Source organism: Desulfosarcina alkanivorans, from assembly GCF_009688945.1.
Taxonomy (GTDB): Bacteria; Desulfobacterota; Desulfobacteria; order Desulfobacterales; family Desulfosarcinaceae; genus Desulfosarcina; species Desulfosarcina alkanivorans.
On record NZ_AP021874.1, the window covers coordinates 2013289 to 2128631 of the forward strand.

Genomic DNA, 115343 nt, shown 5'->3' on the forward strand with positions numbered 1-115343 from the left:
CCGAAGACGAAAGAGAGACCGCCGGACGGTCCGAGGAGCCGGATGACAGCATCATCGACCTGGAAGATGTGGCCGCCACGCCGGAGGCCGGCATTGCCGATACGCAGCCGGACGTTCCCCCCCTGACGGAAGCGCCGGACGCGGCCGCGGCGGCCGACGATGAAGGCGTTATCGATCTTCTGGATGTCGCCGCGCTCGACACGCCCGAAGACGAAAAAGAGACCGCCGGACGGTCCGAGGAGCCGGATGACAGCATCATCGACCTGGAAGATGTGGCCGCCACGCCGGAGGCCGGCATTGCCGATACGCAACCGGACGTTCCCCCCCTGACGGAAGCGCCGGACGCGGCCGCGGCGGCCGACGATGAAGGCGTTATCGATCTTCTGGATGTCGCCGCGCTCGACACGCCCGAACAGGCGGGTTCCGGGGATGAGGAACTGGCGGATCTGGAAAGCAGGGCGGAAGCCATGCTGACGGCTGCCACCGGGAGTACGATGGCACCGGACGACGATCCGTTCGGTGCCGAGACCGCCGAAGAAGCCGCCGAGACATCCGGACCGGACGCCGAGGTACCCGTCCTCGATCACGAGGACACCCTCGCCGAACCGGCGCCGAAGGCCCGGCCGGCCGTTGCCGTCCCGTTTTCCCCGCCCAGCCCGTCCGAACCGCCGGAGGCTGAAGCGGTCACGCCCACCGACCAGCAGGTGGAAGCGGCGCTGGAGCGGGTCATCGAAAAAATTTACGCTGAAAAAATCGAGCAGATGATGATCCGGACCATTGAAAAAACCGTGAAACGGGAAATAGAAAAAATAAAAAGCGCGCTGCTGGAGGACAATGACAGCATGGCTGGATAGCCGTGCCGCCAGCCTCCATTCGCAACCAACAGACCTAAACGGGGATTAGTATTAATCCCCTTTTCCATTTTTGTCGGCCCGGGTAGGACCACCGGGCCGTTTTGCACAAGGAGCATCTACCCCATGAGTCGTGAACCACTGGACAAGAGTTATTCCCCTGAAGATGTTGAAAAACGCTGGTACGCCTACTGGGAGCAGGAAAAACTGTTCGCCGCCGATGAGAACACCACAAAAAAGCCCTATTCCATTGTCATTCCACCGCCCAACGTCACCGGTGTGCTGCATATGGGCCATGCCCTGAACAACACCATGCAGGACATCATGTGCCGCTATCGCCGCCTGAAGGGGGACAGCGTCCTGTGGATGCCCGGCACGGATCATGCCGGCATTGCCACCCAGAACGTCGTGGAGAAGAAACTGGCTGCCGAGGGCACCGACCGGCACCAGCTGGGCAGGGAGAAATTCATCGAGGCCGTCTGGGACTGGCGCAAGGAATACGGCAGCGCCATCATCAACCAGCTCAAGCGCCTGGGGGCCTCCTGCGACTGGGATCGGGAGCGCTTCACCATGGACGAGGGGCTTTCCCGGGCGGTGAGAAAAGTATTCGTCCAGCTCTACGACGAAGGCCTGATCTACCAGGGGAATTACATCATCAACTGGTGCTGCCGCTGCCACACGGCCCTGTCCGACCTGGAGGTGGAGCACGAGGACCTGGACGGCCACTTCTACCACATCCGCTATCCCTTCCCCGACGGCTCCGGATCGGTGGTCGTGGCCACCACCCGTCCGGAAACCATGCTGGGCGACACGGCGGTGGCCATTCACCCGGAAGACGAACGCTATGCCGACCTGTCGGCAACCAGGGTAGTCCTGCCGCTGATGGATCGGGAGATTCCCATCATCCGGGACACCTACGTTGACCTGTCAACCGGCACCGGAGCGCTGAAGGTCACCCCGGCGCACGACCCCAACGACTTCGACATCGGCACCCGCCACGGCCTGCCCAGCGTCAAGGTCATCGCCGACGACGGCACCATGACCGACGACGCCGGCCGCTTCAAAGGCATGGACCGCTTCGCGTGCCGCAAGGCCGTGGTCGCCGCCCTGGAGGCCGACGGGCTGCTGGAAAGGGTCGAAGCCCACCGGCACAGCGTGGGCCACTGCTACCGCTGCAAGACCATTGTGGAGCCGAACCTCTCCCGCCAGTGGTTCATCAAAACCAAGCCACTGGCCGCAAAGGCCATCGAAGCCGTGGAGACGGGCAAGACACGCATCGTCCCCGAATCATGGACCAAGACCTACTACGAGTGGATGAACAACATTCGCGACTGGTGCATTTCCCGCCAGATCTGGTGGGGACACCAGATTCCGGCCTGGACCTGCCAGGGCTGCCGCCGGATGATCGTGGCCATGGACGCGCCGGACGTCTGCCCGGATTGCGGATCGAGCGACCTGGTCCAGGAGACCGACGTGCTGGACACCTGGTTCAGTTCGGCCCTGTGGCCCTTCTCCACCATGGGCTGGCCGGACCGGACCCGACTGCTGGAGACCTACTACCCCACCTCGGTGCTTGTCACCGGGTTCGACATCCTCTTTTTCTGGGTGGCGCGCATGATGATGATGGGTATCCACTTCATGAAAGAGATCCCCTTTACCGATGTCTACGTGCATGCCCTGGTGCGCGACGAGGAGGGGAAAAAGATGAGCAAATCCACGGGCAATGTCATCGATCCCCTCAACGTCATCGACAAGTACGGCACCGACGCGTTCCGGTTTACCCTGGCCGCCTTTGCCGCCCAGGGCCGGGATGTGAAAATGAGTGAAAAGCGGGTCGAAGGCTACCGCCACTTCATCAACAAACTCTGGAACGCCGCCCGGTTCTCGCTCATGCACCTGGAAGCGGGCTTCGAGGCCATCGATGAGAAACACATTTCCCTGCAGGACCGCTGGATCCTCTCCCGCCTCAACCGGGTGGCCCGGCAGACCGAAGCGGCCCTGGATGCCTACAAGTTCAACGAGGCCGCCAGCGCCGTCTACCAGTTCGTCTGGCATGAACTGTGCGACTGGTACCTGGAGGCCATCAAGCCCACCCTGTACGACAAGGCCGGCACCCGGGAAAAAGCGGCCAGCCTGTCGGTGCTGTGGCACGTCTTCAAAGAGGCGCTGATCCTGCTGCACCCCTTTGCCCCCTTCGTCACCGAGGAGATCTGGCAGTCGTTCCCCGGCACCGAGGGCTCGATTATGAAAGCGGCCTGGCCGGACCACATCCGGCCCGGCGACGATCCGGCCTCCGAGACGCAGATGGAAACGGTGATGGCCGTGATCACCGGTATCCGCAACGTGCGCGGGGAGATGAACATATCCCCGTCTACGGCCCTGACCGTGGCCGTCCATCCCGAGGACACGGAGACCGGCCAGGTGATAGAAGAGAACCGCGAACTCATCGAAAACCTGGCCCGCCTCAACGGTATTTCCGTTGACGCGGCCATCCAGCGTCCCCGGGCGGCGGCCACGGTGCTGGTCGACGGGGCAGTGATTTACGTGCTGCTGGAAGGCATCATCGATTTTGCCAGGGAGCAGGCGCGCCTGGAAAAAGAAATCGCCAAGCTGACCAAGGAATTGTCCGGCATGAATAAAAAACTGGGCAACGAGGATTTTCTCAAGAAGGCACCGGCCGAAGTGGTCGAGGGCGTCCGTGAAAAGCACGCGGCCAAACTGGAAAAGCAGCATGCGCTGGAGGCCACCCTGGCGCGCATCACGTCCATGATGGAATGAAACCATGCACACCACAGACGACCTGATCCAACTGGCCCTGAAGGAAGACATCGGCCCCGGCGATATCACCACCGGCAACCTGGTTGCACCGGAGACCCGTGGAACGGGCATCATCATCGCCAAGCAGGACCTGGTGATCGCCGGCCTGGGGGTTGCCGGCCGAGTCTTCTCCGCCCTGGAACCGGAAATTGAATTCGACGCCCTTTTCACGGACGGCGACCGGATCCCCTCCGGCAGCACCGTGGCCAGGATCAGGGGCACCCTGGGGACTCTGCTGAAAGGGGAGCGCACCGCCTTGAACTTTCTTCAGCGCCTGTCCGGTATCGCGACACAGGCACGCGACTATGTCGGTGAGGTTGCCGGGACGTCGGTGAAACTGGTGGACACGCGCAAGACCACCCCGGGATGGCGGGTGCTTGAAAAATATGCGGTTCGCGTGGGCGGGGCCCACAACCATCGCATGGGCCTGTATGACGGCGTGCTGATCAAGGACAACCACATCGCCGTGTCCGGCGGCATTGCCAATGCGGTTAAAAAGGCCCGGGCGGCGATCTCCCACCTGGTCAAGATCGAGGTGGAGGCGTCCACCCAGAAAGAGGTGCAGGAGGCGCTGACGGCCGGTGCGGATATCATCATGCTCGACAACATGGACCTGGATCAGATCGGCAGGGCCGTCCGCTTGATCGACAAACGCGCGCTGGTGGAAGTGTCCGGCGGGGTGACCCGAAGGCGGCTCGGGGAACTGGCCAGGACCGGGGTGGACCTGATCTCGATCGGCGCCCTGACCCACTCCGCCGTGGCCGTGGACCTGAGCATGACCATAACGGCGAATTGAGGAATTGGGGGATTTAGGAATCAAGGGATTATTGAAGAAAACGGCATTTTCCCCGTCACCCGATCGTCTGTTTGCGTTTTAATTCCTCAATCCCCTAATTCGCCAATCCCTCAACCCGTAATGATATGATACCTATTCGCGACACCACGCCCTCCAAATCCGTTCCGGTGGTCAACAACACCCTCATCGGCATCAACGTGGTGTTTTTCCTGGTGCAGCTGGCCCAGGGGCCGGCCCAGGACCATTTTGTCTACCTTTACGGCCTGGTCCCGGCAAAATTCACCGTTCCCCGGGTCGCGGCCTATTTCTCATTCGGCCAGAACCTGCTGTCCCTGTTCACCTTCATGTTCCTTCACGGCGGATTCATGCACCTGATAGGGAACATGTGGACCCTTTACATTTTCGGCGACAACGTGGAAGACCGGCTGGGATCGGCGCGCTACATCGCTTTTTACCTGCTGTGTGGCCTGGCATCGGGCATGTCGCACCTGCTGCTCAACGCCCACTCCAACATTCCCACCATCGGGGCCAGCGGGGCCATCGCCGGGGTCATGGGCGCCTATTTTATCCTCTATCCGGGATCGCGCATTCTCACGCTGATCCCGATCATCTTCATTCCCTGGTTCGTGGAGATACCGGCCTTCTTTTTCCTGGGGATCTGGTTCGTCCTGCAGTTTTTAAATGCGGCCGGAAGCTCCGGGCATGCCGGCGGAATCGCCTGGTGGGCCCACATCGGCGGATTCGTATTCGGCGTCCTTTTTCTAAAGCTGTTCGATCGCATACCGGCTACCGGTGTCACCGACCGGCTTCGCCACGCCACGGAAAAGAAGCGCTCCCACCGTTTCCAGGTGATCAAAACAGGGCGCGGCGAGGAAGCGGCCAACCTGTACGGCAGCCTCACCATCACCCAATACGAGGCCATGGTGGGCGCACGCAAACTGGTCACCATCCCCTGGGGACTGCAGAAACGCCTTTACCATGTCGTCGTCCCCCAGGGCATCGCCGACGGCCAGGTACTGCGGTTAAAGGGCGTGGGCCGCCCGAAATCCGACGGCACCCGCGGTGACATGATGCTTAAAATCAAGGTTCAGCACATTTGAACATGGCCATCGGCAACACCAATCCTTGCAAAGCATCGAAAATTCAATTATGGGTTGGTGGGCCGAAACCGTTGGGCGAGCCAACGACGCCGGTATGGGTAAAATTCCTGTTTTAAATTAAATTCCAATAACTTGAACAATATTAGCGGGAATCCGGATGCGGCACGCGATTTAAATTAATCCATACCCCGGAAGGCGGGGCCGGCAACAAGAATTTCTCACTCTGCGACCATAGACACCATGAAAATCTTTCTGATCAATCCCAGTTGCGCTGTTGAAGAAGGCCGAGATCTGTACACCAACGATGTGGCTGCAGCATTGTTTACCATGCAGCCGTTCAAGAAGGTCACCCTGGGGATGCCCCTGGCGCTTCCGACCCTGGCGGCGCATACGCCGTCTCGCCATGAAGTCAGGATTATCGATGAGGAAATAGAGGACATCGATTTTAACGAACCGGTCGACCTGGTGGGTATCACCGCCATGACCTTTAAAGCCAAACGGGCGTACGAGATCGCACACGAATTTAAAAGGCGCGGTGCAAAAGTCGTCATGGGAGGCATCCATGCGTCCATGAGCCCGGACGAAGCGCTCAGGTATGTCGACAGCGTGGTGGTCGGCGAGGCTGAGGATTTATGGGAGACGGTCATTGATGACACTGAAAACGGGAAATTGAAGCGATGCTACAAAGCCGATGGATTTCCCGATCTGGAACGATCGACCCCCCCCAGGTACGATCTGGTAAAAAACAGAAGCTACGCCTACACCTACCTGCAAACCACCCGGGGGTGCCCCTACAATTGTAAATTTTGCACGGTGACCAAGCAAAACGGGCGGAAAATACGTAAAAAACTGCCTGAACAGGTCATCGCTGAACTGGATGCCCTGCTGAAACTGAAACCCAAAAAGGAGTTTGTTTTCCGGGACGGAAAAGATGGACGCTGCAAGAAATTCATGGGCAACATCGCGTTTATCGATGACAACTTCGCCATCGACCGGAATCATGCACTGGCCGTGTGCCGCGCATTAAAACAGTATCAGGAGGACAAGGACGTTATCATCGGCTGGTACACGCAGGTGAATATCGACATCGGATTCGATGAAGATCTGCTGGAGGCGATGGCGGATTCCAACTGTCTTCATGTATTCGTCGGCGTCGAAAGCGTTGATCCGGATATTCTTAAAAAAATGAACAAACGGATGAACCAGCCCCGGCGCTACGCCGAGGCAGTCGGGAACATCCAGCGGCACGGTATCCGCGTGATCGCTTCAACGATAATCGGTGAAGACGGGACCACCTGGAAAAGCACGGAGGCATTGAAGTCCTTCCTGGACGAAAACCATCTGCTGCACGTTCTGGTCAACATTTTAACCCCCTACCCAGGAACGGAAATCCGGGATGAATTCGCCGAAGAAAAAAGACTGCTGACAAGCAATCCTCAGAAGTACAACATTCGAAATGTGGTCTTCAAGCCAAAAGGCGTCTCCAAAGAACAATTGGAAGAGATGTATGTGTGGCTTTGCAGATCCGTTTTCAATTATCGTGCGACGTACCGGCGCGGCCGCCCCTTATTGAAGTATGCCAGGCGGCTGTCCCTGCCGTTCTATCTTCGGTTGCCCGCCGTGGGCGGATATCTTTTCACGCTCATGATCCTTTTTTTCCGTGGAAAACTAAGGCTGCGGCCCGCCTTCTGGGCATTGTTCAAGATACCGTATTTAATCCTCTTCAACGGCACCTTCTATGCGATGGAAATCCTTTCGATGGCTATCGATTACGATGATTTCGCCAATCGGGAAGAGGCCCGGTTCATGACGGAGAGCGTCAATCTGGGCGACGAGGACAATTTATTGAACATCCCCCATAAAATTGTCCCGGTGGTCGACCCCAAAGGGAAAAAATACGGGACCTTTTACGTTGACGGGATGGATCTCCGGAGATATGGCTTCCCGGTTCCGAGTGAAAACTTCAAAAAGCCGGTATTGCTTCTCGGCGGCACCAGCATCCCCGTCACGGACCGCAAGAAGCTGATCAAATCCTTTCTGGAGGCCGGGTATGAAGTGGCGTCCATCGAAAATCCGATCGGCGGGCCTTTGGACTTCAAAATCAACCCCGTCAAAGAACGGCCGGATGCACTCAAGGATTATCTGGAGCAATTGCGACGGTCTGACCGCATCGAGGAAATCAATGTGGTGGCCCAGTCCTACTCGGCATTTGAACTGGTCAGGGTGCTGCTGGACGACCCGCTTCGGTACAAGGGTCTGGTGAAATCCCTCATTCTGGTGAATCCCCCCGGATTCGACGAAAATCTAAACATGGCCAAACATATTTTTCGTTTTTTGTGGAAGCACGCGATTTGCGGGTACCTGAAGCCGGTATCCAGCCATCCGGACAAGATCGGTTTCGGAAAGAACGAAAAAGTCGGCATCCGCACCTGGACGGCGAAGTCCCTGACCAATATTGTCCGAAGTTTGCGGGAAGTGAATGATATCGTGCATTACCGGATCAAAATGCCCTTAAAAAAATTGCAGGAGCACGGATACAAAGTCTGTTTTTTCCTCCAGACATCCGACCAGTTGGTTCCAGCCCGTATCACCCTGCGGCATGCCAAAGATCTGGTGCCCCGTGAGCAGATAAAATGCGTGGAAGGGGGGCATAACGATCTGTTTTTCCAGAAATGGCAGAGAAACGCGTTTATCGAGTATTACCGGCAAGTGACACGGCATCCATAAGCCAGCCGAAGGCAGGACCTCCGCATCCGCTAGGCCAGCAGGCCGCCGTCGCAGGTCAGGCAGGCGCCGGTGGTGTAGGATGCCGCCTCGGACACCAGGTACAGCACCGCACCGGTCATCTCGGCCGGGGCCGCATGGCGCCCGAGGGGAATCTGATCGACCACCATCTTGTAAATTTCCTCGTCGTTCATCAGCACCGATGAGAAATTGGTATCGGTGAAGCCCGGCAGCAGCGCATTGACGCGGATCCGGTGGGGCGCCAGCTCCTTGGCAAAGGCCCGGGTCATGGTAATCAGGGCCCCCTTGGTGATGGAATAAACGCCCTGAAAGGCCGCCGGCCGGATGCCGTTGACCGAGGAGACGTTCACCACCGCCCCCCCGCCGGCGGCCTGCATGAGGGGAATGGTCTTCTGAATCATGAAAAAAGGCCCCTTCAGGTTCACGTCCAGGGTTTTCCCCCAGGCAGATTCATCGATGGCGGCCATCTCACCGAAATAGGGGTTGGTGGCGGCATTGTTCACCAGGATGTCCAGCCGGCCGTACCGCTTGCGAATCTCTTCGCAGAGGGTGTCAATATCCGGGAGGCTGCCCATGTTGCATGCGAAACCGGCCGCGCGGCCTCCTTTTTCTCGAATTTCAGCGGCGGCCGCTTCGAGGCGATCCAGTTTGCGGCTCACCAGGATGATCTCCGCCCCCTGATCGGCCAGCGTTTCGGCAACGGCCCGGCCGATGCCCCGGCTGGCCCCGGTGACCAGAACGATGCGGCCTTTAAGATCAAATGATACCATCAATATCTCCTCTCAATACGTTCCCGTTTTCATGACCCTTGCCGCCGCCTTTTCCAGGATCCCTACGGCGGCCCCCAGCATCTGAAAGCGGTCGTCGGTCGTCTGGCCGTGGTAGTAGCGGTAATAAATCTGCTGGGCGATCACCGCCAGGCGGAACAGGCCGAAACAATAGTACCAGGCAAAGTGGTCGATGGCCGTTCCGGTTTTTTTCTCATACAGGGCAACAATCTGCCGCCGGGTCAGCATACCCGGACTCAGGGTCGGCAGGGTACCGATCAATTTCAGTTCCTCGCTGTCACCCGGTTCGACCCAGTAGCCCAGTGAGGCCCCCAGGTCCATGAGCGGATCCCCGACGGTGGCCATCTCCCAGTCGAGCACACCGGTAATGCGGGTGGGATCGGCGGGATCGAGGATCACGTTGTCGAACTTGAAATCGTTGTGAATCAGGGCCGGCCGGTCATGGTCTGCGGGCATGCCGGCATGCAGCCAGGCCATGACCGGTTCGAAATCGGGAACGTCATCGGTGCGGGCATCCCGGAATCGCCCTGACCAGCCGTGGACCTGCCGGGACACATAGCCGTCCGGGTTGCCCAGGTCCGCCAGCCCGCACCCCCGGTAGTCCAGCCGGTGAAGCTCACCCAGCACATCCACCCATTGCCGGCACAGCCGGCCGGTGTCCGAGGCATCCAGCATCAGGCCTTCAGGCAGTTCTTTTCTCAGGATGACCCCCTGCAGGCGCGCCATCACATAAAACGGAACCCCCATCACCGCCGGATCGTCGCAATAGGCCAGCGGTTCGGGAACATAGGGAAATACCGGCTTCAGGGCGCGCAGGATCCGGTATTCCCGGCCCATGTCGTGGGCCGTCGTGGCTTTCTTCCCGAAGGGGGGACGGCGCAGCACCAGTTCGGTGCTTCCGACGGTCATCAGGTAGGTCAGGTTGGAGAAGCCGCTGTGGAACTGATGTATCGTTATCGGTCCGTCGAGTCCGGGCAGCGTTTTCCTCAGATGGTCCACGATCGTTTCGGCGTCCAGCGATTCCCCCTGACGAACCGCACCGGCCTGATCAAGCGACCCCATGGTTGGCTCCTTTAGCGTGTTTTCCGGCGCCGTATGCGCTGATCAAAGAAAGGACAAAGTCCGCGTAGGCTTCGACCGAAATCTTCCGCCGGCGGTATTTCCAGCGTTTCAGGTACCAGTCCTGAAGCAGGGCCTTGATGGCCGCGGCCACCAGCAGCGGGTCGCCGATGGCAAACTGCCCGCCGGCGATCCCTTTTTGCAGGATGTCGGAGAAAATGCCTTCGGTCTGCAATTCCCCGTCTATGGCGCGCCTGCCCTCCGCGGCGTTGAAAAAACGGGTCTCCATGTACGAGAAAAAAAACCAGGGCTGCAGCACCTCGGACAGGTACAGGTGGCTGCGGACGGCCACGTCCAGCGCCCGGTCCGCATCGTCGATGCCGGACAGCTGATCCCCCATCACCCGGGCCACGATGGCCCTGCCCTGCTCCTGGATGAGGGTGAGCAGTTCCTCCTTGTTTTTAAAGTAGGCGTATAGACCGCCCATGGACATGCCGCTTTCCGCGCACAGATCCCGCAGGCTCATGGCGTGAAACCCCTTGTTGTTTGCCAGTTTGAGGGTCGCCTTGAAAATCTTCACCAGGTTTCCGACCGCCACCCGCTCCTTTTTGATTCTGATGGAGCCCGACCGGTTCCGGAAAATCTCCCGGCAGATATCCTCGGTGGAGACCGCCACCTGCGTTTCAAACGACTTCAGATTCATTACAATTCCTCAATCTCTCAACCCCCCAATTCCGGCGTCCACTGTCCTCATCCCTCCGACCTCATAATCATCCCGGCAGCCATCAACCGGAACCGTGAACTGTGAAACCGTATACCAGAGCCCTATCCCCCGAAACCGCCCCTACCCCTTTTCGGCATGGGCCCGCAGGATGTGCCGGGCCACGGACATTTTGTGGACCTCATCGGCCCCGTCGTAAATGCGCGCCGCACGTTCGTGGCGGAAAAAATAAGCCAGCACCGTGTCGTCGGTCATGCCCAAACCGCCGTGCACCTGCAGCGCCCGGTCCACCACCCGCTGGAGGGTATTGGCGACCACGAACTTGATGAAAGAGATCTCATGGCGGGCAGCCTTGGCGCCCTCCTTTTCGATCTTCCAGGCGGCATGCAGGGTCATCAGCCGTGCCGCCTGGATATCTGCGGCACTCTCCGCGATCCAGGCCTGGATGATCTGCTTCGAGCCCAGGGTTCGTCCGTCCGGCGAGATTTTACGGGTATTGGCCCGCCGGCACATGAGGTCGAAGGCGCGCTGGGCGATGCCGATCCAGCGCATGCAGTGGTGAATGCGTCCGGGCCCCAGACGATCCTGGGCAATGACGAAACCGTGTCCTTCGGGGCCCAGCAGGTTCTCCCGGGGCACCCGGCAGTTCTGGTAGAGAATTTCCGCGTGGGAGGCGTAATCGGTTCCCCGGTGGCCCATCACCGGGATGTTGCGCACCAGGTTGAAACCGGGTGTGTCGGTGGGCACCAGGATCATGCTGGCCCGCAGGTAGGGGGAGGCCTCGGGATTGGTCACGGCCATGACAATGGCAACGGCGGCACCATCGGCCGAGGTGGTGTACCATTTCTGTCCGTTGATGACATAGTCGTCCCCGTCTTTTTCGGCCGTGGTTTCCATCATGACCGGATTGGAACCCGGCATGTCCACCTCGGTCATGGAAAAACAGCTGCGGATCCGTCCCGCCACCAGGGGCCCCAGGTACCGATCCTTCTGGGCCGCGGTGCCGTACTTGTGGAGGATTTCGATATTGCCGGCATCGGGGGCCTGGCAGTTGAACACGTAGTGGCCGATGGGGGTTCGTCCCAGCACCTCGGAGACCAGGGCGTGCTCGACCAGGTCCAGGCCCATGCCGCCCAGTTCCTTCGGATGGTTGGGTGCCCACAGCTCCATCTGCCGGACCAGCCGGCGCTTTTCCTCCAGAACGGGGAGCAGATCCACGAATTCCCGGTTGAGGAACTCCGGCTCCAGGGGAATCAGTTCCTTGTTCACGAACTCATCCATCATCTCCAGGATCACATGCATTTTCTCCGAAATCGTAAAATCCATCGTATCCATCCTTTGACTGCGGGGTCTGAAGGGGTTGGTGGTCAAACGGCGGCCTTACCGGTACGTCACCAGCCGGGCCCCACCGTTGAAGCTTAAATGGCCATATTCATTGAATGTGGACAGGGTGATTCGCTCCCGGCTGAAGGTAAACCGGGTAAGGGATGCATTGACCAGCTGCCAGGACAGGGAGATGGTCTTTTCGGCACCCAGGCCCATGACCCGGCCCACCTGGGCGGCGATCGGGCCGCCGGAGGTAAATACGGCCACCTGTCGGCCCCTGTCACCGGCCGACATTAAATTCTCGAGGACGCCGGTCACCCGGGCCGAAAAATCGGACCACGGGCGGACGCCGTCCAGGTTATCCCGGCCGGACGCCCAACGGGTCATCACCCGGCCAAACACCTTTTGGAAAGCCCGCTGGTCGGACAGCATGTTGCCCACATCATTGATGAACCCGGGGTCTTCCTGCTGAATGACCGGGATCAGCGCCCGCAGCACCGCTTCATAGTCGTATTCGTTTAAATCTGCCGTTTCCGTCGGGCCGGGCATCCCCTGCCCGGCATCCCGACACCGTGCGCGGACTTCTCCGGCCGTCTGCCGCTGTCGCCGCAGGGTGCCCGACCAGCAGGCATCGAAGCGGATGCCGGCCCGGACAAAAAAATCGCCCAGCAGACGGGCCTGCTGCCGTCCCGCGGCAGAGAGGTCATCATAGTCCGCAGCCCCGAAGGAGGCCTGCCCGTGTCGGATCATATACAAGGTGCTCATGGAGTGGTGTCCCCGAATCGGTTCGTGGAAATCAATCATTGTGCCTGACAGCCCATTGCCTGTCTTGTACAGGCCAGGGGCGATCAAAGTCAATAAAAATATAGCGAACGCTCGTTTTTCTATTGCCACGGGCCGCATTTCATGATTTAAGCGGGATAACCCAACGGTGAGGAAACCATGTCAACCGCTATTCTGGTCTGTATCAAAACGGTACCCGATCTCGCCGCCGGAGAAGCACTGACCATCGCCGGCGGGTGGATCGACGAAACCGCTGTCGCCTGGAACATGAACCATTACGACGCCCATGCCCTGGAGACCGCCCTGACGATCAGGGAGACCTGTGGGGATGTCACCGTAGCTGCCCTGTCGGCCGGACCGGAACGGGTTCGGGACACCATCCGGCGCGCGTTGGCCATGGGCGCCGACACGGGCATCCACCTGGATATGGACACGGCCGGTCGATCGGCGCAACGCACGGCGCAGGCCATTGCCCGCTTCGCCGAGGGCAAACGCTACGATCTGATCCTGGCCGGCGCCATGTCCGAAGACGACATGAACGGCACCACCGGCCCCATGATCGCTGCCGCGCTCGGCCTGCCCTGCGCCGTGGCTGCGGTGGAACTCATCCCGGACCTGCCGGCCGGCAGCATTACCGCAGCCTGCGAGATGGAAGGCGGGATGGCTGAAATCGTCCAACTGACCATGCCGGCGCTGGTCACCGTTCAGACCGGACGCCAGGTTCCCCGCTACCCGTCCCTGTCGAACACCCTGCGATCCCGCCGCCAGCCGATCGTGCGGGTCGTCCCGGACGAAACGGAGGACCGGTTTCCACCCGTGGAAGGATTGCGTGTGGCCTGTCCGCAAAGGGCATCCACCTGCCGGGTCATCGAAGGGACGCTCGTCGAGAAGGCAGACACATTGCTGCACGTGTTTAACGAAAAGGGATGGTTGAAATAAGGATCGGCAGGAACAGGAGTGCACAGAATGCAAAGCAGTGACCGCGGCACCGTTCTGATGGTCGGAGAAACCATCGATGGCCGCCTCTCGGCCGGTTCCGGGGATCTGGGCAAACAGGCCCTCAAGCTGGCAGAACGGCTGGGAGGCCGTCCGGTCGGCGTGCTGACCGGATACGGGAGTGACGAGCCGGCACGCACCTGGTCCGCGTCTGCCGGCATATCCGTCATCGTGCTGGAGCATGCGCGCTGCCGCTTTCCCAACCCGTCCATGACCGCTTCAGGGGTCGCGGGTCTGGTTGACGAATACGCGCCCCGGGCCGTCTGCTTCCCTCACACCATGCGCGCCTGCCAGGCTGCGGCCACCCTGTCATGGCGGCTCAACGTACCCTGCGTTACCGCCGTTGAAGCCATCGCTGAAAAAAACGGCCATTTTGAGCTGAAACGGTCGATTTTCGGCGGCAAGCTCTGCCGGACGGTGTCTGTCGGCACCACGCCGCTGGTCATGACGATCATGCCGGGCACAGGCTCCCCCTCGATGCCGACGGCGGTGCCTGATGTCCCGCTGCCGGTGGCGATCCGGCGCCTGCCGGACACGGATCCCGGTGCCATTCCCCGGCGCATCGATCGACGAAAGGAGGCGGACCAGGCCCTGAAGAAGGCTCAGGTCGTCGTGGCCGGCGGACGCGGCCTGGGAACACCTGAACAGGCAGGCCTGCTCGACACCGTGGCCGCCATGTTTAAGAGCGCCGCCGTCGCCGGATCACGGGGCGCGTGCGACCTGGGCTGGCTGCCCCATTCCCGTCAGGTCGGTGAGACGGGGCGCACGGTGGCGCCGGCCCTTTATCTGGCCTGCGGCATCTCGGGCGCCCCCCAGCATCTGGCCGGCATGCGAACGTCCCAGACCATCGTGGCCATCAACACGGATCCCGATGCGGCCATGCTGAAGGTGGCCCATTATGCAGTCATCGAGGACCTCGGCCGGTTCCTGCCGGCGTTGCGGGAACAGTATGAGAAAATGACAGATAAAGGAAGACGGTTATGAAAATTGATCAGGTAAAACGGATTCTGGCCCTCGGCGCAGGAACCATGGGGCATCAAATCGGTTTTTTATGCGCCGTTCACGGGTTTGAAGTGAGGATCTACGACAAGGCGCCGGACATGCTCGACAGGGCGCGCGGGCGCGTGGACCGCCTGGTCCGGGGCTTCATCAAAAACGGCCGAATCGATGCCGAAGACGCACCGGCGATTTTAAATCGTATCTCCTATACCGACGATGCCGTTTCCGCCGCCGTCGACGTCGACATCGTCACCGAATCGGTGCCGGAGGACCCCGAACTCAAGGGCGAGGTCTTCTCGACATTCAACCGCCTGTGCCCGCAGCGAACGGTGTTCACGACCAACACGTCCACCCTGGTCCCCTCCATGTTCGCCGAGGCCACCGGGCGGCCGGATCGCTTCCTTGCATTCCACTTTCACGATATTCTGCTCACCGATGTCGTGGATGTGATGCCCCACCCGGGCACGTCGGCCGATTCGGTGGCCCTGATCCGGGCCTTTGCCGAGCGCCTGCAGCAGACCGTCATCGTATTGGAACGTGAGAATTTCGGCTACGTGTTCAACGCCATGCTCAGCGACCTGTTCAAGAGTGCGCTGACCCTGGCATCCAACCGGGTGGCCGCCGTCGAGGACATCGACCGGGCCTGGATGGGAGTGCTTCAGGCCCCCATGGGGCCCTTCGGCATGATGGACAGTGTGGGCGTGGACACGGTGTGGAAGGTCACCGACTACTGGGCCAGGGCCACCAGGGAGCCGCAGGGCGAGGCCAATGCCGCCTTTTTGAAGCGCCGGGTGGACCAGGGCAGGCTGGGGGCAAAATGCGGTGCCGGGTTTTACGACTACCCGTCCCCGGCGTTCAGGCAGCCCGGCTTTCTCAAACAAAAAACCGGAAAGTAGAAGAGACCGGGCTGAAGGGTGATGCGATCTGTCATTGCCATTCACGGCCGGCATCTCAAGACGCCGCCGCCCCGCCGATATGGCGTGACAGATATCACTGCCGGCGTTCAGACTCGCCACAACAGATGGGGCGTCGTCCCATTTCAGGCCGGTGACATGTTCTCGCAGGAAAACTGTCTTTTGGGTCAACCCGTTTTTCGTGTAGCAGCCATCAGCAGCTGCGAATGCGGTTCAAATCCATATCGCCTCGAGCAGTTCCATCCCCACCCGAAAATCAGCATCCCGATTGAAACGGGATGCAGGTCCCCACAGCGCGCCCACCGAAGAAAAAAAGAAAACGCGTGTATTGGAAATCTCTCCCACCAGCCTGCTGCCATCGGGTTTGCCGGGCCGTTTCTGCTTACCGCCCCATAAGGTCCCCAATTCAGAGAACCGGCTGCCAATGAGGATTCCCCGACTCGAAGGGCCTTTCTATACCGCCGGATCGAGCAGAACTAACAGTCAATGAACGATGAAGGAAACAGGAAACGGCAGGATAGCCGCGCCCGTGTCGGATAATTTTCCAGAATGGAAAAAGTTTTTTTTCTATACCCGATCCGTCCTCACGCTGAGAATCGGCAACCGCCCTGAAAAACGCCGGATAATTTCTTTCCGCTGGTGGCATGCATTCTGCCTTTTGTTCCATCAACGCCACAATTTCTAATCGGCTTTAGTTGGCCGAAAAAAGGAACCATGAGGAGATTGGAGGGCAATTTTTCTTTTTTTACAGGGTTGAATTCGGACGTGTTTTAAACAATGCATGTGAGCAGAAGGAGGAGACCAGAGATGAGTTCATATTTGAAAAAAGCCGCAAAAACACCGGAAACCGATGAACGGGAAACACAGGAAATCGTCGAAGGGATCCTGAAGGATGTTCGTGAAAACGGAGAAGAGGCGTTTCGCCGCCACTACGGTGCAAAATTCGAGAATTGGAGCGGCAAACTGATATTGTCCCCGGAGGAAATCGAAACCCAGGGCGCCGCGATACCCGATCAGCTCAAGGAGGACTTAACGTTCGCCTACGATCAGGTTTACGGGTTCGCCGTCCAACAGCGGGAAAGCATGAAAGAGTTCGAGACGGAAATCTATCCCGGTGTGACGCTGGGCCAGCGGTTGATTCCGTGCAATTGTGCAGGCTGTTATATTCCCGGAGGTCGGTTTGCCCATGCCGCCTCGGCCATCATGAGCATCGCCACCGCCAAAGCGGCCGGTGTCCCTTTTGTGACGGCCATTTCACCGTCCCACGACGGATTGACCATCAATCCGGCCATTCTCTATGCGGTATCCCTGTGCAAGCCCGATGTGTTCATGATGATGGGCGGTGCCCATGCCATCGCGGCCCTGGCCTATGGGCATTTCACGGGCCACCCGGCGGATGTGATCGTGGGCCCGGGCAACCGGTTCGTAGCCGAAGCCAAACGAATTCTTTTCGGGCAGATCGGCATCGACGTGTTCGCCGGTCCGACGGAATCGCTCATTCTGGCCGACCGGACTGCGGATCCCTATATCGTCGCCATGGATCTGATGAGCCAGGCGGAACATGGCTACGATTCCCCGGTCTGGCTGGTCACGGATTCGAAAACCGTGGGCCAAGCCGTCCTCGAGTGGATGCCCAAGGTCATCGGCGACTTGCCCAACCCTGAGGTCGCAGAGGCTGCCTGGCGGGACTACGGCGAAGTGGTGCTCTGCGCGGATCGCGAAGAGATGGCCGAAGTCAACGACGTGTACGCCGCCGAGCACGTGCAGGTCATTGCGGAAGACCTTGACTGGTGGGTAAACAACTTGACCAACTACGGTTCGTTATTTCTCGGCGAAGCCTGCACGGTTCCATACGGAGACAAGACGTCGGGCACCAACCACATTTTGCCCACCAAGAAGGCGGCCCGTTATTCGGGCGGATTGAGCGTCGGGAAATTCATCAAAACCGTTACCTACCAGAAACTGACCGAAGCGGCCAATCTGAAAATCGGCGCGGTGGCCTCGCGTATCTCCCGCATCGAAGGCATGGAGGGGCATGCCCGGGCCGCCGATGTCCGGCTGCGAAAATACTTCCCGGACGAGTCCTTTGATTTCGAGGTTTATACACCGCCGGCGAACTGAGCCTGAGAAAAGGATTTCAGGCGGCGGTCCGGACGGGGCCGCCGCCCAAGGAGAGGATATGGATGTGGAATGTTCCGACCCATTGGTTTTTACCAAAGAGTTCACCCGGCAGGAACCGCTGCCTGAGGAAAGCGTCCGCCGGGCGGTGGCCATCATGGAAAGCGGCCGGCTGCATCGGTACAACACCGCCGCCGGGGAAACCGCCGAGGCCGCCCTGCTGGAAACCGAGTTCGCCGCTTATATGGGCACCCGTTATTGCCTGGCCTGCGCCTCCTGCGGCAGCGCCATCTACCTGGCCTTGGAAAGCGCCGGCGTCCGCCCCGGCGACGCCGTGCTGTGCAACGCCTACACCCTGGCGCCGGTGCCCGGGGCCATCGAAAATGCCGGCGGCCGGACCATCCTGGTGGAAATCACCGACGACTACACCATCGATCTGGACGACCTGGATCGCAAAGCCGCCGGGAGCGGCGCCCGCTTCTTCCTGCTATCCCACATGCGGGGGCACATCGCCGACATGGACCGGATCATGGCGGCCTGCCGCCGCCACGGCCTGGTTCTCATCGAAGACTGCGCCCACACCATGGGCGCCCGCTGGGACGGAAAACGCAGCGGCACCTTCGGCGCCGTCGCCTGTTACAGCACCCAGACCTACAAGCACATGAATTCCGGGGAAGGCGGGCTGCTGGTCACCGATGACGACGACGTGATGGCCCGGGCCATCCTCTTTTCCGGCTCCTACATGCTCTATGAGCGCCATGTCAGCCGGCCGTCAATGGCGGTCTTCGACAAGTACAAGACGATCATCCCCAACTTCAGCATGCGTATGGACAATTTACGTGCCGCCCTGCTCCGTCCCCAGCTCCGCAGACTCGACACCCAGTGCCGGCGATGGAACGAACGCTACCGCCTGCTGGAAACCGCGCTCAACGCCATCGACCACGTGCAGGTGCCCGTACGGGACCGCCGGGAAGCCTATGTGGGCAGTTCCATCCAGTTTACGCTCCAAGGGGTCAACCGCGGGCAGGTCGAGAACTTCCTGGCCGGATGCGCCGAACGGGGGGTGGAGATCAAATGGTTCGGATGGTCCGAGCCCAACGGGTTCACCAGTTCCTTTGACAGTTGGGCCTACATACAGGACATGCCCGATCTGCCCGCCACCCGCAGGGTCCTCGATTTCATGTGCGACTTTCGGATTCCGCTGACGTTTTCCCTCGAGGACTGCCGTCTCATCGCCCGGATCATCCAGGACGTCATCGGCGCCATCGTCGGAACCGGCGGGGAACCTATTCAGCCCTAACCCAGCCCGGGGGATAAGCCATGGCCGAAGCAAGCGGCACCGCCCAATACATCGAAGTTCGCAACCTGACCAAGGCGTTCGACGAGCTGGTGGTCCTGAACGATATCTCTTTCAACATCGACCGGGGCGAACTGGTGAGCATCGTCGGCCCGACCGGATGCGGCAAGACCACCTTCATGAACACGCTCAGCAAACTCATCCCGGCCACCGCCGGCGACATCTGGATCAACGGAGAGCCGGCCGATCCGCGCACCCACAACATCGCCTACGTGTTCCAGGAGCCCACCAGTTTGCCCTGGCGCAAGGTTCGGGACAACGTGGCCTACGGCATGGAAGTCAAACACGTGCCCCAAAAGGAGAAAAACGAACGGCTCGACCGGATTCTCGACCTGGTGGGGCTGGCCGACTGCGCGGATCTCTACCCCAACCAGATTTCGGCCAGCATGGAACAGCGCATCGCCGTGGCCCGGGCCTTTGCCACCGACCCGGACCTGCTGCTCATGGACGAGCCTTACGGCCAGCTCGACATCAAGCTGCGCTACTACCTGGAAGACGAGTTGATCCGGCTGTGGCAGAAGCTCAAAGCCACGGTGATCTTCGTGACCCACAACATCGAAGAGGCGGTCTACCTGGCCGAACGGATCCTGGTGCTGAGCAACAAGCCGACCACCATCAAAGGAGACATCCGGGTCGACCTGCCCCGCCCCCGCGACTATCTGGACCCAGACTTCATAAGGATCCGCAAAGAGGTGACCGACATGATCCGCTGGTGGTAACCGCTTCCACCGGCAGGAGGCGGGTCGCCGGCCCGGTGACCCCTGCCGGGGCGAGTCCCGAAAGATGGACCCAATCCGACAAACAAAGCGCGTTACGACCAAAGGTGCAGCGCGCATACACCTCCCCGAACGGGGAGCCCAACCGCATTGCAAAGGAGAAGAAGATGAGAAAAAACCGCTTGGCAACAAAATGGATCGTCCTGGTTCTGGCGCTGGCCGTTTTCCTGGTACCGGGCCCGGCATTTTCCAAAAGCAAGACCGTTGCCCTGAACACCGGCTGGCTGCCGGAACTGGCCACCTTCCCGGTCTGGATGGGCATCCAGAACGGCTGGTTCCATGACGAAGGAATCGACCTGGGCAAAAAGCTGACCTATTTCGATTCGGGTATGGCCGTGGTCGAGGCGCTGCCCGCCGGACGCACCGTTTTGGGCGGCATGGGCGCGGTGCCCTGGCTGGTGGCGGCCCTGCGCCACGATGCCTACGCCATTGCCATCTCCAACGACGACTCCACCTCCAACTCGGTCATGGTGCGGCCGGGCAGTCCCATCCTGACCGCCAAAGGGGTCAACAAATACTTTCCCGAGACCTTGGGTTCCGCCGAAACCGTGCGGGGCAAGACGGTGCTGGTGACCACCGTGTCGTCCGGTCACTACGCCCTGGCCACCTGGCTCAAACGGATCGGGCTGACGGAAAGTGACATCGTGGTAAAAAACATGGACCAGGGCCAGGCGCTGGCCGCCTACGACGCGGGCATCGGTGACGCCGTGGTGCTCTGGGCGCCGTTCATGTACACCGCCTTGTCCAAAGGCTGGGTCATCGCCAACATGGACTCCCAGAAAGGGGCCAACCAGGCCAACTTCGTGGTGGTCTCCAAGCAATTCGCCGACCAGCACCCGGATCAGGTGGCCAAGGCCCTGAAAGTCTATCTCAAGGGCATCGACCGGCTCAAGGCAGAGGGTGCCCAGCTCGCCCCGGCCTTCGTCAAATTCCTCAACGACTGGGCCGGACAGGAATTGTCGGTGAAAGACGCGGGCATGGACATCGAAAACCACACCGTCTATTCGCTCGAGGAGCAGCTCGCCCTTTTCGACGACAGCCACGGGCCGTCGGAAATGGACAAGTGGATCAGGGGCAGTTCGGACTTTTTCGTCAAGCAGGGCAAATTCACCCGGGCCGAGATGGACAAGGTGGTCAACGGCCATTTCATCAACGGCAAGTTCCTGAAGATGATCGCCGAAGAAAAGTAGGGGTAACGGCCGGCCGCGGTGCCGCTTGACGGCGGCGCCGCGGGCCGGAAACGCCCCCGGCCCGAAGGTCGCGGCCGGGGCAGGAGAAAGGCGGCAACCATGGCAAACGCCAGCACCCGGAAATACATACTCAAAATATTGCCCTTTGCCAGCGTCGCGCTGTTTTTCGGCGCGTGGCAGGTGATCGTGGATGTGGGCATCGTGCCGCGGGTCTTTCTGGCGACGCCGACGGACGTGGTCAAACTGCTGGTGGTCAAGCTGTACCAGACCAAACCGGATGGCGCGCTGCTGGTCACCCATACCTGGGTCAGCCTTCAGGAGGCGGTCTACGGTTACATGCTGGCGCTGGCCTTCGGGGTCCCGCTGGGATTGCTCATGGGCTGGTTTTACACCATCGAGGGCCTGGCCCGGCCCCTGTTCGAGATGATCCGTCCCATTCCGGCCGTGGCCTGGATACCCTTGACGATTTTCTGGTTCGGCATTGGCATGTCGGGCAAGGTCTTCATCATCTGGCTGTCGGGCATCGTTCCCTGCGTGATCAATTCCTTTACCGGGGTGAAGCTGACCAACCCGACCCTGATTCAGATGGCCCGGACTTACGGGGCGACCAAATGGCAGATCTTCTATCAGATTTGTATTCCTTCCGCCTTGCCGATGGTTTTCGGTGCCTTGCAGATCGCCCTGGCCGCCTGCTGGACGACGCTGGTGGCTGCCGAGTTGATCGCCGCCGACACCGGGCTCGGTTTTCTCATCACCATGGGCCGGCGCCTGGTCCGGCCGGACATGGTGGTGCTCGGCATGATGATGGTCGGCCTGACCGGATTCGTTATCGGCATTGTGGTGGACCTCATCGAAAAACGGCTGTTGGCCGGGATACGGAGGTAACGACGGTGAATCATGAACACGCTGCAGTCCTGTCGACGGATACCGTCAAAGGCAACGACCGGATCCGCCGCGCCCTCGACGCCCTCGCCTGGCCGCTGAAGAACCGCTACGGCCTTTATGTGCTGTCCATCGTTCTTTTCCTCCTGGTGTGGGACCTGTGCGCCCTTTACGACATCCTGGGAAAATTTCTTCCCCGACCCCATACGGTCATTGAGCAGATATGGGTGCTGATGTTCAAAAAACTCGCATCCAAAACCTTGTTCCAGCACCTGTGGGCCAGCCTCAGCCGGGTGCTTATCGGTTGGGCCATCGCCGTGGCCATCGCCGTCCCCCTGGGCGTGTTCATGGGTCTGAACCGCTACGTGAACGCCATCGTCAAACCGGTGTTCGACCTGCTCAAGCCGATGCCGCCGATTTCCTGGATATCCCTGTCCATTTTGTGGTTCGGCATGGGGGAGACATCCAAGATTTTCATCATTGCCATCGGCAGTTTCGTCCCCTGCATCCTCAACGCCTACAACGGCATCCGGCTCATCGACCCGGCCCTTTATGATGCGGCCAGGATGCTGGGCGCCAACCGCCGGCAGCAGATTCTCGAGGTCGGCTTCTTTGCCTCGGTGCCGGCGATCTTCGCCGGGCTCCAGATTTCGCTGAGCATCGCCTGGACCTGCGTTCTGGCCGCCGAACTGGTCGGGGCCCGCTCCGGCATGGGGTTTATCGTCATTCTGGGGATGAATTTGTGCAAGCCGCCCATGATCATCGCCGGCATGGCCGTGATCGCCTTGACGGCCTGGGGGCTGAGCGTGCTGATGACCTATCTGGAAAAACTGATTTGCCCATGGAAAAGGGAGATGCCGAATTGAATGCTGCCGCCAGTAAAATTCACTGCGAAAACATCTGCAAGACCTTTATCCAAAAAAACACCCAGAAGGTCCATGTACTGGAGGGCATCGATCTCGATGTGCGGGAGAATGAATTCCTGGTGCTCCTGGGTCCGGGCCAGTCCGGAAAATCGACCCTGCTGCGGATACTGGCCGGTTTGGAAACCCCCAGCAGCGGCTCGGTCCTGCTGAACAACGAGACCCCCCAGGGCCCGGGTCCGGATCGTGCCATGGTCTTCCAGACCTACAGCCTGTTCCCGTGGCGGACGGTCCGGGGCAATGTGGAGATGGGGCCCAAGTTCAAGGGGATGCCCAAAAAAGAAAGGCGGGAACTGGCCGATCATTACATCAAACTGGTCGGGCTGGACGGGTTTCAGGACGCCTTTCCCCACCAACTCAGCGGCGGCATGAAACAGCGGGTGGGTATCGCCAGGGCTTACGTGAACATTCCCGAAGTGCTTCTTCTGGATGAGCCGTTCGGTCAGCTGGATGCCCAGACCCGCTATCTCATGGAACAGGAGGTGGTGCGGATATGGGAGCAGGACAAGCGCACCGTCCTTTTTGTAACCAATAATATCGATGAGGCCATCTATGTCGGTGACCGCATCGTCACCTTGAAAGGCAAGCTCCCGGGAACCATGGACGCGGTGTATCCGGTCGATCTGCCCCGCCCCCGGGAACATGCCGACCTGAAATTTCTGGAACTCAGGCGCCGGATCACCGACGCAACGGAATTGACCCTGTAAGCATGGGCGTTCGGCACGAGGCCGTGAAAAAAGCGGCCTCGCCGGTCCCATGGGCTGGAAACCGGCGTGATTGCCCTGCACCGCAAAGACATGCCATAAACGTAAAGGAGGTTGGAGTATGCGATCGTCAAACCTTGCCACCGTGAGCACCGACCAGGCCCCGGGGGCCATCGGGCCCTACTCGCAGGCCGTGAAAACCGACACCCTGGTGTTTGTATCCGGGCAACTGGCCATCGTGCCGGCCACGGGGGAACTGATCACCTCGACTATCCGGGACGAAACCCGCCAGGCCTTGATGAATCTCAAGGCGATCTTGATCGAGGCCGGCAGTTCATTGGAAAATGTCATCAAAACCACGTTGTTTATCGCCGACATGGATGACTTTCCCCAGATCAACGAGGTGTACGGAAAATTTTTCCCTGCCGACGCCCCGGCCCGCGCCTGTGTGGAGGTTTCCTGCCTGCCCAAAAACGCCCGATTCGAAGTCGAAGCCGTGGCGTTGCTGCAACCCTGACAGAGAAAAGGACGCGAAACCATGTTTGTCACCCATCTGGAATGTCCGAAATGCAACCGAACATACGAAAGCGAGGCCGCGGTTCAATTGTGTGACTGCGGCTCACCGCTTCTGGTGCGATATGACCTGGACAAGGTTAAACGGGCGGTCACCAAGGCGGATCTGATCCCGCGAAATGCCGACCTGTGGCGCTACCGGGAACTGCTGCCGGTCAGGAACCGCGACAATATCGTTTGTTTAGGCGAAGGGATGACCCCCCTGCTGCATCTCAATCAGTTGGGCAGGAAAGTCCATATGCCCAACTTGTACATGAAAGACGAGGGCATCATCCCCACCGGCACCTTTAAGGCCCGTGGTGCCGCTGTCGGGGTTTCCAGAGCCAAGGAACTTGGCATCAAAGTGCTGGCAATGCCCACCAACGGCAACGCCGGGGCGGCATGGGCAGCCTATTGCGCCCCCGCCGGCATCGAAGCGGTGATTGTAATGCCCAAAGACGCCCCGCCTATTCCCCGGGGCGAATGCGCCATCGCCGGCGCCTCCCTGTATCTGGTGGACGGGCTGATCAGCGATGCCGGTAAGATTGTGGCCTCGGCCGTGGCCGAGCATGGCTGGTTCGACGCCTCCACCCTCAAGGAGCCCTACCGAATCGAAGGCAAAAAAACCATGGGCCTGGAGATCGCTGAACAATTCGGCTGGAGACTTCCCGATGTCATCCTCTATCCCACCGGTGGGGGCGTGGGTATCATCGGCATTTACAAGGCGCTTCAGGAGCTCGAGGCCATGGGATGGATCGAGGGAAAATTGCCGCGCCTGGTGGCGGTGCAAAGCACGGGGTGTGCCCCCATTGTCAGCGCCTGGGAGAAAAAAGAGAGCGAATCCGCGTTCTGGGAAGGGGCCAACACACTGGCCTTCGGCATCACCGTGCCCAAAGCCCTCGGCGATTTTCTGGTCCTGGATGCCATTTACCAAACCGATGGGTGCGCGGTGGCCGTGAGTGACGACGACATCCTCAGGGCCGAAGAACTGCTGGCCGCCTGTGAGGGGACCTTTGTCTGCCCGGAAGGGGCGGCCACCCTCAGCGCCGCCATGGAACTGGCCCGTACCGGCTGGATCCGGCCCGAGGAAAAGGTCGTGCTGCTTAACACCGGGACCGGGTTGAAATATCCCGAAACCGTCCGGGTCGCCCCCCCTGTATTGGAGCCGGGCGACACCTTGCCCAAAAGTTGAGACGCCAGCTGAAGCGACCTTAAAGCGGTCGAAAATGGGGGCCGCCCCAAGGGATTGAGGCCGGACTGGTTTGCTCAGCGGGTGAGCATGCGAGGCGGGGTTTCGATGAACCCGCCCGATTCTATTCCACTTTACGGCGGACCGCACCTGGATTGCACGGGCATCGCAAAACTTGTTTGATGCGCCGGACAGTGGTAGTGTGGCGATCAGGGCGGCAAACCGCCTTCCGTTGACCGACGCCTTGAGGGCGCATCGGAATCTTGAAAATCGAAAGCCAACAGGATCAACCGCAATGATCCGGTGAAGCCCTGATCGATCGGGCCGAAAATCAACATTCCAAAGCCATAACCCGTAAAGATCACATGGGAAAGAGAGGGTTTTCTTTGAAGCGCAGGTCCGGCTCAACCTGGAAGGGCCACACCTCAACCCCGGATCAGGTGCTGGAGAGAATCAAGCCGGGAATGAGGATCTTCATCGGCACCGGTGTGTCAGAACCGTTGACGCTGGTCAGGCATTTAAAGGAATCGGACGCCGGCAACCTGTTGGACCTGGAACTGTTTCAGCTGGTTGGCCTCGGAGAAGCGATCGAGGTAACGGCGCGGCACTCGAATAAATATCGCCTGAAAACCTTTTTCAGTGGATGGGAAGCCCGTGAAGCCGTTTCCGAAGGGTTTGCCGATTTCATCCCCAGCCGCTATTACCAGATTCCGGCGGTATTCGAGTCCGGGCAGATTCCCATCGATGTGGCCTTTGTCCAGATCACGCCGCCGAACGAAGCGGGCTTTTCCAGCCTGGGGGTCTGTGCGGATGTGGCCCTGCCGGCCATCGACCAGGCGACCCTGGTGGTGGGTGAAATCAACAGGCAGATCCCTGACATCCTACGCCATCGGCACGAAAAAGCTCATGCAGTGGCTGGACCACAATCCCCTGGTGGAATTTCGAAGCATCGACCAGGTGTTCAACCCCATTCATATCAGCCGGACGCCGAAGGTCGTTTCCGTCCTGCCGGCCCGCGAAATAGACCTCTCGGGGCGGCTCACCCTGCATACCGGGACAGGCAATGTGGGCTCAGGCCCCAGTGAAATGGTCGATTTTTTCAATGGCGCGCTGACGTCCAAAGGCGGCCGGGCCATTTTTGCGCTGACCAGCCGCAACCGGGAGGGAAAGCCCAACATCTTGATTTCGGTCCGGAAACGCCCCAACCAGTTCAGCTTGTGGGAATCGGTCACCACGGTGGTGACGGAATATGGATCGGTCAACATGAAGGGCCGTTCCGTCCGGGAACGCGCACAGTCGCTGATCGATATCGCCCACCCGGATGACCGGGCCGGTTTGGTGGCAGAGGCGAAGAGAAGAAAAATCCTCTACCCGGATCAGATCTTTCTATCGGAAAGTGCGCATCTCTATCCGGCTGAAATAGGATTCCAACAGACCTTCAGGGAAAACATCGAGGTTCGTTTTCGGGCTCTTAAACCCTCCGACGAGGAGAATATGCGCCAGCTTTTCTACCGGCTCTCCGACAAGTCGGTAGAGTACCGGTATTTCTATCCCATCAAAACCATGTTTCACTCGGATATCCAGGAGTACGTCAACGTCGACTACCGCCATTCCCTTTCGCTGATCGGGCTGCCCGATGCCCCTGACTGTGACCGCATTGTTGCAGAGGCCCGTTTTGACCGGCTCAGTCTTCAGGATCCTTATGCCGAATTGTCGATCATGGTCGATGAAGCCTATCAGCATGTCGGCGTCGGGACTTACCTCTGTAGAATGCTGTCGCGCTTTGCCCAAGAGAGGCATTTGAAAGGATTTACTGCGGACGTGTTGACTGAAAACACAAAGATGCACCACGTTTTAAAAAAAATGGGCTGGAACATGAAGACCCAACGGGTTGGCGGCGTCAATCGGCTGACGATGGACTTTTAGCGGCCCCGGATCGCCCGCTCACGAGGTTGGCAGCAGACCACGGCGGATTCCCGTCAGCCGGTCTGGACCAACCTGGAGCAAATGCCGATCCGGAGCCGCCGTGCAAAAAAACGGCCTGCCATCCAGCAGGACCAGCCGCACCAGACAGGACCGGGTGGTATCTTTCCCGTGCGCACACATCGATTGGAATGGGGGTATTTTAACATAAAACGGCCAGTCTGGATGGGGTGAAACCGGCAGCGGCACCGCCCTTCCCCTTGACTGCAGATGTTTGGGATGCATTCCTATATTTTTGGCGGATGGCAAGAAGGCTGCCGTTTTCGTCAACCCGTTTTTCGCGTGATAGCCGGTCCTTTCTTCTTTACGCCTTCTTCCGGCTGTTTAAAATGATTTTAACCGCAAAGCCCACGGGTTCGAAATTCGCAGCCGAGACAGCGCCGTTGCATGTTTCAACACAGGTTTTCACAATCGCCAGTCCGAGACCGACGCCCCCCGCATCCCGATCCCGTGATGTCTCAGGACGAAAAAAAGGCTCGAAAAGCTGATCCAGCATATCGTCGGGAACACCCGGGCCTGTATCCCGGACTTCAATCTCGACATGGCTGTTTTTCCTTGCGGCGGCTATGGTTATCGGACCTGCACCGCCGGCATACTTGACTGCATTCCTCAACAGATTGGCCAGTGCCCGAACGAGAAGTTCTTCCAATGCGATCACGCGGATTCGCGGATCGATATCGATGTCAACCCTGGCGGACGCTGTCCGCTCCCGTTTGACCGCCGTCTCAACGATCGGAAGCAGGTCGACCGTTTCCAGACGGACCGTATCCGCTTTGAGATCGGCCCGCGAGAACGCCAGCAGTTCATTGACCAGCCGGGTCAGGTGTTCGACATCCTCCAGCACGTCCCGGACCCGCCGCCGGCTCTTTTCTTCGACGCGCTGCTCCAGGGCGCCGAGGCCGAACTGGATCCGGGCGATGGGAGATCCCAACTCGTGGGCCACATCTCCCAGAAACCGTTTCTGGCCGGTTACGAACGCGGAGAGCCGGCCGGCCATGTGGCGGATTGTGCTTGCCAGCCTTCCGATCTCATCGGCCCGGGGTTCATGAACGGATACGTCAAACTGCCCTCTGGCAATTTTTTCAGTTGCGCGGGTCATGCGGGCCAATGGCCGGGTAATACTGCGGACCATCGGAATCCAGAACAGCACCGAAATCAGAATAACCGTTGCGGTGGCGGTCAGCCACGGCACCGGATCGAAAAAAAAGCCGTTGCCCGTTAACGATTCCGATACGGCAAACAGGAAGGCGGCCTGCGGGGGACCCGGCGGCGCCGGCGGCAATGGAATCCTGACCCCGGCCCAGTAGCGGGTCGGGTTCTGGGTTTGCATCATCAGATGGGGCCTGTGGTCTCTTGCGGGCGGTGGTGGATCATGGCGTTGGTGAACAGGCGGATGCATCCTTTTGGGTCGCTCGTCCTGCATGGCGTCTGCAACCCTGGCCATGACCGTTCCGGGAAGTGCGCCTTTTGCAGACGAATAATACCTGCCGTTTCCAAGCACAAGTGTAAAATCGACCTGGTGAACGGCTGCGTGCCGTCCAAGTATGGCGGACCAGTCGGAGGACGGCACCCGGGTCAGGTCATGGGCAATCAACATCCCGGCGGTTCGCAATCGGTTGGCTCCCTGCTGCCCCAGAATCGACAGCAGGTCCATCTTCGACTGGAAGACGAAAAACAGTCCCAGCACCGCGGCCACCAGTACGATGTTCAGGAAGAACCAGGCCAGAATCTTGGTAAACAGAGACGAGGCCGGCCTCATGATTCCGGCTCCTCCGGTTTCTTGAACAGATAGCCGACGGATCGAACCGTCTGGATGAACCGGGGGTTGCGGGGCCCCTCGCCCAGTTTACGGCGCAGGGAGGAAATATGGACGTCCACGGAACGGTCGAAAGCCTCGAAATCCCTGCCGGCGACGGCATCCAGAAGCTGGTCCCGCGACAGCACCCGGCCGGCGGACTTAGCCAGGCAGGCCAGCAGGTCGTATTCTAAAGGCGTCAGCTCAAGCCTGGCAGCCCCCAGCCGGGCGCTTCTGGAATCTTCATCGATCTCCAGGTCTTCGAACACCAGCCGGCTGTTCTGATCCCTGGATGCGGATTGGGAGCCGGTTCTCGCATGCCGGCGGGTGACGGCCCGCAGGCGGGCCAGCAGCTCCCGGGAAGAGAAGGTCTTGGGCAGATAATCGTCGGCCCCCATTTCAAGCCCCACGATCCGGTCGGTCTCGTCTCCCCTGGCCGTAAGCATCAGCACCGGCACATCGGATTCCCGGCGCAGCTGTTTCAGGACTTCCAGCCCGTCCATCTGGGGCATCATGACGTCGAGAATCACCGCCTGATAGTCTCCCGCCATAATCATTTCCAGCCCCTGGACCCCGTTGTGGGCCGCTTCGACCGAATAGCCCATGGGCTCCAGATAATCCGCCATCAGCCGGCACAGCTTCCGGTCGTCGTCTACAATCAGGATTTTACTCGCGGGCATTGATAGGTTGTCTTGATTCGTCACTGCATCCTGCCTTTTATAATCGGATTGAACGTCACGTCCTACCCCTTCAGCGACACCCGGGGCAATCCACTTTACATAATCTTTACAATTTTGACCACCAGCGACAAAAAAACTTTACATCCGTCGGTTAGGTTCGGCCCACAACCGGTAAGAAAGTGACTACCGCATCATTCATTCCAAAGGAGAGCCAAAATGAAGGTCATCAAGCAATCATCCATCGCTGTCGCTCTGCTGGGCGTCCTTATCGCCTTTGGGGCATTCGGTCATGATGCCGCGGCCCAGGAGCGCAGAGGGCATCACGGCCCGCCCCCCGAGGCCTATACCGCCTGTGAAGATAAGTCCGAAGGGGATGCGGCAGAATTCGTGAGCCCGCGCGGCGATACGGTCACCGGTACCTGCGAGTGGGAAGGCGACCGCCTGGTCCTGCGCCCGGACAATCCGCCTCCGGGGGGGCACCGGGGCCGGAACGACAATGACGATTAGCTGCAGTGAGAAGAAAACCATGCGGGGGATTCCGAAAACAGTCATTCTGATACTGCTGATCGTGCTGCTGTTCGCCGGCTGCGGCAGCGGATCTTCGGACAGCGACAGTTCCGGCGACGATGCGACCAGCAGCGAAGAGGCGACGGGCTATGCGATCGTCGATACGGGCCAGACGGCCTGTTACGACGCCAATGGGAACGAAATTACCTGCCCGGCACCCGGCGATGCCTTCTACGGTCAGGATGCCCAGTCTGCCGGCAACCAGGCCCGTTATACCGACAATGGCGATGGAACGGTGACAGACGAGGTGACCGGATTGACCTGGCAGCAGACGCCGGCCAATACCGGCTTGAGTTATGCGGAGGCCCAGGCCTACTGCGAGTCGCTGACGTTGGGTGGCCATGACGACTGGCGCATTCCCTCTACCAAGGAGCTGTTCTCGATCAGCAACTTTTCACTGGGATGGCCTTATCTGGACACGGACTACTTCGAGGTCTCCGAACTGGCGCCCGGGACGACCGACTACAGTCCGGACTACGGTTACTTCTGGTCGAGCACCAGCGCCTATTTCGGTACGGAGAGCCCCGAATATTACTATGCCTGGTATGTGGCCTTTGGAACGGCGGTTGACAATGATGGCGCCGATACGCACGGAGCCGGTGCGGTGCGCTTCGACACCAAGGTCGAAGGCGGTGCATTGGGTGAAGGCGGCGAACGGAATTATAATTATGTCCGCCTGGTGCGCGACGCGGATTAGCCGTTTTCCCCGCAGTCACCCCCCGCTCATGCGGCGGGGCGCCTCTTTGGCGACCAGCCATTTTCCGGACAGACACGATTTAACCACAGAAGCGAAATCGATATTCATGGACCAGACAAGCGTGCTTTTAATAACAGGGTCTGCTCACCTCCATTCGACACTGAAGCGGCTTCTCGAGCGGGAGCATGTCCTGTTCCGCCATGCAGGGCAATGGGACGAGCGGTGCCTGCCTTCGGAGGCCGCCCCGCCTCACATGATTGTTCTCGAGTGCCCCGGATCGGGTGTCGATGGATTGTCCATCTGCCAGGAAATCCGTTCCCGATATTCGGGCCTTCTCGGGCTGGTGGCGGATGATGAAGACGAGCGTTTTCATATCCTCGCACTGGACCTGGGCGCGGATGCCACGTTCTCCAAAACAACGGGCACCCCGCTGGTGGCGGCCCGGATCAGGGCGCTGCTGCGCCGGTTTGCACCATCGACATCGCCCCGGGTACTGACTTTCGGCCGATTGACCGTGGATGCCAATCATCGGGACGTGTATGTATCGGGACAGGCGGTCAACCTTACGTCCCATGAATTCCAGGTGATCTGGTACCTGGCCTGCAAACCCGGCTGCGTCGTCTCCCGCGATGAAATCTACCGGGACCTCCGCAATGCCGCCTATAATGAATACGACCGCAGCATCGACGTATATGTCTCCCGCATCCGGCAGAAAATCGGCGACCTGCCTTCTTCTTCCAGCTACCTGAAAACCGTTCGCGGCATCGGCTACCAATTTGTCGACGCTGAAAAGTAAACCTGCGAATCCGATCGAGGAGGTCTGATTGAACGCCATGAGAAACACAGTGACGCTGTTGGTCGTCCTGACCATTGCTATGGGCACCGCATTTGCGGGGCAGCCGTTTCGAACCCCGGGCAATCCGTCCGTTGTGTATGTGAACCTGGCCAGCCGGACGGCATCTCCGGATGGCGGCTCATGGGGCAGCGCCTATGCGTCGCTGGCCGAAGCGCTGCAAAGCGATTTGACCGGCAAGGAAGAAATCTGGGTGGCCAGGGGGACCTACGCCCCCACCCGGGATGCAGATCGCCATGCGAGTTTCACCCTGGTGTCCGGCATCGGCCTGTACGGCGGTTTCAGCGGCCGTGAAACCCGCCGTGAGCAACGCAACTGGAAAAGGAACCCCACGGTCCTGACCGGAGAGATCGGCGACCCGGACGAAATGGGCGACAATGTCTATCACGTCGTGACCGGATCGGATGACGCGATTCTGGATGGATTTACGATCCGGGACGGATACGCCGTTATGGCCGAAGGGGAAACCGACGACAGCGGGTGCCTGGTGGCCGTACCGGACGCGGCGTCCGCCATGGAAATTCTGCGGATCGTCACCAACATAAAAAATTCGTCCGGTGCCGGACTGTTGAACCTCCATGCCGGAACCGTCACCAGAAACTGCCGGTTCACCAGCAATTTTGCCTCCAAAGGCGGCGCCGTGTACAACATGGTGACCCGATCCTGGGATCCGTCCGATATGGCGGCAACGGTCGTCGGGGAACCTCCTTCATTCGAGACCTGCATCTTTGAAGACAACCATGCCACCGGCCGCGGCGGTGCCGTCAACAATGATTTTTACACGGCTTCGACCTTCGTCAACTGCATCTTTGCCGGCAACCGGTGCGACGCGAAAGGCGGCGCGCTCTATGCGGACATGGGCAGTCCCGTCGCCCTTATCAATGTCCTGTTCCGTCAGAACGAAGCCGAACGCGGCGCCGCGCTGGTCGCCGACGGCGTCTCGCCCCACCGCATGGTGTATGCCACATTCGTCGGCAACATCGCCTACGACATCGGTGCGGCGCTCTACCAGGGGACCTACATGGGAGACGCCAGGGACGGTGAGGCATTTATCGGCAATGAAGTCCACCTGTACAAATCGATCGTCATTGGCAACGACAGCGAATCCTCGTCTTCATCCATCAGCAACTGGCATGACTGCAGGGCGACCCATGACGGCGAATCCATAGTGGAAACCGAAGAGGGCAGTCTCACCGTCAACGACTACCTGAATCCCATGACGTACGCATCCAGATCGAAACGGGCCGGCTGGCGACCGGACCGGAAAGTGAATACGGCATACTGGACCGAACGGTTTGAAAACGACCCCAACCGGACCTACACCGCCTACGCCTATGACACCGCCAGTGTCCCCGGCACGCCCGCCATCATCTATGTGGACGACAATGCAATCGGTCATAATGATGGCACCTCATGGCCGGACGCCTACACCAGCCTGAGCGTCGCCCTCGAAAATGCGATCCTGGGTTCCCAGATATGGGTGGCGGCGGGAACGTATAAACCCACGACGGGCACCGACCGCTCGCAGGCCTTTGTCATGAAAGAAGGGGTCGCCGTCTACGGGGGGTTTGCAGGAACCGAATCCAACGTGAATGCCCGTGATTACAACACCTACACCACCACGCTTTCAGGAGATATCGGAACCGTAGGAGACGCTTCCGACAATTCCTATCACGTGCTGTTCGGGGCATCCGGTGCGGTTCTGGACGGGTTCGTCGTCCAGGGCGGCAACGCAGACGGTGATTTTTTCCACAGCCGCGGCGCCGGCCTGCTCTGCTACGACGCAGCCTCGCCCGATATCGCCAACTGCACCTTTCAGGACAACACGGCCGTCGAAGGCGGGGCGATTGCCTGCTACGCCGATGCAGCGCCCACCATCACCAACTGCCTGATTGCGGGAAATACCGCCGAAAATGGAGGGGCGCTCCTGTTTCGCACCGGTCCCGATTCCCAGGAAAACGGCCCCAAAATTGTCGATACCTTCCTGTCCGACAACATCGCTTCGGACCGCGGCGGTGCCGTCTACATCGACTACGGCGCCTGGCCGGGTTTCGATGCCTGCACGATATCCGGCAACGCCAGCACCGGAAACGGCGGCGGGGTCTACGTGGATAACAACGCCTCTCAGCTTTCGGCAATCGAGGCGCGATTTACGGCCTGTGATCTGGTCAACAACCTGTCCGGTCAGCGCGGCGGGGCTTTTGCCATCTACGAAGGCACCGTGTTCCTGGACAATTCGACGATTACCGAGAATTTTGCCGCCACCGGAGGCGGTGGCATCGCCCTGGATTACATGGGCAGTTACGTAAACATGGACGATTCGTCGACAATAACGGACAACACCGCAACTTCCGGAGAAAACGACATCGATGATGACAGTACGATGGGCGCATTGCCGCCGCCGATGGCGATGTAGCCCGGAACGGGTTTCGGACAGTCCGATAAAAATCGTCTGATCCGGATGGGGCGCCGCCGGTATTGTTATCCCCCAGCAATGCCGACGGCTCCCCGTTACGTTGGGCGGTTGTACCTGGTGTTCGTCCAGAAACAGGCAATTTTTGGCCGAAATCAAGGCGCTCGAGAAATTTTACCGCAGGCATAGGGTTGATATGCCGGGAATCCTACGTTGAGCACAACGCCGATATCGGTCAAACTGGCCATTTATGGATGCCCACGAACCGGCATGGCCTGAATTCCGATGAACTTTACCAAACCCTTACAAATTCTTTCCCGGACAACAAAAAACGTTTACATCGGTTGGCTATCCTCAACATGAACCGGGCAGGAATGCCTCCGGGTCCGGACCTTTTCAGAAGTAAAAACAGGGAGAGGAAATATGGCACATGCATTCAAAAAAAAGTTCATGGCGGTGATGGTCGCACTTTCCCTATCGTTTCCCGTCGCAACGCCATTTGTTTTGCGAACCGCATTCGCTCGTCCGGCCGGTCCGGGTGCATTTCCCATGGGGCATCATATTATCCATCTCGGCTCCCTGATTTTCTTATTTCTCGACGGCATATTTTTCAGACCGGGCCCCGGGGGATATGTTGTCGCCCCTGCCCCGGTGGGCGCTGTCGTTCCGGTACTGCCAAGCTCAGCCGTCCTGGTAACGGTCGAAGGAATCCCCTACTACAGCAGTTCAGGCGTCTATTACCGGCAGGTCCCGGAGGGCTATGCCGTCGTGACGCGGCCGGTGGCGACAGCTGAAATTGCAGGTGGCGGAAGTAATCCGGTCCTCCCAGCCCGCCCTTGACATTGAACTGGATGAACTGGTTTCGGTTTTGGGCGACAACCTCATGCACAAGACCGCGCGATCGATGGCGTCACCCAAATACTGTTCGAAAACACGGTCAGACAGGCGACCGGGCATCCGCAGGCCGGTTGCCGGCAGAACTGGAAAAAAAGAGATGGCGGTTCAAAACACAATGGAAGCGACCTGGAAGCGAAGGGTCGTATCGCTGATTGCCTTGCTGACGTTTTATTTTTTTGCAGCCGGTGCCCATGCCCAGGATCAGAATAAAGGCCGGCCGACCGGCGACGACACGGCGGAAATGGGTTCACAGCGGTTTGTCTCCATCGATTTCAACAAGGTGGATATCGCGGTGTTCATCAAATTCATCAGCGAACTGACCGGCAGGAACTTTGTTGTCGACCAGCGGGTCAAGGGCCAGGTGACCATCATCTCCCCGTCCAGAATTTCGGTCGATGAGGCCTGCAAGGTGTTCGAATCGGTCCTCGAGGTCCACGGTTTCGCCACCGTGCAGGCCGGCAGCCTGACCAAGATCATTCCGTCCCCGGACGCGCGCACCAAAAACATCGAGACCCGCACCCGTGCCCGAGGCGATGTTGACGGTGACCGGGTGGTCACCCAACTCGTCCACCTGCGCTTCGCCGACCCGGACGAGGTCAGGAAACTGTGTGCGCCCATGGTATCCAAAAGCGGTGCGATCCTCTCGTACGCGCCCACCAGCACCCTGATCATCACCGAAAATGGCGCCAACATCGCCCGTCTGATAAAAATTCTGAAAACCATCGACATCCCCGGCGTGGGGCGTGAGATCACCCTGCTGCCGGTCCGCCATGCCGAGGCCGCCAAGCTGGTGTCTTTGCTGGAAACGGTGTTCCCGACCGCCGGCGCAACATCCGGGAAAACAGCCGCCGCATCGAGCGGAACCGCCGCTTTCGTGGCCGACGAACGCACCAACTGCATCATCCTGATGGCCAGCGAAGAGGATACCCACCGGGTCCGCAGCCTGGTCCAGGCCCTGGACAAAAAAACACCCAGGGGCGAAGAGAAAATCCACGTCTACTACCTGGAGTATGCCGCGGCGGAAGAAATCGCGGCCGTCCTCAAGGATCTCCCCAAAGCGGAGAAGGCCCCGGACGGCGGCGCCAAACAGGCGCCGGTGGTATCCGACCAGGTGACGGTCGCGGCGGATACCGCCACCAACAGCCTCATCATCACCGCCGACCGGGACGATTACGCCACCCTGGCGGAGGTGATCCGCAAGATCGACATCCCCCGCGCCATGGTCTACATCGAGGCACTGATCATGGAGGTCAATGCGGACGAAAGCTTCGATCTGGGCACCGAATGGATCGTCGGCGACGATGTTTCTTCGGATGCCATTGCCGCCGGGGGATTCACCACGGATGACAGTCTGCTGTCCGTTGACGACGACGGCGTCGTTTCCGCGGCCCTGGCCTCGGGCTTCTCCCTGGGGCTGTTCGGCGAATCCGTTGAAATCGAAGGCGTCTCCTTCCCCGGTATCGGCGCCATTGTGCAGGCATACAAATCGGACGAGGCGGTCAACATCCTATCCACGCCGCAGCTGCTCACCACCGACAACCAGGAGGCCAGCATTACGGTGGGCAAGAACGTTCCCTACCAGACCACCACATCCACAACGGACAACGATACCTACAACTCCTATGAGTACCGGGATGTGGGCAAGACCCTGAAGATCACCCCCCAGATCAACCGGGACCGCATGATCCGGCTGAACCTTTCCCTGGAGGTGTCCTCGCTGGCCGATGCGTCGACCAGCGACAGGCCCACCACCTACAAACGCACCGTGGAGACAACGGTGATGGTCAAGGACAGCCGCACGGTGGTCATCGGCGGGCTCATTGACGACACCTTCTCCCAGACCGAGTACAAGGTCCCCTGCCTGGGGGACATCCCCGGGCTGGGCTGGCTGTTCAAAACGCGGTCCAGGGGAAATGAGAAGACCAACCTGTTCGTCTTCATCACCCCCAGGGTGATCCAGAACCCGGGGGAAGCCTCGGCCGTGTCCGCGGCCAAGAAGACCGGGATCGATGGCTTGCGGGAGATGCAGATACAACGCTATCGGGGCGGCCGGGAAACCGAGGCCAGCGAGTCTGCCGGAAAGCCATGATAAATGGCGGGGCTGCCGCCAGGCGCCGACCATACATGGAAACAGGAAGGATTGACCGTCGATGGACACGATTTACGAAAAAAAAGGTGTAATTCAAATTTGCTGTGTCTGCCATCGACTTATCAATGCAAAGCAGGCACTGGCTCAGCTTGAAGGCTATGCCAAAGATTGTACGGGGGTGGAATTCTCACACGGTTTGTGTCCGAAGTGCTACCAGGAGGAGATGGCCAAGGTGGAAGCCTTCGCGTGTGGAACACCAACGATCCGCGTCCTGAAAGATGACAGCTGTGTTAAAAATAAAATGGCAGAAACTGCCGATGAAAAAAATCCGTGCCCCATCGAGGCGGATTCTTCCTGCTCGGAACCGAGCGACGTATATCGGCGCCAAAATGCAAAGGATGGCCCATCATGAAAAATTCGACTGCCTGTTTGCTGGTCGCATCAGCGACCGTTTTTCTCCTGCTTGCCGGATGCAGCCGCAACCTTGCTGCAATCCGGCCCGCTCCCGCCGGGAACCAGGCTCTTTCCGAGGAGTGGTTGAACCGCGGGATTGCCCATGTCATCGAAGGCGAGTATCAGAAAGCCATATCCGATTTTTCAAAGATTCTGGAAATCGACCCGGCCAACGGATCCTGCTACTATCACAGGGCCCTCGTATGGAGCCGCGTCGGCAATTTCGAGCGGGCCCTGGCAGATCTGGACGACGCGCTGGCATTGCAGCCGGAAAATGCGCACGCCTTTACGGAGCGAGCCATTGTCCTGGTGAAAACAGGAGAATATGAGCAGGCAGATTCGGATTTTGCAAAGGCGCTTGAAATAAATCCCCTCAACGAAAAGGCCTACAACGGACGCGGTGTCTTGCGGGCCAAAACCGGCGAATACGATCTGGCGATCGCCGATTTCGACAAAGCCATCGGCCTGAATCCCGGCTACGACAGATCCTACAACAACAGGGCGATCGTCTGGACCTGCACAAGCGATTACAGCCGCGCGTTGAGCGATTATACCACATCCATACGGCTCAACCCCGCAAACGCAGTCGCCTACAATGGCCGCGGGCTGATCTGGGCCCTGAAAGGCATTCCCAAGCGAGCGCTGGCTGATTTGAACCGGGCGATAGAGATCGATCCCGCCTATGCGCAAGCCTACTTCAATCGGGCCAGGACATGGAAGCAACTGGGCAGCCTGGAACTGGCCCTGTCCGATATCGAGAAAGCGATGCGTCTGGCGCCGGAAAAAAAAGAGTACAAGGACATGGCTGCCTACCTGGCGTCCAGGTTAAAGGCCCCCGCAAACCCCCTTTGACCGTTGGCTGCAGGGTTACCACCCGGCACTCAAGGCGATTGTATCAAGAGGGCTGATATTTTCAGGCGCACATCGAAACCGGTATCGGAATCGAAATGTTTCGGAATACCCGAGTCAATCGATCCCGATACCGATATGGCTAAGGTTGATAAGATTGACCGGCCACTTCAATCTTAACGTTCGCAACCGGCCGCCTTTCCTCCTGTAACATCCCGATCCCTTCGCTTTACAATTCCCTTACAATTCTGCCCTCGAACAACAAACTTTTTTTACATTGGTGGTTTATTCAGGGCTCACGAAGCCTGGTCGCGGTGCGATGCAACCTGAACAGGCGGGCAACAACAACGGTGAGTAAAGGAGAAATAGATGACCATCCAATCCATAGACGGCTGTATCGGCTGCGGGACCTGCGTCAAGACCTGTCCCACGGATGTGATCCGCCAGGATCCGAAGACGGGAAAAGCCGTCATCATGTATCCGGCCGACTGCCAGATCTGTCACCTGTGCCGGATGTATTGTCCCGTGGATGCCATCACCATTTCGCCGGAAAAGTCAATTCCGGTCGTGGTTTCATGGGGGTAAAAATGGACGCATATCGGAAATCCGCTTTTGTAAGAACATCGGTATTGGTATTTGCAGGCCTGCCCCTGCTGTTGTATGGCCTGGGTGATTTTCCGGAACGGTCGTTCCTGAAAGAATCGCTTTCCGTCGTGACGATTCTGGGTTTCTTCCCGATGATCGGCCTTTTTTTCTGGTCGCGGGCCAACGCGGTCGCCGTCAGCGGATTGAAGATGCACCGCACGATAACCGTTCACAAAGCTGCCGGATACACATGCGCTGCGATCATGCTTCTGCACCCGCTGTTCCCGGTGGTGCCGCGGTTTTTCGAATCCGGCGTCGCTTCGGGGGACGCGTTGGTCACCATCCTCGCCACCTTCAAGCCGGGGGTTGTGCTCGGCATCCTGGCATGGTGCCTGTTGCTGGTGCTCGGCATAACGGCATTCACGCGCCACCGGCTGCCGATGACCTACAGAACCTGGCGCAGGTGCCACGGCATCCTGGCGGTGGTGTTCATCACTGCGGCTGCCTGGCATGCCGTCGATCTCGGACGGCATTCGAACCTGTCCATGTCTGGCCTGATCATCCTGCTGGCAACAGTTGGTGTCGGGCTGTTTGTGGGGCATACCATTTCAAGTAAATCTAAAGGACCGAGGATTGATCGATGACAACAAACAACCAATCAACGGGTGTGTCCCGACGGAAATTCATGGCACTGGCGGGCGGTGCGGCCGGATTGGCGGCCATGGCCGCCATGGGGCTGTCCGCCGGCCGGGGCGAATGCAGCGTCAATATTCCTGAAATCGACGCGGAGAAGATGAAGACGGCCGAAAGCGAAGCCGATGTACTGGTCGTGGGCAGCGGCATCGCGGGACTTTTTGCAGCGGTCAAAGGCCACGATGCCGGGGCCCGGGTCCTGATGGTGTCCAAGGGACGCCTGGGTTCATCGGGGCAGACCCCTTTTGCCAAAGGAATCTTCGCCTACGATCCTGCCAAAGAGAAGTTGAGCCTCGATGCCTTTCTCGACAGGGTCTCCCGTTCTGCCATGGGCACGAATAATCCGGTATTCACCCGGCAGATGGCCGAGCACTCTCTGGACAGGGTCAGGGATCTGGAGGCGTGGGGATTTTTCGATTCCCCCCTCTATTTCGATGCCTTCAGCCGGCCCATTCGAGAGCGCGGCATTCCGGTCATGGAGAGAATCATGATCACCCATTTGATCGAAGAGAATGGTAAAATCGCCGGTGCCGCCGGTTTCAGCGTCGATGAGGCCACGGTTCACATCTTCAGGGCCAGGAGCGTCGTGCTGTGCTCCGGCGCCGGGGGATTCAAACCCAACGGGTTTCCCATCTGCGACCTGACCCACGACGGCACCGTCATGGCCTATCGAATCGGCGCCAAGGTCACCGGCAAGGAATGGAATGACGGACATCCGGGCCAGGCGACCAACGCGGCAGCCTGCTATGACGGATGGCATGGCATGTTCGACAGGAAACCCGGCCGGACTGGAATTGGCATCCGCCATGACCTGGGCGTGGAGATCAACTACCAGGCCTATATGGCCGGCAACCCCATTGCCGGGGGGCCTCCCGGACCAAACCGCGAAGTGCAGGTCAGCGGCGGCCCGTATCGACCGGAAGGATTTGAGGACCGCGGCGGCCCCGGAGGGCCTCCCGGCGGCGGCCCCGGAGAGGGAGGCGCGCCTGCCGGAATGGGCGGCAGCACGGTCGGCGGCTCTTCCGCCGGCATGTCCATCCACAAGTCCGAGGGTCTGGTCCCGGTCAACGCAGACGGCGCCTCCACGATCCCCGGGCTGTATGCGGCCGGCGACGCCCTGGGCTCCTACATGGCAGGCGCCATCTATACCCAGATCGGATCGTCCCTGGCCGGATCGGCCGTGCAGGGCGGCATCGCCGCCGAGGCCGCCGCCGCCTATGCCAAGGGCCAGGCCATGCCGACCATACCGGACGGCAAACGGTTGACCGTACGGGAGGAAATCCTGGCGCCCCTGAAAAGGGAGCGCGGCTACAGCCCCGCCTGGGTCACCCGGACCCTTCAGGGCGTCATGATTCCCAACTTCGTTCTCTACATCAAAAAAGAGCCGCTGTTGAAGGCGGCCCTGGCCTATGTCGAGGAATTGCGGGATCACCATATGCCCATGCTGCGGGCAGCGGACCTGCATGAACTGCGTTTGGCCCATGAAACCGCCAACATGATCGTCAATGCCGAGATGAAGCTGCGGGCGTCGATAATGCGCAAGGAGAGCCGCTGCAGCCACTTCCGGCTGGATTACCCCGAACCGGACACCAAAAACTGGAATGCCTGGATCAACATCCACAAGGGCAGCGATGGCAGCATGCAGCTCGAAAAGCAGGCCTTCGGAAGCTGGCCGTCGTGAATCGGGGTGGCTGGAGATATCCCCTTTACAGGGTGTTGAAAAACCTCATGAGCGCAGGGCAGACAATGCGAAATTCGGCGAAATAGCGCAGTTTATGAGTGATAAATGATCATTTTGAGACGACTTTTAACGCCGTATGGACAAGCGCAATGGTTTTTCAACGTCCTGTTGATTGCTGCAGGCAATACGAGAACAGGGTCTGTCCGTAAATGGCGGCGTGGGGGTCAGGCGTTTTCGCAACCGCAGGCGTTGCAGCGCTGCGTAGAGGATGGCGGAATCGTGAAAACGCCGGCCCGGGCCGCAGGATGCCATTTATGCCAATACACCGATAACAGCCCGCATAAACGCCGGCAAATCGGCGGGCGTGCGGCTGGTGACCAGACCGCCGTCCACCACCGCCTCCTTGTCCACCCAGTTTGCTCCGGCGTTGACCAGATCGTCCTTGATGGAGAAATAGGAGGTGACGGTCCGTCCCCGGATGATGTCCGCCGACACCAGCATCCAGCCGGCATGGCAGATGGCGGCCACCAGTTTGCCGGCCCCGGCAAGTTCCTTCACCAGGCCGACCATGGCCGGGTAGCGGCGCATGTGATCCGGGGCGTACCCGCCGGGAATGACCACCCCGTCATAATCGGCTGCCGACACCCGGTCCGCCGTGGTGTCGACGGTTACCGGAAGCCCGGCCTTGCTGGTGTAGGTATCGGCGCTGCCCGACCCCACCACGGTCACGGCGGCGCCGGCCTCCTTGAGCCGGTAATACGGGTACCAGAATTCGAATTCGTTGTAGAACGTCTCCACCAGGATAAGGATTTTTTTGCCCTCGAGTTCCATAGCGGTGCCTCCTTGCCTTATGCTATTAAAGCCCTCCTGTACGAAAAGGACCGTTCACCGCAATTCAACTTTCATCACTAAGAATTCAAAATTAACCTGACCGACCGTACCATCTTGACCGGGTGATAGGATTTCTTGGCCTTGGCCAGTCCGGGAATACCCATGTCGCTCTCCTTGTTGAGGTAGGTATAACCGTCAAAGAGCATACGGGCGCAGGCGTTGTCGAAGTACTGGTACAGCCCCTTGATGCTGCCGAACGCCTTTTCGTATTGTAAGGTCGCCATCTCCCGGGTCAAGGGTGCGGAGATGCCGAAAGCGCTGACCTGGCCGTCGATGCGCAGCAGGATGCCCTTCAGGTCGAAGACGGTGATGTGATTCAGGGTGTTGATGGCCGCCTGCTTCTCACAGGACAGGTCAAACTGGTCATCGGCATCGCAGTCCCGCTCCCGGCACCACTCCTCGAGAAAAAACAGGCATTCCTCGGCGTTGTCCGGATTGATGGGGTCGATGGCCACCTTTCCCGGGTCCACGTAATCGCGCTTGAACTGGTTGATCAGGTTGCGTTTTTTGGAATAGCGGTTTCCCTTGAGGCCGGCGAGGTCATCGACCCGATAAACATAGTCGTCGTAGGCGGCATGGGCCTTCACCTGAAAATGTCGACCGACGGCATCCGCGCCGAAACGATCGAGATAATCACCGGGAACAAACCAGTATTGGGTGTGGCCGGCCGCCCTGGCCACCGTCGCAAGTTCCTCAGGCGAAAACTCCCTTTGCGGTGAAATCGGCAGCAGCAGATGCCGGTTGGCCGTCTCCGCCTCGAATTCGGCGGCAACGATGAAGGCATCGTCGAATTCGGCACCGAAGGGCTGGTATTCCTTGTTGGTCCAGGCAATGATCGATGACAGGGCGTAGGCGCACAGGGAGTAACGCTGGTTTTCGAAAAAAGGACGGTAACGGTAATGGTCACGGAATGTCAACGGCTTTAGATTTATCATGATGTCTTGAGCATGGGCACGGAATCGGCCATGGGGGAAAACCCCAGGGGCCGATAAAACGGATGCGTTTTCCTTTCTGCGATTAGTCCGATCCAGCCGATACCGTCGGCTTCCAGCCGGGCCGTCAGGGTCGCCACCATACGGGACCCGATGCCGCGCCCCCGAAACGCCGGGTCCACGGTGACGTCCTGGATGTAGGCGTCGCTGATCCGGTCGCTGATGGCACGCCCCATGGCAACAATCGTTTCTGCCTGGCAGGCCACCAGGAAACAGTGGCTGCCGGCGACGATGCCGGCGACGAGAGACGGGTTGTCCCCGTCGTCTGTCCACCAGCCGGCCTGGCGGTAAAGGTCGGTCAGTCGGGCGATTTCAGCCTGGGTCGGTGTTTCAAGAAATGTAAAGTCGATCATCTAAAGTCAGGTGCGTCCGATGAGGGTTATGGCAGAACAGCGAAAAGGCGGCAACGATGACATGAAGGCGTCTGCCTGTTTCATTTTTGGGGCGCAGAGAAACGGAGTCATCCGTCGTCGTCGCCGTCGAGGATGAAAGAGACCTTGTTGCGTCCGGCCTGCTTGGACTGGTACATGGCCTGATCGGCCCGCTGGACAAAACTGGAGATCTCTTCCTCCCGGCGATATTGCGTCACACCGATGCTGATGGTAATTTCCAGATCGGGAATTTTACCGTCGGTAAAATCTTCGACCGCTACGGCGGCACGAAGGCGTTCGGCAACGGTCCAGGCTTCTTCTCCATGGGTTCCCGGCAGGATGATGGTGAACTCTTCGCCACCGTAACGGTAGGCGGTATCCATCTTCCGGAGGCAGGATTTGATGATCCGTCCGAGGCAGACCAGGATTTTATCGCCTTCCAGGTGGCCGTAAGTATCGTTGAAATCCTTGAAGTTGTCGATATCCAGCAACAGGAGGCTGAGTTGATGGCCGTATCGATTGAAGCGCTCGATTTCTCCCTTGAGCTGGTTGTAGAAATGCCTGGAATTGTACAACTGGGTGAGGCCATCGGTGATGGAGAGTTTTTTCAACTTCTCCAGCATGTGAATCCGCTCCTGGTTGAGGCGCCGTTCGTTCAGCACCCGCTTGAGACGCAGCAGCAGTTCTTCGAAACGCACCGGCTTGAAAACGAAATCACTGGCCCCCTTGTTGATGGCCTCTTCGTATGAGTATTCCGTGCTGTAGCCGGTCATGACGATAACATCGATCTCATGACTGCTCTTGATCCGGTCGGTCAACTCCAGCCCATTCATGCCGGGAAGCATGATGTCGGTGATGACCACTTCCAGGGTGTTGCCGGAGAGCACATCCAGGGCCTCCTCGGCACTGGAGGCCACCGAGGCTTCGTACCCGGACGTCTCGATGAACTCCTGCATGGCATCGCGAATGGAGAGATCATCGTCAACAATTAGTATATGTGGCACCATGGAATCCGTTTTCACGAATGAAAGACCGCCATCGGATACGGGTTGACATGTCCGAAAACGATCTGATATTAATAAAAATTTTTAAGAAATGAGACGATTATAACCATGTTGAAAACCGGTGTCAACCGAGAGGCGCTGCCGGTTTTCGCAGAACCTGTAATAATATGAAAAACATACGCAACTTCAGCATCATCGCTCACATCGATCACGGCAAGTCCACCCTGTCCGACCGGTTGATCCAGTCGAGCAAGATCATCTCGGACCGGGATTTCAAGGACCAGATCCTGGACACCATGGATATCGAGCGGGAACGCGGCATCACCATCAAAAGCCAAACCGTGTGTCTGCCATATAAATCCAAGGATGGCAAGACCTACGATTTAAACCTGATCGACACGCCGGGCCACGTGGACTTCACCTACGAGGTGTCCCGGGCTCTGGCCTCGTGCGAAGGTGCCCTGCTGCTGGTCGACGCCAGCCAGGGCGTTGAGGCCCAGACCCTGGCCAACCTCTATCTGGCCCTGGAGCACAACCTGGAAATCATTCCGGTGATCAACAAGATCGACCTGCCGTCGGCGGACATCGACCGGGTCAAGGACCAGATCGAAGAGGACTTGGGTTTGGACCCGGAGACGGCCATTCTGGTATCGGCCAAAGAGGGCCTGGGCATTGACGACGTCATGGAGGCCACCGTCCGGATGCTGCCGCCGCCGGTCGGCGATGCCGCCGCCCCGTTGGAAGCCCTGATCTTCGATTCCCACTACGACCCGTTCCGGGGCACCATCGTTCATTTCCGCATCAAGCAGGGCACCATCCGCGCCGGGGACCGCATCCGCTTCATGTCAAACAACGCCACCTACAAGGTTGAGGAGGTGGGCGTATTCCAGATCGTCCGGGTACCGAAAAAAGAGCTGTGCGCCGGTGAGGTGGGGTACATGATCGCCGGCATCAAAACGGTGAGCGACACCCGCTGCGGCGACACGGTCACCGATCACCGCCGGCCCTGCAGCAAACCGCTGCCCGGCTTCAAGGAGGCCAAGCCGGTGGTCTTCTCATCCATCTACCCGGTGGCGTCCGACGGCTACGAAGACCTGGTGGTGGCCATGGAAAAGCTCAAGCTCAACGACGCGTCTCTGATCTACGAAAAAGACAGCAGCGCCGCCCTGGGCTTCGGCTTCCGTTGCGGCTTTCTGGGCCTGCTGCACCTGGAGGTGGTCCAGGAACGCCTGGAACGGGAATACGACCTATCCCTGATCCTCACGGCCCCGTCGGTGCGCTACCGCCTGATCATGAACGACGGCGACGAACTGATCATCGACAACCCGGCGCTTTACCCCGACCCCACCAATATCGAGTATGCCATGGAGCCGTTCATCAAGGCGGCCATCATCGTCCCGGACCGATACATGGGCGCCGTGATGAAGCTGTGCCTGGAGCGCCGGGGCATCAACAAGAACTACCAGTACCTGACCAACAACCGCCTGGAGATGATCTTCGAACTGCCCCTGGGGGAAGTGATCTACGATTTCTACGACCGGCTCAAATCCATTACCCAGGGCTACGGGTCCTTCGACTATGAGTTGATCGAATATCGCCGGACCGACCTGGTGAAGCTGGATTTTCTGATCAACGGAGAACGTGTGGATGCCCTGTCCATGCTGATCCATCGGGACAATGCCGTTGCGCGGGCCCGGGTCGCCTGCAGCAAGCTCAAAGATGAAATCCCCCGCCAGATGTTTAAGATCGCCATCCAGGGCGCCATCGGCGGCAATATCATCTCCCGTTCCACCGTTTCGGCATTTCGCAAGGATGTGACCGCCAAGTGTTACGGCGGGGACATTTCTCGCAAACGCAAGCTTTTGGAAAAACAGAAAAAAGGCAAGAAGCGCATGAAAATGGTGGGTCAGGTGATGCTGCCCCAGTCCGCCTTTCTGGCTGTGCTCAAGACCGACACGGACTAATATCGACGGTTCCCTGAGCCGGCCGATATCGGCGTTACGCATCATCCCTCGCCATTGCGGAATACGAAAAGGACACCTCATTCCTCGGGATGCGCAGGCCTTGACCCCGAACCTTTTACGAAACCGTCTGAAATGGTGTATGATAAGATTTCACGGATTCGGTGGTGTCTTTACAAAATCCGGTCAACGCCTTGTAAACGCTTCAGATACCGTCAACCATAGCATTGTAGAGATAAATAACTTATGGGCCAGACCATCGCACAGAAAATATTCGACGATCACCGCATCGGCAGCCCGGACAGGGATGTTCACGTGATCCGGCTGGATGCCGTATTCTGCCATGAAATCACCACGCCGCCGGCCATCGTGGACCTCGAGCAGCGGGGCAAAGACCGGGTGTTCGACCCGGCACGCATCAAGGTGGTCATCGATCACGTATCGCCGGCCAAGGACTCCAAAACCGCCCTTCAGGGTAAAATCCTGCGGGCCTGGGCCCGCCGCCAGGGCATCGTCGACTTTTTCGACATCGGGGCCAACGGGGTCTGCCATGCCCTCTTCCCGGAAAAAGGCTTCGTCCGCCCCGGCTACACGGTAATCATGGGCGATTCGCACACCTGTACCCACGGGGCCTTCGGCGCCTTTGCCGCGGGCGTCGGCACCACCGACCTTGAAGTGGGCATACTCAAGGGCGTCTGCGCCTTCAGGACGCCGGAAACCATACGCATCAACATAGCCGGCAGCCTGCCCGACGGCGTCTTTGCCAAAGACGTCATCCTGTCGGTCATCGGCCGAATCGGCGTGAACGGCGCCACCAACAAGGTCATTGAGTTTGCCGGTCCCGTGGTGGCGGCCATGGATATGGAGTCGCGCATGACCCTGTGCAACATGGCCATCGAGGCTGGCGGCACCTGCGGTATCTGCCTGCCGGACCGGACCACCGTGGACTACCTGTGGCCCTTTATCAAAAATGATTTCGACACACCTGAGGCCGCCCTGGCCGACTACGCCAGATACCTGCCGGACGCCGATGCGGTCTACGCGCAGACCATCGACCACGATGTATCCGCGCTCACGCCCATGGCCACCTTCGGCTACCGGCCGGACAACGTCAAACCGGTCGCCGACCTGGCTGGCACACCGGTGGACCAGGTGTATATCGGATCGTGCACCAACGGCCGCATCAGCGACCTGCGAATCGCCGCACAAGTCCTGTCCGGCAAGCGCGTCAGCGACGCGGTGCGGGCCATCGTCTCACCAGCCACGCCCAAGGTTTATAACCAGGCCCTGGACGAGGGGCTGATCAAGACGTTCATGGATGCGGGCTTCTGCGTAACCAACCCCACCTGCGGGGCCTGCCTGGGCATGAGCAACGGCGTGCTGGCCGAGGGCGAAACCTGCGCGGCCACCACCAACCGGAACTTCAACGGCCGCATGGGCAAAGGGGGCATGGTCCACCTGATGAGCCCGGCCACCGCTGCAGCCACGGCCATAGCCGGCAGCATTGCCAATTCGGAACTTTTTAAAGGATAACGGATTGGCACCCCTAAACACATATCCCCAGCGGATTGGTATGAAGCCCGGGATCAAGGCTTGCGGGTCCCGGGGAGCGAGGTGTATCGGGAATACGCCGCAGCGACGAGGGGCGAAGCGCAACGCCGATATCGGGCTTCATACCAATCCGTTAAAATAGGAGACGCCCATGAAACCATTCAACGGCCCCGCCCTGTTCCTGGACCGTTCGGACATCAACACCGATGAAATCATTCCGGCCAAATACCTTACGGAAATCTCACGCGAAGCGTTGAAGCCCTATCTTCTGGAGGATCTGAGCCTGGAGGGATTCGACCCGGCCGCCGATATCGCCGACAAAAGCGTCATCGTCACGCGGGCCAACTTCGGCTGCGGATCGTCCCGGGAACACGCCCCCTGGGCGCTGGAGGTCAACGGCATCAATCTGGTGGTGGGCGAAAGCTTTGCCCGCATCTTCCGCCAGAATATGTTCAACTGCGGCATGATGGCGGTGGAACTGCCGCCAGACGTCATCGACCGGTTGTTCGCCTCCTTTGCCGGCCATGAGACCACCGCGGAGACCGACGTGGACGCCGGCACCATCACCTTCACCGCCGGGGACCGATCGATTACCGTTGCCTTCACCCTCTCCGGATTCGATGCGGACCTGGTCGCCGCCGGCGGATGGGTCGACTATGCAGACGCCCATTATTGAATGATGGGCTCCGGGTTCGGAGTTCCGGGTTCACTGTTCATCGTCAACGTGTTTCACAAGCAACAATGGAGTTGACATGACCCTTGCCGCCTATCTCACGCTTGCCTTACTACTGGTATTGTTCGTTTTGTTGATCAAAACGAAAATTCCGGCGCCGGCTGTCTTTGTCGGTGCCCTGGCGGCGGCAATGACCCTCCAGCTGGCACCGGCCCAGGAACTGCTCAAAGGATTCAGCAATCAGGGCATGCTCACCGTGGCCGTGTTGTTCATGGTGGCGGCCGGCATGTATGCCACGGGGGCCATTACCATGATCATGGACCGGCTCATCGGGCTTCCCAAATCCGTCGCCGGTGCCCAGATCAAGATTCTGCCGCCCATTGCCCTCGGCAGCGCATTTTTAAACAACACCCCGCTGGTGGCCATGATGATCCCGGTGATCCGGGATCTGTCACGGGCCAGCCGGCTGCCGGTGCAGCAGCTTTATATGCCGCTGAGTTTCGCCTCCATCATGGGTGGCATGTGCACGGTCATCGGCACCTCCACCAATCTGGTCATCGCCGGCCTGGTGATGGATGCCATCGCCGAAGGCGCTGCCGGCCGAGTCGATATCCGCGCCCTGAAGATGTTCGATCCGGCCATGGTGGGGCTGCCCATTGCCGTGGTCGGCATTGGCTTCATGATCCTGGCGGGCCGCTTTTTCCTGCCCGGTAAAAAAGAAGACCGGGCGGCCGACGTGGCCATGCGGCACTACACGGCGGAATTCGAGGTCCGCGACGGGTCACGAATCGTCGGCCGCACCCTGGAAGACACGGGCATTGCCAGCGGTGACAACGTGGAAGTGCTCTATATTCAGCGTGCTGAAAAGATCCTGACCAACGACCTGATGCATGAGAAGTTGGAGGCCGGGGACCTGCTCTCCTTTTCCGCAGACGTCAATGCCATGGTGGAGCTGTGGCGCACCAACACGCTGGTCCCCCATCTCACCCTGAACCCCATGGAAACCGAGCGCCACACCCACCACCTGGTCAAGGCCGTCGTGTCCCGGCAAAGCATGGCCGTGGGCAAGAAAATCCCCGACCTCCCCCGCGATGTGAACGCCTGCCAGTATAAATTCGTGGCCCTGTCGAGGGATGGACAGCCCCTGGCCGGCCCGCTGGAAGCGGTGACCATCGAGGCTGGCGACAATGCGGTCCTGGAAGTCAACGACGACTTTTTCTATGCCTGTCAGATCGACCACGACTTTGCCCTGACCAAGGCCCTGGACGGCTTTCACCTCCAGCGTACGGACCGGGCCGTGGAAGCCAGCCTGATCACCCTGGCGATGATCGGGGTGGTCGCCATGGGGTGGATGAGTATGCTCAACGCCAGCCTGCTGGCCAGCGGGGCAATGATCTTCACCGGCTGCCTGACCCTGCGCACGGCGGCCAGGAGCATCGACTGGGGGACCCTGGTGGTGATTGCCTGCGCCATCGGCCTGGAGTCGGCGGTGACCCGAAGCGGGCTGGCCGAGCACATCGCCGGCCTGCTGACCACCCTGGGCGGCGACAACCCGCATCTGGCGCTGGCGGTGATTTTCGTGGGCTGTTCGTTCATGACCAACGTGATCACCAACAACGCCGCCGCGGCTTTCATGTTTCCCATCGCCCTGTCCACTGCCGGCCAGTTGGGCGTCAGCTTCATGCCCTTTGCCATCACCCTGATGGTATCGGCCTCCTGCGCCTTTATCACCCCCACCGGCTATCAGACAAACCTGATGGTCTGGGGGCCGGGCGAGTACAAATTCACCGACTTCGTCAAAATCGGATCGGTCATGACCCTCGTGGTGGCCGCCATGACGATTTTTCTTGCTCCGCTGGCCTATCGGTTTTAACGATGCCGGCTTTACCATTGACAGCAAAGAGAAATGCCCCGTTCCGGGTATTCCAATGTCCTGATCCCACCCAGCCAGGCACAGTTGGGATCGTATTTACGTCTGTAAATCCAACTGATAAGCGTCGGCCGGAAAGGGATTGCAACTCGCAGCCGACAATCATCATTGCAGGAGAAAAAAAGACCTTGACTTATCTTGGGAAAAGGGTTTATATGCGGACTTTCTTGAAACGGCAGAGAGCCTTTTCGGGAGCCCCGCCGAGGTAGCTCAGTCGGTAGAGCAGGGGACTGAAAATCCCCGTGTCGGCAGTTCGATTCTGTCCCTCGGCACCATTGATTTTTCAATGAGTTAAAGGGGTTAGTCAGGTAAGTGACTAACCCCTTTTTCTTTGGTTACGTGCCAGTGTGGGGAAAGTGTGGGGATTTCTGTCGGGCCTGTTCAAACACACGCATCGCATCTCTCTCCGAGTCACCCATAGAGTGCAGGTAGATCTCAGTCGTCCTGCGGTTTTCATGACCCAGGATTCTCTGGATGGCACCCATTGGAACCCCGTTGCCATCCATGATGGAAGCACCGGAATGCCGGATTGGGTGAAACCGGAAATATCGGACACCAGCTTTTTTGCAAAGGCGCTTCATGACCTTTTTCCGGTCACCGTAAGGCCCTTCCACAAACCGGCCTTGTTTCCGACTCCAATACCGATGCCAAAACACCCAAGGGTTGGACGTGTCGCGATTCTCACAACGGCTTTTTAATACATCAAAAAGCTGCTGCGTCATCGGTACTCGCCTGGGCGTCAGATGACCGCCTTTCTTTTTGCGGGTGTATAGGGTGACAGACTGGTTCTGCAAATCGACATCATCCCATGTTAAACGATTAATTTCGCCTACCCGCCCCATGGTCTCTCTAATCACCCATAGATAATCCTGGGTATCACGGTCGGCACAGGCGATCACTTTGTCCAGGTCCTCAGCAGAGGGAACATGTTTGACCTTCTTTTCAACTGGGAAAAATTCAATCCCTTCCGTTGGGTTGTTTGAAACCAGCTTTAGCCGGACTCCGTAATTCCATGTTGCCCTCAAATAGCGAAGTTCCTTATTGGCGGCATAAGCTGAAATCTTTCTTCTCTCAAGCAAATGCCTCTGGACCATCGCTTGAGTTATCTGGCCACATGTTAAGTCCCCCCACTTTGTTACCCACCTGCGGGCCTGATATTTGTATGTATTGTAGTGGCTTTCAGAATTGTACGCCTTCACATGATCAAGCCTCAGATTTATCAGGTCCAAGCAGGTTATGTCGGTTGGCGTCTTCTCTGCGGAAGACTCGCTTATCGGGTTGGTCAGTTCCTCCCTTCTTTTTGCTTCGGCCTTTTTGGCCGCTCTCTTCGTCTTGAACCCTGCCTTGGTGTATCGGGTTCCGTTTAGGGGTAGATCGTACCTCCACCCCTTTCCCTTGGCGAAATAAACGCTCATAGAGGTCCTCCTTACCAGGGAAAAACAGAGAACCCCCGAGCTTCCTGCCGCCTAATGCCTGCGAGTGTTTGTACACCCAGCTTATGCTTTTATGCAGGTATTGAGCGACCTCCTTAGGTTCTAGTATATCAGAGTCCGAATCAAAATTCAATGTAACCATCTGATTTCCCATCTGAAAATACCAGCCTTCATTATCTTTGTCGGGTTTTATGATGCTGTCGAAATCTATATTTTATTTTTGTCTCATCGTTATTGGGCTGGCGGATTTTTACCGCGCATCAAACATATACATATCAAGCCGTTTAACCCTGCTCGAGATGGACTTCTCGTGCAGAGAGCTCAGCTTATCAATGTTGTCGCATAATTTCCTCCTTTATTTTCCATTGGTTGTGTTTGACTTTGTCTGCAGCATACCTTATCCAGTTTAACAAAGTGCTGTTAGATGCATAGCCACATGGATCGCCCTCTTCTCGGTAGCGCTTGATCGTTTTTTTTGGTGAAAAAGTATCTGAACCGTATTTATCAAAGAGCCATTTTGCGAATGCTCTTTTTCCCTTACCTGGAGCTTTGATGATTGTTGGTGTTGCCTGTGACTGTCTCAGGAAATCCAGTTTGCGCCCTGCCATCCTAACAGCCATCCTAACCGCTCTCTGATTAGCCCTTTTTCGAAGCTGCACTCTTGTTGCTGCAACAACAAATTTTTGGATGCTCGTAAAAAGCCGACCACTGTCATTACTCAGGTTGGGTATGTCGGCGTTCTCTTTTAAAAGACGCGAATATTTTTTGCGGATAAGATTAGATACTGGGGTGAGATTGATGTGCTCATATTCAGTTCTTATATAGGCAGTAAGTATCTTCAGAAACCGATCAATATCAATCTCGTTTTCCTTGCAATACTTAGCGATTTTTGACTGCCCCTCACCTTTAGATCGGCTGCGAGCCTTAATGATATTTCGGCCCCTTTTATTCTGGTCCTTGATATTTCCAACCAGTTCGTTGATGTAATCGAATCGTGAAATGATATTTGAAGGTAAATCAATGTCATCTGGGGCGCCTTTATGAATCCTGTTAGCATAAAGGTGGCTCTTCCGATTCATATCAATGTGGATCGATGCTGCCGCAGCATTTGTTACATCGGCGGCACCAGTTACGATTATTTTTCCCTCTTCCATCACGTAATTGAAAATGTTGAATACAGTACTCTTGTCATTGCACTTATCGAAATCTTGAATGACAAAGATGCCCAGATTGGCCTTCGGGAGTTTACCGGGCACAACACCCCATAAACCACCAAAATCTTTCTGCCTTCCGGTTAGACCAACATCATTAATACGTTCTGCTTGGCTTTCTTCAAATATAGGGTTAAGCAGTTTTATGATTTCAACCAACTGCCCTTTCCCAATTCCAGGAGCCCCGATTATACAGGAATGAATTTTACCGTTACTTTTACCGACAAACCCACCGGAAAGGCTTTGCAAAATGATCAAATCGACAGCTTCTCTATAAGAATCCGAGCTCAGCACCGTTGCAGTTTTTTCGCAAACTGCTTCCCTGATTTCGCCAAGCAACTGAAATCCAGTCGATGCCCGTAACAGGTAGGCCTCAACTTTTTTTAAATCAGCATCTGAAGGCTGTGTTCGACTCAGCGGCGATGCTCCTGAAGCTGCCGCCAACACGTAAAGCCGGTTTCTCCATTTATTAGGTTCAAATTTATAGGGGGCTATCTCGCATAAAAGTTCAACAGGCTCAGCATTTTTTTGCATTTGAATCAATTTCTGGAAATGCTTTTCTGAAAACTCAACTGTATCAATTAGATTATCTTCGAGATCCCGAATGGTGGCCTTAGACTTGACAGCGTTTGCGGTTCTGTCCTCTCCGACTTTATACGGGAGCTCAATATCTTCAATCCGGCCCCACAGCTTAACTACGATGCGATCAGGCTTAATCAATATATCGCTTGCTGTTGAATATGGACGATGACGAAAATTTACTACCATTATCTATGGTCCTCACTTTCAAAAAAGACGGCTAAGACCTATGGGCACCTTCACCGAGGTCTTCCTTCGTCGCCTTGGTCGTTTTTTTTTAGGCTTCGCAGTCACAGGCTGGATGGTGACCGGAAACAGCGGTGGTTGATTCCATCCAAGGTAAGCTTGTTCCATCGTATTCATCATAAACTGGCTATTGCGGCTCTGCTTGCAGAAATCTTTTTCAAAGCGTTGATTAGCTTTAGCGTGGGGGCAAGCCTGAATTTTATCAATCAAATCATTGCCTGTGATCCGCCGGTTATAACTTGCGTGTAGTGGGCAGGATTTCACATTGCCGCGGTATTTGCATTGTGATGGGCAAATCCTATGCTTCCTGTATTGAGACAGGCAGTACGAAATGCCCAAATATTGCCAGTCATTCAACAAATTAGCGAACCAGAACCCACCGCTTAACAGATGCAATTGGCTGTGACGACGGAGCTCATGCCAGTCAAATTCAAGCCATTCGACCTGATGAACAATATGCTGGAACTTTAGACCTAAAAAATCGGAAGGTTTTTTAAGTCCGATGCCATTCAGCCAGGCGGTTTTAGCTATGAGCTCCAATCTGACGAACTCAATGGCAGCGGACCCGGGCTTCTTTGGGCGAATGTACGATTTGCTCTGAAGCTTACTTTTCCGTGTATTGATATAAAAGGTAGTCCGGTCATTGTAGATTCTGCTCCATCGAGGCCATGCTATGCGTGAATAGGCAAGGTGCAGTGGTTGGATTATCTTGCGTTGAAGTTCTGGAGCTGTGATGCCAAGATCCGGAAAGAAGTCCCATGTAAATTCAATCCGGCAAAAGTGAAAATCTGTCACCGCCGATATGGTGTTTAGAATCTGCTCGACCTGAAGCAAGTCAACCAAAGAGACGTCATGGATTACCAGTACAGCGTCAATACCCTGAGCACCGGAAATCTTTTCATGTATGAGGTAAACCTTTGATAAAGACCCGAAGCTGAAATAAGTCCTACGAGCGAATATATCCGGTAAATATGAGTGTTTCGCTCTGTGCTCAGTAACTTGTTTGCCGGGCAGCATGAATTTACCTAACTGCGTAGCAATATTTTCGGGCCTGTCCGAAACAATGGTGATCGAGGCAGTATCGAGCATGAAACAGCAGTCCGATATTTTATTTGTCCAACCCATCAATAGTTTCCAGAAGACTGATCTTAAAAATCCTCGAAGAGGTGACTGAGGGCACATTAGTACCCTCAGTACTTATGTGCTTAACGTGACTTTCGAAGTTCGGGTTCAACCTCATTCCAAAAGTCCTTTACAGCTTCGCGAAAACCAATAAAGTATGCCTCTGCGAAATCATTAAAGTGATAATCTGAGTTGTTATGAACAATGTAATCCATCAGATCATCACACTCTATGGTTTCGTCTACCCATCCCTTGAACCACTCATCCTCGGGCCAACATTCGCCATTCCAATTCAACATACATTGGATTCTTCTGTAAGGTGCGTTTTGGCACAATTCATAGCCTTCTATAATTCCACATTCGTAATATTCAGCCTCGATTTCAATCTTTTCGTCTTTCAGTCTTTGAATAGTTTTTTCCATTTTGATCTCCTTTAATTTGGGTTGATTTTTGCCAATCAAATTTCATTTTTGCTTACACAAATAATGGTCTTTGATTGAGCGCTTTATCCTGTCTACATTAAATTTTTGATAACTCAAAAGGGATGACAATCATCAAGAAGGCAGGAAAAGAGCCTCAAATGGGCAAAGTTGTCCCCTATAAATGACCGCTTTTAAAGGCCATGGACGACTTTAAGCGCTGATATAATTGCTATTTTGATACAAACACAAAATGTCTGATTTATAGGGGATTTTTTTGAATTGAGGTGATAAAAGGTTGGTAGGTTAAGTTTGTGCGGAAATTGAATGGATCTGACAATCAGACCGATTACGTTGATCCAAGCTTTGCATAGGTTTCAATTGAAGACTCTTTTGAGCTATAACGTTTTGCTACCACCCTATTGGCAATTTCAGTTGCCGAGAGTACCTTTAGCTCATCTCCAGGAAGGGTAACCGGTATCTTATTTAAATGATCATGATATTCGTCTTGCCATTTTTCTATAACAGAGTGCCTTTTTTCATCTGACAATTTCCATGTTAGTTGTATAGTGTCTCTAATAATGTCGCGTTCTTCACGAATATCTTTGGCAAACTTTTTGAGGCTTTTGCATCTTATTGGCCCTCCACGTTTGCTACCATCCTTTTGTGATACAGAATAAGTATCTCCTACCCGATGAACACGAACATCAAAAAACCAATCTTCTGGTATTGCTTCATAGCTCACATCCGGAATCATATTATCGATCAAGTCCAAAAAACTCGATGCTTGATTGTCAGATAGAGCGAATCTTTCCATTAGTATCTCTGTCATTTTTTCCGCACCCAGTCGATCAATGTACAAATCTATTTCGGATTTCAATTCGGAAATTCTATCCATGGCGACATCCACATATTTTCTCTTCATATCATTACCTTGAATTGGTATGTGCAGGCGGCATCTCCCCCCTCACACTCCCCCCTGACGAAGCTTGGAAAATTTATGTAGAATTGTAAAATTGTTAACATAATTAAATACCAAAATTTTCGTTTCGTCCAGTATTTTTCTGGTAACAGGTAGTTTTAAACCGTTACAATATTACAATCATACAATTTCCACGTGAAAAATGACCGCAATCACGGCCCTTCATAGCGTCGGTATGGCCTTGGATCAAGTCTAAGCGCCGAAAAATTAATACCATGGTAGTATAATATCCAATAAACCTCCCTGATACGGAATGATAGATAATTTTAATCACGATGTGTAGGCCAAAAATGTCAAATCCGGCCACAATAAATGTCGATATCGGAGTGGTAGAATATTTTTTTGTAGGCTGCTTTGCCTGCTTGGGGAGTGGGATGGCTATATCTTCACTTAGGTCTGAGTGGGTGAGCGTTTTCAGGGGGGGGGCCGGGCGGGAAGGCATTTGACCTCCCTTTGGTGGGGAGTTGGAGGAGCAGAAATCATGTCGATCTACGTCTCTATCGGTCAATATGGGTCTCGAAGCATATTTTTCCATCTCAAAATATAAATCAGGTATTTCACCTAACAAACCTCCGTCCACCTATGAAAGAAGTCCAAAATGGTACTGTTGAGAGGAATGATGGGGCTGTTTCTGTTAACTCATGGATCTACGATCTCGCAATTCATTATAAAGGTTGCTAAATATTGATATTTTTTCACTATTGGAAATTTTGCCGAAAATATGAACCCTTCGCTGCAATAGGGCTATTTTAGGTTTCATTAAAAGAGCGCTGATAGGACTTTAACCGCCAGCCGTTGCTGTTCGGTAGGTGCCTGTTCGATGAGCGTTAAAATAGCCTGGAGCCTCTTTTTAGGGTTTTCCACCTCAAGCTGGTAAAATAATTCTCCGATGCTAACCTCCAAGGTCTCGGCAACCTTGATAAATGTGTCCAGGGTCGGGTTTTCCTTTCCACGTTCGATACCGCTCAAGTATTTCGGGTTGATCCCCATCTTCTCCGCAAGCTGTTCCTGTGTGAAGTGTCTATTTTTCCGTAGCTCCCTGATCCTTGCCCCGATCAATTGTCTGGTTTCCACTATTTTTCTCCCCTTTTTTGCTGATGATCGCAAAAGCAGGGAAATATCTGAACAATCCGAAGGGCAGAAAATAGTTTGATTTTTCAGTCTGATAGACGTACTTGGTAGGGTGACGGGCTGAAATCAACAGATTAATGGAGCCCGACACCTAAAACCAACTATTTGAGAGGGGAAAATGTTATTTGCCGCCAAGCACCGGAAGGATCGAAACTTCAAGCTACGCGAGGACGAAGTCACTTCCTGCATACTCGGCCCTTTGTCGTACATGCCCCCCGAAGACGTCTGGGCGCTGTTTCGGGTATGGCTGCCCTTCAAGGTGGAAATGTGGCCCACCGAAACTCCGACTGGTGCGGATCTGTCCTTTTGGCCGAACCTGGAGAATGAAGGACGAACCGAACCCGACCTGGTTGTCCGCTTCACCAATAATGCCAAACCAATGTTGACGGTGTTGTTCGAGATCAAGTGGAATTCCGCCATATCCGGAAAACAGGAACTGGTAAACCAGTGGGAAGCCTTGTCAGATGATGAAAAAAAGACCGCTTTCCACATCTACCTGGTGAAAGATACTGGACGTGGGAATCGGGAGTTAACCCAATCATTGACGGATTCTCCGAAGAAGTTGTGGCGTGAACGGTTGGTCTGTGTTGGATGGCGTAGTCTGATTGAGATCCTGCTCTACAATCGGCCGAAATTCGGAACGGCCATGAATCTCTGGGCAGACGGCGTAATTGCGTTTTTGCAGCGGCGGGGACAGACGACCTTTACCGGGTTCGAGTGGTTGGCCGACGAAATCGTATCCATCGCTCCCGAAAAAGAGCTTTTTTGGAATCCTTTGCCCTGGTTTTCAATGGGAAACAAAGTATCTCCACCCACCGTAGATCCTATTTTCTGGAGAACTAATTCTAACGATTAGCCAAGAAAGGAAGGTATAATGAACGGAGAGAACCTATTCAATGCTGCAACAGTCATGTACAAGGCCGGTGAAGAAATCGAAGCGATGTTGGAAAAGCTATTCTCCCTGTTGGAACAAAAACTGGAGACGGTGGAGGGAATTCGCAAGGTCGAATTTAAGGATGACAATTCTGACGATACCAGTGAATGGGTTTATCGAGATTTGATCCGCAATTACTGCATCTACAAAAAGAGCGCCAGGAACCCCAGTGCCTATTTGGCCATTCAGATTAAACTGTGTGACCTGGAAGAAGCCGAAATCGTCGGTCAACAGCCTCTGATTTATGTTCTGTTTTCATCCGGCGGGGATTGGGCGCTTGACGAGTTCCTGCTCCAGAGGGCAGTCAGTGAGGGATTTGAGTTGGAGGACGGTTGCCTGTGGCAACGGTACGACGACGATGAGGACCGCTCCCAGCAACGGTCATGGAAGGACGCCGAATGCGCCTTTGTGGTTCCTCTGACGGCTATCAATACACCTGAGGACTTACAGGAGATGATTATTGATCCCATCTACCTTTTAATGAAAACCGGATTGGACCCGAAAAAGATGGATCGACGGATTTTCCGATTCAAGATAGATGATTCGGAAGTTCGCCTCCTAACCTGATTTTAATTGAAAAGAACAATCTCAAATGTATGTCTTAACCTATATTTGAATTGATAAACTGATATCCAAGCTAACTGTGCTTGGCATTTTAATATCACAAGATTTCCAACAGTATCGGCATCTACAGGTTGGAGTGATCTGGTCCTATATAGTCCGGCTGCATCCAGACCAACCTACAATCTTGACTTTTCATTCCTGTCGTTACTCTGATTAGTTTTCAATTCCTAACAATGCCAGCGGCGTGGCGGAGTAAGACATCTCTTCGTTGATGATGCCCGAATAACCCAATTCACGGTGCAAAAGCTCTTGGAGACGAGATTTTTTATTAGCTGCTTGTATCTTCCATTGTTCGGGCGGCACTGATGGTGCCTGCATTCCCAAGAGCTTGTCATCCAGCCTTTCAAGCCATGGGGCTCGATCACCATCAGGATTCATTCCAATTTTTACGATATGGTGAGTGGCTTGGCCGTCTTTTCCATAGGTACTGATTTTCCAGAACGTAAGCATACCATCACCGACAAGACCTTCGACTTTTCCTGTCAGGGCGCGGGTACTTGTCCCTGCAGCGGCATATTTACGCATGAACTGATTTACAATGGGGTGCTCTAATCCGATAAGCTGCAGGTTTTCTTCCTGGAGTGCAGTATCACGGTCCGTCGTAAACAATATATTGGGTTCGCTATCCCTGATCAGTGCCCACCTGCCGTCACTCTCTTGCCGAAAGGTCCATCCCAGAAGCCTTGCCGATCTGGCGATAAAGCTGACAAGTCGCTGCATGCCACGGCCCTGATCATCGAATTTCTCGTAGTCGCCAAGGTTGAATCGGTCCAGTTCCTGAAAGAGTTCAAAAACAACCTGACGTGCCAGATCGGCATTCGACAAGGCGACTTCGAGTTCCTGGCGGGTCCTCTTCAAGGTGGGATCGCTAATGGCATCTTGATAGAGTCGGTCATAGCTTAAGGTGCTGCTGAGCTGTCCCAGTACCTGGGTTCTCAAATCCTCGGCGATCTGCCCATGTTCGTCCACCTTGCCCAGGGTTCGAGCGATGTCACCCAGCTTCTCCTCCAAAAGCATAAATATCTGGCCCTCAATCGTATCGGCAGCCACCAGGTTATACACCTGAGCGGTGGACTCCTGCCCATAGCGATGGATGCGGCCGATGCGCTGTTCAAGATCCATGGGGTTCCAAGGCAGGTCATAGTTGAAAAGGATGCGTGCAAATTGAAGGTTAATTCCTTCACGACCGGCAGCGGTACAGACCAGGACCTTGGGGCCATCCTTACGGCGGAATCTCCTTTGCGCTGCCGTCTTCGCCCCATGGTCGCCACCTTTGAGGACATCAATGCCTGCGCCTGGAAATTCTTGATCCAGCTGCTTTCTGATGGCCTCCACGGTACCGAGGTAGGTGGCAAAAATAACGACCTTTTCGTTAGGATTCTGCTGCCATATTTGTCGCAAGGCATGAGATAGCATCGCGGTCTTGGACTCAATTCCGCCAGGAAAATGAGCGAGAAGATCAAGGATGCGCTGCCGCTCCTCAGGCAATGCAACCGCCACCAACAAAGCGGCAGACGCTTCACCGGCACCTGCCTCGTATTCCGAGTCGGAGTAGCTCTCAGCCGCTCCTGCAAAGGATAGCGCCTCGCTGCGTTTCTTGAGTAGTTGATATTTGGCGTCGGCGAGGATCTGATCGGTCTGGGCATTACCCACCGGGTCGAAGGGGATCGAATGGATTTGGTGGATGATCTGCCGAGCCTCTTCAAAAACCCGGTTCCGTCCATCTACATCAAGCAGTTCATCTCGCTCGATTCCTTCCTGGATGGTCAGCATCAACAACCGGCGCTGAAGCGTTGAACGGATGGCGGCAAAGCTGCTGGCGGCGATTTTCTGGAAAACGGTCATCACAAAGCCGAGAGCACGGCCCTTATTACCCTGTTGGGCCGCCAAGTTGTAACCGTCCCTGAGGTAGCCCAGGATTGCGTTGTAAAACTCTTTCTCCCGTTCAGACAACTCAAAACCTTCAGTATGTACCATGCGACGAACAAATAGTGGGCTGCCATCCTGTGCGCAGGCATCGGCTTTTGTGCGGCGGATCACCACCGCATTGAGACGGTGCCGGTTATGGACCATGTCCCGGTCGTTTTCGAATAGTTCGGGACTGAGCAAACGGATCAGCATCCAAAAGCGGAAATGATCGCCTTGGTGTGGCGTTGCTGAAAGCAGAAGCAGATCCCGACAATGGTTTCGGATGGCTTCGGCGAGTTTAAAATTTTCCGTCTTTTTGACCTTGTTGCCGTTGCGATAAACGCTCAGGTGGTGCGCTTCGTCAAAAACCACAAGATCCCACGGCGGTGCGGCAAGCAGTTTTTTAACGCGTGCCGGGCGTTTAAGTGTATCGATCGAGACAATCAGGCGGTTGTGTTTGGCAAAGGCGTTGGATTTACGGTCGGTTACATCTCCCTCGCTGCCGAACACTTCAAAATCGAGGTTAAAAACTTCGTTCAATTCCCTGCGCCAGTTCTCCACGAGCCCTGCGGGGACAATCATAATCGCACGGGTCAGTTCGCCCCGAGATGCCAATTCTCGAAGGATCAAGGCGGCTTCAATGGTTTTGCCCAAACCGACCTCGTCAGCCACCAAGAACCGCTTGGGGCGAGTGTTCGCCACCCGGTGAACCAGCACTACCTGATGGGGCAGCAGATCGACTTTGGCGGAGGTCAACGTTGCGGCACTTTCCATTAGCGGTAGTTCCTCAGCCTCGACCGCCAGCCAGAGCTGTTCAAGTCTTTCCGCCGTTGCCGGAACCATGCCCTGAACGATCTGGTCAAACCGATCAGCCACAGGAAGCAGAGAATCAGCCGGAACCTGCCTTTCACCGTGAGCGCGAAAAAAGACAGTGACATACCCCGTCGGTTCACGATCCACAACGACCCCATCCCCCAATTCGGGGTGGCTGATCTTCAGGCCGGGTTGAATCTCATGAAATGCGTGCGACATAATAGCCTACAATTACCTCTTCTTTTGACTGGTCGCCTTCGCGGACAACGCGCTTCATATTTACGGTGGCGCTGCCATCCCAGAGCCCCTCAGACAGCCTTATCTGCTTCCGGTCGCGGCGGCGGAATAACACCTCTTCTTCCAACGCGGTCTCTTCAAACGCTTTGTGATGAGAGGTAAACCCGAATACGACACCGCAATCGGTCCATCGGTTTTGCAGATGGATCAATAAGGGCCGTATCCGGCAGGAGAGAAAATCTTCCGCCTCCTGTGGTTCAGTGGTTTCGATGACCGTCTCTAGGCCTGAGATGAGGATGGTTCTGCCGGATACTGGGGGATTGGCCGGTAGCCCCTTGGACCAGGTCAGCGCCTGGCGCAAAGAGATCACTGAACCATCGGCGATGAATGGACCCAGGCTTTTCTGATCGAAAATGACACATGAGCCTCTGCGCTGCCAGACGTTATTCGATATGGTGTCCATTTTCAGCCCCCTGCAAGATTTACAATTCCAGACAGAAGCACCCTAAAACTCTTGGACCGATTGGCCTCCAGATTCAAGTAAGGTGCAATGGCTCTAGAGCCAACTACTTTATCGTAGATATTGCCAGTCAATCGATAAAGCTCCTCAGCCGGATGGCTCAGTGTATCCGGCTCGCGGAACTTTCTTTTTTGTTGCTGTCTCGCCAGTCCCCTGATTCCAAGCCCTTGTTCCACTGCGGCCAAATCCCCCAGATAAAAACTCTCCAGTTCCCGGCAGGCAACGCGCACCAAGACCCCCTCCCGCCCCGCCTCGTGGCACAAGTCGGTCAGCTTGGCTTTGATTGCTTCGCAATCACCAGAGTCCTGATCACGCATGACCACAAAAACGGAATCCGGCAACCGCCAACCGTGCAGCCTCTTCTTCAGGTTCTTTTCCAGATCCTGTTTTCCCTGAAAAACCAAATAACGAATCTGAATGTTTTCAGGCAGCATACGAGGCAATACCCCTTCAAGCATCTCACGTGCCGATGGTTCTTCGAGAAAAAAAACAATGGTCTTCATCGCGGATCGGCTCCTTCAAAGAAGCCCTGCTCCCAAAGGTAGCCCATTTGATCGCCTTCGGACATGTAGGCAGCAAGCTGTTCATCGTCTTTTGCACGGTGGACTTGGGTGTAACCCTCCTTTTTTACAAGCCAAAAAACCTCATCGAGCCTGGCCGCATTCAAAAAATCCGGAGAATGGGTAGAAACAAAAACTTGACCACCTCGGTTTGCATAAGCCCGAAACTCTTCGGCCAACTCCCACAGCAACTTGGGATACAGTTGATTTTCCGGTTCTTCAACACATAGCAGCGGATGGGGTGTCGGGTCATATAGAAGCGTAAGATAGGCCAACATTTTTATGGTACCATCCGAAACATAGCGGGCGAGAAAGGGATCTTCGAATGAGCCATCCTGGAATTTCAACAGAACGCGACCTTCTTCTGTGGTCTTGGATTCCACGCTGGATATGCCTGGGACACGCATTTTGAGAAGGGAAAGAATCTTGTCGAAGGTGTTTCTTTCATTGTTGTGTAGATATTCTATCACCAAAGAGAGGTTTTCGCCCTCTCGGGAAAGATGCTCTGCATATCCGGCTTCCTGTTCCGGCCGAGCCTTGCTGATATGGAAGTCGGAAATATGCCAGTTTTCAATCAAGTCACCTAGGGCCACCACCGCTGGAAACCGTTCAAACTGAGCCAGCCCCTTGATAGCGAGAATATCCGGTGACTTCAGCACCTGATCCTCGCGATTCAGATCATTCACGTCGGTGACCGAATCCAGTTCGTTGGTAACGGCAGTCCCTCTTCCCTTGGAAATATCAAGAAAATGCCAGGGCTGACCGCTACTGCCCCTGCGGTATTTAAGAATTTCTCGTTCAACTATCGCTTTTCCCTGTTTTTCGTTGATCTGTAGAAAATAGGTGGTCAGCGGGCTGTCCGATCTGGCGCGAAACTTCAGCTCAATTTCGATTGGCCCCTTGGAATTTCTGCTGCAAACTTCTTGAAAGCCACGGCTGCCTCCCAACCTTGCCAGGGCCGCATTTATGTTGCTGGACATGGCATCGCGCAGAAATTGAAAGACCTGAAAAATCGTGGATTTCCCCGTACCGTTGGCGCCCACAATAATGCACAAATTCGGCAGATCTGATAATTCTGCATCCCTGAAGGATTTGAAGTTTTTTAAACGAATGGATTCAATTTTCATTGCACACCTCGTTATTCCATATCCAACATTTCAAAAAGTGAAAGCTGAGTTGGTTTATCTGAACGATCCTTGCGGTTTCGCCAATGCTCGACCAATTGGGCTGCCGTTCTCGCTGCCATGCGGTTGGCGGGATTCGGGTCCACCTCTGCAAACCATTTCAGGATTTCATCCACCGATTTCTTGATGCGAAAGTTCGGGTTGTTGAGTTCAACATCAATTCTCAAGCCCGAGTTGGGATAAGCGGTGCCGATGAGGAAATGGGCCTGGTCAAGGTCGGTTTTAATTACCTTGCGGTTGCGACCGCGTTCCGTAAAGAAGGCAAAGCGTTCGTGAATGGGCACCACATGGACCGCCCGGCCCACCACCCGAATCCATCCTTTGGCCTCCAGATCGCCCTGGGCGATGCCGGTACCGCGCAGGGTTTTATGCAGCTCGTCCCGTTCCATTTCGGTGCGGTTTTTAAATAGGCGCAAATAGAGACGACTGGCGGGTTCCGCGCTGTCGGGCGGTCTAAGGCCACCGGTCTGGGTGGTGTCTTCCAGCATGTCATCAAGAAGTTGGTTAATACCGAGCAGCGCATCGCGCACCTCTAGTACCTGCCCGTCGCCAGTGAACACCTGTCCATAATGGCGCGAGTAGAATTCCAGCGATTTACCGCGTAAGATCACCCTCAGGTCCGATTCGGGAAGGGTTGTACCGTGAGTGTGTTCCAGCAATTCTTTTAGCCGCACCGTTTCGTCCTTCACCCAGCGACGCATCCGTGCCCAGCTTACCGGCTCGGGCGCAGTAAGGCGTTTTCGGCAGACATGGATGATGTCGTATTCAATTTTTTTGCTCCCAAATGCTGCATTAGCCGCATCACCTTTTGTCTCATCACTTCTGACTGGATAGGTAGAGACCAACACATAACCGGCATCAAAAAGCGCTCTCAGTACATCAATCCATGCTTGGTCTTCGTTGTGGTGAAAGGTAAAGGCCATGATGCCACCATCTTTAAGGCGGTGGCCAGCCTCGGCCCAGCAGGCCGAAAGAGTCTGGCTGTAAAAATCGCTTGAGGGTTGCTGCCGGTAGAGCGGATTTGGGTCCTTTTCCGTCAGGGCATCGTCTCCGGTCAGTTCCTGGATTCGGTCCAGGTATTTCGACTCAATAAAAGTCTCTTTCTCATAATCCTCCCGGTCGTCGGGATGCTGTGCTGGATCATCTATAGCCTGAAGAGCTTTGGGGGTAAACTCGGGGTCAAAATAGGCCACTTCTGGCAGCCCAGCATACCATTTTCGCAGAGGTATCCGGAGCCATACATAAAAGAAATCAGCCAAATCAGCATAATAAAGATTATTGCCGAAAGGGGGATCGGTGATCACCAGATCAAATTGCTCGTTGCCGAGCATCGACAGATCTGTGGAAGATCCACAGTAGGGTTCGTTGCCAGGGATAATAGGATCTCCTAATTCAAGACGCTGGCTTTTCGCTTTTTCGGTTCCAGGTAATAACAGGCATTCCCAAGGTGTTTTGGCCCATTCAACCCCGCCTACTGCATTGGCAGTATTTGATTGCCAATTACCTCGGCCAAGGGAATTGAATACACAGTTTTCCACAGCCAAGTTCTTTGGATGATAGTTTGGGTTTGACATCATCGGAACCAATTTGTCGTAACCAGTATCCCAGAAACAAAACATATTTTGATTCCGCAGATACTGCTGAAACGCGCCCAACACCTGTTCTCGCACATCCAATGGCCAGGAAGCTTCCCTTGCCTCAGTAATGGCCTTAAGGAGATTGGCATGCACCAGAAGTTGGCGTGGATTGAACATTTTCCACCAGTGGGTGTACCCTCTTGTGGTTAGATTTCCTTTTTGGACATGTGTTTCCCATGCATAAGGCAATACAGAGCGGGGCCAATACTCCGATAAATCGACCTCCGCACGATTTGACCATTCCTTTTCGGATTCGCTCAGCCGCCAGAGATCGTCCTTGCCGGGTGCTTTGAAATAGCGACCACCGTAAGTGTAGCCTTCGGCCGCGCATTTGGGGCAGTGGCATTGTAGAGTATAGGGTGCAATCGGAGCATTATGCTTTGCCTCTCTTTCAGATGTAGCAATATCCGCTATTCTTCCGCAATTGGCACATTGAAAAGTGGATCTTTGTGGTACAGTCCCTTGGCCGGTTTCAATCGTTGTCCCATCAGCTAAAGTTACAGCGTCAGGAAGGGATTTGCCGCGCAATTCAATCATGCGCAGATGCTTCAGACGTTTTTCAAACCAATCAACAGTCGCCTCTGCGGGGGCACCGGCCCAACCGCCCAGTTCTTCTTCTCCACTAAAGCCCGAGGCGCCCTTCATCCAGTCGGGATGGATGAGCAGATACATTTGCACCGGTTTCTTTTTAAGAGAGAAATCTTTCTTTTTGCGTTGGGTGGCTCTGAGGCTCGGCCGGGAGTGGTGTTCAATCACATCGGCCAGCCGCTTTCCGGCGAAGGTGCCACATTGCGGGCAATGGAGACCCGGCTCTTGTAAAACGGTGGCCTTGAGAGCCAACGCCCGTTCCCAGGTGTCGTTGGCATTGCCTTTGTCGTATTCGTTCAACAGCCGCGCGAAATCCTGCGTCAATTCGGTGAACGGGACATCCCCATCCACCACCACCCGTTCCGCACCAGGAGCCATGCGAGTTTCGCCAAGCTCAGCATGGAAAATCGTACCGCAGCCCGGGCAGGTCAGCTCGGCATATCCCGTGGAGAGTTTTTTCTCGGCAATGACTGGTGTTCGGAAAATAGGCGTTCGATGACCGCAGCCTTTGGCTTGACAGGGACCGTGCTTGGCCCAGAAGGTGTAAATCACTTCCGGGCCTTCCCAACGATATCGAGAGCGCTGCCCAGGAGCCAATTCGATAGGGTCCAGATTGACCGTTTCCCCGCTTTCCACATCGATCCAACGCCCCTGGTGTCCGCGTGGGCAGGTAGTGGTGTAAAATGGCTGGATTTGGGGTTTTACTTGTCGCTCGATCTCTTCAAAGAGCGCCTTGACCTGTTCCGGGTCGCTGCACGCCAGTTCGTTTTTGACCACAAACCAGGCCACCGGGTTGAGATCCACACCGGTCATCTGCATCCCCAGGCGCGAGCCTTCCACCAGGGTCGTCCCACCGCCCATAAAGCAATCCAGCACCTTGAGCTGCTTAAAGGAACCAGCCTTTTGATGGTTGCAGTAATAATGGTCCCAGACGAGTTTGGCCGCTTCGTTGGGATCCTCCGGCGCCTCAACCGCCGCTGCAATCAGCATGGAACGGAAAACACTGGAACGCCGTCGTGCCCACCATTTGGACATCTGGTAAATAGGCTTGCCCGCGTTGCCTTCCAGATTCGACAGGGCATTGATCTGGGCAATGGGAAAATCCGCCTCCAGGCAGGTCGGTGTTCGGTCAGGGTTGGAAAAATCCGGCACGGGCAGTCTGACCGCCTTGCCCAACTTAGCCGGAAGCAGACTGGAAAGCTTATCCGCCTTGGATTTCCGTCCGTTCTTCTTTGCGGCGGGTGATGTCGGTTCTATCACATTACCCGAAATATCGAGTTGTTTTGGGTTCTGATAGTTCATAGCGCGGAAAACTCCAGGAAGGGCACAACAATTTCGAGAAGGCTCATGCCGCCATGGCAGATATGGGGAAATCCTCCCTGAACCTTCCACTTCCGCTGGCCCATGACCACATGCTGATTATTGTTCGTCATGACAATGGGCGGCATGAATCGTTTCTGCCAAGGGTTGGATACGACCTTGTTACGGGATGCACCGAAGGTTTTTCGCAAAATCTCAATCGCGTCCGGATCATCGACTTCGGAGGAAAAACGCTTACTGACTGCATAGCCATGATCCGAGGTGATAATCAGGCCTCTGCCTTGACGAAGCCTGCCCACAAAGTTCCAGAAGCCATCGCTTTGCAAGGTGCTTGATGCGATTCTGGCGATCTGGTCTGGGAGTTTTTGTTGAAGGTGAATCAAATCGTCCAGCCAGGAATGCCAAATAACCAGATTGGGTGATGGCGGCACCGAGCAATCCTCAAACGGTAGACTCACCACGTCGGTGTAGCAGTTGCCTCCGAACAAAGCGAAGGTGCCGAGCTTGCTATCATTTGCCAGGGCGCTTCTGGAGGGCAAACCGAGGCTTTTGGCGAAGTGATCGGTTGTGGACGGGCATTCAGACCCGGTGACCTTGACCTGAATGGGCTGAATGCTTCGAGCCTTTGCCGCTCCCATTAATATGGGAAGCTCCCGAAGCGACAATGCGTCAAGGATCAGAACTGCCTTACCAGAGCCCGTGGCCCAGCTTTTCAGATTATCCGATGTTTTATCGGCATGCTCCGGAAATGCTTCCCAGAGTTCCCAGGCGGCTTCGGTCAGCAGACGATCCGGAACAACGGTTGCATCATGAAGCGCAACTGGGGATGTACTCGATCTCGCCAGCGCCAGCAGAGAGGAGAATATCTGCGCCCAGGCAATCGCCGGCGAACCGGAATCGATAACGATGCCGCTCCAGTCTGTGCTCATTGTTCCCCTCCATTCTTATAGACGATCTCAAGGGTGGCCCTGAACGTGGACGGTATGCGCTGCAAGATCTGTTTGATTTGTTGGGCGGTCAGTCCGGCAAACTCGATACGGGCTGTTTCGATGGTCTGGCTGGTTGGCACTCCCCATGTTTCAAAACAGCCAGACAAGTTGATCCCGGTTGCGGGTTCCTCTGATTTTTTGCTCTTGATCGCCGTGATTGGTTCGTGATTGGGTAACCCACCAATGCCGGCGTTTTCACCAGGCCCAACGGTCTCACCTACTGTTCCGCCACCGGGAACATTGCCAGCCGGTGGCCATGGTGTAATGATTCCCCCAGCTCCAGGTTGGGTGGCGCTTCCAGCAGGCGCACTGGGAACGGTGACGGTGCCTCCGCCAACGGCACCCGGTAGGCCCAACTGAATCTGCCTGTTTTCCTGTACGCTTTTGAATGCTTTACCCCGGATATAGCGCAGGGCATCTTCGTCGTTGGCATCTTCGGGTCGCCTTCCGATCCAGGTACCGCCGACGTTGAGAACAAGATCGCCGGCGGCGGCGATTTCAAGCACAAATTCGTAGATCTTGGTTTCACCCAGGAAAGGTATAGTTTCTCCGGTATTGGGTGGAGGCGGCTCGGTCAAATCGTCCATCATGGAGCCCACAAAATCGGAATCCTTGGCTCGCTTCAGAACAAACTGCTTGAACTCGGTCTGATCGAAAAGATCGGACAAGATCTTTGCCTCTACGGCCGTGGGGATGTCTCCTCCTTGCGCGGTAATTTTTTCAATCTCAAAGGCGCAGTTCCGTGGCTGCTGAAAATCCCATTTGCGCAGCACGGCAAACCGGTTGAATCGAGTTTTTAAGGAAGCCCTGAGTGGTCGGTCGAAGTCCTGATGCAAAGCGCGGTAGGTCGTATCCGACCCCCAGCCTTCTCGGGAACAAAGAAAGCTGCACCGGGCCGAGAAGATAAGTTCCTCATCGGCAAAGAGGCTCATCGCATCTGCAGCGGGAAGAAGAAATCGGATGGTATTGCGTCTTTTCTGAACGTGCTTTGCAAGCCATTCGCCCAGGGTCGAATTTACCCCTGCCGGGCCTCCCTCGATCTGGTCGGGGACCACCAGCAGCACCGGGCGGTCCCATTTCGTGGGTTTATCTGCTTCATCCACATCGCACCAGGGGTCATTTTTCCAATTGGGGCCGAGTATGATGACGCGTGAGAGTGGTTGGGTGGTTTCAGGGACAAAAATATGCCGCAGCGTATTTCGGATGTGCAGCATGTCTTTGCCGGGATAAACCGTCAGGCCTGCTGTCGGGACCGCTCCGATATGCCAGAGCTTATTGTTCTTGGCGCAGGCGCGAACCTTGGACCGGGGGTTTTCGTTTATTCCAAACCAGAGCGGACCACCCGGGACTTCATCACCGTGTATATTGACGCTGTTTTCTATGAGCAGCGCCAATTCGGCTTGAAAGGCGTTATCATCGATGGCCGATCCTCTGGTGATATCCAGATGAAGCACCGCCGGAGTTCCGCCCGCATTTTTCCCGGGAGACATGGAGCGCATCCAGATGGTGCTCACAAGTTCGCGGGCATCGGGGACATTGACGCCGGCATCTCTGACGGCTTCCAGATTGCGTTGAGCTATCTGACGGAGCTTATCTTGTCCGGCCTGAACCGATATCGAGTCAACCAGGGTCTGAACTTCATCTGTTTCGCCATCGACAAAAAAATCGGCAGGCGTTATGACCGGAACAATATCACCACGGGTGCGATATACCTGTGCAAGAATACGAATGAGGTCTCGCGTTTCCTGTGCCGCTGAGCTGAGCAAAATATGATCTTCCAGAAGGTCGAGAAGCTCAGGGCTAAACGGCCAACAGGCAAACGCCTCTTGTTGAACACGCTCTTTTTCCGCTTCAGACTTATGGGTGTGGAGCAACCGGAATCTTTCACTGGTATAGGCACTCATTGTACTGATGATGTCGGGCTCGGAAATATTCCGGCGGTTTTCAAACAAGCGGTGCAGCAGAAGCTTTTGGCGATCCTGCTTGGCAGATGGTCCACGAAAATCAACGATAACCGGCCCCTGACGATGAACCTGCTGAAAGGCATCGTTTTGATTATTGAGAACCGAGATGGCAAAAATCAGAATCTCTGGGCGGTCCTTCGCAATTTCCGAGAGAATCTGAACAAAGTTGAAGGCATACTTTTTGAGAAGAAGACCTGTCTTGGGGTCCTTGTCCGGCAAGCCGCCATACCAGGTTTGAAATTCGTCCAGGATGAGACAGGTCGGTTGGTCCTGGAACATCTTTTCCAGTAAGGTGCGCGGAGGAAAAGGCTGGGTCATGCTCTCAAACTGACCTCTATAATACTGACCTTTGGGATGTCGGTCGAAAAGCAGGTCCCAAAGCAGTGGATACTCATGGTTATGGACAGGTTCCGAAATGGGCACATATCCCTTGACCATCTCAAAGGTCTTAAGTTCATCGCTTCCTTGCTTTGTTCCCCAGTCTTTCAGCCAATTCTCAACAATGGCAGGCGATTGAACAGCATGGTGCATCACGGCCATAATGTGGGATTTGCCTCGTCCCCGATCCCCCATAAGAACGATCGGTCGGCCACTGTTTTTTTTGCTGATGGCTTTAAGGGCAGTCTGGACATCGGCTGTTGGGTAGGTGATTGATAAAATGTGGTCAGGAGATTTTTGCGCAGCACCCTGGTTATCACTTGTTCTAAGTGAAATCGCGGTTCCGGGCATGTGCGTTCCGAGGAATTCGTCTCTGAGTTTCAACCCAAGCATATTGGTCTCTCCTGATATCGTGTTTGTGGAATCATGAGCGTATCACCTTGTTTTATTATTCTCTGGTGTCGTTGCTCCACCTGCCTTCACCCACTCGTCGACTTCGTCTTTCTTAAATTTCCAAAGTCGGCCCATGCGGTGGGCGGGCATGCTAAACCTATCGATCCAGCGGTATACGGTGTCGCTACTGATTCCGAGGTGCTTGCAAATCTCATCCACCGACAACCAGCGGTCTTCCATCTCGGCCAATTTTCCGTCTCCTTATGGGCGGTTTGGTTTGATACATCGTCTGTAATAATAAAATAGGGAAGGTCTAACATAATTCAGAACATAAAAATTAAGCCATTTTTTAAAATAGTCGGTGCGAAGGCCTATTGTCAACCGCTTTTAGCCGCAAAAACCTGCTAATACAGGCTCAGGAGCGCTTTTCTTTGCATAGCGAATAGAGAATCAGGAGGCTCTGCGCGGCTACGATCTCCCGGTACTCCCGGCCAACGATACCGGCAAAAATGATACACGGTTGTTTTCAGCAGATTTGAAGCGCCGCCGCCAATCATAAAATCGGTGGATGATCAGATCGTGCTCAATACAATAGGCCCTCTGGCTCAGGCCGTTTGCCTGCCACCGCTCGATATGGGTTTGCCAAAATTTTCGCCTTTGCTGGGCATCGAATGAATCATAGTCTTCCGGCATGATATCTTCTCCTTTTTTGGAGACGCATATTGCCATGCCTGGGAGACTTTGTGAAGATGGGGTTTATTGGCTGCTTACGGTTGTAGATACTGTATAGATCAAGATTGAATAAAGGAAGGTCTGTGACAGGCGGACCACAAAGAGGGTCGCTGAAGGTTATGGATTCGCCATTGTAAAATTGCGAATGTGTTGGGATTTAAGGGGGGGGGCTCATGAAGACCTCAGACCGGACGAACCAAATCCGGGGTTAAAGAGTGATAAGTTCACTTAATATGCCATCAGGTATAGGTCATATTTTTGTAATTTTTGGTATTTCCTGCGCCAACTTTTTTTCCCAATACAGATCCCTATCGATCTCAATCCCTGGCGGCACCACCAAATCCCTAAGTTCCTTGAATGAAATATACCCCCACTCGGCGTTGACCGTGTCTCCGTTCAAAATGGCATAGCCCCAAAAAAAATCATCGCCGTCGTACTCCGCGATATACCAATCACAACCACCAATGAAAAAGTGCAGGTGGATGGTTTTATCCTTGAGGGGAATATTTTCAGTTTCGTAAAGCCGCGGTATTTTCGAAAGTTCTTCTTTAGTTGGCGTATTCCACATTTTTATCTACTCCTTTCGGTGTCAGGATCAGGTTAAGGACTTTTTCGGTTTCAGACATGACCTTCAGGCAGGCCGCTTGGGGAGTTAGTTTGATTTTCTCAGCATAGCGTCCGATATACTTGTATGAGTTGCCGGTGGTGTCACGAGACTGCTTCCCGACCATGCGGCAAAGTACCTGTGCCGATAGTTCCGCAATGATTTCCTGCAATGAATCCTGCCCGGGTTTCAGTACCCCAATAATTTTCTCATGGGCGGCATGGGCAAGTTCATGAAAAAAGACACCTTCTTCCGCCGTGGCAAGGGCGATCTCTTTTCGTCCCGGCATGTAATACCCGTAATAGCGGTAATTACCCGGAATCGCCTTGACTGAGATACCCCATTTCTCCGCCCGCTCAATCAAAGGAAAGTCCGGCAGTTCCAACATCTCGTAATCCAGCGCCTCGCCATCGGTATCCTCTAATCGAAAGACCGGCCGACACATGAATCCCCGTAAATAATTTTCAATTTCGCCATTTTCCTCGTTCTCGCTTTTTACGAAAGATGGAACCAATATTCGAAAGGACTTGGCTCCTTTCTTCACGAATCGGCCAACCTGCTTCCACTGCCTAAAGCCCCGTGCATCCTGGGTTCCGGCCAAAAACACAAGTGTCCGGTTGAGCAGTGACCATCTGGCAGATGGAATGTCGGCAATCGGAAATACCGAATACGCGATCGCCTCTGGTATGTTGCCCCGTTCGAAGGACGCAATTATGCCGCTAACGGTTTCATGGATCGACGCCGCCATGGAACACCTCCTTGAATTGTCTAATCGTGAATTTTTTGTTCTATGGATGTGACTGAAAAAGGGTTCTGCTATTTGGTCAGAATCTTCAAAAAACTGGGAAAAATGGCAGTTTGGGACCCCGAAAATGGCCTATCTTGGCCTCTAATTGGGTGGTTTTCAGATCCTTAGTTTGCATCCAAGTGCTACAACCCATAAAATGCCTGAGAACCCATGTTTCGAGGGATCTGTATGCCTGAAGGGTCTTTATAAAAACCATATCCTTGATGACCAGAATGTCGGGATAGGATCGGAAATATTTTGTAAGAATGTAAAAATGTACACATAGTTATAGTGGTAACAAAGAAAACAAACTGCCGCCCCCTCTTTTTCCCGTTGATAGTGTTTTTGAACATTACAAAATTACAATTTTACAATTTCAGGTCCACGGATCAGATGACGCTCAATGCACATGCGTTTAAGACTCGTATTGAATGGTGCAGTTGCCGAAACTGATGTCCCAGTCTCCAAGATCCTTGTTGACGGAAAAGCCAGTGTTCATCCACGCACCACCCGGCATGCAATCAGGATGATGGTCGTGATCAAATTCCTGAAACAACCGACAGATGTAAGACCACATTTCATTGCCGATCTCCGGATAGCCTCGGATTTTCGAAATCCGGTCCCATTCCGGGAACGCCAGTTTATAGATTTCGATCAGCACATCTTTCTGGTGCTCATGTTCAACGAAAAGAGCGGCAATGAAATCTTTTAGCCGTTCCGTGTTCGAAATTCCCAAAGATTTCCAGTGCCGGCGGCATTTGGTTTTAAGTGTCATTTATCCTCCTAATCGTAGCAGTTGTGGCAGTATGTTTTGCCGTTGGCTGTCATCACGAAAGTATTGCTGAATGGATGACAGCAGTACCGATGGCCACAGTCCAAAATGATATATTTTCCGGCCAGGAAGCTCTTAAGATCCTCCAGCGTCAGCTGTTTTTTTTACCCCTTTCGAAACCGTTTCATTGTTTGATGCATCGACCTCTCCGTTCCGTTTTCTAATTTCTGCTCGAATCATCTCATCTACCAATGCCGTAATTGGTTTTTGTTCCTGCTGGGCAAGTTTGTGTAGAATCGGAATCAGGTCTTCTTTAACTTTCGGTGAATACATGGTTGAGTCCCCTTCCCTGCTATTGTTTATGGTTTCAAATTCAGGACGCACGAATGGCCCTCACGGTAATTGACGAAATCAACCGCCTAATCGAAGCTGCTAATCAGTTGTTCAGTTGGGGATTATTCTGGATCAGGCTTGGTGGGATTGTCGGAAGGCGGGACGGTTTCAGTTTCACCGTTTTCGGAGTCTTGGTCGTGGTAGTCTTCTTCGAAAAGCCCGTTAACAGCTTCCAGGGTCTGCTCAACGGTCACATCCGCATATATGGTAGTCGTGGCTATGGATGAATGCCCCAGCTGTTTTTGAACCAATCGCAGGTCCTTTGTCCGCTGATACAGATAGGTGCCGTAGCTGTGTCTGAGAGAATGAATTGAGTAATAATTCGGCAGACCCGATTCAACTATTGCAACTTTGAACGCATACTGCAGAGCTCTCGTTGAATAGGATTTCCCGTGACTAGACACCAACAGGAAATCATTCTTGTCCATGGGTTCCTCCATGGTCCGCTTCCATTCCAGGAATCCCGAAAGATGTTTCATGAGATCCCGAGAAATAAAAACGTCCCGTGTTCGGTTACCCTTGCCGGTTACCCGTATACGAGGCTCACGAATGTTGAGATAAAGGTTGTCGACCTTCAGGTTGGCAATTTCTGAGACCCGCAGCCCCGCGCTTGCCCCCAGGTCAATCGCCATCCAGAAACGGGGCCATGTCGTTCGCCCTTTTTGCAGATCGGCCAAAGCCTTGTCTTCAATTGTCCGCCGAAGTTTCTTGACTTCAGCTTCGGACAGAAACTTCTCCCTGTCCAGGGTCCATTTTCGATTGAACTGTCTCATGGCCACCTCCTGTGTTGGAAATACTACGGTTTACATAAGTGATACTGTACTTTACCACGGTGAATCTCCAGATAAACTGCTAATATCTTTCAGATAATGTGTAATATCTGAAGTATTCAGACGATTTCTTCATTCCGTATCCGGTTAATTTCATTAAGGATATTGTCAATGATTTCATAGACCTGACATACACGCCGTCGAAACGATTTCAAACTGTAGCCTTCGTCGGGATCAAAGCGCAGACGAATGGGCGGCCTGCGGTAATTCAAAGAGATATTGTAAAGTGGCCGCAATACCTGACTCGGGCAGCCGCGATATGGCCATCCAATTTGATTCATTCGTTGCTTCACCTGGCTGAAATGGACAAAGTCTCTCTTGCTCCACAGAACCGGACCGCAATCGAACGCACATAATCCGTACCGGTTCCAACTGAGCGCCGATGACAAGAAGGTACTCAGGGTGCCTTTACCAAAACCCGGAAGCTTTTTATTGAGATTTTGAATGTACTCATTTTCAAGAGTCTCGCCGAAGCGAACAGCATTTATGATACGGTTTCTAAGACCGGTAAGTGTATGCGACCCTTCGGACTCATCAAGACCCCACCGACCTTTCTTGACTTCTCCAAGTTCACCGTATTCAAGCTGCGTTCTATCAAAAAGAAGTTCATGGGCACCAAGCTTGAGCCAGAAAAAATTGAGGACCATCTGACAAGCATTATCCATGTTACCGTTTTGGAGAGCATTAGCGATAGCAGTTCTGATGCGTCCGGTATTTGCTGTTAATCGAGCTATGATTGCTAAATCGATTTCATCTAATCCTCGCGGAATCCTCTTCGGTCTTATTCTTGGTACTCCACGAACCCCAATACCAAAGGGACTGATGGAAAATGAACGTCCGTATCGTGAATTAATAATGCAGAAGTCTTCCTGATGATCCCAGAGGAACAGATGCCTATGTTCCGGCTTTGGTTCCCGTGCATATCCGATGGCCCAATTGAGATAGGCCAGCTTGATTTCTTGCAGATCGAGTTCGAAATGTCTCCAGAATGAATTATTCAGCGTCATTTTACACACCATAAATTTGCGTAACTAACTGTTTTTTATAATATTATACCAATTTTGGGATAGTGTGTAAATAGGTTAACACATAGTTATTATTATAAAATAACACTATTGGGACTATGGTACCGACAAGAGAGGTGAATTTGGGGTAATCTTGACTAAAGGCGGGACAAATTTGAGGTAGTGGCTAAATAGTAGGGTTAGCTGCGGATTTTAGACTCACAAAAAAAAACGGTTCCAGTATCGATATAGATATGTGGTGGTGGGTTCATCTTGCTATCCAGCGGTGGTGTCAGACCATTCGGAAGATGCTTTCTGATAGCTAAAAATACAACCTAAATTGAAACCTTCAGCAGCCACGTACATAGCAGTAACAGCAAATATTCCTATTTAATGGATATGATATGGCTATCAAATGTGCCTATCAGAAAGTCTGAACCGGCGCATTTAGCATTTGATCTTTGTAATCATTTTTGATAGAAATTTTTCTCGAAAAGGTGCCGAAGCGCTTAATAGGAAATCCCGTGGAAGTCGGGAGCGGTCCCGCCGCTGTAATCGGGTACGAAATCCGCTGTTGCCACTGCATGTTATCGACATGTGGGAAGGTGTGGAGAGTAGGAAGATCCGAGAGTCAGAAGACCTGCCTTTAACAGACAACCATCCCTCTGCGCGGAAATAGAGTGGCGTGGTGACACAATCAAAGGGCCAAGAAAACTGGGTGCAGCCCTTCAGGCATGGAATGTCTGAAGGGCTTTTTGTATTGGGAATCATTCGCGGCGGGGTTGCAGACTACCATGAAAGGGGGTGTGACCAAAAAAACGAGCGGTTGATCTAATAGGGGGATGGTTGCTGAAGATCTATACTTGGTTAGCGTTTCTTTATCCAGTTGGCAGGTCTATCGGTAACATTTTTTCATGATAACGCAATGGTGGTAAGAAAGGAAACCCCGTGAAACGAATAATTGTTTTTTATTTGACGCTGATGATGGTGCTTTCCGGTTCGACAACGGCATTTTCTTCTATGGAGAAGCAACGAGTAGAGAAAAAAGCCATCGTGCTGGCTGTATTCGGAACGACTTATCCCAAGGCGCTTCAATCCATACTGAACCTGCAAGAGAAGATGCAACGCGCCTTTCCCGGTATACCGATCAGGATGGCCTTTACCTCGGAAATCATCCGAGCTAAGTGGGCGAAAAGGGCGAAGGATGACAAATGGCGCGCCGGACATCCCGAGGTGCCTGAATTTCTTTATAGCATTCGAAACCCGCTTGCTACGATCGCCATCCTTCAGGATGAAGGCTATCGGCATATCGCCGTGCAGTCCACGCATATATTTGCCGGCGAGGAATATGAAAATCTCAAATCCGAAATTGAAGCCTTGAATTCGATCGAAACCTTAAGGGATCGGGATAAGCCCTTTAAGAAAATCATTTTGGGGCGGCCGGCTTTGGGAGTATCCGGGGATGTCCGTCCCTACAGGGCGGATCTTGTGGCGGCTGCCGAAATCGTCAAGCACGATGCGGCGGAAGCCCGGAACAACCAATCTGCTCTCGTCTACATGGGGCATGGGAATGAGATTTTCTCAACCGGTGCTTATGTGGAGTTTGAGGCCGTGCTGCGCGATGCCAATCCAAACCTGCCGATTTTCATTGGCAACGTGGAAGGCTTTCCCGAACCGCAACGCGTATTGAAGGGACTGCAGCACGCCAACATTAAGCGGGTCACTTTATTTCCCCTGATGGTCGTTGCTGGGGATCACGCCGCCAACGACATGGCCGGCGATGAACCGGATTCATGGAAAAACATTTTTGAAAAGGCAGGCATTGAGGTGATACCGGTTTTGCGTGGTCTTGGAGAACTGGACGACTGGGCTGACCTGTATGTACGTCATCTTAAAGAGGCCATGTCAGACAACGGATTCTGATTTGGAATCCGCAACATGGATTGGAGGTCCAAGTCTGTTCCCAAAAAAGGTTTGGATCTCTAATCTTTTCTCAAATGTTAGTAAAAAATATTCATGCCGTTTCGATCTGCTTACGCTTGATAGGTTCCGGTTCTGGCCGGTTGATTCGGTATATTCTCCATCGTCCCACATAATGGACATCCCTGCATTCTGAGTGGTTTTTCAAGATTCGTGTGAGCAAGGAGTTTTTCGTCTTGAAAAAGCGTTAGCGTCGGACCATCTGCCTCAATCCGCCCGTTGTGGAGAAAAATGGCCCTTTCACACAGTTCCAGGGCCATATCCAGGTCATGGGTAGCGATGATTTTTGTGTGATCAAAGGTTTTTAGCAGTTTAATCAAACGACGACGAGACATGGCGTCCAGATTGGAGCTGGGCTCATCCATGACCAGAATATCCGGTGACATGGCGAGAACCGTCGCAATGGCGACGGCCCGTTTTTCGCCGCCGGAAAGTTTGTAGGGTGGGCGGCTGCTTAAATGCATTGCCCCGACTGTCTCGAGCGCACGCATAACCTGGCGTTTCACATCACTCTCGGGCACCCCCAGGTTCAGCAGGCCAAAGGCGACATCATCAAAAACGGTGGGCATAAACAGCTGGTCGTCCGGGTCCTGGAACACCATACCCACCGAACGACGCACCGCCTTCAGATTCTTTTTGGTCAGCGGGTAGTCTCCAATTCTCAGGACTCCCTCATCAGCAGTCAGACAACCGTTCAAATGAAGGAGCAAAGTCGTTTTGCCGGCACCGTTTGCCCCGACGAGTGCGACAGACTCACCATGAGTAATGCGAAAGGTGATGTCACTTATCCCGACAGTGCCGTCCGGATAAGCGAACTTCAGCTTTTCTGCTTGAACAATGTGATGGCTCATTGAATAAAACCCGTAATGATTTCACCAAATTTAACAGACAAATTCTGATATCTCAGAAGCACAAACAAACTTGACCAGCCGACAACAAATCCAATCTCGTTAAAACCGATCTTCATCGGTCTGATGGTATGAAAATGTCCATCAAACCCACGGCAACACATGCATAGATGGATCCGCTGGGCACGGTCGAGGGCGCGAAATAACAATTGCCCAACCAGTGGCACGAATAGCCCCACAGTCATCGTATTTGAATTGAACGATCTGAGCGATCTGGCCCTAACCATGCGTGCAGCTTCATCGATCAGGACAAACAAGTAACGATATAAAAACATGAGCTGAATAACAAAAGGCTTAGGGATGCGGAGCTTTTCCATGGCCATGCAGACGGAGTTAAAACCGGTCAGTGCGATTAATGTCAAGGCGGCCGATACCGTCAGCACAGATCGCAACATGATGGAGAGAAAGGAGATCCATCCGCCGGAAATATGGAGCGCGCCTATCTGTAAAAGGATCTCCCGATCCATCAATGGATTGAAAACGCCGATCAACATGGCAAATGGGGCAACTAAAAATACTTTTTTGATCAGGTAGGTAAACGGCAATGCACCGGCGGTGACAAGAAACATCGGATAGATTAAAAACGGGATCAGTGCCGAAAGCGTGTATTTGTCGAAGGAGACGACCGTAACAATAAACACCAGTGTCGTGATCAATTTGGCCCGCGGGTCCAGACGATGCAATACGCTGTCGCCGCTGGCCAGTGTATCCATGTACCCGATATCGATTAAATGGCTGTCAATTTTATTCATGTCAGCAATGCCAGTGGGCAGTGGACGAATACCCCCTGCCCATTGAATACTCTCTTTCCTCTGGCTGCAGGTATTGCCTGCAACCCATTCAGATCTTTACTGCACGGCGCCTCAGCGCGATTCCGACCAGAAAAACAAGCAAGAGGGTTAAACTGCCGCCAACTAAGCCGGCTACCGACGTTCCCGGATCGACGGCCGGCCAGGATGGTGATGTCTCGGTTTCGTGTCCGCCTGGGTTCGTCTTAAAACCATAATCCGGTAGAAAGGCCGTTTTTGCCTGGAGATCGGCCAAAGGCACGTGAGCTCCCTTTTCCGGGTTTTCTAACTCTTCGACGCCTGCCGTTTTGAACATGGACCACTCCAATCCGTCCGGATGACTTGAAGCAAACCAGCTCAATACGCCCCCGGTGATGATGGCGATGATCAGAAAACCTAAAAGTACCTTGCGAATGGAAAGCGCACCGATAGGGACGGACTTGGCCGCTGTAATCAAGATTTCCGGTCGGGATTTCCAGACAAAAATGATAACCGCCGCCGTGACAAACCCCTCCACCACGCCAATGGCCAGGTGAATCGGTTGCATCAGCAGCAGGAAGGTGCCGAAAGGCAGTTCAGATATACCAGAAAAATAGGTTTGCAGGACGACACAAAAAGCACCTAATTGCAGCCCGACAACGGCGGCAATGATGGCGCCGGCCATAATTCGCCTCTGTGATGTATGGTCACCGGTTATTTTTTTGTAAATCAAGGGATAGGCGACAAAACATGGGAAAAAACCAAGGTTGAAAATATTACACCCAAGAGCCAGTAAACCGCCATCGGCGAAAAACAGCGCCTGAACAGTCAATACCGATGCCATCGCAAGAAAAGCGGCGTAAGGTCCGAGAAGGATCGCCAGGATCATTCCGCCGCCCAAATGACCGCTGGATCCGGTGGCCGGGATGGTGAAGTTGATCATCTGGGCTGCAAAAATAAATGCTCCCACCACTCCCATGAGTGGTATTTTGCGATCGTCAAGTTGTTCCTTGACCTTCTTTGAGCTATACCCGATAAGCCCTGCCGTCGCTGCCCACATGGTTGCGCCTACAGCAGGTGAAATTAACGCATCCGCCATATGCATAACGTTTTCTCCTCCTTTCATTCAGCTGAACAATAATGAAACTCAGCAAAAAAAAACCACGCAAAGCAAGTGTAAGAATTTACACAAACCTTCGTGGTCGATTAATTATAAATTTTTCTAAACGTGTTCGTAAGCTTCTTGCCTACGATGATGGCCTGATCTTTAGAACAATCCGTTTCCCTAAGTCAATAAAATTTGCATGGCTGACTATTTGGCTGGCCGAAAAAATAAAGGATTTTTTTGCTTATGTCCGTTTTGACAGTTGCGGTGCATGAAGCGTAATTTTAAGGATCTCACCACGGTTCCACAGCCGCATGCGCGGTCCCCAGGTCCCGACCCCCCGGCTCACGAGCACCGGCATGCCGTCAATGTCGTATCGGCCGGCGAGCAGTGGGTAAACCGTCTGAACCAGATAACCAAACGGCCAGATCTGCCCACCATGGGTGTGACCCGCAAGCATCAGCTCAACACCGGCTGCAGCGGCGCGATTTGCCTGCCACGGTGTGTGCGACAACAGCACCGTAGCCCCTTTCGGCCGGTTGGCAAGTGCACGACCGAGTGGGTCTCCGTCGAGATGGCGACGCTTGTGGTTGGTGAGGTCGTTCACACCGGATAGGACGAGTCCCGGCACCACTTCAGCCCATTGATTATCGAGACGGCGAAGTCCAGCCAGTTCCAAGAGGTCGATGGCTGCATCAGTTTGATGAGACTCGTGGTTGCCTTCGACGAACCACTTGCCCAGAGGCACAGCGAGTTGACGCAAGGCCGGAAGGTCGGTCGGCGCACCGCCGTGGCCCTCGAATATGTCTCCGAGAAAAACAAGAAGATCCGGGTGAAGCACCTTGATCTCATTCACCCGCTTCGCGAACCACCGTTCTCCAAGAATAGCACCGAGGTGAGTATCGGAGACGGCGACGATTGCTTTGCCGTCCAGCTCAGCCGGCAGGCTGGGAAGCGTCACCGCATAGGAAACCACCGCCGGTGCTCGAAATCCTTGAACCAATGCGATGCCGGACAGAATGACCCCTGCGACCATTGCCCATCCGTACAAAAGCGGTGTCCATCTTGAAAACGCGTGCCCGAAGAGCGTTAAAAGATCGACAACGAAAAGTACGGTAGCGATGAGCAGTACCGATCCCAGCAGTGTCATCCCGGCAAATTCGATTACACCGGCTATGATACTGGTTCCCTGGTGCCCAAGGATCCGCGCGAGAAAGAAAACAGCCCAGGTGACGATGCCGAGTCCAATAAGGCTCCTGCGGGAAAAGCGGTGTTTGAGCAGGGGTACCGATTTAGCGCGCCACAACACGTAGACAAGCAGAATCGTATACGTGGTGGTCAAGACGACACCAAACATGTTGTATCCTCCAAAGTCGAGATGACCCACCGGAGAGAACCTCGACAGGTTCAGGTCTTACTTAGTCGTTGTCACCCGCATGGCTGTCGCCGTGGTCGCGGCGGAATCTCTGTTCACTCGATAGATCGGTCGCGTTTAACTCACACGTCAGGTACGCGACAAGCATGGTTACCACTTCGTCCACGAAATCGGTTCGCGCGATGAACTGTTCGTCGGGATGGGCTGCGAACCGATGGGTCAAGCTTTCGACGGTCTGAACGACCATGAAGCCGGCATGCGCCATGTCTGTGCGCCGAACCTCCGGGTACAAACGCAGAAGGCCGGCCACGGTCTTGGCGGCATGCCGTTCAGCCTCCAGCAACGCCTGGTGTACGCGCTCGGGCAACGGCGTCTCCTCGAGCAGGATATGCTGCAAGCGCGGTTGTCCGTAGTGCATCTCCAACATTCCCGTCACATAGTCGTGCAGGGACTCACATAGTCCATGCTGCTCAACCACCATATGCCCCACCCACTCGTGAAGGCGGTGGTCGGTCTCGGCGATATGCTGCTCGAGTAACGCCACAGCGATCGAATCCTTGCTCGGGAAATATTGATACAGCGTTCCGATCGACACGCCCGCCCGCTCGGCGATGCGATTGGTCGTCCCGGCCGCGTACCCGTGAGTTTCGAAAACCTGAGCCGCCGCAGTGATAATCGCATTCACAGTGGCTTTTGAACGCTGTTGAACCGGCGGTTTTCGTGGTTCAAGGAGTTGCTTCCGAGTTGCCATATGAAATAATCCAAATGCGAGTTGATAAAAAATGAATATTTACTCATAATTAGTCATAACGTCAAGGACCCATTTTGGTTGAACCCATTCCGGAGGAGCTATGAGCGAGCCACAAGACCACACGAGCGAGATGCCCAAGAAGGAGACGCGGGTCACGAGCACCGTTTTGGATCTCGGTGGGCTTTCCGGCCTCAGCGAGGAGCAAGTCCAGGAGCGAATGCTGCAGGAAGGACCAAACGAACTGCCTGCGCAGAAGAAAAGGAGCCTGCTCACCATCGGCCTCGAGGTTGCCCGTGAGCCCATGTTCCTCATGCTCGTCGCCGCAGGAAGTTTGTACCTCCTCATGGGTGAACCGACCGATGCCCTGATGCTGCTCGGTTTCGTGTTCGTTGTCATGGCCATCACCATCATTCAGGAACGACGTACGGAACGTGCCCTGGAGGCGTTGCGCGATCTGTCGAGTCCTCGGGCCCTTGTCATTCGTGGTGGTGTCCATCGGCGTATCGCCGGGCGAGACGTAGTTAGGGGTGACTTCGTGGTTCTTTGCGAGGGTGACCGCGTTCCCGCGGATGGTCTCCTGCGGCGAGGTATAAACCTTTCGGTGGATGAGTCGCTGCTGACCGGAGAGTCCGTTCCGGTAAGAAAAGCCGCATCGGTCGATGCTCGGGAACTCGACAAGCCTGGTGGCGATGACCTGCCCTCGGTGTTCTCCGGGACCCTGGTCACCTCCGGACAGGGTATTGCCGAGATTGTGGCGACGGGCCTGCGTTCAGAGCTGGGCAAGATCGGCAAGGCACTTGAGCAGGTTGAGCCGGAATCGACGCTCTTGCAGAAAGAGACGGGACGCCTGGTCCGCACCTTTGCCATTGTGGGACTCATGGCCTGCACACTGGTGGTGGTGGTTTTCGCCTTGACACGCGGCGGCGGTGCCGATGTCTGGAAACAAGGGTTGCTGGCCGGCATTGCCATGGCCATGGCCACACTCCCCGAGGAGTTCCCGGTCGTGCTGACGGTCTTTTTGGCGCTGGGCGCCTGGCGGATCTCGCGCAGCAGCGTGCTCACGCGTCGGATGCCGGCAGTCGAGACCCTGGGGGCGGCGACGGTCCTGTGTGTCGACAAGACCGGAACCCTCACACAGAACCGGATGACCCTGCGCAAGCTCGCCGTGCACGGTAACACCATTGATCTCACCACGCTGTTCACTGGGCTACCGGAGGAACTGCACAGCCTGCTTGAAAACGCGATCCTGGCCAGCAAGCGAGACCCCTTCGACCCGATGGAGCGAGCCCTGCACGAGGCGGGCGACCACCTGGTCAAGGATACCGAACATCTGCATCCGGACTGGTCGCTGGCACGCGAATATCCGCTGACTCCCGGTCTGCTCGCGGTGAGTCATGCATGGAGCACCGGGAACGGCGCTGAAATGGTGGTGGCGGCCAAAGGTGCACCGGAGGCCATCGCCGATCTGTGCCACCTTGAACCGGCGCTGCTTGAATCGCTGTCGCGGGAGGTAGAGTCCCTGTCATCCCAGGGTCTCCGTGTTCTTGGCGTTGCGCGCGGCCTCACGGGCCAGACAAGCCTTCCCGAGGCGCATCACGACCTTGCATTCGAGTTTATCGGCCTGCTCGGGTTCGAGGATCCGCTGCGGCCGACGGTACCTGCCGCGGTCGCCGAATGCCAGGCTGCCGGTGTTCGCGTGGTGATGATCACGGGTGACTATCCCACGACCGCCCAAAGCATCGCCCGCCAGGCGGGGCTTGGAAATTGTGAAACGGTGATCTCGGGACCCGAATTGGACCGCATGTCCGACGAGGAGCTTGCCCGACGGATGGGGGATGTACAGGTCTTTGCCCGCGTCGTTCCCGAACAGAAGCTGCGCATCGTCAACGCGCTGAAAGCCAACCGGGAAGTCGTCGCCATGACCGGTGACGGGGTCAATGACGCGCCTGCGCTCAAGGCCGCGCACATCGGCATCGCCATGGGTGGCCGCGGAACCGATGTGGCCCGGGAATCCGCTTCCCTCGTGCTGCTGGATGATGACTTTTCATCCATCGTCGCGGCGATTCGGCTCGGACGGCGCATCTTCGATAACATCAAGAAGGCCATCGCCTTCATCCTGGCGGTGCATGTACCCATCGCGGGGCTATCGATGCTGCCGGTCTTCTTCGCCGACTGGCCCCTCCTCCTGTTGCCGGTTCACATCGTGTTCCTGGAACTGATCATCGATCCCTCATGCACCCTCATCTTCGAAGCCGAGGACGCCGAGGCCGACGTGATGCGGCGGCCTCCCAGGAACCCGGATGAGCGGCTGTTTTCAAGACGGACGATCGGCGTGGCCGTGATGCAGGGGCTCAGCGTTCTTGCGGTCTGCCTAATTGTCTTCCTTCTCGCACGTACCGGCCATTCGGCTGACTCCGCCCGCGCACTGACGTTCGCGACCCTGGTCGTGGCTTTCATCGTTATCATCCTCGTCAACCGGTCCTGGACAAGATCCGCATTTGAGATGCTGCGTGTCCCCAACGCCGCGCAAAAATGGGTGGTGATCGGCGCGTGTGCCTTCCTGGCAGTTGTTCTTCTGGTACCGGTCGCTCAGCGGCTCTTTTACTTTGCACCGCTTCACCCTACGGATCTAATCTTTAGCCTCTGCGCCGGGTTGGTCTGCGTTCTGTGGTTCGAAGTGGTCAAGCACGCAAAACGGCACCAGGGAACCTGGACATGAGCTTGAACCGCATGGCATATCAATCGACAACCGCTTCCAAGCAGAGGCATCAAGGAGTCAACACAATGATCTATGTGACCTTTTCGAAAGGAGACAAAAAATGAACAAGCAGAAACTGAAATTATCAGCCCTGATGCTGATCTGTTTGACAGGGTTGGTGTGCTTGTTTGCAGTACCTGTCATGGCCGATGATGGGCATGGGCGGTTAGGGATCTTCGAGCGGGAGGACCAGCACAAAATCCCCTTTCTGGGATCCGACGATGAAGGGAACGAAACCGCCGGCCAGATCGCTGCCTGGCTTCTCCTGGCGGCAAATTTTCCCATTGTTTTAAGCATTCTGATCAAGGGGATCAATCGATTCTCACCTCTGGGGGCTGAGTTAAAAAAATCACTGGCGAAATTCAACCGCTTTCAAAAAAAGCATCTAATGGTTGTGCACTATTACCTGAACCTTGCCATCTTGGGTGTTGTTGTCTGGCACTATCTGTCCTCTCGCTGCCTGTCGACCTCTCTTCCTGAGTGGGGCCTGGTATTGATGATGGTTTTCATCACCTTTGGGATTCTCATCAAGTTCAAGTGGTGTCCCAAAGCTTTTCGAAAAAATGTTTACCAGATCCATACGCAACCGATTATTTTTATTACCATGATTCTGGTTTTGACGGTCGGCCATCTGATCGTCGAATGAACTACCCCGCAGCAGAGCTGTCGGGGTATCAACCACTAACTGCAAAAAAGGAAACGCAGCAAGCTGCGGGGAATTTACCCCAAGAGATTAAACTCATGAAAAAAAGACGACAACACCACCGATCCGTTTCGTCCATGAAATCGTTGACCCCATGACCCTCTCCCTATTGTTGACAATTGGATATCCAGACGCGAACCAGCCTGCTGACGGCCCGGCATGATTATAAAAAGTTGCGCAGGTAATCATAAAGTTGTGCGTTCATGTTAGTATGGCAGGTAAAAGATCGACAGGAGGAGGATCAGATGCAATGTTTTGAAATCAGGAAAAGGCTTAACGCCTGGGTGGACAATGAATTGCCGCTTCATGATGCCGAAGAGGTAGCGTGTCATCTAAAAAATTGCCTGAGTTGCCGCCTTGCAGCCAAGGATATTCAAGAGATAGTGGATTCAATGGACGCTTTGCCGGCTATTCACGCCCCGGTCACACTCTCCCGAAAAACCCTACGTTCTTTCCGGGTCAATTTCGAGAAGCCGGGGATGGCGGAATGGTGGCAAGGTTTGAGTTTAGCCATGCGGGGTGCGGTTTTCGGTGTCGTCCTGGCCGGCCTACTATGTGGTGCTATGCTGGGTACCAGTATCTACTCGCTTGGACCTGACAGCCAGGCCAATCCCTACCGAGCCGTTTATGCCAGCAAAGGAATTTTGCCGTGAATTTTCTCAATAGACGCATATTCATCATTTTCTCCGTAGCTCTGAATATCGGGTTTGTGATTATGGCGATCACGATGGCCTACCATCATTCCAAGCCGTTTCATGAACGCTCCTGGTATGAATTGGTTGATTTAGTTCAACACCTTAAACTTCCGGAGTCGCAGGAAAGTGCTGCACTGGACGCCATAAAACAATTCAGAGTAACTTTGGAAAAACACAAACAGGATGCTAAACAAGACCGCCGCAAGATATTCCTTATGTTTGCGAAAACCGGACCGGTGGATGAAGATCAACTGGATCAACTGATTGAAGCGGCCGACAATCAGGAAAAAATTAAAAACCAAGCCTTTGAGGCCCATTTACTCGAATTACGTAACCTGCTGGGGGATGAAAAAAGAGCTCAGTTTTTTTCCTTATTACTGGAACATCTAACCGCTGAGGATAAATCGCCGTCCAGATGATCTTGCAGCGAACCCACTCCCGCCAAAGCGATGCACACCTGGTTAGGTTGGTCTCAGAAGGAAATGAACGGGCTTTTCGTGAGCTCTTGCATCGCCACCAGGATGCCGTGTATGGATTTGCCCGTCGCATGTTGGGAGACTCCCAAGAAGCCGAAGATGTGACCCAGGATACATTTTTGCGGCTCTACCGTGCCTCAAGCCGTTACCGTCCGGAGGCCTCTCTGCGGACCTTTCTGTTCAGGATTGCAAAAAACATTTGCATTGATTACCATCGCAAAAAACGTCCTGAACTTATGGCGCAACTCCCTGAAATCGCCACTGAAGAAACCCCCCTTGATCTGCTGGAAAGCGCAATCGAGGCAGGTCGCCTGGAAAAGGCCATCGAAGCTCTTCCAGCCAATCAACGAGCGGCCCTATTGCTACGGCACGGCGAACAAATGCGCTACAACCAGATCGCCGAGGTTATGGAACTGTCGGTCAGTGCAGTGGAATCCCTACTGGTGCGTGCCCGCCGAACTTTGCGCCGGGATCTATACACCTGAAGTTGATCTTCCCATGATACCATAGGCTGATTTTTTGCACTTGTGATTTAATTTGCGCAGGTTTTGGCTATCTCAATCGTTATATATGTATCGGCCTTGGCTATCTTATCATAGGTTAACCAGCCCTTAAAAAAATAAAAGGAGAGAAAAATGAAATGCCCAGTGTGCAATCTTGATCTACTGATGACGGAAAGGCAGGGTGTCGAGATTGATTACTGTAAACAATGCCGTGGGGTTTGGCTTGACCGGGGTGAATTGGATAAGATTGTTCAACGGTCAACAATAGAAATGTCTCAAAGCCCACCGGGAGAAAGCACTTATGTCCATCACGGCAAGCATCATGACAAGGGATACAACAGGAAGAAAAGAAACTTTCTTATGGACTTGTTCGACTGAGAAATAAGACCGTCTCTTTAAATTAACAGATATAACCCCAACCTGTAATAAGGGTAGTGCTTTCCATTTAGCAAAACCTGCATCGGTCAGAGAAGAATAAACTATGAACCGTACTCTCAGCAAAAACATCTTGGGAATAACCCTGTTGATTATTTTCGCGGCCTTGGCGGAAACAACTGTCGCCGATGATAATGGTAAAAGGCATCAACATCGGGAACGTCGACACAACGATGACAATCACCATCGAGAAAGGGCCCTCAAGCCGGTCAGCAACGCCACCTATGCCGATCAATGCGGAGCCTGCCATTTTGCTTATCAACCGGAATTACTTCCGGTTGGGTCGTGGGAAAAAATTCTTGGCGGCATCGATGATCATTTCGGCGAAGCTGTTGATCTCGATCCGGATACAAGGTCCGAGATCGCCGGCTATTTATCATCCAATGCCGCCAATACATCATCAGCCGAATTGTCCAGAAAAATACTCAAGTCCCTTGACGGTAGGACGCCATTGCGTATCACCGACATCCCTTATATTCGCAAGGAACATCATGAAATCGCTGCACAGGTGGTCAAACGGCCATCGGTGGGATCCTGGTCCAACTGCATCGCCTGCCATCGAACTGCGGAAAATGGCGTATACGATGACGATCGCGTTTCCATTCCGGAATAGTTGGGGATGTGTTACTATTTTTGACAACTGGTCCTCTATCTGATGCATAAGCAATTTAATACTGCTGGTCTCAAGGTCGGATGAATGAGGTGGGTCAAATGATACCGAAGCATCTGTATCGTCTCAATGAATATCGGATATCTGAATTTGCGGATGGTAGCCTGGGGTGGGACGCCCATTCAAGTTTCGGAACTCAGATCGGCGGGCCGTGCTTTGTTTATGGCAACATTTTATTGATTGGAGCCCAGAGCAGCGAAGAAAACGGGTTTCTGAAATTGGAATTTATCGGAACCCTTAAAAGGCTCCCAATGTGGCATCGAACCCGATATTATTGCTTTGCGTCCGCTTTGTTGGATGTATCTTCCGGGCGAAACATCAGCAAAGAACGATTACAGCAAATGGTTTCTTTGTCCAATATGACCAGTACCGGGTCCAAGACTATGATTGGTGATAATCCTGGCGTCTTTCGGCTTGGACAATATCAGATTACCATTGCGCCCGACTGCGTTATTTCTTGGAAGAGCCATGACGGAACGCACCAAATTATTGGCGGTCCTGCAGTGCTCGAATCCGATATCTTATTCATCGGCCCCAGAAAATTTGACGATCCTCAGCAAAACAAAAGGGAATTCCTTCACTTCTTGCGCGCTCTCCCCCAATGGGATCGAACTGCTTTTTGGTGCCGTAGCTTAGCGTTAAAGCCTGTATTGACAGATGCGAAAAGATTGCTGACGCCATCCTTTCAAAAAAAAGAGCGCATTTCCCCAAAAAAGAGAACGCCTGTTAAAAGCCATCGATCGAAATACGCCAAACAGGCATGGTCCCAACTGACTGACTATTGTTCTGATTGGGTCGAAGAGGTGAAGGCAGGATGGCCGAAAAGAGTTTGGCCAAAAAAGAAAAAGCAGCCAAAAAAAAAGTTGATTGAAAGATTCAATGCTGCTGAAAGAGTTGATTGAAAAATGAAAAGCATTGCCTATCGGACGGACATTCATCTTAACTTTCTCAAGAGGTGACCATGAGCAGTTCCCTAATCCTTTCCATTACAACCTATTTATATGGTATGGCCGCTTTTCTATATATCATCGCCTGGATATTCCGTAAGAACGCCATCGGACGCATCGCTTTCCTGGCTGCAACCATCGGTTTATTGGGTAATCTTGCTGGCTTCGGGCTTCGGTGGACCGAGTCTTATCAAATGGGTTTTGGTCGCGCACCATTGTCCAACCTTTATGAATCACTTGTTTTTTTTGCCTTGGCGATCGTCGCCTTGTATCTGGTAGTGGAAAAAAGACACGGTCATCAAACCATGGGAGCTTTTGTAATGCCTATAGCCTTTCTGTGCATGGCCTATGCATCGCTTTCACCCAACATAAGTGACCGAATCCAGCCTCTTTTACCTGCACTCAAGAGCAATTGGCTGATTGCCCATGTCGTCACCTGTTTTATCGGTTATGCCGGTTTTGCCGTGGCTTTCTGTCTCAGCCTGATGGTTCTCGTCTGCAGAAATAAAAAAGAAGGCCGCGAATCGATCTGGTCAAAAATTCCGGAACCCCACTTACTGGATGACTTGACCCATAAGATGGTGATGCTGGGATTTCTGTTCCTGACCGCAGGCATTATCACCGGAGCAGTATGGGCCAATTCCGCTTGGGGCCGATACTGGGGATGGGACCCCAAAGAGACTTGGTCACTTATCACCTGGTTCATCTATGCCACCCTGCTCCATGCCCGCTTAATGCGCGGTTGGCGGGGTCGAAGAACTGCGGTTTTTTCCATTGCCGGTTTTGGAGCCGTATTGTTCACTTATTTAGGTGTAAACCTGCTGCCAGGCCTGCACAGCTATGGGAGCATGTAAAATTCGGTAGTCGGTACATCCTGGCGATCATTTTTTAAGGGTAGGCGCACCGGGGAAGAGTGGTTTCACGATTTCAACTGCAAGGCAGTCGGGGATGTTGTCATATGTCTGATGGGCAACTATCCCAACTGCGAGATGATCTTGTTATGCGGCCATACCCATGGCGTCTTCTATACCCGAATCCGACTCAATGTCCACGTTTGCCTTGGAGACACCGCTCACGGCATGCCGTGGATTCCGGAATATTTTAGTGTCAGATGAAATACCATGAGCAAACGGATTATATCTGTTTTCGTGATCGTGTGCCTGATTCTCATAGGCTGTGAAGACACGGATATCGGCATGGCCACCCAGGCCGGGATCGACGCCGTCCGGGCGGCAACCCTGGATGACGAGGAGGTTGTGCGCTTGGCTCTTGAGGTTTCCAGTCAGTCGGACCTGAAACACACTGTCGCACCTCCGGACAACGATTATGCAAAAAGACTGCAACAACTGACAGGCGATCATTATCAGGTACAAGGCCATGCATTCAACTACAAGGTCTATCTGTCCCCAAATATAAATGCATTCGCCATGGCCGACGGTACCATCAGGATCTACAGCGGGTTGATGGATATGCTGGACGACGGTGAGCTACTTTTTGTTGCGGGTCATGAAATGGGCCATGTGGTTAAAAAACACATCAAGAAAAAGATCATGATCGCCTATGCCGGCAGCGCAGTCCGCAAAGCCGTCGCCTCTCAGCAAAACCAGGCCGGAGAAATCGCCAGGTCAGGCATCGGCGCAATTGCCGAAAACCTACTTAATGCCCAGTTCTCCCAGCAGGAGGAGCGTGAGGCGGACGACTTCGGTATATTGTTTTTAAAAGGGGAGGGGCGTGACATGCAGCCAGCGATTTCCGCTTTGATGAAACTGGCGACCCTTGGTAACAAGCATTCATTTCTGTCGAGTCATCCGGCCCCTGAAGCAAGGGCAAAACGACTGAGGGAAAACGGACTCGCACCTCAGCAGATCGAAGATCCATCGCTTTTAAAACGGATTGTCGATTGGTTGCTTGGTTTTTGGCCATTTGAGAAGAACATTTGAACAATAACGACAATATGAGGTCAAAAACTACCCGACATGTTTTCAAGGCATTACGAGAGTGTATCTCAAAAACAACGCAACAGGATGACGATGCATTCAAGTCTTAACATGCCGAGAAAGTTATCAGCATGACATTCCCAGCGAGTACACAGTCTTTTAAAATTATACAGCCAGGAGAACAAACGCTCCCCTTTCTATCTGCGCCGATAGCGTCTCCATGCACGACCATCCCGGGTTTTTGGCTTTTTCCGGTTCACTTTATGTGGAGCAATAAGCTCGGTCCCATAAAGCTCGCGAAACCGAATGTCATATGGATCGCTGTCATATGCTTTATCGCCAATTAAGCGCTCTGGCGGTTGGCTGACAAACCGGCTTTCAATGGTACTTTAAACCAGCTTCACTTCGTGGGGTGAAGCGCTGTGTATGTCAATGGCGACAGGAAGACCAGCAGCGTCTGCGATTGCCATGATCTTTGTCTCCTTGCCACGCTTCGTAGGGCCGACAACATGACCCTTTTTTTGCGGGGGTGAAACTACCATCGATAAAGGTTTCACGTATATCAATGCCCCCGCGCTGGTAAAGATCCTCGCCCAGTTCGGTCAGGATCTGTTTGAAGCCCCCCTGCCGGTTCCAAGCCTGGAACCATCTGTGGCACGTCTGGTGCGGAGGATAACGCGGCGGCAGGTCTTTCCAGGGTGCTCCAGTTCGAAGTACTCATAGAATGCTGTTGCTTACATCCCGTGAATTTTTCTTGGGACGACCTCTGCAATCGTGTTTGCGTTGATGGGAGGGAATTATGGGCTCTAACCGTGTCCATTGCTCGTTTGTAAGTTCCATCCCCAGTATATGCCATATTTTCGAGCATATACCTATATTTATTTTTAAGATACGCTCTACATTTTACAACCTGTCAAAGATGCTAACACCTAAGCATAAAAGTTGTATGAGGGCATCGGCGGGATAATCCAATAAATTTTTAATGATACAAGAATCCTACCCCTGGTATGCCTTTTGCTCTATTGAGATAAATGCAAATCCGGTCACCGTTGAAGGAGGAGAGGATATGGCCAGAAACTTTCGCGTCTGTGCAAAAGAGATCGACAAACAATCTTTGGCGTTGAAATTGTTCGGCGATTTTGATGCATCCTCGGCCTGCGAACTGATTCATGTTTTGACTGAAATCGTGCAAAAATATTACAAAGTTGTTATCGATACTGACGGGTTGATAACTATCAATATGTTTGGTCTCGACGTCTTCCATCCTCGAATGAACCGCTTGAACAAAAAAAGGACAAATATTGAGATAACTGGTCGATTCAGCGATGCATTTCTGGAAGCGTGAGTGCCCGCAACTGAAATCGATCCGGCTTCAAAGCATTATCGTTTTTTCCATCCATTGTAATAAATGGCCAGATAAGCTTACAAACATTCGATAGACGGAGGTAAACGATGAGTATTCGCAAACAGTTTCTGAAAAGAAAATCAGTGTGCAAGGTCACTTTCAAGGTTCCTGAAGAATTTGGAAATACAGCAACGCTGGCACATGTGGTAGGCGATTTCAATGATTGGTCAACCTCGGCAACCCCCATGAAACGTCTGAAAGACGGTGGCTTCAGCGTGACCGTCGATCTGGATATCGGACGATCCTATCAGTTTCGCTATCTTCTGGGTCAAGACACTTGGGAAAACGATCCCGATGCAGATGATCATGTTTCGACTCCATTTGGTGACAGCCAGAATTCGGTAATCAACCTGTAAGATCTTTCTAAAACTTTGGCAATTGTTATGCAATCTCATTGCTGCCAAGTTGTTAACGAAATGTTGTGAAAGGATTTATCAAAACGCAAAAGTATAGCAACTTCATATCCAACATAAAGGGGTTGCTATGACTGGATTAACGATTAACGAAGTTTTCCCAGAATCTGCAATTGTGTTTGGACTCCGATTTTCAAAATTTGAAGATAGTTTCGGTTATCTGTTCAAACAAATCGATCACTATGCCCATACTCCTGTCTATCGGCATCGCATATATATTAGCCCTCGGCTCAGGCAGGCTGTGTGCCGCTATTGGCCTGCCGCGAGTGACCGGGTATCTGATGGTCGGTCTTGCCGCCGGCCCCTCCCTTGGCAGTCTTGGGCTGCCCGCACTCATCACCCAAAAGCAGCTACATTCTCTCGTTCCGTTACATGATGTCATTCTGGGATTGATTGTCTTCACCATCGGTGGCAGTTTCAGCCTGAGAGCGGTTCGGAAAATGGGGATGAAACGCTTCCGCATAAGTGCAGTTGAAATTGGACTTACCGGCCTTTTCGTTGCTTTTGGAACCTTCGCCGCGGGAGCCTCGCCATTGACTGCCGGTTTTCTTGCCGTGATGGCCATTACTACCGCCCCGGCAGCTACCCAGATGGTGTTACGTGAATATCAATCCGAAGGCTCTCTCACCGACACCATTCTGCCGCTTATTGGCGTTAACAATCTGGTGGCAATCATCGCCTTCATTATGCTGAAAAACAGTGTTCTGTCGGATAAGGCCACTTTTTCAATGGCTTTGGTTCAGATTCTCGGTCCTTTTGTTCTGGGAACGTTTGTCGGCATGGTTGTCGCTATCATGGATCAGCGTCTTACCAGGCAGGTGGAAAGACAAATTCTTGTGCTTGGGTCGGCCACAGTCATTGCCGGCATGGCCGCGATCCTTGACATATCTGCCATGCTGGCGACACTGATTGCTGGCACGGTGGCCGTAAATGCCTCACCCTACGGCAAGAGAATCCTTAAAGAACTCACGGCCATTGACTATCCCCTGTATGTGCTATTTTTCATCATGGCCGGTGCAGCGCTGCATCTCGAATCCCTCGGTCACATGGGCATCATTGGAATGGCCTATGTGGTCATGCGGTTAATAGGCAAATTTTTTGGCTGCCGGATAGGTGCCTTCTGGGCCGATGACTCCCAGACCATAAAGTCCTGGTTGGGGCCGGCCATGCTCGCTCAGGCGGGTCTGGCCATCGGACTGGCAGAGGTCTTGGCCAGAGAATGGCCGGGCCCCGGTGCTAAGATACAGACAGTCATTCTGGCATCAGTGGTTGTTTTTGAGGGATTGGGACCGCTTTTTACGCGGACCGCCTTGGTAAACGCTGGAGAGGTGACGGTTCTAAACCTAATATCCCAGCGAAGTCGTGTGGGGTATGGTGAGGGACTCATTCAGGTTCTAAACCAGTTTGAAAACGCACTTGGAATTTCGACTGCTGCAGGCAGGAGGGGGCCGGCGGAGATTTTGGTCGGCCATATCATGAGGCGGAATGTGGAAGTTATTTCGAACCGAGCACCGTTCGACGAGGTTTTGAAAGCCCTGGGGCACTCTCGTTATGACAGATTACCGGTGGTCAATGATCAAAACGAGTTGGTGGGCGTCATAAAATACGCAGACATTGCCAACACGCTTTTCGACCCCAACCTTCGTAATCTGGTTGTAGCCGATGATATCGCCACTAACGTACGTTTGATGCTGACCCCTGAGGACAGTCTCGAAAAGGCCATGGCCGCGCTCAAAAACTACCCGAATGACGCCTATTTGCTGGTAGTGGAACAAAGCAATCCTAAAGCGCTGGTGGGCATTGTGCGCCACAACGATCTACTCTCAGCGCACATACGCGATTTAAAATGATTGGCTGGTGTAAATTGATTAGGCGCTATGACCGTAAGGTATTGCGATGATAATAAAACAGTTTCGACTTTGAAAATAGGGGGGAGTGCAGTTTCTATTCATTGATAGCTATGTTTTGAAATTGATGATGAATGGAATCTGAGGAATGGAAAAGAGAACCCGTCCTTCCGGGGGGTAGTCGGTTGGACGGGTTCAGCGAGGAGGATGACAGAATCACGTGCTGTTCCTCATCCGGGTTGAATCGATTAAGTAACTTACCCTTGCCGGTCTGCGGTAGCAATGGCTTCCTGGGGATTAGCCATCTCCCTCGCCTGCGCCGGTTCCAAGGCAACTTGCTTGCGCCGCAGCAGGATCCATTTGCCCAGGGCAATGACACCCACGGTAAAGAACACCATCACCGCGTATTCGGCGGCCTTGGGGGGGTGCAACAAGTTGTGGACGTAGGGATCGGTGATCATCATCTCACCGCCCACTTTGCCCAGCACACCGGAGCCGATGTACAGGATAATAGGGTAGCGGTCCATGAGTTTTGCCAAAAAGGAACTTAAAAAAACCACGAACGGAATGCTCAGCATCAGTCCGAACATGAGCAGGAAGAAGTTACCGTGGGAAGCGCCACCCACGGCAAGCATGTTGTCGATACCCATGCTCATGTCCGCCACGATGATGATCCACAGTGCCTGCCAGAGGTTTCCGGCCTCATGGACGCCCTCCTCTTCGGCACCATCCACCAGCAGTTTTACGGCGATCCACAGGATCACGGCACCGCCCAGAAGTTTGACGAATGAAATAGTGAGAAGTTTGGCCACAAAGAAGGTGCAGACGACCCGCACCAAGACCGCTCCGCCGGCCCCCAGGGCGATACCCCAGGTACGCTGGGGTCCTTCAAGCTTTTTAACCGCCATGGCGATGACCACTGCATTGTCGCCGGCCAACACCAGATCGATGATCACGATGCTCAGCAAAGCCGAAAAAAACTGCGCATTGAGGTGAATTTCCCCTAAAAAGCCTAAATCCATTAATCCCTCCTTTTGTTAATAGCTCATGATTGTTCCTTGGGCTAAAACGCAAATGGCATGCCTGACTTTGAAGTGGTCGAAATTTTTTTATTTTTTTATGAAATCAGTATGATGAGTATCTTGGCTATGCATATTTCGGAATCAATGGTTGCATACTGTAAACCAAATGGAGACGGAAATGAAACCGACAGGTGACAATCGATCTGGAAGAATGAATTTTACTTCGAAAAAAGATAGGAGCATTTGAGCAAAAAAGTATTATCAGGCTGGCCTGTAAATTACCGGTCCTTTACCTCGATTTCCCCAAAGATACTTCCATTTAAACGATTGAGAGGTGTTACTGACCAAGCAAGTAGGCTATGGCTATCCAACGAAAACGAACTCCACCGAATCTTGTGCTTCCTTGCCATCGAATTTAAGTATCAGGGATCACGCAGAATTTGCATTTAGCAAATGGATATCATACGCTTACCTTGGGTACCGCCCGTATCGTGAACCCTTTAACCCAAGGAGGAATATCTTAAGGCAGAACTTTATATTGACTTACGATTTTGGGGGGATGAGCGAGAGTCTGAAAAATGACGCAATATCGCTCAGTAAGTTGAATCAGTTTTTCTATTTTTTCTGATTCTGCCGAACTATCAATCTCAAATGTTAACTTGACCTCCATAAGACCAACTGGAGCTGTCCGGTCTACACCAAGCGTCCCGCGAGCGTCCCATTTCCCCTCAGCAATTACCTTGGCACGATTGAGGGGAATGCGCATTGCCGTGGCCACAGCTTTGAGGGTAACCCCGGCACAGGCGACCAGCGCATCCATCAGCATATCAGCTGAGCAGGCTTTTGAGCCGTCACCGCCGGTTGCTGGATGTAAGCCTGCCTCAATATCCCTAATGTGGCTGTGTATTTGGCAAACAACATCCTCCCCTTCGATTAACCCCTCGGCTCTGGCAGATATAACGGCGCTCTCAGGGTTCTGTTTATAACGTTCCTTTAGCGGGGCTTGAAGGGCACGAAGTTCTTTTATGTCCATGTCAATATCCTTCCTATATGCAGCTGTCTTTTTGCCCGGCAGCCTTGATTTGGTTTTTTAATTCAAGTTGGTTGCGGTTTAAATTATTGTCAAGTGCTCTAAAATTAGTTGAGTGCATGGGCAGACCGTTAAATGGCTGAGGCAAAGATAAGGGTAATGCAATCTGTATCGAGGCCTTGAATGATTTCGGATCACCAAAATGTGGATATCTGTAATCGGGGCTGACTGGCTCTTAGTTGGTATCTGGATCTCACTCAAACAAACTGAGGTTCTTATAGTCCTTGGGAGTTCGAACGTTGTGGCTAACCGGCGCGCGAAAGGAGGCGAAGCCGGCTGAAACGCGTCCGATTGAGACGCGTTAGGCCCGGCCGCGTTAGGTGTCGGGCCTGAGCTTACTCTTGCCTGACTATATCGACCGAGATCTCCACAGCCGGAATCGTTCCTCTGTTCTCAAGCCAGTGTGTGGTATTTCTATCCTCCGGCCAACCCACTCCCGGCCCATACTCCGTAGCGACTCTATTTCGATGGTCAGTGATCGTTCCTTGCAGTATATAGACGGTGCCTGGTCTGTCTTTATGGTCGTGAATCGGGCCGAAGACGCCTCCAGGCTCGATGGTCACCATACGCATTCGAAGTTGGCGCCCTGCCATGCCCTCGATCTCAGGGCCAAGGTCAACCGTTGCAAGTAACTTCACCGTAACACCTTTTGTCTCAGCTGCCATCTGTTCGTTGCTCATTGAGCTCTCCTCTCTGTACTTCTATTGCCTACTTATCCAGTGGAGATTCATTGTACTGGAAGCTGGATGACCGTATTGCGCGAAGGATATACCATTTTGTAGTACTGTCAAGGGTGAGCGGAGGGGGGTATTTAACAATTTTTCATATAGTTAGAAAATATAAGCAACGTTTTATCAGCGGATAAATCGAGCTGAATTAATGAGTGAAATTCCTTTCCGGAAAATTGAGCCATGACACAAAGGACCATTAACCCAACAACATAAGAAGCCTGGGTTACTGAAAATTTTCCATCTATACCATGATGAGGGCTTTGCCCTTTGCCTTATTCAGCTCATAAAGTGTGGGGAAAGTGTGGGGAAAATTATCGAAAATCTGCTAAAGTGTGGGAAATCAGCCAAAATGTTGAATTTCTGCATGCAATAATATTAATATGTTAAGCTATTTAAGGAGGTTAGGAAGCTCAGGGTAATTGACTGAAAATCCCCGTGTCGGCAGTTCGATTCTGTCCCTCGGCACCAAAGAAATTAAGGGTTTAGCCAATACGGCTAAGCCCTTTTTTCTTTGTGCGCCCGGCAGGGCGCACTCACTTGGAGGTGCAAGTCCTCTACACACCCAACAGGGGGAAGTGTTAGCCGGACAGAAAATAGCTCTTTGGCAGCGCGAACATTACCCATTTAACCCTGCTCATGCGCCATGGTTGTTTACGGGAACAGCCCGTAAACAGCCCCTTGATATGAGGGATCTTCCGTTTCTCCAATTCCCGGGCCCGGGTTCTCGGGTTCTTCCAGTGTTTCCACAGGATCGCCCGAAGGCGCCGCAGGATCCAGTAGTGAAGCGAACGAAAATTGGGCAAGCTCTGGGTTATGCCGAAGTAGCTCCACCAGCCACGAAAATACAGGTTGAGACGGGCGATGATCTGCCCCATGCTCAGTCCACAACTGCGACTGGTCAGTTCCCGCACCCGCTGTTTGAACCGGTTGATCGATTTGGAGTGGATGCGGATACGGGTATCGCCGCGACGGCTGGTAAAAACTGAACCCGAGAAAACACATCCACCACGGATGAGTGATACCGCTTTTCTCCTGATTCACCTTTAACCGGAGCCGCTGGTTAACAAACCGGGATACGCTCACCATCACGCGTTCTGCCGCCCGCTTGGAGCGGACGAAAATAATGAAGCCGTCCGCATAGCGGACAAAGCGCAAGGCGCGCTTTTCAAGCTCTTTATCAAGCTCGTCCAGCACGATGTTGGACAACAGCGGCGAAAGCGGACCTCCCTGGTGGGTACCTTCATGGGAAGGCTCCTGGAGCCCTCCCACCATTACGCCGGCGGTCAGGAATCGTCGCACCAGCTTCAACACCCGCTTGTCGTGCACCTTCGTTGCCAGCCGGCTCATCAGGCGGTCGTGGTTGACCCGGTCGAAAAACTTGGACAGGTCCATGTCCACTACCTGCCGACACCCATCGACAACATATTGCTGTGCCCGTTGGATCGTTTGATGTTGATTGCGGCCCGGTCGGAAGCCGTAACTCGACGCGGAAAACGATGGATCCCGGATCTGCTGAAGGATTTGCCCCACGGCCTGCTGAACCAGGCGGTCCAGTGCGGTGGGAATGCCCAGCAGTCGGACGCCTCCGGACGGTTTGGGAATTTCCTTTCTACGGACCGGTAATGGCTGATAGGTTCCCGCCAGCAGGTCGGCCCTGACTTTTGGCCAATGCTGCCGCAGGTAACTCGTCAGTTGATCGACCGTCATGCCGTCGATCCCCGCAGCGCCGTGGTTCGTGCGAACCCGGGAAAGGGCTCTACCCAGGTTCTGCCGCTCACAGATGATCTCCATGAGCCGGTCTTTGCCTGCCGGGGTTTCGGTCAGGTATGCCGCTGTGACCCTTTCAGAACTGCCCACCGGCTGTGAATACACATCCGACCGGTGTGACGCGTTCAGCTTAAGCTGTTTCAGCGGCTGCAATAGGGCCATAAGGCATACCTGCTGCTTCCCACGACCATTTACCCAAACCATTCGGCTGGGCACCGTTCGGGCCTTCGTCGGGGTGAGACCTCCGGGTATACTTCTCCCTCCTTCGGGAGGCCCGGCTCGTTTCCACCGGCTACTATGCCCTCTGCTGACTTCTGCCACGCGGTCGCCTCCCCTTGCGGTTCGGTCAGTCCGTTTCCGGACATTGCGGCAGATCTCCCGGGGTGAACACGCATCTTTGCGCACACGAGCGCCGAGTATACCTATTTGGCCTATAATGGATAGAGGACTTTACCTTGTGTTGCAGGATCGTCCCACCAAACCCGCCTGACTCGGTTCTTGTTCATCGCCCCGTGCGCTCGCGGTACCCTGCCGTAGCAAGGCGGCCTCCTTCCCAGGCACCGTCACCGGCTACCCGGTTGCCATACCGCTATACCTCTGGCTGGGTTGGGGACTTGATGAGCCTTAAAATAAAGGGTAAGCTCACCGCACCCTTTAGAATACGTGCCGTGCCCGGCACACAACCTCACGCTTGTGTGGGACAGCTCGTACCTCGCCGCCCCACAGCGACATGTTAGGCGTCAACCCAACAAGCAAAGGTGTAAACTATTGACTATAAACGAACGAAAACCACAGCGGATTTTATCGATTTTCCTTTCAGGTGATGCATGGCCATTCTGATTATCATTGCAACGATCGTCTTGATTATAGCCACGTTATTACCTATGTGGCGCCATCCTCATTGGCTGGTACGAGGAATGGACTTTCCTCGATTGCAGCTGGCATCATTTGCATCATTATTGCTCTTGGTTCAAGTTCTATTGCTTGATTATGCTCAAGCTAAGACTTGGGCTCTAATAAGTGTCACCCTATTATGTTTGGCATGGCATTTGTGGTGGATTTTGCCCTACACGGTTCTTTGGCAAAAAGAAGTCAAAACGACAAGAATCCCACGCCCAGAACGCAAACTCAGCATTCTCACCGCTAACGTATTGACGCCCAATAGGAAAGCCGACGCATTGCTGCGCCTGGTCAATCAATTCGCGCCGGACGTGCTCGTAACTTTGGAGTCGGATCATTGGTGGCAACGCCAGCTGGATCAGTTGCAAGCTGACATGCCGCACACCATGAAGTGTCCTTTGGACAACCTCTATGGCATGCATGTTTACTCTCGGCTGCCGCTTGAGGATACGGAAATCACTTTTCTTGTTGAAGACGGAATTCCCTCAATGCACGCTCAGATCATGCTTCGCTCGGGTGATGCAGTACGTATTCATTTTCTTCATCCCGCTCCCCCCAGCCCCACGGAGAATCCGGAATCTGCAGAGCGGGACGCGGAATTGGTGATCGTTGCCCGTAGTGTAGTCAGTGGTGACCAGCCAGTGGTTGTAACAGGAGATCTCAATGATGTGGCTTGGTCTGCAACGACGCGATTATTCCGCAAGCTCAGTGGATTGCTAGATCCGCGGGTCGGTCGGGGAATGTTCAATACGTTCCATGCTGAGTACCCGTTTCTCCGTTGGCCGTTAGATCACTTGTTCCACAGCAATCATTTCACTGTGACTTCAATTCAACGTTTGCCGTATTTTGGATCTGATCATTTTGCGATATTGACTGAATTATCATTCAGCCCCCTGCGGGGTGAAAGGCAGTCCGGCTTAGAGGCTGACCGTGATGACAAATCTTGGGCTGCTTCTATCGCAGATGAACAAGAGGTGAGTGCTAAAGATGTCCCCAAGCCCGGAGAATGAGATCTGCCTCGTTTTGTGGAGCAAGCGTCACGAATGCCCGTCCTAAAACAGCCGTCTATCGGGATAGGGAGTAGCCTCGCGGCTACCCCCTCCCACACCACCGGACATACGGGTCACGTATCCGCCGGTTCGGCTGATCAGGACAGGCGGTCAAGACCTGGCAGCGACAGGCCGAGTGACAGAAAATAGCTCTTTGGCAGCGCGAACATTACCCATTTAACCCTGCTCATGCGCCATGGTTGTTTACGGGAACAGCCCGTAAACAGCCCCTTGATATGAGGGATCTTCCGTTTCTCCAATTCCCGGGCCCGGGTTCTCGGGTTCTTCCAGTGTTTCCACAGGATCGCCCGAAGGCGCCGCAGGATCCAGTAGTGAAGCGAACGAAAATTGGGCAAGCTCTGGGTTATGCCGAAGTAGCTCCACCAGCCACGAAAATACAGGTTGAGACGGGCGATGATCTGCCCCATGCTCAGTCCACAACTGCGACTGGTCAGTTCCCGCACCCGCTGTTTGAACCGGTTGATCGATTTGGAGTGGATGCGGATACGGGTATCGCCGCGACGGCTGGTAAAAACTGAACCCGAGAAAACACATCCACCACGGATGAGTGATACCGCTTTTCTCCTGATTCACCTTTAACCGGAGCCGCTGGTTAACAAACCGGGATACGCTCACCATCACGCGTTCTGCCGCCCGCTTGGAGCGGACGAAAATAATGAAGCCGTCCGCATAGCGGACAAAGCGCAAGGCGCGCTTTTCAAGCTCTTTATCAAGCTCGTCCAGCACGATGTTGGACAACAGCGGCGAAAGCGGACCTCCCTGGTGGGTACCTTCATGGGAAGGCTCCTGGAGCCCTCCCACCATTACGCCGGCGGTCAGGAATCGTCGCACCAGCTTCAACACCCGCTTGTCGTGCACCTTCGTTGCCAGCCGGCTCATCAGGCGGTCGTGGTTGACCCGGTCGAAAAACTTGGACAGGTCCATGTCCACTACCTGCCGACACCCATCGACAACATATTGCTGTGCCCGTTGGATCGTTTGATGTTGATTGCGGCCCGGTCGGAAGCCGTAACTCGACGCGGAAAACGATGGATCCCGGATCTGCTGAAGGATTTGCCCCACGGCCTGCTGAACCAGGCGGTCCAGTGCGGTGGGAATGCCCAGCAGTCGGACGCCTCCCCTTGCGGTTCGGTCAGTCCGTTTCCGGACATTGCGGCAGATCTCCCGGGGTGAACACGCATCTTTGCGCACACGAGCGCCGAGTATACCTATTTGGCCTATAATGGATAGAGGACTTTACCTTGTGTTGCAGGATCGTCCCACCAAACCCGCCTGACTCGGTTCTTGTTCATCGCCCCGTGCGCTCGCGGTACCCTGCCGTAGCAAGGCGGCCTCCTTCCCAGGCACCGTCACCGGCTACCCGGTTGCCATACCGCTATACCTCTGGCTGGGTTGGGGACTTGATGAGCCTTAAAATAAAGGGTAAGCTCACCGCACCCTTTAGAATACGTGCCGTGCCCGTTCAACAAATCGTTGCAGTGGACATTTGACCCGCCCCCCACTTTTCTTCCGAAAAAAAGGGGCGTCGCCTCAAATCCCGCTGAACTCAAGCGTTCTACTAACACAATATCTTGTGGTTTGCCGAAATCAGGAGAACGTTGCGATTACATACCAGTATCCCAGAAAGGGCATGCCTACAAATACATTGAGATCACCTTATATATATATTTAGGAACTATTGTATTTATTACCGATATGCATTGGTCATCTTGAACCAACCACGTTTAGAATCACCAAAAATTCTAAAGCCTGCCCCCCTGCGCATCCCATTTGAGAGACTACTGGCTCTGATTAAAAGTCTTGTCCGTTAAACCAAAGAAGGACTAACTTTGACCCCGATCATACACTGCCTAATCGAAGCGGTTGTTTATCATAACTTCATCCAGCGGCAGTTGACCGGGTTTTGGCCATGAGTCCTTGGTGCCCTTGCCAATTGCAATCATGAAAGCAATGCTATGGTCTTCGGGCAGGTTGATGATTTTAGCGACCTCATCGTAATCGAAGCCATCCATCGGGCAGCTCTGGTAACCCAGTTCCAGAGCCATTAGCATGATGGTCTGTCCGGCCAGCCCGCAGGAGCGCATACCCTCATCACGCTCAATCTGTGGTTTGTCACGGTAATAGTCATCAATCGCAGGAACCAGGAAATCCTGTACCTCCTGTGGTGCCTTACGCCAGTATCGTTGCGGGTCACGTTGCCAGCATTTATTGTCGAAGCACAACACCAGCAGTTCGGATGCATCGGTGACCTGTGCCTGGTCCCAGGCTACTGCACGAATCGCCTTACGCTGCTCCGGGTCAGTGACACGCACGAAGCGCCAGTTTTGAATATTGAAAGCTGTTGGTGCAAGAATGGCATGCTCCATCAGCTTAAGAAAGGTTTCCTCCGGCATTTGATGTTCAGGATCATACCACTTGATTGCACGCCGTGCGCGTATCGCTTCATCAACTTGCATAATGTAACTCCCTCCCTGTTAGTGTTTTTATTGACAGAAATTGATGCGTGGCTTGTGATACATTGTAAGTGTTTTATCGATCGTTCCGCAACAGTGCAGGTATAGGCTATCGATATTTTTCGAAGGCTGCAACCAGAAACTAAAATGACGTTTGAAAGGGCGGAATGATTGATAAAACAAATGTGTACGAAGCCGTAATTAGGGGGTATTGGCACGATTTTTTATAGTGGGGATAGTAATCAAAGCACTTTCGGCCCTTTGGCTGCGAAGTCGTTCTTTCAGGTCAATATGAGAAGTAGATAGAAAGCCTATTGGTTGGTTGGATGACCATTAAACACCATGTTGGGGTTATTTTCTCACCACTTTTATAGATTGCCTCTGGATTAGGACGCACTGCACCGGCGGTTCTAAAATATCCAATTTTAAAATCAATCAGGCAAATGCATAAGCAAGTGGGTTTGGCGGTCGCGCCGACCCCCTGGGGATCTCTCTATACAGTCAATGTCATTAACTTAACCGATCGGCTTGTATTGGAGAAAATATCTTCTTGGCTTGGCTTTATGATTTCGCGGATATTTTCTTCCCGGTCTGACCGGTTCTATGGTTCTTTGAAAAATATGTTGCAGATCAGCGATCAAGCGACTGATTTGTTTGGTGGTATCATGGAACAACAATGCAATCACCCCTTTGCTCTTTGAAAATGCCTGGGTGAAATTGATCTGGTATCGATACTTTCTAAAGCTGTTGTTTTTATCCAAACGGTCTTGGACCGGAAAGGCCATCATCCAGACCAGATTTTTGGCGAAAACTTTCGCATGAAAATCCTGATACACGGAAAGGGCTGATTTCCCGGAAAAGTTTTCCAGTTCCATCCGACACTTGATGGTCTTGTAGTCCTCTTCGATCGGCCATCTTTGATGATACAGACCATTGAATATGTCGATGGAATACTGATGCGTGTCCGTCAGCGAAGTGATCAGAACGGCGACGTTTCCATCGTTTTCAATGCGAATCAGGCGCATCTTCAGTGGCGTCATGCCCAGTCCCATTTGTTTGCATCGAGCCTCCGATGTGGCAGGAACGGCCAGGTCGATGATCTTCTCGGACAAACCGGAACGGAAAAACTTTCGCACTGCTTTCCATTTAGTGCAGGATACGCGGGCACAGAAATTGGCGTTCATGGAAAGGATTGAATTGAACAGCCACCAGGCTGGATAGCCCCTGTCGAGCAGAATCAGATCGTTTGGCATGACGTTGAGCAGATGCTGGGCTGCCAACTCGCGTTCACCGATGCTTTTGGGTTTGATGATGGCATCGACGGTGATCTTGTTAAGAACATCGAAAAGCTGTGAAACCCTGGCCATAGGAGAAGGCGCTCCCTGGCGACCGTTCCATACGCCGAAGTGCTGAGTTATATCGTCTGTCATCGGCACACGGGAGGTCGAACCATCAATGGCCAACAATCGAAAGCCAAACCATGTCCGGGGATTGAAGTGTATTTCAAAATGGTTGACCAGATGCCGGTTGAGTTCGACAAAGGCACCGAACTTGAGCTTCATTCGCGCTTTGGCCAAAGCAACTTTTGACACGACCCGCTTGGCCACATCGAAACGCCAAATGGTCTTGAAGAACTTATCGAGTTCATCCTGGTATGAGCCACGGACAAAATTGATGAGAAACACGATCAGAATGTGGAAGGGTAGTTTTCTCTGTCGAGAAAAATTTTTAGGATGCTGTCGATGACGGGCCAAAAAATCAGGCGAAGTGATAATTTGGTTAATAAATTCAATTACCTTGGCACATGTATTGGAAATCAGGTTCTGTGCCAACTTCACCAAAATTGTTGATAATTTTCGGCATGGTATGCTCCTTTCATAGAGATAACTGGCTGTTATTATTGAAAGTGAGTATACCATGTCGAGTCACCGATATCAATTATTTTTGCAATATATTTAATAAGTTAAATGCTAATTAGACGTCTTAAGTTAATGACATTGTCTATACAGTTGCATTTTCCCTTTTTTGCAGCAGGGGCATACCGTAATGTCCATGCCCGTGAGGTGCTGCATCATTGATTCGACAGTCGCCACAGCTTTGTCGATAGGATCGATTAAGCCCATCAATTGCCGGATGGCTGCCAGGTTCGCCGAGCGATTGCGGTTGGCTAAAAACCCGTAATGCCGGATGCGAACAAAGCGCTTGGGCAAGCTGTGCAGTAGGAACCGCCGGATGAACTCAACAGCAGTAACCGTGAGCGTTTCCGTTCGATTCTTCCTGCGGTTTTTAAAGGTGAAGGTCACCATGCCGTCTTTAAGCGTCTTAATCCGGCTGTTAGCAATGGCCACACGATGTGTGTAGCGTGCCAGGTATTCCAGCACGTGTTCCGGCTTTTTCACCGGATCGCGCACGTCGATGATCCATGGCTTTTCATACAGTTGGGCTTTCATCCGATTGAATTGATCACCGGCAAACTTGATGTCGTCGCGTTGACAGGCTTTTTTCATCAGTTCCATGAATTTGCCGCGAAACACCAACGACAAGGCCCGTTCGTTAAACAGATAATTGCCCTTGCAGGCGTTCCAGCGTGAACCGTCCGGCGAGATCGCCCCACCGGCGACCAGGCAATGCAGATGAAAGTGGGCGTTGAGCTTCTGGTCCCAGGTGTGCAGCGTGGTGATAAAGCCCAGCTTTCCGCCAAGATCATTTTCACCGAAGGCCAGCAGCGTTTGGGACGCGGATTTAAACAGGATCGCGAGCATCGCCTTCTTGTTGTTTAAAACGACGGTGTTGAGTTCGTGCGGCAGGGTAAAGACAACATGAAAGTAGTTGGTGGGCAGGATCTCCTGTTTTCTTTGCGCCAGCCACCGCTCACGGGGCATATGCTGGCATGTGGGACAATGACGGTTCCGGCATGAATGATACGTGATTCGCATGGCACCGCAATGATCGCAACGATCAATATGGCCGCCCAGATAGGGCGTGCGGCAGTTGAGCAGGTCATAGACAATTTTTCGGTGTTCATGCCACAACCGGTAGTGGTTTTGGTAATCGGCGATATGTTCTTTCAGGATGTGGGCGATGGTCAACCGATCTACTTCAGGTAATTTGATTGGAGGCATCGGTTGTGTCCTCCTTGTGTGTATGGTCCCCCTCAATAAGATCCAAAGGACTGGGGATTTTCGACAACGTCTCACGGCTGACATGCAGGTAGATCATGGTGGTGGACAGTCGGCTATGACCCATCAGGACCTGGATTTTGCGGATATCGTACCCGGCTTCCAAAAGATGAGTGGCAAAGCTATGCCTGTTATGCCGAGCTCGGCATAAGCGCCACTATGCCGAGTCCCGGACTATGCCGAGTAACCATATTTTACCTTTTGCTCAAGGATGGTTTTCTTCAAATAACTCGGCATAGTCAGATGTATTCATAGCTCATCTAAAAACTGCAGGAGTTTGTCACCTGGTCGATAGCGACCGGCTTTGACATTCACTGGTTTAGTTTTGGCTAAAATTTTTTCCTTGAAGGCCAGATCGGCTTGCAAATAAACCATGGTGGTTTCGGAAGATTCGTGACCAAGCCAAAGAGCAATAACTGAATGATCTACCCCTGCCTGCAGGAGTTCCATAGCCGCCGTGTGTCTCAGGACGTGGGGCGACACCTGTTTTTCTCTCAAGGAAGGACATGTTTGGGTGTGAGGCGAAAGGTTTTTCAGATCCATCGCCCTGATCATTTTTTGACGCAGTGGTGTCATTGGTCTACCTCCTTGGTTTGGGGTTTAACAAACTCAAAAAGGTAGTTTACACGATCAGGTGATGGGAAATGAGGGAGTGCGAGGTACGGTGGGGAAACAACTACAGATGGTCAGGAGGGTGAGCTGCCGCGGAGCGGTTTCGTACACATCACCAATATCATAAAAGTTCAAAATGTTGTGGTTTGAAATGGAAATCAGCTATTTTACCAGCGGATTTAAAACAGTTCTTTATTTCCAGGAAATGAAACATCATTCGATTACAGTTATTGAGACGATCTGGAATTAAGGTCAACGGCCAAAAAAGGGTGACAGAAACAGATCGATTAGTCTGTTAAGTACCAGTTTTTATTTTTTCAACCAACGGGCCTTCTTCCCGCCAGGCCCAACAGGTGTTCTCCAGCTTGCCCATCATTCCGACATAAATTTTCGGGTCAAGGGGTTTTCTGATCTTGGCACTCCATGCACCCTGAAAGGCTGCTGGTGCCATGGCTGTCACCAAAGTTAAAAGGTGCGTACAGGCTTTTTTTCGATCAACCAGCTTTTTGACCTTGGAGGTAAAACCAGAGGCGATACGCATTCCCTTTAGGGGCTCCAGGCATTCACGGATGTCACGACAAAATTCATGTGGCACCGAGGGCATTTCCACTTCAATGTCTAAAATGTTGAGATCCGGCAGTTGAAGCTCCATGCGGATAATCATGTGGTGAACGGTATAGGGTGGGCGGATTTCGCCTGAAAACAAATAGGAATTGCAAAACCGCTTGTCCTGAAGAGAGCCCTCGACGATGATAGTATCCGATTCGCCTTCATAAATGACGGTATCGATCTTGCGGTTGTGGATTTTTTGCTGTTTTGTCTTGTCCAGATTAATCATGGATGTTGGAACTCCTCATGGGTATTTTATCCTCTATCGTTTTCGTTACGATACAGCAAACGACAGGATTACAGATACCACCCGCACATATTCTTATTCAAGGCTTTAATCCTCAGGATCACCTTCCAACCCCTTGATGAGGCGGGCGCCCAGCTTTACGTCTTCGGCCAGTTTGTCGATGGGCGTTTCAGAATTGTCCAGCCGGGTCAGGATTTCGTCCAGTTTTTCCACTTTCTGTTCATAGGTCAGCTTTGGCGGGACGTGGATTTAGTGGGGCCACTTTTTCGGGGGCTGCTTTTACCGGACTTGAAACTGGAATTTTAGTCGGCGCGACAGCTGTAATGAATTTTGTCATAACTGGTGTTGCCTGGGAAGGGGTGTGGGCTTGTCGGGTTTGGCACCGAATTCCTTATCCGATCCAGCCTTGCCGCGTTTGATGGGGCGTACACGCGGCGGGGTGATGCTCACGATACGATCGTCAATGCGCCGGCTGCGATGGTCGTATATCCACCCACTCTTCTCACGAGCTTTATTGAGCAGTTTAAGATCGGTTGGATTTGTGATATCTTCCGGTGCGCAGGTGGCATCCACCAGGAACCGCCCTGGGTTTTTCGGTGGCTGCTGGTCGCCGCCATCATCGTCTTTCCCAACATCGGGTGCGGGTGGATCCTCCGGAGGCTTTTGCTTTTCACGAACCTTCCGTGCAATGGCATTTTGTTCCCCGGCATGGCATACCCCAGTCTTACAGCCCTATGGCAGAGCCAAAACTGCCGTAAAACTATCACGCAGTCTCATTTACATAACGCTGCGGAGCCGACAATTCCGTAAGGAACGATAAATGGCGTCAAGCTTACAATCAATTCTCGTGTTCCAGAACTCGTCCCGTTCGACCTGCTTCTGGATGCTCGGCCAGGGTTTTTACGGCAGTCCATAACCGAATATGGCAAACATTTTTCGAACCTTTTCATCAGATGCGCATTTCCCTTGATTGACCAGCTCGATACCTTTTTCTATGGTTTCGATTTGCCAGGCTTGTTCATCGACGTAGGCTTTGATGGCCTCACCGATCAAGAAAGATCGCGATCTTTGCGTTGCCTTAGCCAATAACTCTAATTTTTCTGAAACAACTCTGTCAACACGACCAAAAACAGGTACCGTCTCCATGTTATTTTCCATTCTTTGATGGCTTAATTAATTCCGGATCTATGACCCATAAAAAGGCATTTTACCGGTCACGCCCTGCAAGCCCCATTTTTTCGAATAACGGTTTAATGGTTCCCAGAATAGACACAAAACCAAAGGATGGGATGAAAACGATTTTTCTCTTGCGTTCTATTGATGCGAAGCGTTGCCCTGTCACCTTGACCATTGCAATCGAGTAGAGGGGGCCTCGCGGCCTCCCCCTCTCACACCACCGGGCATACGTGGTACGTACCAGGCGGTTTCGGGACTTGCACCCTATAGAATTACGCCATGCCTGGCACACCACGAAAGATCCGGAATCAGCTATTGGTGATCCCGGATTGTTTCAATAGGTAAATAAGAATATACTTTAAAGGGCTCTGAACCTCGGGGAGTGCCAGCGCCACTTTTTCCAGAAAAATGGTCGCACCGTCTTTGTATGCTTTTTCCAGCAGCGCCTCATCCGGCTTCAAAGTATAGCAGGCGATGGGTAAATCCGGATACTGGCCTCGAATGCCTGCAATGGCCGAAAGGGCGATATCCGCGCCTCTGTTACGATCGTTGAATTGAACGGCAGCTTCTGCCGGCCAGAACAGATCAACGAGGACGATATCCGGTTTCTCCCGCTCGATGTATTCTTGCCACTTGCTTATATCCCCCGTTTTGACAAGTTCGAAAACGAAACCGGATCGGCCATCCGATTCGGAAAGTCCTTTTTCCACCGCAGAGACCCAATTGTCATCCCATACCAATTGATCTGGCGGCAATTCATCGCGAAACCGCTTACTGAAAATATCGTCGAAAAATAGTACTTTTGCTTTCATTGTTAGCTCCTTTCTTGTTTGGAAACGGAGGGAAATGTCAACCGCGTTCGATACGGTTGGCGAGTTATCTCGATCCTGCCTCGCAAACGCTCCATTTCTTCCTTTATCTGAATGCTTCCACGTCCAGAAACCGTCTCATATTCCATGCCGTTATCTTTGAACTCGACATCGATGGTACCGCTTTTTCCCCGTATGATGATGTCAATCTTTCCGATGATGGTTGCGCCTTTCTCGATTCTTGTGTTGATGGCCCGGATGCTGTTGGTGAATAAATTTTCGAAAATGGTTTCCAATTGTTCGTCGCTGGCTTTGATCTTGCGCCCTTTTTCCAAGGGTCCGTTCTCAAGATGATAGTCTATGGTAATCCCTGGAAACTGCGGCTCCTTGCGATCTATGAACACCCTTATCCATTTGATGACGTCAATGGTTTTATACCGCCACCTCAGCACTCGGCCCTGGTCATGCAATTCGGTAAAGAGCTCTTCCATCCCATTGAGCGCATTGATCATTTGGGGGTCGGTTAACATTTCCGGAGCGCGTTTGACGATGATCCCCTTTATCGCCCCCAAACAATAGAAACCCGGATTGTGAATCTTTAAGCTGATGTCGGAAAGAAAATTGATGAGCCTTTCATTCAAGAGAAAGGATTTTAAAAGCGAATTATAGGTGGCAAGGAAAGGGTTCATGTGCAGATACTTCCAGAAACTGGGATGACGGGATGATAGAATGACGACTCCCAGTTCTTGTCCGAGCATATGCAATGGGTATATTACGTATGATTTTATCGAATCCAAACACGTCTTGATGAGCTCCCGGTCTTTACTTGAAAATCCCGTCATCTTTTCTATTCTGTCCGCGAAATCCGCCATTCGTCTGTCTCCGCCCTCTCCCTCAACAGGAAAAATGGAATCGAAACCATCCCTCAGGCTGCTACCGGTCGAAGGTATGAAGTTGGCCAGCAACACCTCCCGGACATCGTCTTTCCAAGCAACGACCATGCGGTAGCTGGATTCGTATAGGCTACCCGTTTTGAACAAAGCCATTACGACATCCGCAGTCGAGTGCCTGGTGTAGGGTTCCACGGCCCCCCGGTGATCGATGGGAGCGTTTGACGCGATAAGCCTTGCCATTTTTAGCAGTTTGTCGTGGGCGGTGTTTACGGTGATCCGATCTCTTACATCTATGACATAATCCATGATAAGGGGGCCATATCTGCGAGAGAACTTCTCTATACGCCTTTTGTCATCGATGCTGAATGGAGCCTTGTTTCGATAGCGGCTGAGCTCAATGGTACAAAAGATCTCGTTTCCCCGTTTGATGGGCAGTATGATGATACTGGAGACGGGTTTTTTGATGTCCTGGATATAATGATAGTCCATGGACCCGACAATTTCTAGAAAAGGATTGCCCCCCTGCCTGTCGTCCTCAGCCCAGATGTCACGTATCAGTACGCTCTCTCCGGTTTTCAATACCCGCCCAGTGAATCCCTTGTTCGGCTCGAGAGGCTTGAGGTTGACGCCCTTCTTCAACCATGGCTGGCAATCTTTCAACACATATAGTTTTTCGCCCATTCCTCCCTTGGGCAAAAGTGTGATCTGACCGATATCGGCGTGGACGTGGGCGGTCAGAACCTTCATTACTTCCATCAGAATCGAATCCACAGCTGTATCGCCACCCGAAACGGCGATAACCGGTAGTTTCTCAAAAAGGGTTTCGGCACCAATCTCCTGGTTGGTCATCGATATTTTTCCAAGTTGCTATATTTCCTGTTGAATGAGTGGGGAGCTGGGTAATTGGGTATATCCACGGACCTTTTTACACGCCCTGCCCCATGTCGACGATGGGTCGCACATCTGTGATTTCAAAATGTATCAAATGTTTCAGCATTTCTGCCGCATCACCGACCTTTTCCTTGATCCCTGCCTTCAAGCGATCAAAGGTGTCTCCACCATCCTCAACCGTCTTCACCTTCATATAGATTCGACATCCTTCCGTCTGCATTCCCGTTTTTCCAGGAAGTGTTACGAGAAGCGCGGCATCGGGATTCTCTTTGAGGTTGGCGTAGGTTCTGTTGTCACCCAGCATCAGCATCAAGGTGGAATCGCCTGCCGGGACTATCGATCCAAACATGGCGATATTGTTATCGCCATGTCTGTTGGACGTGCTTAAAATATTCGTCTTGTCGGGTGATGTCAGGCATTTTTTCACATTATTGTTCAAAATCAACATCTTGGTCTCCTTTTCTCATCGGAGTCATTCAAGGATCAACGGTATTCCAATGGTGTCTGGTGTCGATGGGTACAGATAAAAGCCGAGTGGTGACGATTTTGCCATGGCTCACCCGGAGACGTGCCACGGGTCACCTCTCGGCATAGAACATTTGAGGTGGTGTACGGCCCCAGGCGAACTAATGGCAGGTACGAACAGGTACTATGCTCAAATTTCCTGACCCAGGTCCATAATGGGCCTTGCATCCATAGAGCGAAAATAACCCGATAGGCGTCTTTTATGC

The 115343-nt window shown here is 54.0% G+C and carries 104 protein-coding genes, 1 tRNA gene, 4 pseudogenes and 1 riboswitch (2 of these 110 only partly in view); of the genes and pseudogenes, 53 read left to right on the forward strand and 56 right to left on the reverse strand.

What is annotated here, in order from left to right:
* From DSCA_RS08885 to DSCA_RS08905, 5 genes are all read left to right on the forward strand, one after another.
* Window positions 1-854: the 3' portion of a hypothetical protein gene (locus DSCA_RS08885; RefSeq protein ID WP_155316091.1), read on the forward strand. 628 nt of this gene lie to the left of the window's left edge; only the last 854 of its 1482 coding nucleotides appear in the window; its start codon lies off the left edge, out of view; it ends in the stop codon at window positions 852-854.
* A 123-nt stretch (window positions 855-977) separates the two neighbouring features.
* Entirely contained in the window at window positions 978-3629 is a 2652-nt protein-coding gene (locus DSCA_RS08890; protein ID WP_155316092.1) for a valine--tRNA ligase, read from the forward strand.
* Window positions 3630-3633: 4 nt separating this feature from the next.
* Window positions 3634-4464 carry a carboxylating nicotinate-nucleotide diphosphorylase gene (nadC, locus tag DSCA_RS08895; RefSeq protein ID WP_155316093.1) on the forward strand — a complete coding sequence of 277 codons (831 nt, stop codon included), beginning with the start codon at window positions 3634-3636 and terminating at the stop codon, window positions 4462-4464.
* A 125-nt stretch (window positions 4465-4589) separates the two neighbouring features.
* Window positions 4590-5564, forward strand: coding sequence for a rhomboid family intramembrane serine protease (locus DSCA_RS08900; RefSeq protein WP_155316094.1), 975 nt, complete (start codon window positions 4590-4592; stop codon window positions 5562-5564).
* A gap of 240 nt (window positions 5565-5804) precedes the next feature.
* The gene (locus tag DSCA_RS08905; RefSeq protein WP_155316095.1) at window positions 5805-8291 is read left to right on the forward strand and encodes a B12-binding domain-containing radical SAM protein; all 2487 of its coding nucleotides are present in this window, start codon (window positions 5805-5807) and stop codon (window positions 8289-8291) included.
* Between the two features lie 29 nt (window positions 8292-8320).
* Here the strand turns inward: DSCA_RS08905 and DSCA_RS08910 are convergent, their stop codons facing one another.
* The 5 genes from DSCA_RS08910 to DSCA_RS08930 form a co-directional block, all read right to left on the reverse strand.
* Complete coding sequence (locus tag DSCA_RS08910; RefSeq protein ID WP_155316096.1) at window positions 8321-9079, reverse strand: SDR family oxidoreductase; 759 nt, start codon at window positions 9077-9079, stop codon at window positions 8321-8323.
* Window positions 9080-9091: 12 nt separating this feature from the next.
* Window positions 9092-10159 (reverse strand): phosphotransferase family protein, encoded by a 1068-nt coding sequence (locus DSCA_RS08915; RefSeq protein ID WP_155316097.1) that lies wholly within the window; start codon window positions 10157-10159, stop codon window positions 9092-9094.
* Window positions 10146-10859: a TetR/AcrR family transcriptional regulator gene (locus tag DSCA_RS08920; RefSeq protein ID WP_155316098.1), complete on the reverse strand. Its 714-nt coding sequence runs from the start codon at window positions 10857-10859 to the stop codon at window positions 10146-10148. The genes DSCA_RS08915 and DSCA_RS08920 overlap by 14 nt, the downstream gene beginning before the upstream one ends.
* Window positions 10860-11000: 141 nt before the next feature.
* On the reverse strand, window positions 11001-12203 hold the full coding sequence (locus DSCA_RS08925; protein WP_155316099.1) for an acyl-CoA dehydrogenase family protein: 1203 nt from the start codon (window positions 12201-12203) through the stop codon (window positions 11001-11003).
* A 54-nt stretch (window positions 12204-12257) separates the two neighbouring features.
* On the reverse strand, window positions 12258-12968 hold the full coding sequence (locus DSCA_RS08930) for a histidine phosphatase family protein (RefSeq protein ID WP_167527680.1): 711 nt from the start codon (window positions 12966-12968) through the stop codon (window positions 12258-12260).
* A gap of 177 nt (window positions 12969-13145) precedes the next feature.
* Here DSCA_RS08930 and DSCA_RS08935 point away from each other — a divergent pair, with 177 nt between their 5' ends.
* The 14 genes and pseudogenes from DSCA_RS08935 to DSCA_RS08995 all read left to right on the forward strand — a co-directional run bounded on the left by DSCA_RS08935 (window position 13146) and on the right by DSCA_RS08995 (window position 27512).
* Entirely contained in the window at window positions 13146-13925 is a 780-nt protein-coding gene (locus tag DSCA_RS08935; RefSeq protein WP_155316101.1) for an electron transfer flavoprotein subunit beta/FixA family protein, read from the forward strand.
* A 27-nt stretch (window positions 13926-13952) separates the two neighbouring features.
* On the forward strand, window positions 13953-14966 hold the full coding sequence (locus DSCA_RS08940; RefSeq protein WP_155316102.1) for an electron transfer flavoprotein subunit alpha/FixB family protein: 1014 nt from the start codon (window positions 13953-13955) through the stop codon (window positions 14964-14966).
* Window positions 14963-15877 carry a 3-hydroxyacyl-CoA dehydrogenase gene (locus DSCA_RS08945; RefSeq protein WP_155316103.1) on the forward strand — a complete coding sequence of 305 codons (915 nt, stop codon included), beginning with the start codon at window positions 14963-14965 and terminating at the stop codon, window positions 15875-15877. Before DSCA_RS08940 ends, DSCA_RS08945 begins: the two co-directional genes overlap by 4 nt.
* An 825-nt stretch (window positions 15878-16702) precedes the next feature.
* Entirely contained in the window at window positions 16703-18016 is a 1314-nt protein-coding gene (hisD, locus tag DSCA_RS08950) for a histidinol dehydrogenase (RefSeq protein ID WP_155316104.1), read from the forward strand.
* Between the two features lie 58 nt (window positions 18017-18074).
* Window positions 18075-19313, forward strand: a complete 1239-nt coding sequence (locus DSCA_RS08955) for a DegT/DnrJ/EryC1/StrS family aminotransferase (protein WP_155316105.1) — start codon at window positions 18075-18077, stop codon at window positions 19311-19313.
* A gap of 20 nt (window positions 19314-19333) precedes the next feature.
* On the forward strand, window positions 19334-20089 hold the full coding sequence (locus DSCA_RS08960; protein WP_155316106.1) for an ABC transporter ATP-binding protein: 756 nt from the start codon (window positions 19334-19336) through the stop codon (window positions 20087-20089).
* Between the two features lie 164 nt (window positions 20090-20253).
* Window positions 20254-21336: an ABC transporter substrate-binding protein gene (locus DSCA_RS08965; RefSeq protein WP_155316107.1), complete on the forward strand. Its 1083-nt coding sequence runs from the start codon at window positions 20254-20256 to the stop codon at window positions 21334-21336.
* A gap of 99 nt (window positions 21337-21435) precedes the next feature.
* Window positions 21436-22221, forward strand: coding sequence for an ABC transporter permease (locus DSCA_RS08970; RefSeq protein WP_155316108.1), 786 nt, complete (start codon window positions 21436-21438; stop codon window positions 22219-22221).
* Between the two features lie 5 nt (window positions 22222-22226).
* Window positions 22227-23084, forward strand: coding sequence for an ABC transporter permease (locus DSCA_RS08975; RefSeq protein WP_155316109.1), 858 nt, complete (start codon window positions 22227-22229; stop codon window positions 23082-23084).
* On the forward strand, window positions 23060-23848 hold the full coding sequence (locus DSCA_RS08980; protein WP_155316110.1) for an ABC transporter ATP-binding protein: 789 nt from the start codon (window positions 23060-23062) through the stop codon (window positions 23846-23848). The genes DSCA_RS08975 and DSCA_RS08980 overlap by 25 nt, the downstream gene beginning before the upstream one ends.
* 118 nt (window positions 23849-23966) lie before the next feature.
* Window positions 23967-24362: a RidA family protein gene (locus DSCA_RS08985; protein ID WP_155316111.1), complete on the forward strand. Its 396-nt coding sequence runs from the start codon at window positions 23967-23969 to the stop codon at window positions 24360-24362.
* 21 nt (window positions 24363-24383) lie between these two features.
* Window positions 24384-25589, forward strand: a complete 1206-nt coding sequence (locus DSCA_RS08990) for a threonine synthase (protein ID WP_155316112.1) — start codon at window positions 24384-24386, stop codon at window positions 25587-25589.
* A gap of 461 nt (window positions 25590-26050) precedes the next feature.
* Window positions 26051-26407, forward strand: a pseudogene (locus DSCA_RS32480) (GNAT family N-acetyltransferase); the annotation flags it as partial.
* Between the two features lie 85 nt (window positions 26408-26492).
* Window positions 26493-27512 carry a GNAT family N-acetyltransferase gene (locus DSCA_RS08995; RefSeq protein WP_231716423.1) on the forward strand — a complete coding sequence of 340 codons (1020 nt, stop codon included), beginning with the start codon at window positions 26493-26495 and terminating at the stop codon, window positions 27510-27512.
* A gap of 361 nt (window positions 27513-27873) precedes the next feature.
* Here DSCA_RS08995 and DSCA_RS09000 read toward each other — a convergent pair whose 3' ends face one another.
* Together DSCA_RS09000 and DSCA_RS09005 are read right to left on the reverse strand one after the other, a co-directional pair.
* Window positions 27874-29328, reverse strand: a complete 1455-nt coding sequence (locus DSCA_RS09000) for a sensor histidine kinase (protein WP_155316113.1) — start codon at window positions 29326-29328, stop codon at window positions 27874-27876.
* A complete protein-coding gene (locus DSCA_RS09005; RefSeq protein ID WP_155316114.1) occupies window positions 29325-30044 on the reverse strand; it encodes a response regulator transcription factor in 720 nt (239 codons plus the stop codon). Before DSCA_RS09005 ends, DSCA_RS09000 begins: the two co-directional genes overlap by 4 nt.
* A 216-nt stretch (window positions 30045-30260) precedes the next feature.
* Between DSCA_RS09005 and DSCA_RS09010 the strand changes: the two genes are divergently transcribed.
* The 11 genes from DSCA_RS09010 (at window position 30261) to DSCA_RS09055 (ending at window position 41821) form a co-directional block, all read left to right on the forward strand.
* A complete protein-coding gene (locus DSCA_RS09010) occupies window positions 30261-30551 on the forward strand; it encodes a hypothetical protein (protein ID WP_197904767.1) in 291 nt (96 codons plus the stop codon).
* Window positions 30541-31308: an Lcl C-terminal domain-containing protein gene (locus tag DSCA_RS09015; RefSeq protein ID WP_155316115.1), complete on the forward strand. Its 768-nt coding sequence runs from the start codon at window positions 30541-30543 to the stop codon at window positions 31306-31308. The genes DSCA_RS09010 and DSCA_RS09015 overlap by 11 nt, the downstream gene beginning before the upstream one ends.
* Before the next feature lie 106 nt (window positions 31309-31414).
* Entirely contained in the window at window positions 31415-32104 is a 690-nt protein-coding gene (locus tag DSCA_RS09020) for a response regulator transcription factor (RefSeq protein ID WP_167527681.1), read from the forward strand.
* Between the two features lie 37 nt (window positions 32105-32141).
* A complete protein-coding gene (locus tag DSCA_RS09025; RefSeq protein WP_155316117.1) occupies window positions 32142-34577 on the forward strand; it encodes a right-handed parallel beta-helix repeat-containing protein in 2436 nt (811 codons plus the stop codon).
* 546 nt (window positions 34578-35123) lie between these two features.
* A complete protein-coding gene (locus DSCA_RS33165; RefSeq protein WP_407924249.1) occupies window positions 35124-35414 on the forward strand; it encodes a DUF6515 family protein in 291 nt (96 codons plus the stop codon).
* Window positions 35377-37560 carry a type II secretion system secretin GspD gene (gene gspD / locus DSCA_RS09030; RefSeq protein ID WP_155316118.1) on the forward strand — a complete coding sequence of 728 codons (2184 nt, stop codon included), beginning with the start codon at window positions 35377-35379 and terminating at the stop codon, window positions 37558-37560. The genes DSCA_RS33165 and gspD overlap by 38 nt, the downstream gene beginning before the upstream one ends.
* Before the next feature lie 61 nt (window positions 37561-37621).
* Entirely contained in the window at window positions 37622-37972 is a 351-nt protein-coding gene (locus DSCA_RS09035; RefSeq protein WP_155316119.1) for a hypothetical protein, read from the forward strand.
* Window positions 37969-38865 carry a tetratricopeptide repeat protein gene (locus DSCA_RS09040; protein ID WP_155316120.1) on the forward strand — a complete coding sequence of 299 codons (897 nt, stop codon included), beginning with the start codon at window positions 37969-37971 and terminating at the stop codon, window positions 38863-38865. The genes DSCA_RS09035 and DSCA_RS09040 overlap by 4 nt, the downstream gene beginning before the upstream one ends.
* Window positions 38866-39231: 366 nt before the next feature.
* Complete coding sequence (locus DSCA_RS09045) at window positions 39232-39447, forward strand: 4Fe-4S dicluster domain-containing protein (protein ID WP_155316121.1); 216 nt, start codon at window positions 39232-39234, stop codon at window positions 39445-39447.
* Between the two features lie 2 nt (window positions 39448-39449).
* A complete protein-coding gene (locus DSCA_RS09050) occupies window positions 39450-40091 on the forward strand; it encodes a ferric reductase-like transmembrane domain-containing protein (RefSeq protein ID WP_155316122.1) in 642 nt (213 codons plus the stop codon).
* Complete coding sequence (locus tag DSCA_RS09055; RefSeq protein WP_155316123.1) at window positions 40088-41821, forward strand: FAD-dependent oxidoreductase; 1734 nt, start codon at window positions 40088-40090, stop codon at window positions 41819-41821. Before DSCA_RS09050 ends, DSCA_RS09055 begins: the two co-directional genes overlap by 4 nt.
* Window positions 41822-42133: 312 nt before the next feature.
* On the opposite strand, the gene DSCA_RS09060 is transcribed toward DSCA_RS09055, so the two are convergent.
* From DSCA_RS09060 to DSCA_RS09075, 4 genes are all read right to left on the reverse strand, one after another.
* Window positions 42134-42652 (reverse strand): type 1 glutamine amidotransferase domain-containing protein, encoded by a 519-nt coding sequence (locus DSCA_RS09060; protein WP_155316124.1) that lies wholly within the window; start codon window positions 42650-42652, stop codon window positions 42134-42136.
* A 77-nt stretch (window positions 42653-42729) separates the two neighbouring features.
* Window positions 42730-43647: a DUF2156 domain-containing protein gene (locus tag DSCA_RS09065; protein WP_155316125.1), complete on the reverse strand. Its 918-nt coding sequence runs from the start codon at window positions 43645-43647 to the stop codon at window positions 42730-42732.
* Window positions 43644-44057: a GNAT family N-acetyltransferase gene (locus DSCA_RS09070; RefSeq protein WP_155316126.1), complete on the reverse strand. Its 414-nt coding sequence runs from the start codon at window positions 44055-44057 to the stop codon at window positions 43644-43646. Before DSCA_RS09070 ends, DSCA_RS09065 begins: the two co-directional genes overlap by 4 nt.
* 107 nt (window positions 44058-44164) lie before the next feature.
* Complete coding sequence (locus tag DSCA_RS09075) at window positions 44165-45082, reverse strand: GGDEF domain-containing response regulator (RefSeq protein ID WP_155316127.1); 918 nt, start codon at window positions 45080-45082, stop codon at window positions 44165-44167.
* Window positions 45083-45246: 164 nt separating this feature from the next.
* On the opposite strand from DSCA_RS09075, the gene lepA reads away from it, so the two are divergent.
* From lepA to DSCA_RS09100, 5 genes are all read left to right on the forward strand, one after another.
* A complete protein-coding gene (gene lepA, locus DSCA_RS09080; RefSeq protein ID WP_155316128.1) occupies window positions 45247-47043 on the forward strand; it encodes a translation elongation factor 4 in 1797 nt (598 codons plus the stop codon).
* 243 nt (window positions 47044-47286) lie between these two features.
* Window positions 47287-48573 (forward strand): 3-isopropylmalate dehydratase large subunit, encoded by a 1287-nt coding sequence (locus tag DSCA_RS09085; protein ID WP_155316129.1) that lies wholly within the window; start codon window positions 47287-47289, stop codon window positions 48571-48573.
* Window positions 48574-48742: 169 nt separating this feature from the next.
* Window positions 48743-49267 carry a 3-isopropylmalate dehydratase small subunit gene (locus tag DSCA_RS09090; RefSeq protein ID WP_155316130.1) on the forward strand — a complete coding sequence of 175 codons (525 nt, stop codon included), beginning with the start codon at window positions 48743-48745 and terminating at the stop codon, window positions 49265-49267.
* A 76-nt stretch (window positions 49268-49343) separates the two neighbouring features.
* Window positions 49344-51137, forward strand: coding sequence for an SLC13 family permease (locus DSCA_RS09095; protein WP_155316131.1), 1794 nt, complete (start codon window positions 49344-49346; stop codon window positions 51135-51137).
* A 256-nt stretch (window positions 51138-51393) separates the two neighbouring features.
* Window positions 51394-51469: transfer RNA gene (locus DSCA_RS09100), tRNA-Phe, on the forward strand.
* A 60-nt stretch (window positions 51470-51529) separates the two neighbouring features.
* On the opposite strand, the gene DSCA_RS09105 is transcribed toward DSCA_RS09100, so the two are convergent.
* The 6 genes from DSCA_RS09105 to DSCA_RS09130 form a co-directional block, all read right to left on the reverse strand.
* Complete coding sequence (locus tag DSCA_RS09105) at window positions 51530-52609, reverse strand: tyrosine-type recombinase/integrase (protein ID WP_155316132.1); 1080 nt, start codon at window positions 52607-52609, stop codon at window positions 51530-51532.
* A 347-nt stretch (window positions 52610-52956) separates the two neighbouring features.
* Window positions 52957-54606 carry a hypothetical protein gene (locus DSCA_RS09110; RefSeq protein WP_155316133.1) on the reverse strand — a complete coding sequence of 550 codons (1650 nt, stop codon included), beginning with the start codon at window positions 54604-54606 and terminating at the stop codon, window positions 52957-52959.
* Window positions 54607-54624: 18 nt separating this feature from the next.
* A complete protein-coding gene (locus tag DSCA_RS09115) occupies window positions 54625-55752 on the reverse strand; it encodes a cyclin family protein (RefSeq protein ID WP_155316134.1) in 1128 nt (375 codons plus the stop codon).
* Window positions 55753-55868: 116 nt separating this feature from the next.
* The gene (locus DSCA_RS09120; RefSeq protein WP_155316135.1) at window positions 55869-56207 is read right to left on the reverse strand and encodes a hypothetical protein; all 339 of its coding nucleotides are present in this window, start codon (window positions 56205-56207) and stop codon (window positions 55869-55871) included.
* Between the two features lie 346 nt (window positions 56208-56553).
* A complete protein-coding gene (locus tag DSCA_RS09125) occupies window positions 56554-57129 on the reverse strand; it encodes a hypothetical protein (protein WP_155316136.1) in 576 nt (191 codons plus the stop codon).
* A gap of 816 nt (window positions 57130-57945) precedes the next feature.
* Entirely contained in the window at window positions 57946-58260 is a 315-nt protein-coding gene (locus DSCA_RS09130) for a helix-turn-helix domain-containing protein (RefSeq protein ID WP_167527682.1), read from the reverse strand.
* Between the two features lie 175 nt (window positions 58261-58435).
* On the opposite strand from DSCA_RS09130, the gene DSCA_RS09135 reads away from it, so the two are divergent.
* Both DSCA_RS09135 and DSCA_RS09140 read left to right on the forward strand, forming a co-directional pair.
* The gene (locus DSCA_RS09135; protein WP_155316138.1) at window positions 58436-59173 is read left to right on the forward strand and encodes a hypothetical protein; all 738 of its coding nucleotides are present in this window, start codon (window positions 58436-58438) and stop codon (window positions 59171-59173) included.
* 18 nt (window positions 59174-59191) lie between these two features.
* Window positions 59192-59818, forward strand: a complete 627-nt coding sequence (locus DSCA_RS09140) for a hypothetical protein (RefSeq protein ID WP_155316139.1) — start codon at window positions 59192-59194, stop codon at window positions 59816-59818.
* Between the two features lie 210 nt (window positions 59819-60028).
* Here the strand turns inward: DSCA_RS09140 and DSCA_RS09145 are convergent, their stop codons facing one another.
* From DSCA_RS09145 to DSCA_RS09215, 15 genes are all read right to left on the reverse strand, one after another.
* Window positions 60029-62815 (reverse strand): DEAD/DEAH box helicase, encoded by a 2787-nt coding sequence (locus DSCA_RS09145; RefSeq protein ID WP_155316140.1) that lies wholly within the window; start codon window positions 62813-62815, stop codon window positions 60029-60031.
* Window positions 62796-63296 (reverse strand): hypothetical protein, encoded by a 501-nt coding sequence (locus DSCA_RS09150; RefSeq protein ID WP_155316141.1) that lies wholly within the window; start codon window positions 63294-63296, stop codon window positions 62796-62798. Before DSCA_RS09150 ends, DSCA_RS09145 begins: the two co-directional genes overlap by 20 nt.
* 2 nt (window positions 63297-63298) lie before the next feature.
* Complete coding sequence (locus DSCA_RS09155; RefSeq protein WP_155316142.1) at window positions 63299-63856, reverse strand: DUF4276 family protein; 558 nt, start codon at window positions 63854-63856, stop codon at window positions 63299-63301.
* The gene (locus tag DSCA_RS09160) at window positions 63853-65040 is read right to left on the reverse strand and encodes an AAA family ATPase (RefSeq protein WP_155316143.1); all 1188 of its coding nucleotides are present in this window, start codon (window positions 65038-65040) and stop codon (window positions 63853-63855) included. Before DSCA_RS09160 ends, DSCA_RS09155 begins: the two co-directional genes overlap by 4 nt.
* 11 nt (window positions 65041-65051) lie before the next feature.
* Complete coding sequence (locus DSCA_RS09165) at window positions 65052-68624, reverse strand: DUF1156 domain-containing protein (RefSeq protein ID WP_155316144.1); 3573 nt, start codon at window positions 68622-68624, stop codon at window positions 65052-65054.
* Window positions 68621-69571 (reverse strand): hypothetical protein, encoded by a 951-nt coding sequence (locus DSCA_RS09170; RefSeq protein WP_155316145.1) that lies wholly within the window; start codon window positions 69569-69571, stop codon window positions 68621-68623. Before DSCA_RS09170 ends, DSCA_RS09165 begins: the two co-directional genes overlap by 4 nt.
* Window positions 69568-72366, reverse strand: coding sequence for a hypothetical protein (locus DSCA_RS09175; RefSeq protein WP_155316146.1), 2799 nt, complete (start codon window positions 72364-72366; stop codon window positions 69568-69570). Before DSCA_RS09175 ends, DSCA_RS09170 begins: the two co-directional genes overlap by 4 nt.
* Window positions 72367-72408: 42 nt before the next feature.
* Window positions 72409-72606, reverse strand: a complete 198-nt coding sequence (locus tag DSCA_RS09180) for a helix-turn-helix domain-containing protein (RefSeq protein WP_331457167.1) — start codon at window positions 72604-72606, stop codon at window positions 72409-72411.
* Window positions 72607-72834: 228 nt separating this feature from the next.
* Window positions 72835-73059, reverse strand: a complete 225-nt coding sequence (gene tnpA, locus DSCA_RS09185) for an IS66 family insertion sequence element accessory protein TnpA (protein WP_155316148.1) — start codon at window positions 73057-73059, stop codon at window positions 72835-72837.
* A 289-nt stretch (window positions 73060-73348) separates the two neighbouring features.
* Window positions 73349-73666 carry a DUF2958 domain-containing protein gene (locus tag DSCA_RS09190; protein ID WP_155316149.1) on the reverse strand — a complete coding sequence of 106 codons (318 nt, stop codon included), beginning with the start codon at window positions 73664-73666 and terminating at the stop codon, window positions 73349-73351.
* Window positions 73647-74450 (reverse strand): ArdC-like ssDNA-binding domain-containing protein, encoded by an 804-nt coding sequence (locus tag DSCA_RS09195; protein WP_155316150.1) that lies wholly within the window; start codon window positions 74448-74450, stop codon window positions 73647-73649. Before DSCA_RS09195 ends, DSCA_RS09190 begins: the two co-directional genes overlap by 20 nt.
* Window positions 74451-74904: 454 nt before the next feature.
* Window positions 74905-75264 carry a hypothetical protein gene (locus DSCA_RS09200; protein WP_155316151.1) on the reverse strand — a complete coding sequence of 120 codons (360 nt, stop codon included), beginning with the start codon at window positions 75262-75264 and terminating at the stop codon, window positions 74905-74907.
* 132 nt (window positions 75265-75396) lie between these two features.
* Window positions 75397-75594, reverse strand: coding sequence for a hypothetical protein (locus DSCA_RS09205; RefSeq protein ID WP_155316152.1), 198 nt, complete (start codon window positions 75592-75594; stop codon window positions 75397-75399).
* Window positions 75595-75716: 122 nt separating this feature from the next.
* A complete protein-coding gene (locus tag DSCA_RS09210; RefSeq protein ID WP_155316153.1) occupies window positions 75717-76427 on the reverse strand; it encodes a tyrosine-type recombinase/integrase in 711 nt (236 codons plus the stop codon).
* A 116-nt stretch (window positions 76428-76543) separates the two neighbouring features.
* Entirely contained in the window at window positions 76544-77491 is a 948-nt protein-coding gene (locus tag DSCA_RS09215; protein WP_155316154.1) for a hypothetical protein, read from the reverse strand.
* Window positions 77492-77966: 475 nt separating this feature from the next.
* Window positions 77967-78150, forward strand: a riboswitch (cobalamin riboswitch).
* 286 nt (window positions 78151-78436) lie between these two features.
* Between DSCA_RS09215 and DSCA_RS09220 the strand changes: the two genes are divergently transcribed.
* A complete protein-coding gene (locus DSCA_RS09220) occupies window positions 78437-79411 on the forward strand; it encodes a sirohydrochlorin cobaltochelatase (RefSeq protein WP_231716424.1) in 975 nt (324 codons plus the stop codon).
* A gap of 110 nt (window positions 79412-79521) precedes the next feature.
* On the opposite strand, the gene DSCA_RS09225 is transcribed toward DSCA_RS09220, so the two are convergent.
* From DSCA_RS09225 to DSCA_RS09235, 3 genes are all read right to left on the reverse strand, one after another.
* Window positions 79522-80319 carry an energy-coupling factor ABC transporter ATP-binding protein gene (locus tag DSCA_RS09225; RefSeq protein ID WP_155316155.1) on the reverse strand — a complete coding sequence of 266 codons (798 nt, stop codon included), beginning with the start codon at window positions 80317-80319 and terminating at the stop codon, window positions 79522-79524.
* Window positions 80316-81128 (reverse strand): cobalt ECF transporter T component CbiQ, encoded by an 813-nt coding sequence (cbiQ, locus tag DSCA_RS09230; RefSeq protein ID WP_155316156.1) that lies wholly within the window; start codon window positions 81126-81128, stop codon window positions 80316-80318. The genes DSCA_RS09225 and cbiQ overlap by 4 nt, the downstream gene beginning before the upstream one ends.
* 88 nt (window positions 81129-81216) lie before the next feature.
* Complete coding sequence (locus tag DSCA_RS09235) at window positions 81217-82248, reverse strand: energy-coupling factor ABC transporter permease (protein ID WP_155316157.1); 1032 nt, start codon at window positions 82246-82248, stop codon at window positions 81217-81219.
* A 35-nt stretch (window positions 82249-82283) separates the two neighbouring features.
* Between DSCA_RS09235 and DSCA_RS09240 the strand changes: the two genes are divergently transcribed.
* Window positions 82284-82523 carry a hypothetical protein gene (locus DSCA_RS09240; RefSeq protein WP_155316158.1) on the forward strand — a complete coding sequence of 80 codons (240 nt, stop codon included), beginning with the start codon at window positions 82284-82286 and terminating at the stop codon, window positions 82521-82523.
* On the opposite strand, the gene DSCA_RS09245 is transcribed toward DSCA_RS09240, so the two are convergent.
* Window positions 82493-83605 (reverse strand): metallophosphoesterase, encoded by a 1113-nt coding sequence (locus tag DSCA_RS09245; protein ID WP_155316159.1) that lies wholly within the window; start codon window positions 83603-83605, stop codon window positions 82493-82495. The genes DSCA_RS09240 and DSCA_RS09245 overlap by 31 nt on opposite strands.
* A 61-nt stretch (window positions 83606-83666) precedes the next feature.
* Window positions 83667-84374, reverse strand: a complete 708-nt coding sequence (locus tag DSCA_RS09250) for a TetR/AcrR family transcriptional regulator (RefSeq protein ID WP_155316160.1) — start codon at window positions 84372-84374, stop codon at window positions 83667-83669.
* A 100-nt stretch (window positions 84375-84474) separates the two neighbouring features.
* Here DSCA_RS09250 and DSCA_RS09255 point away from each other — a divergent pair, with 100 nt between their 5' ends.
* The 10 genes from DSCA_RS09255 to DSCA_RS09300 all read left to right on the forward strand — a co-directional run bounded on the left by DSCA_RS09255 (window position 84475) and on the right by DSCA_RS09300 (window position 93501).
* Entirely contained in the window at window positions 84475-87093 is a 2619-nt protein-coding gene (locus DSCA_RS09255) for a cation-translocating P-type ATPase (RefSeq protein WP_231716425.1), read from the forward strand.
* Window positions 87094-87193: 100 nt separating this feature from the next.
* Window positions 87194-87778: a phospholipase D-like domain-containing protein gene (locus tag DSCA_RS09260; protein WP_155316161.1), complete on the forward strand. Its 585-nt coding sequence runs from the start codon at window positions 87194-87196 to the stop codon at window positions 87776-87778.
* Between the two features lie 302 nt (window positions 87779-88080).
* Window positions 88081-88488 carry an anti-sigma factor family protein gene (locus DSCA_RS09265; RefSeq protein WP_167527683.1) on the forward strand — a complete coding sequence of 136 codons (408 nt, stop codon included), beginning with the start codon at window positions 88081-88083 and terminating at the stop codon, window positions 88486-88488.
* Window positions 88485-88949 (forward strand): periplasmic heavy metal sensor, encoded by a 465-nt coding sequence (locus DSCA_RS09270; RefSeq protein ID WP_155316163.1) that lies wholly within the window; start codon window positions 88485-88487, stop codon window positions 88947-88949. The genes DSCA_RS09265 and DSCA_RS09270 overlap by 4 nt, the downstream gene beginning before the upstream one ends.
* Window positions 88946-89491 carry an RNA polymerase sigma factor gene (locus tag DSCA_RS09275; protein WP_155316164.1) on the forward strand — a complete coding sequence of 182 codons (546 nt, stop codon included), beginning with the start codon at window positions 88946-88948 and terminating at the stop codon, window positions 89489-89491. Before DSCA_RS09270 ends, DSCA_RS09275 begins: the two co-directional genes overlap by 4 nt.
* A gap of 150 nt (window positions 89492-89641) precedes the next feature.
* The gene (locus tag DSCA_RS09280; protein WP_155316165.1) at window positions 89642-89887 is read left to right on the forward strand and encodes a TFIIB-type zinc ribbon-containing protein; all 246 of its coding nucleotides are present in this window, start codon (window positions 89642-89644) and stop codon (window positions 89885-89887) included.
* 103 nt (window positions 89888-89990) lie between these two features.
* Window positions 89991-90557: a diheme cytochrome c gene (locus DSCA_RS09285; RefSeq protein ID WP_155316166.1), complete on the forward strand. Its 567-nt coding sequence runs from the start codon at window positions 89991-89993 to the stop codon at window positions 90555-90557.
* Between the two features lie 98 nt (window positions 90558-90655).
* Window positions 90656-91516 (forward strand): hypothetical protein, encoded by an 861-nt coding sequence (locus DSCA_RS09290; protein ID WP_155316167.1) that lies wholly within the window; start codon window positions 90656-90658, stop codon window positions 91514-91516.
* Between the two features lie 59 nt (window positions 91517-91575).
* Window positions 91576-92415, forward strand: coding sequence for a c-type cytochrome biogenesis protein CcsB (gene ccsB, locus DSCA_RS09295; protein WP_155316168.1), 840 nt, complete (start codon window positions 91576-91578; stop codon window positions 92413-92415).
* 267 nt (window positions 92416-92682) lie between these two features.
* A complete protein-coding gene (locus tag DSCA_RS09300; RefSeq protein WP_155316169.1) occupies window positions 92683-93501 on the forward strand; it encodes a M48 family metalloprotease in 819 nt (272 codons plus the stop codon).
* 65 nt (window positions 93502-93566) lie between these two features.
* Here the strand turns inward: DSCA_RS09300 and DSCA_RS09305 are convergent.
* Window positions 93567-94338: pseudogene (locus DSCA_RS09305) on the reverse strand (IS5 family transposase).
* 226 nt (window positions 94339-94564) lie between these two features.
* Between DSCA_RS09305 and DSCA_RS09310 the strand changes: the two are divergent.
* The 3 genes from DSCA_RS09310 to DSCA_RS09320 all read left to right on the forward strand — a co-directional run bounded on the left by DSCA_RS09310 (window position 94565) and on the right by DSCA_RS09320 (window position 97166).
* Entirely contained in the window at window positions 94565-94843 is a 279-nt protein-coding gene (locus DSCA_RS09310; RefSeq protein WP_155316170.1) for a hypothetical protein, read from the forward strand.
* Window positions 94844-94950: 107 nt separating this feature from the next.
* Window positions 94951-95259, forward strand: coding sequence for an isoamylase early set domain-containing protein (locus tag DSCA_RS09315; RefSeq protein ID WP_155316171.1), 309 nt, complete (start codon window positions 94951-94953; stop codon window positions 95257-95259).
* Window positions 95260-95435: 176 nt separating this feature from the next.
* Window positions 95436-97166, forward strand: coding sequence for a cation:proton antiporter domain-containing protein (locus DSCA_RS09320; protein WP_155316172.1), 1731 nt, complete (start codon window positions 95436-95438; stop codon window positions 97164-97166).
* A 254-nt stretch (window positions 97167-97420) separates the two neighbouring features.
* Here DSCA_RS09320 and DSCA_RS09325 read toward each other — a convergent pair whose 3' ends face one another.
* From DSCA_RS09325 to ltrA, 5 genes and pseudogenes are all read right to left on the reverse strand, one after another.
* A complete protein-coding gene (locus DSCA_RS09325; protein ID WP_155316173.1) occupies window positions 97421-98185 on the reverse strand; it encodes a TerC family protein in 765 nt (254 codons plus the stop codon).
* A gap of 520 nt (window positions 98186-98705) precedes the next feature.
* Complete coding sequence (locus DSCA_RS09330) at window positions 98706-99218, reverse strand: OsmC family protein (RefSeq protein ID WP_155316174.1); 513 nt, start codon at window positions 99216-99218, stop codon at window positions 98706-98708.
* A gap of 392 nt (window positions 99219-99610) precedes the next feature.
* Entirely contained in the window at window positions 99611-99955 is a 345-nt protein-coding gene (locus tag DSCA_RS09335) for a cupin domain-containing protein (RefSeq protein ID WP_155316175.1), read from the reverse strand.
* 629 nt (window positions 99956-100584) lie between these two features.
* The gene (locus DSCA_RS32485; protein WP_231716426.1) at window positions 100585-100881 is read right to left on the reverse strand and encodes a group II intron maturase-specific domain-containing protein; all 297 of its coding nucleotides are present in this window, start codon (window positions 100879-100881) and stop codon (window positions 100585-100587) included.
* A 154-nt stretch (window positions 100882-101035) separates the two neighbouring features.
* A pseudogene (ltrA, locus tag DSCA_RS32490) lies at window positions 101036-101977 on the reverse strand (group II intron reverse transcriptase/maturase); the annotation flags it as partial.
* A 623-nt stretch (window positions 101978-102600) separates the two neighbouring features.
* Between ltrA and DSCA_RS09345 the strand changes: the two are divergent.
* Window positions 102601-103683, forward strand: coding sequence for an endonuclease/exonuclease/phosphatase family protein (locus tag DSCA_RS09345; RefSeq protein ID WP_155316176.1), 1083 nt, complete (start codon window positions 102601-102603; stop codon window positions 103681-103683).
* 137 nt (window positions 103684-103820) lie between these two features.
* Here DSCA_RS09345 and DSCA_RS32495 read toward each other — a convergent pair whose 3' ends face one another.
* The 13 genes and pseudogenes from DSCA_RS32495 to DSCA_RS09410 all read right to left on the reverse strand — a co-directional run.
* The gene (locus DSCA_RS32495) at window positions 103821-104150 is read right to left on the reverse strand and encodes a group II intron maturase-specific domain-containing protein (RefSeq protein WP_231716427.1); all 330 of its coding nucleotides are present in this window, start codon (window positions 104148-104150) and stop codon (window positions 103821-103823) included.
* Window positions 104151-104316: 166 nt separating this feature from the next.
* A pseudogene (locus DSCA_RS32500) lies at window positions 104317-104934 on the reverse strand (reverse transcriptase domain-containing protein); the annotation flags it as partial.
* Window positions 104935-105593: 659 nt separating this feature from the next.
* Window positions 105594-106199: a nitroreductase family protein gene (locus DSCA_RS09355; protein WP_155316177.1), complete on the reverse strand. Its 606-nt coding sequence runs from the start codon at window positions 106197-106199 to the stop codon at window positions 105594-105596.
* Between the two features lie 512 nt (window positions 106200-106711).
* On the reverse strand, window positions 106712-108028 hold the full coding sequence (locus DSCA_RS09360) for an IS4 family transposase (RefSeq protein ID WP_155316178.1): 1317 nt from the start codon (window positions 108026-108028) through the stop codon (window positions 106712-106714).
* Between the two features lie 156 nt (window positions 108029-108184).
* Complete coding sequence (locus DSCA_RS09365; protein ID WP_155316179.1) at window positions 108185-109402, reverse strand: IS91 family transposase; 1218 nt, start codon at window positions 109400-109402, stop codon at window positions 108185-108187.
* Between the two features lie 222 nt (window positions 109403-109624).
* The gene (locus tag DSCA_RS09375; RefSeq protein WP_155316181.1) at window positions 109625-109951 is read right to left on the reverse strand and encodes a tyrosine-type recombinase/integrase; all 327 of its coding nucleotides are present in this window, start codon (window positions 109949-109951) and stop codon (window positions 109625-109627) included.
* Window positions 109952-110282: 331 nt separating this feature from the next.
* Window positions 110283-110825 (reverse strand): DUF2889 domain-containing protein, encoded by a 543-nt coding sequence (locus DSCA_RS09380; protein WP_155316182.1) that lies wholly within the window; start codon window positions 110823-110825, stop codon window positions 110283-110285.
* 105 nt (window positions 110826-110930) lie between these two features.
* The gene (locus DSCA_RS09385) at window positions 110931-111056 is read right to left on the reverse strand and encodes an exodeoxyribonuclease VII small subunit (RefSeq protein ID WP_197904768.1); all 126 of its coding nucleotides are present in this window, start codon (window positions 111054-111056) and stop codon (window positions 110931-110933) included.
* 687 nt (window positions 111057-111743) lie between these two features.
* Window positions 111744-111989, reverse strand: a complete 246-nt coding sequence (locus tag DSCA_RS09390; RefSeq protein WP_155316184.1) for a CopG family ribbon-helix-helix protein — start codon at window positions 111987-111989, stop codon at window positions 111744-111746.
* 338 nt (window positions 111990-112327) lie between these two features.
* Window positions 112328-112831, reverse strand: coding sequence for a response regulator (locus DSCA_RS09395; protein WP_155316185.1), 504 nt, complete (start codon window positions 112829-112831; stop codon window positions 112328-112330).
* 2 nt (window positions 112832-112833) lie between these two features.
* On the reverse strand, window positions 112834-114570 hold the full coding sequence (locus tag DSCA_RS09400; RefSeq protein WP_155316186.1) for a hypothetical protein: 1737 nt from the start codon (window positions 114568-114570) through the stop codon (window positions 112834-112836).
* Window positions 114571-114646: 76 nt separating this feature from the next.
* Complete coding sequence (locus DSCA_RS09405) at window positions 114647-115060, reverse strand: PNPOx family protein (RefSeq protein ID WP_155316187.1); 414 nt, start codon at window positions 115058-115060, stop codon at window positions 114647-114649.
* Window positions 115061-115337: 277 nt separating this feature from the next.
* On the reverse strand, window positions 115338-115343 hold the 3' portion of the coding sequence (locus DSCA_RS09410; RefSeq protein WP_155316188.1) for a hypothetical protein. Its footprint extends 384 nt past the window's final position; only the last 6 of its 390 coding nucleotides appear in the window; its start codon lies beyond the right edge, outside the window; the stop codon is at window positions 115338-115340.

What these genes read in the sequence shown, in the direction of transcription:
- DSCA_RS08890 (WP_155316092.1), top strand. Translation starts at nt 978, where the DNA reads ATGAGTCGTGAACCACTGGACAAGAGTTATTCCCCTGAAGATGTTGAA.
- nadC (WP_155316093.1), top strand. Translation starts at nt 3,634, where the DNA reads ATGCACACCACAGACGACCTGATCCAACTGGCCCTGAAGGAAGACATC.
- DSCA_RS08900 (WP_155316094.1), top strand. Translation starts at nt 4,590, where the DNA reads ATGATACCTATTCGCGACACCACGCCCTCCAAATCCGTTCCGGTGGTC.
- DSCA_RS08905 (WP_155316095.1), top strand. Translation starts at nt 5,805, where the DNA reads ATGAAAATCTTTCTGATCAATCCCAGTTGCGCTGTTGAAGAAGGCCGA.
- DSCA_RS08910 (WP_155316096.1), bottom strand. Translation starts at nt 9,079, where the DNA reads ATGGTATCATTTGATCTTAAAGGCCGCATCGTTCTGGTCACCGGGGCC.
- DSCA_RS08915 (WP_155316097.1), bottom strand. Translation starts at nt 10,159, where the DNA reads ATGGGGTCGCTTGATCAGGCCGGTGCGGTTCGTCAGGGGGAATCGCTG.
- DSCA_RS08920 (WP_155316098.1), bottom strand. Translation starts at nt 10,859, where the DNA reads ATGAATCTGAAGTCGTTTGAAACGCAGGTGGCGGTCTCCACCGAGGAT.
- DSCA_RS08925 (WP_155316099.1), bottom strand. Translation starts at nt 12,203, where the DNA reads ATGGATTTTACGATTTCGGAGAAAATGCATGTGATCCTGGAGATGATG.
- DSCA_RS08930 (WP_167527680.1), bottom strand. Translation starts at nt 12,968, where the DNA reads ATGAGCACCTTGTATATGATCCGACACGGGCAGGCCTCCTTCGGGGCT.
- DSCA_RS08935 (WP_155316101.1), top strand. Translation starts at nt 13,146, where the DNA reads ATGTCAACCGCTATTCTGGTCTGTATCAAAACGGTACCCGATCTCGCC.
- DSCA_RS08940 (WP_155316102.1), top strand. Translation starts at nt 13,953, where the DNA reads ATGCAAAGCAGTGACCGCGGCACCGTTCTGATGGTCGGAGAAACCATC.
- DSCA_RS08945 (WP_155316103.1), top strand. Translation starts at nt 14,963, where the DNA reads ATGAAAATTGATCAGGTAAAACGGATTCTGGCCCTCGGCGCAGGAACC.
- hisD (WP_155316104.1), top strand. Translation starts at nt 16,703, where the DNA reads ATGAGTTCATATTTGAAAAAAGCCGCAAAAACACCGGAAACCGATGAA.
- DSCA_RS08955 (WP_155316105.1), top strand. Translation starts at nt 18,075, where the DNA reads ATGGATGTGGAATGTTCCGACCCATTGGTTTTTACCAAAGAGTTCACC.
- DSCA_RS08960 (WP_155316106.1), top strand. Translation starts at nt 19,334, where the DNA reads ATGGCCGAAGCAAGCGGCACCGCCCAATACATCGAAGTTCGCAACCTG.
- DSCA_RS08965 (WP_155316107.1), top strand. Translation starts at nt 20,254, where the DNA reads ATGAGAAAAAACCGCTTGGCAACAAAATGGATCGTCCTGGTTCTGGCG.
- DSCA_RS08970 (WP_155316108.1), top strand. Translation starts at nt 21,436, where the DNA reads ATGGCAAACGCCAGCACCCGGAAATACATACTCAAAATATTGCCCTTT.
- DSCA_RS08980 (WP_155316110.1), top strand. Translation starts at nt 23,060, where the DNA reads ATGGAAAAGGGAGATGCCGAATTGAATGCTGCCGCCAGTAAAATTCAC.
- DSCA_RS08985 (WP_155316111.1), top strand. Translation starts at nt 23,967, where the DNA reads ATGCGATCGTCAAACCTTGCCACCGTGAGCACCGACCAGGCCCCGGGG.
- DSCA_RS08990 (WP_155316112.1), top strand. Translation starts at nt 24,384, where the DNA reads ATGTTTGTCACCCATCTGGAATGTCCGAAATGCAACCGAACATACGAA.
- DSCA_RS08995 (WP_231716423.1), top strand. Translation starts at nt 26,493, where the DNA reads ATGCAGTGGCTGGACCACAATCCCCTGGTGGAATTTCGAAGCATCGAC.
- DSCA_RS09000 (WP_155316113.1), bottom strand. Translation starts at nt 29,328, where the DNA reads ATGAGGCCGGCCTCGTCTCTGTTTACCAAGATTCTGGCCTGGTTCTTC.
- DSCA_RS09005 (WP_155316114.1), bottom strand. Translation starts at nt 30,044, where the DNA reads ATGCCCGCGAGTAAAATCCTGATTGTAGACGACGACCGGAAGCTGTGC.
- DSCA_RS09010 (WP_197904767.1), top strand. Translation starts at nt 30,261, where the DNA reads ATGAAGGTCATCAAGCAATCATCCATCGCTGTCGCTCTGCTGGGCGTC.
- DSCA_RS09015 (WP_155316115.1), top strand. Translation starts at nt 30,541, where the DNA reads ATGACGATTAGCTGCAGTGAGAAGAAAACCATGCGGGGGATTCCGAAA.
- DSCA_RS09020 (WP_167527681.1), top strand. Translation starts at nt 31,415, where the DNA reads ATGGACCAGACAAGCGTGCTTTTAATAACAGGGTCTGCTCACCTCCAT.
- DSCA_RS09025 (WP_155316117.1), top strand. Translation starts at nt 32,142, where the DNA reads ATGAGAAACACAGTGACGCTGTTGGTCGTCCTGACCATTGCTATGGGC.
- DSCA_RS33165 (WP_407924249.1), top strand. Translation starts at nt 35,124, where the DNA reads ATGGGGCATCATATTATCCATCTCGGCTCCCTGATTTTCTTATTTCTC.
- DSCA_RS09035 (WP_155316119.1), top strand. Translation starts at nt 37,622, where the DNA reads ATGGACACGATTTACGAAAAAAAAGGTGTAATTCAAATTTGCTGTGTC.
- DSCA_RS09040 (WP_155316120.1), top strand. Translation starts at nt 37,969, where the DNA reads ATGAAAAATTCGACTGCCTGTTTGCTGGTCGCATCAGCGACCGTTTTT.
- DSCA_RS09045 (WP_155316121.1), top strand. Translation starts at nt 39,232, where the DNA reads ATGACCATCCAATCCATAGACGGCTGTATCGGCTGCGGGACCTGCGTC.
- DSCA_RS09050 (WP_155316122.1), top strand. Translation starts at nt 39,450, where the DNA reads ATGGACGCATATCGGAAATCCGCTTTTGTAAGAACATCGGTATTGGTA.
- DSCA_RS09055 (WP_155316123.1), top strand. Translation starts at nt 40,088, where the DNA reads ATGACAACAAACAACCAATCAACGGGTGTGTCCCGACGGAAATTCATG.
- DSCA_RS09060 (WP_155316124.1), bottom strand. Translation starts at nt 42,652, where the DNA reads ATGGAACTCGAGGGCAAAAAAATCCTTATCCTGGTGGAGACGTTCTAC.
- DSCA_RS09065 (WP_155316125.1), bottom strand. Translation starts at nt 43,647, where the DNA reads ATGATAAATCTAAAGCCGTTGACATTCCGTGACCATTACCGTTACCGT.
- DSCA_RS09070 (WP_155316126.1), bottom strand. Translation starts at nt 44,057, where the DNA reads ATGATCGACTTTACATTTCTTGAAACACCGACCCAGGCTGAAATCGCC.
- DSCA_RS09075 (WP_155316127.1), bottom strand. Translation starts at nt 45,082, where the DNA reads ATGGTGCCACATATACTAATTGTTGACGATGATCTCTCCATTCGCGAT.
- lepA (WP_155316128.1), top strand. Translation starts at nt 45,247, where the DNA reads ATGAAAAACATACGCAACTTCAGCATCATCGCTCACATCGATCACGGC.
- DSCA_RS09085 (WP_155316129.1), top strand. Translation starts at nt 47,287, where the DNA reads ATGGGCCAGACCATCGCACAGAAAATATTCGACGATCACCGCATCGGC.
- DSCA_RS09090 (WP_155316130.1), top strand. Translation starts at nt 48,743, where the DNA reads ATGAAACCATTCAACGGCCCCGCCCTGTTCCTGGACCGTTCGGACATC.
- DSCA_RS09095 (WP_155316131.1), top strand. Translation starts at nt 49,344, where the DNA reads ATGACCCTTGCCGCCTATCTCACGCTTGCCTTACTACTGGTATTGTTC.
- DSCA_RS09105 (WP_155316132.1), bottom strand. Translation starts at nt 52,609, where the DNA reads ATGAGCGTTTATTTCGCCAAGGGAAAGGGGTGGAGGTACGATCTACCC.
- DSCA_RS09110 (WP_155316133.1), bottom strand. Translation starts at nt 54,606, where the DNA reads ATGGTAGTAAATTTTCGTCATCGTCCATATTCAACAGCAAGCGATATA.
- DSCA_RS09115 (WP_155316134.1), bottom strand. Translation starts at nt 55,752, where the DNA reads ATGCTCGATACTGCCTCGATCACCATTGTTTCGGACAGGCCCGAAAAT.
- DSCA_RS09120 (WP_155316135.1), bottom strand. Translation starts at nt 56,207, where the DNA reads ATGGAAAAAACTATTCAAAGACTGAAAGACGAAAAGATTGAAATCGAG.
- DSCA_RS09125 (WP_155316136.1), bottom strand. Translation starts at nt 57,129, where the DNA reads ATGAAGAGAAAATATGTGGATGTCGCCATGGATAGAATTTCCGAATTG.
- DSCA_RS09135 (WP_155316138.1), top strand. Translation starts at nt 58,436, where the DNA reads ATGTTATTTGCCGCCAAGCACCGGAAGGATCGAAACTTCAAGCTACGC.
- DSCA_RS09140 (WP_155316139.1), top strand. Translation starts at nt 59,192, where the DNA reads ATGAACGGAGAGAACCTATTCAATGCTGCAACAGTCATGTACAAGGCC.
- DSCA_RS09145 (WP_155316140.1), bottom strand. Translation starts at nt 62,815, where the DNA reads ATGTCGCACGCATTTCATGAGATTCAACCCGGCCTGAAGATCAGCCAC.
- DSCA_RS09150 (WP_155316141.1), bottom strand. Translation starts at nt 63,296, where the DNA reads ATGGACACCATATCGAATAACGTCTGGCAGCGCAGAGGCTCATGTGTC.
- DSCA_RS09155 (WP_155316142.1), bottom strand. Translation starts at nt 63,856, where the DNA reads ATGAAGACCATTGTTTTTTTTCTCGAAGAACCATCGGCACGTGAGATG.
- DSCA_RS09160 (WP_155316143.1), bottom strand. Translation starts at nt 65,040, where the DNA reads ATGAAAATTGAATCCATTCGTTTAAAAAACTTCAAATCCTTCAGGGAT.
- DSCA_RS09165 (WP_155316144.1), bottom strand. Translation starts at nt 68,624, where the DNA reads ATGAACTATCAGAACCCAAAACAACTCGATATTTCGGGTAATGTGATA.
- DSCA_RS09170 (WP_155316145.1), bottom strand. Translation starts at nt 69,571, where the DNA reads ATGAGCACAGACTGGAGCGGCATCGTTATCGATTCCGGTTCGCCGGCG.
- DSCA_RS09175 (WP_155316146.1), bottom strand. Translation starts at nt 72,366, where the DNA reads ATGCTTGGGTTGAAACTCAGAGACGAATTCCTCGGAACGCACATGCCC.
- DSCA_RS09180 (WP_331457167.1), bottom strand. Translation starts at nt 72,606, where the DNA reads ATGGAAGACCGCTGGTTGTCGGTGGATGAGATTTGCAAGCACCTCGGA.
- tnpA (WP_155316148.1), bottom strand. Translation starts at nt 73,059, where the DNA reads ATGCCGGAAGACTATGATTCATTCGATGCCCAGCAAAGGCGAAAATTT.
- DSCA_RS09190 (WP_155316149.1), bottom strand. Translation starts at nt 73,666, where the DNA reads ATGTGGAATACGCCAACTAAAGAAGAACTTTCGAAAATACCGCGGCTT.
- DSCA_RS09195 (WP_155316150.1), bottom strand. Translation starts at nt 74,450, where the DNA reads ATGGCGGCGTCGATCCATGAAACCGTTAGCGGCATAATTGCGTCCTTC.
- DSCA_RS09200 (WP_155316151.1), bottom strand. Translation starts at nt 75,264, where the DNA reads ATGACACTTAAAACCAAATGCCGCCGGCACTGGAAATCTTTGGGAATT.
- DSCA_RS09205 (WP_155316152.1), bottom strand. Translation starts at nt 75,594, where the DNA reads ATGTATTCACCGAAAGTTAAAGAAGACCTGATTCCGATTCTACACAAA.
- DSCA_RS09210 (WP_155316153.1), bottom strand. Translation starts at nt 76,427, where the DNA reads ATGAGACAGTTCAATCGAAAATGGACCCTGGACAGGGAGAAGTTTCTG.
- DSCA_RS09215 (WP_155316154.1), bottom strand. Translation starts at nt 77,491, where the DNA reads ATGACGCTGAATAATTCATTCTGGAGACATTTCGAACTCGATCTGCAA.
- DSCA_RS09225 (WP_155316155.1), bottom strand. Translation starts at nt 80,319, where the DNA reads ATGAGCCATCACATTGTTCAAGCAGAAAAGCTGAAGTTCGCTTATCCG.
- cbiQ (WP_155316156.1), bottom strand. Translation starts at nt 81,128, where the DNA reads ATGAATAAAATTGACAGCCATTTAATCGATATCGGGTACATGGATACA.
- DSCA_RS09235 (WP_155316157.1), bottom strand. Translation starts at nt 82,248, where the DNA reads ATGCATATGGCGGATGCGTTAATTTCACCTGCTGTAGGCGCAACCATG.
- DSCA_RS09240 (WP_155316158.1), top strand. Translation starts at nt 82,284, where the DNA reads ATGAAACTCAGCAAAAAAAAACCACGCAAAGCAAGTGTAAGAATTTAC.
- DSCA_RS09245 (WP_155316159.1), bottom strand. Translation starts at nt 83,605, where the DNA reads ATGTTTGGTGTCGTCTTGACCACCACGTATACGATTCTGCTTGTCTAC.
- DSCA_RS09250 (WP_155316160.1), bottom strand. Translation starts at nt 84,374, where the DNA reads ATGGCAACTCGGAAGCAACTCCTTGAACCACGAAAACCGCCGGTTCAA.
- DSCA_RS09255 (WP_231716425.1), top strand. Translation starts at nt 84,475, where the DNA reads ATGAGCGAGCCACAAGACCACACGAGCGAGATGCCCAAGAAGGAGACG.
- DSCA_RS09260 (WP_155316161.1), top strand. Translation starts at nt 87,194, where the DNA reads ATGAACAAGCAGAAACTGAAATTATCAGCCCTGATGCTGATCTGTTTG.
- DSCA_RS09265 (WP_167527683.1), top strand. Translation starts at nt 88,081, where the DNA reads ATGCAATGTTTTGAAATCAGGAAAAGGCTTAACGCCTGGGTGGACAAT.
- DSCA_RS09275 (WP_155316164.1), top strand. Translation starts at nt 88,946, where the DNA reads ATGATCTTGCAGCGAACCCACTCCCGCCAAAGCGATGCACACCTGGTT.
- DSCA_RS09280 (WP_155316165.1), top strand. Translation starts at nt 89,642, where the DNA reads ATGAAATGCCCAGTGTGCAATCTTGATCTACTGATGACGGAAAGGCAG.
- DSCA_RS09285 (WP_155316166.1), top strand. Translation starts at nt 89,991, where the DNA reads ATGAACCGTACTCTCAGCAAAAACATCTTGGGAATAACCCTGTTGATT.
- DSCA_RS09290 (WP_155316167.1), top strand. Translation starts at nt 90,656, where the DNA reads ATGATACCGAAGCATCTGTATCGTCTCAATGAATATCGGATATCTGAA.
- ccsB (WP_155316168.1), top strand. Translation starts at nt 91,576, where the DNA reads ATGAGCAGTTCCCTAATCCTTTCCATTACAACCTATTTATATGGTATG.
- DSCA_RS09300 (WP_155316169.1), top strand. Translation starts at nt 92,683, where the DNA reads ATGAGCAAACGGATTATATCTGTTTTCGTGATCGTGTGCCTGATTCTC.
- DSCA_RS09310 (WP_155316170.1), top strand. Translation starts at nt 94,565, where the DNA reads ATGGCCAGAAACTTTCGCGTCTGTGCAAAAGAGATCGACAAACAATCT.
- DSCA_RS09315 (WP_155316171.1), top strand. Translation starts at nt 94,951, where the DNA reads ATGAGTATTCGCAAACAGTTTCTGAAAAGAAAATCAGTGTGCAAGGTC.
- DSCA_RS09325 (WP_155316173.1), bottom strand. Translation starts at nt 98,185, where the DNA reads ATGGATTTAGGCTTTTTAGGGGAAATTCACCTCAATGCGCAGTTTTTT.
- DSCA_RS09330 (WP_155316174.1), bottom strand. Translation starts at nt 99,218, where the DNA reads ATGGACATAAAAGAACTTCGTGCCCTTCAAGCCCCGCTAAAGGAACGT.
- DSCA_RS09335 (WP_155316175.1), bottom strand. Translation starts at nt 99,955, where the DNA reads ATGAGCAACGAACAGATGGCAGCTGAGACAAAAGGTGTTACGGTGAAG.
- DSCA_RS32485 (WP_231716426.1), bottom strand. Translation starts at nt 100,881, where the DNA reads ATGGGGCAGATCATCGCCCGTCTCAACCTGTATTTTCGTGGCTGGTGG.
- DSCA_RS09345 (WP_155316176.1), top strand. Translation starts at nt 102,601, where the DNA reads ATGGCCATTCTGATTATCATTGCAACGATCGTCTTGATTATAGCCACG.
- DSCA_RS32495 (WP_231716427.1), bottom strand. Translation starts at nt 104,150, where the DNA reads ATGGGGCAGATCATCGCCCGTCTCAACCTGTATTTTCGTGGCTGGTGG.
- DSCA_RS09355 (WP_155316177.1), bottom strand. Translation starts at nt 106,199, where the DNA reads ATGCAAGTTGATGAAGCGATACGCGCACGGCGTGCAATCAAGTGGTAT.
- DSCA_RS09365 (WP_155316179.1), bottom strand. Translation starts at nt 109,402, where the DNA reads ATGTCAGCCGTGAGACGTTGTCGAAAATCCCCAGTCCTTTGGATCTTA.
- DSCA_RS09375 (WP_155316181.1), bottom strand. Translation starts at nt 109,951, where the DNA reads ATGACACCACTGCGTCAAAAAATGATCAGGGCGATGGATCTGAAAAAC.
- DSCA_RS09380 (WP_155316182.1), bottom strand. Translation starts at nt 110,825, where the DNA reads ATGATTAATCTGGACAAGACAAAACAGCAAAAAATCCACAACCGCAAG.
- DSCA_RS09390 (WP_155316184.1), bottom strand. Translation starts at nt 111,989, where the DNA reads ATGGAGACGGTACCTGTTTTTGGTCGTGTTGACAGAGTTGTTTCAGAA.
- DSCA_RS09395 (WP_155316185.1), bottom strand. Translation starts at nt 112,831, where the DNA reads ATGAAAGCAAAAGTACTATTTTTCGACGATATTTTCAGTAAGCGGTTT.
- DSCA_RS09400 (WP_155316186.1), bottom strand. Translation starts at nt 114,570, where the DNA reads ATGACCAACCAGGAGATTGGTGCCGAAACCCTTTTTGAGAAACTACCG.
- DSCA_RS09405 (WP_155316187.1), bottom strand. Translation starts at nt 115,060, where the DNA reads ATGTTGATTTTGAACAATAATGTGAAAAAATGCCTGACATCACCCGAC.